Raw genomic sequence first — 111,451 nt, forward strand, 5'->3', positions numbered from 1 at the left:
CTGTCTCGTGCCCGACGCACCCATCCCCCCGAAAAAGGCCTGACAGGCCTTTTTCTTTGCCTGTCTGCCTGCTTTTTGGCCCGGCGCCCGGTTCACGAAGCGAACGGGCATGAAAAAACCGCCCGAAGGCGGTTTTTCACTTTGCTGCAGCGCACCCCGATCAAACGGCGGACCGGAGGATTCCGGTCCGGGCTTGCTTGACAGGTGTCAGGCGGCGGCCTTTGCAGGCGCGAGGGCGAGGGCCTTGACCTTGGCCGACAGGCGGCTCTTGTCGCGGGCGGCCTTGTTCTTGTGGAAGATGCCCTTGTCGGCGATCGCGTCGACGATGCTCTGGGCCTTCGCGAACAGTTCGCTTGCCTTGGTCTTGTCGCCAGCCAGAACAGCCTTTTCGACGTTCTTGACAGCGGTACGGTACTTGGAGCGCAGCGAGGTGTTCGCAGCGTTCAGCTTGGTGTCCTGGCGGACGCGCTTACGGCCGGAGGCGAGGCGCGGGTTCTTTTTCTTGGGCTTGGCGGATGCCATGATTTATGTCCTTAGGTGTCTGAGGATGATGCAGCAAAGCCCTCCATTATAGGCCGGGTCGGCTTTTCCGGCGAATCCGGCCGTTTCGAGCCTCCGGCGGGGCCTAAACTCGGCCCCCGTGTCCCTGCTCAAATCCGCCTCAACCGTCTCCCTGCTGACCCTCGCCTCGCGGATCACGGGCCTCGTTCGCGACGTGCTTTTCGCCTCGGTTTTCGGCGTCAGCGCGCTCACCGACGCCTTCAACGTCGCATTCCGCATCCCGAACCTGTTCCGGCGGGTCTTCGGCGAAGGGGCCTTCAGCCAGGCCTTCGTGCCGGTGCTGGCCGCGCGCAAGACCGAAGCGGGGGACGAGGGCGCCCGGCAGCTCATCGACCACGTCGCCACGCTGCTGACCTGGACGCTGGTGATCGTCTGCGTGGCCGGCGTGGCCGGCGCGCCGCTGCTGGTCTGGGCCATGGCCAGCGGGCTGCCCGGTTTCGACGCGGCGGTGGTCATGACGCGCTGGATGTTCCCGTACATCGGCTTCATGTCGCTGGTGGCGCTGGCGGGCGGCATCCTCAACACCTGGCGCAAGTTCGCGGTGCCGGCGGCGTCGCCGGTGCTGCTCAACGTGGCGCTGATCCTGTCGATCCTGGTCGGGGCGCCGCTTTTCCGGCACTGGGGCATCGAACCGATCTACGCGCAGTGCGTGGGCGTCATGGCCGGCGGCGTGCTGCAGCTGGCCCTGCAGTTTCCCGCCCTGCGCAAGCTGGGGCTGCTGCCGCGCCTGGGCCTGAGCCTGCGGGCGCTGCGCACCGCCTGGACCGACCCGAACACGCGCAAGGTGCTCAAGCTGATGCTGCCGGCGCTGCTGGGCGTGAGCGTGGCGCAGATCTCGCTGCTCATCAACACGCAGATCGCCTCGCATCTCGCGGTGGGCAGCGTGACCTGGATCACCAATGCCGACCGGCTGATGGAGTTCCCGACCGCCATGCTCGGCGTGGCGCTGGGCGTGGTGCTGATGCCGCAACTGGCCGGCGCCCGCGCCGCCAAGGACGACGCGCGCTATTCCTCGCTGCTCGACTGGGGCCTGCGCCTCGTGGTGCTGCTGTCGGCACCCTGTGCCATCGCCTTGCTGCTGTTCGCGAAGCCGCTGGTGGCGGTGCTCTTCCACAACGGCGCCTACAACGGCGAGGACGTGGGCCGGACCACCGTGGCGCTGATGGGCTACGGCGTCGGCCTCGTCGGCATCGTGGCCGTGAAGGTGCTCGCGCCGGGCTACTACGCCAAGCACGACACCCGCACGCCGATGCTGATCGCAGTGGGCGTGCTGGTGCTGACGCAGATCCTCAACGTGTTCCTGGTGCCGGTGCTGCAGCACGCGGCGCTCACGCTGACCATCGCCATCGGCGCGCTGGTCAACGCGGCGTGGCTGCTGGTCGGGCTGATCCGCCGCGGCAGCTACAAGCCCGAGCCGGGGTGGGGCAGGTTCGCTCTGCAGGTGATCGCCGGCACGGCGGTGCTCGCGGGCCTGCTGGTGTGGGGCTCGGCGCATTTCGACTGGGTCGCCCTGCGCGAGCAGCGCTTGCTGCGCATCGGCCTGCTGGCCGCACTGGTCGCCGGCTCGGCGCTGCTCTACTTCGGCGTACTGGCGGCGGTCGGCGTTCGGCTGCGCAGCTTCGTCCGCCGCTGAAAGCTCGCGCCGGGGCGGTGGCGGCGCTCGCGCAATACGCGTGTGCCCTGCCTTGACGCTCCCTGAATGCTCCTCTACAAAGCCACATGACGTTCAGCTTTCAGGTTCCAACCGCCCTGGAGTATTTCGAATCGCTGGTCCGCAGCGACGACCAGTTTCCGCTGCTCGAGGCCGCCGCCAGCCTGGCCCAGGACGAATACCCCGACCTCGACGTGCAACAGGTGCTGGGCGACGTCGACCAGCTCCTGGCCCGCCTCAAGCGCCGCCTGCCCGCCGACGCGGCGCCCCTGGCCCGGCTGCGCGCCCTGAACCAGTTCTTCTTCAACGACCTGAACTTCGGCGGCAACGTCAACGACTACTACGACCCCGACAACAGCTACCTGAACGCCGTGCTGCGCACCCGCCGCGGCATCCCGATCTCGCTGGCCGTGCTGTGGATGGAGCTGGCGCAGGGCCTGGGCCTGCAGGCGCGCGGCATCGGGTTTCCGGGGCACTTCATGCTCAAGGTGACGCTGCCCAAGGGGCAGGTGGTGATCGACCCGTTCACCGGCAAGTCGCTGTCGCGCGAGGAACTGAGCGAGCGGCTCGAGCCCTACAAGCGCGGCAACGGGCTGGTGGGCGACTTCGACGTGCCGCTGGGCCTGTACCTGCAGCCCGCCAGTTCGCGCGAGATCATCGCCCGCATGCTGCGCAACCTGAAGGAGGTGCATCACGCGCAGGAAGACTGGCAGCGCGTCATCGCCGTGCAGGACCGCCTCATCGCCCTCTTGCCCAGCGCCTGGGGCGAGTACCGCGACCGCGGCGTCGCGCATGCGGAGCAGGGCAACACGGCCCAGGCGGTGCGCGATCTCGAAACCTACCTCGCGAAGGCCGAGGACGCGCTCGACCTCGACGCGATCGCCGAGCGCGTCGCCACGCTGCGCCGCATGGCCAGCTGAATGAAATGAACACCCAGGCCGGCGTGAGCCCGGCGCCCGACCTGGGCACCCTGCATGAATTCCACGGCGTGCAGCCGGTGCTGCCGGTGTCCGACGTCACGCGCGCCGCGCGGTGGTTCCGCGACGTGCTGGGCTTCGAGCTCGACTTCATCGCCGGCGAGCCGCCCAGCTACGCCCGGGTGAAGAAGGGCGACCGCAGCTACGGCGACCCGGTCTACCTGCGGCTGTGGCAGTGCAATGCGCGCGAGGCGAAACCCTGGCGCGGCGAGATCGTGATCCACGTGGGCAAGGACATCGACGGCCTGCACGCCGCCTACGTGAAGCGCGGCGTGACGGTCATCGAGCCGCCGACGTCCCAGCCCTGGGGGCTGCGCGAATTCGCGATCCGCGAACCCGACGGCCATGTGCTGCGCTTCTGCGGCTACCTGCCGTGAATGCCGTGGCCGGGTCGAATTTCTGAAACACAAAATTACAAATAGATCGACGCAGCCGTGTCGATCCGGATTGCGCTCGTCCGACGTGTGAACAGGAGCAGGCAGATTCCGAAGCCGCTTCACCACCATCAACCTTCAGGAGAAACGACATGCGATTCATGATTCTGGTCAAGGCCAACGCCGATTCCGAAGCCGGCGTGATGCCCAACACCGAAATCCTCACCGCCATGGGCAAGTTCAACGAGGAACTGGTCAAGGCCGGCGTGCTGCTGGCGGGCGAGGGCCTGCACCCCAGCTCCAAGGGCGTGCGCGTGCGCTGCGAGGGCCCCACCAGGCGCACCGTCATCGACGGCCCCTTCGCCGAGACCAAGGAACTGCTGGCCGGCTTCTGGCTGTTCCAGTGCAAGTCGAAGGAGGAGGCCATCGAGTGGATCAAGCGCAGCCCTTTCCAGGAAGGCGAGATCGAGATCCGCCAGGTGTTCGAGGCTGCCGACTTCGGCGACTCCATGACCCCCGAGCTGCTCGCCCAGGAAGACCGCCTGCGTGCCGAGACCGAGGCCCGCACCAAGGCCGCCGGCTGAGCCGCGGCCAGCACAACCGAACCCAAGGAGAACCGCCATGCGATTCATGCTGCTGATGATTCCCCACGGCTACGAAACAGCCGCGCCCGGCACCATCCCCGACGACGTCGAGGCGGTGTCGGCCATGATGGCCTACAACGAGTCGCTGCAGAAAGCCGGCGTGCTGATCAGCTGCGACGGCCTGCACCCGCCCTCGATGGGGGCGCGCGTGAGCTTCAGGGGCCGCAAGCCCAAGGTCGTCGACGGCCCCTTCGCCGAGGCCAAGGAGGTGCTGGGCGGCTTCTGGATCATCGACGTGCCCTCGCGCGCCGCCGCCATCGAATGGGCCAGCCGCTGCCCCGGCGGCGACAACGAGGTCATCGAGGTGCGCCAGATCCAGGAGATGGACGACTTCCCGGCCGACGTGCAGGCGGTGGCCGGCGAATTCACCTCGATGCAGACGGTGAAGAAGACGGACGCATGAGCCACGGCGAGGGCCGCGCGGACACCGCCGCCATCCACCGCACCATCGAGGCGGTGTGGCGCATCGAGTCCGCGAAGATCATCGCCACCGTCGCGCGCATGGTGCGCGACGTGGGCCTGGCCGAGGAACTGGCCCAGGACGCGCTGGTCTCGGCCCTTGAGCAATGGAGCGAATCGGGCGTGCCCGACAACCCCGCCGCCTGGCTCACGGCCGTGGCCAAGCGCCGCGCGCTCGACCGCCTGCGCCACCTGCAACTGGCCGAGCACAAGGCCGGCGAGATCGGCCGCGAAATCGACGCGCAGCACGAGATGGCGCAGGACGATTTCGCCGAGGCGGTCGATGCCGCGCTCGACGACGACATCGGCGACGACCTGCTGCGCCTGGTGTTCACCGCCTGCCATCCCGTGCTGTCGACCGAGGCCCGCGTGGCGCTCACGCTGCGGGTGATGGGCGGCCTGACCACAGACGAGATCGCGCGTGCCTTCCTCGTGCCCGAGGCCACGGTGGCGCAGCGCATCGTGCGTGCCAAGCGCACGCTGGCCGAAGCGCGCGTGCCCTTCGAGGTGCCGCGCCGGCACGAGCTCGAAGCGCGGCTTGCCTCGGTGCTGGAGGTGATCTACCTGGTCTTCAACGAGGGCTACTCGGCCACCGCCGGCGACGACTGGATGCGCCCCACGCTCTGCGAGGAAGCGCTGCGCCTGGGCCGCATCGTGGCCGAGCTGGTGCCGAAGGAATCGGAAGTGCACGGGCTGGTGGCGCTGATGGAAATCCAGGCCTCGCGCACGGCCGCGCGCATGGGGCCCTCGGGCGAGCCGGTGCTGCTGCTGGAGCAGAACCGCGCGCGCTGGGACCAGATGCTGATCCGCCGCGGCCTCGCTGCGCTCTCGCGTGCCGAGTCGCTGGGCGGAGCGCTCGGTCCCTACGCGCTGCAGGCCGCCATCGCCGCCTGCCACGGCCGGGCGCGTACCGCCGACGAAACCGACTGGGGCCGCATCGCCGCGCTGTACGACGCGCTGGCCGAGCTCACGCCGTCGCCCATCGTCGAGCTCAACCGCGCGGTGGCGCTGTCGATGGCCTTCGGTCCGGCGGCCGGGCTGGAGGTGGTCGACGCACTGCTGGACGAGCCCTCGCTCAAGAGCTATCACCTGCTGCCGACCGTGCGCGGCGACCTGCTCTTCAAGCTGGGCCGGCGCGACGAGGCGCGCAGGGAGTTCGACCGCGCCGCGACGCTCACGCGCAACACCCGCGAGCGCGCGCTGCTGCTTGCACGCGCCAGGGCCTGTACCCAGCCGGCGAGCTGAACGGCATCTGAAGCATTCGAGGGCCGCGCGGGAGCAGAATGCGCAGCCATGCTGCGTTCCCCCTCCCTCCAGCGCCTGTGCGCCTCCGGCCTCGTCATGCTGTCGGCCGTTCCGGCGCAGGCGCAATTCGATCCCTCCAAGGCATGGGTCGAACCGCCCGTTATTGCCGCGCGCTTTCCCGATCCGCCGGTGAGCTACGCCACGCCGGGCTTTCGCGCCGGGCGCACCGACTTTCCCTCGCATGCCGAAGTGCTCGCCTTCCTGGACGAGCTGGCGCGCCAGTCGCCGAACGTGCGCATCGAGCGCCTGGGCCAGTCGCAGCAGGGGCGCGAGATGCCGCTGGTGGTGCTGGCGGAGCAGGGGCGCATCGATCCGGCCCGGCCTACCGTGATGGTGATCGGCCAGCAGCACGGCAACGAACCGGCCGGCGGCGAGGCGGTGCTGGCACTTGCGCAGCAGTTCGCGACCGAACCGGGCTCGGCGCTGTTGAAGAAGGTCAACCTCGTATTGATTCCGCGCGGCAACCCCGACGGCGCCGAACGCTTCACCCGCGTCACCGCCAACGGCATCGACGTGAATCGCGACCACCTGTTGCTGCGCACGCCCGAGGCGCGCGTAATTGCGGCGGCCACCCTGCGCTACGCGCCGCAGGTGGTGCTCGACCTGCACGAGTTCACCGTCGGCGGCCGCTGGATCGACAAGTTCGGCGCCGTCATGAAGTACGACGGCCTGCTGCAGCCCGCCACCGTGGGCAATCTCGACGCCGCCATTGCCACCAGCGCGCAGCGCGACTACGTCGATGCCATCCAGGCCGCCTTCGCGCAGGCCGGATTGCAGGGCTTCAAGTACCACACCACCTCCGGCGGCAAGGCGGACGACCGCACAGTGTCGATGGGCGGCGTGCAGCCCGACACCGGCCGCAACGTGAGCGCGCTGCACCAGGCCGTGAGCCTGCTGCTCGAAGTGCGTGGCGTGGGGCTCGGGCGCGCGCACTTCGCGCGTCGCGTGCACACGCAGGTGCTGGCGGCCACCACGGTCATCGAGACGGCAGCGAAGCAGGGGCCGGCGCTGATGCAGCTTACCGCGCAGGCCGGCCAGCGCGCCAAGGCCGATGCCTGCCGTGGCGAGCTGGTGGTCGAGGCCTGGCAGACACCGACGCGGCAGCGGCTCGATTTCCTCGATGCCAAGACCGGCGAGGACAAGGCGGTCGACGTCGACTGGCGCGCCGCCGAGCCGCTGAAGATCGTCAATGCGCGGCCGCGCCCCTGCGGCTACCTGCTCGCGGCCAGCGAGACCGTGGCCGTGCAGCGGCTGCAGATGCTGGGCGTGCGCGTGGAACGCATCGACAGCGCGGCGCCGTGGTCGGTGGAGCGCTACGAAATCCTCTCGCAGACCGACGGCCAGCGGCAGGATGCGCGCGGCGCCATCGAGGACGGCGAGGCCATCCGCAGCTTCCGGGTGCGGCTGCGCCATGGCCGCGCGGTGGTACAGCCGGGCAGCTTCTACGTGTCGCTGGCGCAGCCGCTGTCGCCGCTGGTCAGCGCGGCGCTGGAGCCCGATTCGCAGAACAGCTATGCGGCCAACCGGCTGCTGGAAGTCGGCGACGACAGGCTGCTGCGCGTGCCGGGGCCAACGCCCACGGGCGTCTGGCACTGAGCGGCGTCAGGCGCGGGAAGACGATCCCGCTTCCGAAGGCGATCCCGGCAGCCCGAACTGGTGCCATGCGCGGCGCAGCTGCGTGTCGGAGCCGAAGCCCGACTGTTCCGCCGCCCGCGTGACGCTGGCGCCCGAGGCCAGCGCCAGTTGCGCCGTCGCGAGCCGCAGCCGCCGCAGGTAGGCCAGCGGCGCGACGCCCGCGTGCTCGACAAAGAGCCGTGTGAGATGCCGCGCCGAGGTATGCGCCACCTCGGCCATGCGCGGCACGCTCCAGTCGGCCTGCGGCTGCTCGCTGACGGCGTCCTGCACGCGATGCAGCGCGGCATGCAGGTGGTTGCGGTAGGCGAGGAAGGGCGACAGCTCCGGGTCCTGCGGGCCGCGGCGCAGCGCCACCACCATGGTCTGCGCGACCTGCGCCGCGAGCGCTTCGCCGCACAGCCCGGCGATGCGGTGGAGGATCAGGTCTACGCCGGTGGTCACGCCCGCGCTGCTGTAGAGCGGCGGATCGATCACGAACACGCGGTTGCTCACCACGTCGCAGCGCGGCTCCACCTCGCGCAGTTCGCCCAGGTGATGGTGATGCGTGGTGGCGCGCCGTCCCGCCAGCGCCCCGGCGTGCGCGGCCAGCACGGCGCCGGCGCAGACCGTCACCAGCTCAAGCCGGTCGCGCTCGAAGCGCAGGCCGCGCAGCCAGTGCAGCAGGTCCTGCGTCTCGGGGTTGTCGATGGTGATGGCGTCGCCGGGCAGGCCGACCAGCACGACCCAGCCGGGGCCGTCCCATGTGGTCGGCAGCGGCGAGAGCCCGGCCAGCGCCACGCCCACCGAGCCCATGGCCGTCGGCCGGGGGCTGGCGAACTCGATGGCGAAGCGCTCGGGCTGGCCCATGGCGCGCAGCCGCTGGTTGGCGATGCGCAACGCCTCGGCCGGGCCGGCCCAGTCGAGCACGAGGCTGCCGGGCAGAAGGACGAAGACTACGCGGATGGGGGCTGGCCGGGGTTGCGGTTCCATTCGTAGTCCATCTGGCGCGCGGTGCGCTCGGCGAGCTCCAGCCCGGCCAGCCGCTCGACGAGATGCAGGCTCATGTCGATGCCGGCGCTGATGCCCGCGGAGCTGACGATGCGGCCGTTGTCCACCCAGCGCACGCCCTCGCGCACGTCGAGCGAGGGGAAGCGTTCGCGCAGCTCGGCGATGTCTTCCCAGTGGGTGGTGACAGAGTCGTTCGACACCACGCCGCTTTCGGCAAGCAGGAAGGCGCCGGTGCAGACCGAGGCGACGATCTTCGCGCGGGCAGCCTGATCGGCTATCCAGCGCAGCGTGTCGGGGCTGGCGATCGGCGCGTCGACCACGCCGCCGGGGACGATCAGCACGTCGGCCGCCGGGCTGTCGGCCAGCGTGTGGTTGGCCAGCAACTGCAGGCCGGCGCGCGCCTGCACGGGCTGGCCGCGCTGCGCATGGGCCGCCGAGACGACATCGAACGGCGCTGTCGTGCCCGGCCGCATCCGCTGGCTGACCCGGCTCGCGGTGGTGAACACCTCGAAGGGGCCTGCGAAGTCCAGCGCTTCGACGCCGTCGAAGGCGAGGATCAGCACGCGCAAGGCCATGCCGTTCACGCCACGGCCCGTTCGAGCGCCTGCGTCACGGTGCAGACAGTGGCGAAGCGGCCATGCAGCACGGCGGCCGTGCGGGCCTTGATGTCGGCGGCGGCGAGCGGGCTGCCGTCGGGGTGCTTCATGTCGAAGGTGAGGGTGGCGTCGGTGACGTAGTCGACCTCCCAGCCCAGGTCCGAGGCATGGCGGGTGGTGGTCTCGCAGCACTGCTCGGTGCGGATGCCGCTCACGATCAGCCGGCCGATGCCGTTCTGCGTGAGCCACACGTCCAGCCCGCTGTTGACCAGCGCGCTGTGGCGGTGCTTGGTGAAGGTGGCGGCCGCGTCGAAGGCGGCAATGCCGCCGATGGGGCGCACATGGCCCGATTCGACCGCGAAGGGGTTGCTGGCATCGGAGGGCTCGTCGGTGTGGAAGACCCGCACGATCGGCAGGCCGGCGGCGGCGCAGCCTTCGATCAGCGCGTTCTGCGCGGCGAAATAGCGGGCCGCCTGGCTTTCGTTCCAGTAGGCGCGCTGGCGGAACGACTCCTGGGCGTCGATCACAATCAGACAGGTTTTCATGGCGGGGCTCGCGGGCGAAGGCGGAGTGGATGATGCCGCCTATTCTTCTGGCCCGCCAGCCGTCGGTCCGCTCACGGTCGGACCGGAATCGATCAGATTCGGACTTCGGGAGGCGGCAAAGGCCCCGTCAGACCAGCCGAGCCGCCTGCAGCTCTTTCTTCAGGTACGCGTAGTACAGCGGCGCCGCCACCAGCCCGGCCGGCCCGAACACCGCCTCGGCCACGAACATCACGGCCAGCAGCTCCCACACGCTCATCTGCGTGCGCGCGCCCACCACCTTGGCGTTGATGACGTACTCGGCCTTGTGGATCACGATCAGGAAGATCAGGCAGGCGGCAGCCGTGACCGGCGACACCGACAGCCCCACCAGCGTGATCACCGAGTTGCAGACCAGGTTGCCCACGATGGGCACCAGCCCCGCGAGGAAGGTGAGGGTGATGAGCGCCGGCGTGTAGGGCAGGTGCGCGTCCCATAGCGGCATGACGAAGAGCAGGAAGATGGCCGTCAGCAGCGTGTTGAAGGCCGCGATCCAGAACTGGGCCGCCACGATCTGGCCGAAGGCCTCGCCGAAGGTCTGCACGCGCTGGTGCAGCTGTTCGGCCAGCGGCAGGCGTCGCACCGGCGCATGCGCCACGGCGGCCAGGCCGCCGACGATCAGGCCCACGTACGAAAAGAGGATGCCGTGCAGCCAGGCGCGTCCGGCCACGGCCAGCGAGCCGGCCTGCGCGCGCAGGTAGTTGGCGATCACGCGCTGCACCTCGGCCGCGCCCTCGGGCAGGTAGACAGCGATCTCGACCGGCAGCTTGGAGCGCAGCTCCAGCACGGTGCGCGCCGTGTAGTCGAGCAGTTCGCGGTACTGGTCGGGCGCGTCGACGATGTATTCGCGGGCCTGCGACAGCCCCAGCGTGACCAGGGCGATGGGGGCCAGCAGCACCAGGGTGACGGCCAGCACGCCGGCCCAGCCGTCGGCGCTTCCGGGCCGTTTGGCCAGTGCCGGAATGCGCTGGAACCCGGAAGCCAGCAGGCGCGAGAACCAGCGCGTGACGAGGAAGCCGATGCACACGCACAGCAGGCCCGGCAGCAGGTGCTCCCACATCACCAGCAGCAGGGTTGCCAGCATCAGCAGGTAGCTGGCGATGGTCACGCCGCGCGAGGCCGCGGGGCGGATGGCGGGGGCCGTCGAAGCGGCTGTGGTGGCGGGCTGCGGCTTGTTGGCCATCCGGTGCGTCGCGTGCTCGGTTCGTCGGTGCTTGTGGACGGAGCCGCCGGCGTTCAGCCGACGACGACGGCCGCGCCTTCGCCGCGCTCGGCGATCGAGCCGATCTCGTACACCGTCTCGCCGGCGGCACGCAGCGTGGCGGCGCAGGCGGCGGCTTCGGCCGCGTCGATGACGACCACCATGCCGATGCCGTTGTTGAAGGTGCGGTTCATCTCGATGTCGTCGATGCCGGCCACCTTCTGCAGCCAGGCGAACAGCTCGGTCTGCGGCCAGCTGCCCTTTTTCAGGTGGGCGGCGGTGCCTTCGGGCAGCACGCGCGGGATGTTCTCGAGCAGGCCGCCGCCGGTGATGTGGGCCAGCGCCTTGATCGGGTGCTTGCCCAGCGCCTCGAGCACCGGCTTCACGTAGAGGTGGGTGGGCTCCATCACGGCTTCGCGGAAGGGCTTGCCGTCGAGGGTGGCGGGCAGGTCGGAGCCTGCGCGCTCGATCACCTTGCGCACCAGGCTGAAGCCGTTGGAATGCACGCCGGCCGAGGCCAGGCCCAGCACCACGTCGCCGGGCTTGACGTTCTGGCCCGTGAGGATCTTCGATTTCTCGACCGCGCCGACCGCGAAGCCCGCCAGGTCGTATTCGCCGGCCGGGTACATGCCGGGCATTTCGGCGGTTTCGCCGCCGATCAGCGCGCAGCCCGAGAGCTCGCAGCCGCGGGCGATGCCGCCGACGACCGCCGCGGCGGTGTCCACGTCGAGCTTGCCGCAGGCGAAGTAGTCGAGGAAGAAGAGGGGCTCGGCGCCCTGCACGAGCACGTCGTTGACGCTCATGGCCACCAGGTCGATGCCGACCGTGTCGTGCATGTTCCATTCGAAGGCCAGCTTGAGCTTGGTGCCCACGCCGTCGGTGCCGCTGACCAGCACGGGTTCCTTGTAGCGCTTTGGCACCTCGAACAGCGCGCCGAAGCCGCCGATGCCGGCCAGCACGCCTTCGCGCAGGGTCTTCTTGGCCAGCGGCTTGATGCGGTCGACCAGGGCGTCGCCTGCATCGATGTCGACGCCGGCGTCCTTGTAGCTGAGCGGGGTGGGCGTGGAGGAAGTCATGGGTGGTCGAGGTCGGGAGGGACGCAAAGAGTGGGGGCGGAAGGGGCGCCGGTAACCATGGTGGCCGGGCCGATAGAATTCCTGATGATTTTAAGGGCCCTCGCGGCCCCCTCCATGAACCTTCCCGGGATGAAACAGCTCGCGCTCGATATCGGCATTGCGACGGGCCCCAGCTTCGACGCCTTTTTTGCCGGCCCCAACGAGGCGGCGCTGCGCCACCTGCAAGTGTGGGTGGGCAGTGCCGGCAGCCCCGCGCTGCACTCGCCGGTGCCCACCTACCTGTGGGGCGACGGCGGCAGCGGCAAGACCCATCTGCTCGAATCGGTGCGCGTCGCACTGGGCGAGCAGGGCGCCAGCGTGGGCTGGCTGCACGCCGGCCTGCTGGAGCCCCCCGAGTTCGACGAGCGCTGGGGCGCCGTCCTGCTCGACGACGTGCACCTCTACACCGCCGTGCAGCAGCACGCGGCCTTCAACTGGTTCGTCAACGCCCAGACGCTGCAGCGCGGCGTGGTCGCCGCCGGCGCATTGCCGCCGGCCGACCTGCCGCTGCGCGAGGACCTGCGCACCCGCCTCGGCTGGGGCCACGTGTTCCACATGCAGGTGCTGAGCGAAAGCGAACGCCGCGCGGTGCTGCGCCAGGCGGCCGACGCGCGCGGCGTGATGCTGTCGGACGACGTGCTCGACTACATGCTGCACCGCTTCAGCCGCGACCTCGGCAGCCTGATGGAGCTGCTCACGCAGCTCGACGGCTACGCCCTGCAGACGCAACGCGCGATCACCATTCCGCTGATCCGCTCCATGCTCGAGAACGAATAAAAGAGCGAACAAGGCTTCCAACCAACAATGATCAAGAAATTCATCGACAAGCTGCTCGGCAAGGGTGCCGGCGGCACGCAGGGCAAGAGCCGTTTCGGCAAGCGCCAGGAGGTGCCGGCCGAAGTCCACGGGATCGATCCGGCCCTGGTCGACGAACGTGCGAAGAACGTGGTCACCACGCTGCAGCAGGCCGGCTACGAGGCCTACGTGGTGGGCGGCGCGGTGCGCGACCTGCTGCTGGGCCTGCGCCCCAAGGACTTCGACGTGGCCACCAACGCCACGCCGGAGCAGGTGAAGTCGCTGTTCCGCCGCGCCTTCATCATCGGGCGGCGCTTCCGCATCGTGCACGTGGTGTACGGCCGCGGGCGCGAGCACGAGGTGATCGAGGTCTCGACCTTCCGCGCCTACATGGACAATGCCGCGGCCGAGCAGGTGGCGGGCAACGAGCGCACCAGCAAGGGCGAGCTCGCGAGCATGAAGCACGCGGTGGACGCCAGCGGCCGCGTGCTGCGCGACAACGTCTGGGGCCCGCAGGAAGAAGACGCCGCCCGTCGCGACTTCACCGTGAACGCTATGTACTACGACCCGGCCAACCAGGTCGTCGTGGACTATCACAACGGCATCAAGGACGCCCAGAAGCTCACGCTGCGCATGATCGGCGACCCGGCCACGCGCTACCGCGAAGACCCGGTGCGCATCATCCGGGCCATCCGCTTCTCGGCCAAGCTCGCTGCGCTGGGCTTCAAGCTCGAGGCAAAGACGGCCGCTCCGCTGGTCGAGTCGACCAAGCTGCTGGCCGACGTGCCGCAGAGCCGCCTGTTCGACGAGATGCTCAAGCTGCTGCAGACCGGCCATGCCATCGCGACGGTCGAGCAGCTGAAGAAGCTCGGCCTCGCCCGCGGCATCTATCCGCTGCTCGACGTGGTGGTGGAGCGCGCCGACCAGCCTTTCGTGAAGGCCGCCCTGCAGGACACCGACCGCCGCGTGAGCGAGGGCAAGCCCGTGGCGCCCAGCTTCCTTCTGGCCTGCGTGCTGTGGGCCGACGTGCGCGACGGCTGGGCCCAGCGCCAGGAAGGCCGCAACGGCCAGCGCCCGCAGCCGCCGTTCCCGGCGCTGCAGGATGCCATCGACGACGTGTTCAACGCCCGCATCGGCGACGTGTCGGGTCGCGGAAAGCTAGCCGCCGACATGCGCGAGATCTGGATGATGCAGCCGCGCTTCGACAAGCGCACCGGCTCCACGCCCTACAGCCTGGTCGAGCAGGCGCGTTTCCGCGCGGCCTTCGACTTCATGCGCCTGCGCGCCGACGTGGGCGAGGTGGGCGAGGCCATCGCCGAGTGGTGGCAGGAGTTCAGCACCTCCGACGACGCCCGCCGTACCGACCTGCTGGAGCAGGTGCGCGAGGAGCAGAAGGTGCGCCAGCGCGTGCGGGTGCGCGAGACGCCCCAGTCCCCGAAGCCGCCGAAGCCCCATGGGGAGCCGGCAGGGCGCCGCGCCGCGGATCCGGGCCGGAACGACGATGTCGAGGTCGAAACCCTGGCTGTGCCTCCAGACGGCGAAGCCATGGCGCCGCGCAAGCGCCGGCGCCGCCGCAAGCCGCGTCCAGGAGGCGGTGGTGAGGGCGGCGGGAGCGCCGCAGACGCATGAACAAGCCTGATCGGCCCAAGGGCGACGGCAGGAAGAGCGGCCCGCGGCCCGCTCCGGCAGGCAAGCGCGCGGCACCCGCGAAGCGGGCCCAGGCCCGGCCTTCCGGAGGCGGCCAGGCCATGCGCCGTTCGAAGGAGGACTACCCGACCGTGCAGGCCTTCGTCGCCATCGGCGCCAACCTGGGCGACGCCCAGGCGGCGGTGAAGGCGGCCATGGACGCCATCGGCACCATCGAGCGCACCGTGGTCACCGCGCGTTCGTCGCTCTACCGCAGCGCGCCCGTCGAATCTTCGGGGCCCGACTACATCAATGCCGTCGTGGCGGTGCGGACCGGCCTGACCGCGGAGGCTTTTCTTTCCGAGCTGCAGCTGCTCGAGGACCAGGCCGGGCGCGAGCGGCCTTTTCCCAACGCACCGCGCACGCTCGATCTCGACCTGCTGATGCACGGCAACACGGTCAAGGACACGCCGAAGCTGAGCCTGCCGCACCCCCGCATGCGGGAGAGGGCCTTCGTGCTCAAGCCGCTGGCCGAGATCGCTCCCGACAAGGTGCCGCGCGCGGCGCTGGCGCGGGTTTCAGGCCAGGTCATCGAACGCATCCGCGGCTGACCGGCGGCGGGGCGGGAGCCGGGCCCGCCGGCCCGGCTTCGCCCTCCCATTACACTTGCACGGTTTTTCATCACCCTGTCACGCGGATGTGGCAGGCAAGTTCCGAGATCCCAGGAGAGCGCCACATGTTCGGCAAGCTGCTGCCCCGCGAGGGGAATTTTTTTGAGATGTTCAACCAGCACGCCGAGCGCATCGTCGAGGCGGCGCGGGCGTTCGAGCAACTGGTGACCAATTACAGCGACGTGCACCTGCGCGAGCAGTACAACCGCGACGTCGACAACGCCGAGCGCGCTGCCGACCGCGTGACGCACGACGTCAACCGGCTGATCCACAAGACCTTCATCACGCCCATCGATCGCGAGCAGATCCACAAGCTCATCAACACAATGGACGACGTGGCCGACCTGATCCAGGACTCGGCCGAGACCATGGCGCTGTACGACGTGCGCCATATGACCGACGAGATCGTGCGCCTCACCTCGCTGAGCGTGAAGTGCTGCGACCGCCTGAAGGACGCCGTCAAGTTCCTGGGCCGTATCGCCGACCCGGCCGTGGCCGAGGCCACGCTGAAGACCTGCGAGGAAATCGACCGCCTCGAGTCCGACGCCGACCGCGTGATGCGCAGCGCCATGAGCAAGCTGTTCCGCGAGGAGCCCGACGTGCGCGAGGTGATCAAGCTCAAGGCGATCTACGAGCTGCTCGAGACGATCACCGACAAGTGCGAGGACGTGGCCAACGTGATCGAGGGCATCGTCCTCGAGAATTCGTAAGCGGGCAGCGACCGATGGCAACGGTTCAGGTCGCCCTCTGGGTGGTTGTGGTGCTGGTCGCTCTGGCGATCCTGTTCGACTTCATGAACGGATTCCACGACGCCGCCAATTCGATCGCGACGGTGGTGTCCACCGGGGTTCTCAGGCCGGGGCAGGCCGTGGTCTTCGCGGCCTTCTTCAACCTGATCGCGATCTTCATCTTTCATCTGAGCGTGGCCGCCACGGTGGGCAAGGGCATCGCCCAGCCCGGGGTGGTCGATGTGCACGTGGTGTTCGGCGCTCTCGTGGGCGCCATCAGCTGGAACCTCGTGACCTGGTACTACGGCATCCCGAGCAGTTCGTCGCACGCGCTGATCGGCGGCATCGTGGGCGCAGTGATCGCCAAGACCGGCACCAGCGGGCTCGTGGCCTCGGGCATCTGGAAGACGGTGGCCTTCATCTTCGTCTCGCCGGTGCTGGGCTTCCTGCTCGGGTCGCTGATGATGGTCCTGGTGGCCTGGGGCTTCCGCCGCGCCACGCCCTCGCGCGTGGACCGCTGGTTCCGCCGGCTGCAGCTGGTCTCGGCCGGCGCCTACAGCCTGGGCCACGGCGGCAACGACGCGCAGAAGACCATCGGCATCATCTGGATGCTGCTGATCGCGACGGGTTACGCCTCCTCCAGCGACGCGACGCCCCCGAACTGGGTCATCGTGAGCTGCTACGCCGCGATCGCGCTGGGCACCATGTTCGGCGGCTGGCGCATCGTGAAGACGATGGGCCAGAAGATCACCAAGCTCAAGCCCGTGGGCGGTTTCTGCGCCGAAACGGGCGGCGCGCTGACGCTGTTCCTGGCCACCGCGCTGGGCATTCCGGTGTCGACCACGCACACCATCACCGGCGCCATCGTCGGCGTCGGCTCCGCGCAGCGCGCGAGCGCGGTGCGCTGGGGCGTGGCGGGGAACATCGTGTGGGCCTGGATCTTCACGATTCCGGCTTCGGCGTTCGTGGCGGCGATTGCTTATTGGGTTAGCTGGCAGATCTTCTGAGCCGGCTTTCGTGTCCGGGGCGGCGCCTGAATCGGCGATGGCATACTGCAACAAATTGTCAGTTTCCGAGCCGATTCATTCGTGAGGCGACCGCATGCGCCATCTTGTGCCCGAGAAATCAACAACCGGAATCGCGTGCGCGGTAGAGCGTTACTCGTTCTTCCACGAGACCGTGCACCTCACCGGCCATGCGCTGGGAGACCAGGACGACGTGGCGAGCGTGGCGCTGGTGCTCGGTGATGGCCGGACTTTCCCGATCGCGCAACACCGGCTGCCGAGCCCGGACCTGACACGGCGCTACGGCCAACGCGCCAGCGCATGCCGTTTCGACGAGCTGCTGCGGGTCGGGGCGGACACCCAGTCCCTGTGGCCCGCATCGGTGGTGCTCACCCTGGCCGACGGCCGGACGCACACTGCGTCGATCGATCCCGTCGTCGAGGAGCCCTCCCTCGCACTGATGCAGCGCTTCTTCGGAATGCTCGCTCAGAGGCCGACGGGCCACATGCTGGAGATCGGGTCGCGCATGCGGACGGGCGCGCTCTACACGGGCCACCTTCCGCCAGGCTGGCGGTACACGGGGCTCGACGTGATGGAGGGCCCGAACGTCGACGTGGTCGGCGACGCTCATCAGCTCAGCCGGCTGCTGCCGCTGCAGGAGTTCGATGCCGCCATGTCCTTCGTGGTCTTCGAACATCTGCTGATGCCCTGGAAGGTGGTGCTCGAGATGAACCGTGTCATGCGCGTCGGCGGGCTCGGCCTGGTAATGGCGCCGCAGACCTGGCCGCTGCACGAGGAGCCGTGCGACTACTTCCGTTTCTCCAGGCATGCATGGAAGGCGCTGTTCAACCGCGCGACCGGCTTCGAGATCATCGAGGCGGTGCATGGAACCATGGCGTACGTGGTGCCGCACAACTTCTCGCCGGGGGCCAACTTCGGCGAGCTTCACACCGTGGCGCTGATGTCCTGCGTGCTCTTTCGAAAGGTCGGCGAGACCACGCTCGACTGGCCGGTCGAGATGGACGAGATCGCCGAGGACGTCTACCCCTTCTGAATCGCCGTCCGGCGCGCCAGGATCGACAGCGCCGGTCCAGCCGGGTGGCCGGCTTCCTCGTGCTGGATGTCGATGCGGTCGAAGCCCAGCATGCCGAGCGCGAGAAGCAGGTCTTCGCGCTCCATCCACAGCGGCTCGGCCGCAGCGCTGCCGCAGAAGCGAACGTCGGTGACGGGGCCGTAGGGGCGTCGGTGCAGCCGAACCGTCTCGTCGCGCCAGCGTTTCTCGAGCGTGCCGGTGATCGCGGCACGACGCGGATCGTCGACCGGCATGGCCGTGGCGTCGACGACGTGCGTCCACAGGAACAGCGTGTCGGTCCGGGCGGCCAGCAACTCGAGTAGCCGCAGCGGATCGGCCATGTGATAGAGCACGCCGCTGGCCACGATCAGCGGCCACCGGCGCGCGTCGGATTCGAGAAAGGCGCAGAAATCGCCGAGCAGGAAGCGCGCGTCGCGCAGCCCCATGACTTCCTTGGCGACCAGGCAGCGCAGGTAGGCGTCCTTGTTGGCCTCGATCGCCAGCACCGATCGGGCGCCGGCGTCGAGCAGGAAGCCCGTGTGACTTGCCTCGAGCGGTCCGAGCTCAAGCACGTCGAGGCCCTTCACGCCATCGGTCATCTCCACCAGCCATTTCAGGCGGATGTCGTCGTGCAGCACCACGTTGCCGGCCTGCAGCCTCGAGTCGGCTGGAAACGCCGAAACCCATCTGCCCTTGAACAGGTCCACGGCATGCTGCGGATGGGGCGTCTCGTTGACGTAGCCGAGTTCCACGTCGATGGTCGCGGAGGGCGTGACCGCAGGTGCTGCCGCATGCACCCCGCCGCGCGCCGCTTCCAGGATGGCTTCGCGCGCCAGCGCGCTGCGCTCGGGGATCGGTCCGGCGCCGCCGCGTGACAGCGTGATCATGAATTCGCAGCCCACGCTCTCGTGGAAGAAAGCCTCGCCCATCGAGATCAAACCCATGGTGCGCAGGTCGGCAAGGATCAGCCGCATGCTCGCGGGCGTGAACACCCAGGCATGGCAGTCGACGTAGTCGGAGCCCTTGTTCACGGCGTTCGCATAGCCAGCGAGCGGCGTGCTGGCGAAGGCGATGTGGCCGCCGCCGCTGTCGCCCCAGACCTGCACGCCGTCGCGTGCCGCATTGGAGGCGTAGTGGTCGTACAGCGCGCCGGCGTCATGGCGGCGCTGTTCGCTCAGGTAGGCCCGCAGCAGCTGTCCGGTCGTGCTGACCGGGCGCAGGTAGTCGAAGGTGAACCGGCGATCGGGAATCAGCAGCACCAGGCGGCCCTTTTCGCCGAGCGCGCGTTCGCAGCGCTGCAGGAAATGGATCGGGTCGGGCAGATGCTCGAAGACGTGGCTGGCGAGGATGAAGTCGAAAGAGTCGCCTTCCTCGAGCAACTGCGTGAACTCCCCGCCATCGTCGATGGCGTCGACCGGCTCGATCCTGCGGGTATCGACGCCCATGGCCCCGTACTTGGCGCGCAGCTGGTCCTGGTCGGCATGGTCGATCACGAACACGTCGTAGCCCTCCGACTTGGGAAGGATCGGCGCATAGGAAGCGCCGATCTCGATGCCCTTGTCTGTCTTGGACGTGGTCTGACGGATGTGGCTGCGGAAATCCATGGGGCGACTTGTCTGGAATAGGGCACCGGATCGGGAGGAACAGCTCGCGCCCCGGCAGCAGGGCTATAAACTGTGAAACAAATATTAACCGAGGATTACCGAAAGGGGATTCCATGAGGGGACTGCTCAGGATGCTTCGTGCGATGGCGACCCGCCTCGCGTACCACTCCTACTGCACGGCGACCAAGATCCGCCAGTGGCCCCTGATCCTCCGCGAGCGCCGGCCGGCTTTTCTTTCGGACGAGTCGCAGCGACCGGCCCGGGGCGACGTCTATGCCATCGTCGTCAAGTACGCCAAGTTCGGCCTGGCGCTCGACTTCCTCGATCTGCTGCAGTCGCTGGAGGCTGGCGGAGTCAATGCCATCGTGGTGTGCAACGGCAAGCTCGATGCGGCCTCCCACGCATTGCTGCTGCGCAGCGCGCACCGGGTGCTGGTCCGCAGGAACGTGGGCCGGGACATGGGGGCTTACAGGGCGGCCACCCTGTACCTCGGCGAGCAGGGTTTGGAGCCCGGGCGGATGCTCTACCTGAACGACAGCATCTTCTTCCTCAAGAGCAAGGAGCTCGACGACCTGGTCGAAGCGCTGTGCCAGAGGCGATTCGATGTGACCGGTGCTTTCGAGAACCATGAGAAATCGCACCATGTCGGCTCCTATGCGCTGGCGATGTCGGGCAAGGTCTTCTCGGATCCTGACATCCAGCGGTTCTGGCAGCGCTACCGCCCCTATGACCTGCGACCCCATGCGATCCTGCATGGCGAGGTTGCCCTGTCCGCCTGCCTCAAGCAGGGCGGCTACAGCATCGACGTCATCTACGGCGCCGAGAAGCTGGTGCACCAGCTGAATGCGCTCGATCTCCGGGGGCTGATCGCCCTGACCCAGGTCATGCGGCCGGCATTCAGGCTGCAGCCGCTGGACGGGCTGATGGCGCAGTCGATGGCTGCGCTACGGCTGGTCGAGCCGTTGTCGGTTTCCAGCCAGGCCAGGCCGGCCGCGGCTACTGCAGCGGTCGAGCCCGTCGCCCCCGTTCTCACTGCGTCGGGCACGCCGACGCTGGCCAGCTACCGGGCGAGGCGGGCACAGCTGGCCCAGCAGGCGCCACCGCCTCCCCCGGCTCCCGTCGATGACCAGTCGTTCAAGGTGGCGGAGGCGCTGGCGCGCCGCGCGCTGGTCGACCGGATCATGATGGAGGTGACGCAGGGCAGCCAGATCCACCTCGGCTTCGGGCTCTTCCGCACGCTGATGCGTTGCCCGATCGTCAAGAAGGACTTGATCGCGCGCGACATCTATTTCGAGCACGACTGCGAAATGATCCTGCAGGACGTTGAAAGCGAAATGCGCTCGATGATCGTGCGCGAGATGGTGAACCGGGGGCGGCCGATATTCGCGCAGGGGCGCCTGCGGTTCCTGCTCGACCACGGCCTGGTGTAGGCCGCGCCGCGCTACTGGGAGATCTTCCGCCCCTCTTCGATCTGGTGCTCGAAGTACCGCTGGAAGCTGAACACGATGCTGGCCATCAGGATCGTGCTGCCGAAGAAGAGGGCCAGCACGACGGCGCCGATGGTGAACCAGTTGGTGCGGCCGGGTTCGGCGTCGGCCGGTGCGCTGGCGTTGAAGCGGGCGTTCCACTTCTCGGGCGTCATGAGGCCGTAGACGATGGCCATCAGCGCGCAGCCTGCGATGGTGAAGCCCAGCAGGGGAATCAGCGCCCAACTCAGGCCGTCGTCCACGCCGTACATGCGCACGCGCTCGATGCCGTAGACGCCCAGTGCCGTGGGAATGGGCAGCAGCCAACCGAGCCAGTCGCCCATGCCGCGCAGATAGAAGCGATGCAGCCCGAGCGGGCCTCCGAGGAGGGAGAGCCAGGCGGCGAAGGTCTTGTTTTTCATTCGGGTCTGGTGGTGCTGCCTTCGCCGAGCACCTTTTCCATCAATACGACGTCACGCCATTCGCCGAACTTCCAGCCGCAGTCCTTCAGCACGCCGACGTGCGTGAAGCCCTGGCTGCGATGCACGCCGATGGAGCCTGCGTTGGCCGAGTCGCCGATCACCGCGATCAGCTTGCGCACGCCTGCCGCCTCGGCTGCCTGCGACAGCGCTGCCAGCAGCTTGGTGCCGAGACCCTTGCCGCGTGCTGACTCCGACACGTAGATCGAGTCTTCGGCCGAGAAACGGTAGGCTGGGCGCGGCTTGAACCAGTTGCAGTAGGCAAAACCCAACACTTTTCCGTCTTCCTCTGCGACCACGTACGGCAGGTTTTTAGCCAGCACGTCGGCGCGGCGCGATGTCATGTCGGCAGGGGAAGGAGGCTCCGTCTCGAAGGTGCCCGTGCCGTGCAGCACGTGGTGGGCATAGATGGCGGTGATGGCTGCGATGTCTTCTTCGCGGCTGGGGCGGATGGCAAGGGGCATGCGGATGGAAACGGCTGGCGCAGGGCCGGAATTGGGGGAAAACGCTTGTCGGGCTATAATCGCGGGCTTTTCAGCGTGTCGCTGGCCGGGTGGCCATGTCGCGTGTCTCGACGCTGGAAGAACATTGTGAGCAGGCCTTCTTTTCATCCACTAGGCTTGCTGACCACCCAAGGATAAATCATGGTCGTCATTCGACTCTCCCGCGGCGGCTCCAAAGGCCGTCCGTTCTTCAACATCGTCGTGTCGGACAAGCGCGTTCGCCGCGATGGCCGTTTCATCGAGCGCCTGGGCTTCTACAACCCGACCGCCAAGGAAAACGAAGAAAGCATCCGTATCGCCCAGGACCGTCTGGCGTACTGGAAGAGCGTCGGCGCACAAGCTTCGCCCACCGTTCTGCGCCTGATCAAGCAAGCTGCCTCGGCAGCTCCCAAGGCGGCAGCCTAAGCCGCCCGCACGGCGATGTTGCCTGCACTCGAAGCCGCCGAATTGCCGGCGGATGCGATCGAAGTGGGGCGCATCGCCGATGCCTGGGGCATCAAGGGCTGGTTCAAGGTCCTGCCCCACAGCGCCCAACCCGAGGCGCTTTTTTCTTCCAAGCGCTGGTTCCTGCAGGCTCCCGGAGCCTCGGCGAGCACAGCCTTCCGGCTCGCGATCCGCGAAGCCAAGGAACATTCCGATTGCATCGTCGCCACGTCCGCGGACGTGCCTGACCGCAACGCCGCCGAGGCGCTGCGCGGGGCGCGCGTGTTCGTGCCGCGATCGAGCTTTCCTACCGCTGGCGACGATGAGTACTACTGGGTCGACCTGATCGGCCTGTCGGTGGTCAACCGCGAAGGCGTGGTGCTCGGCACGGTGCGCGAGCTGCTCGCAACCGGCCCGCAGACCACGCTGGTGCTGGCCGCCGAGGAAGAGGGCAAGGCCATCGAGCGCATGGTGCCCTTCGTCTCCGCCTTCGTCGACAAGGTCGACCTGCCCGGGCGGCTCATCACGGTCGATTGGCAGCCGGACTACTGACCGGCGCCCCGCGCGACATGCGCTTCGACGTTCTCACGCTCTTTCCCGAGATGTTCGCGCCCTTCGTGGCCAGCGGCGTGACGCGTCGCGCCTACGAATCGGGACAGGTCGAGGTCGTGCTGTGGAATCCGCGCGATTTCGCGCAGGGCAACTACAAGCGCGTGGACGACCGCCCCTTCGGAGGCGGCCCCGGCATGGTGATGATGGCGGAGCCGCTGGCGGCCTGTCTCGATGCGGCGCTCGCGGCGCGTGGTGCCGGCGGCGAAGTGCCGGTCGTGCTGTTTTCCCCTATCGGCGAGGCGCTGCGGCACGAATCGGTCGAGCGCTGGTCGGCCAGCGAAGGGGCTGTGCTGATCTGCGGGCGCTACGAGGGCATCGACCAGCGCTTCATCGACTCGCGCATTACCCACCAGATCAGCCTCGGCGATTTCGTGCTTTCAGGCGGCGAGATCGCGGCGATGGCCCTGCTGGACGCCGTGGCCAGGCTGCAGCCCGGCGTGCTGGGCGACGAGGCCAGCCATGTCCAGGACAGCTTCAATCCTGCGCTCGACGGCCTGCTCGATTGCCCGCACTACACGAGGCCCGAGCAGTGGAACGGGCAGGGCGTGCCGGCGCCGCTGCTCTCGGGCCATCACGCCCAGATCGAGCGCTGGCGCCGCGATCAGCGACTTACGATCACGGCTGCTCGGCGGCCGGAGCTGATCGAGGCGGCCCGCGCTGCCGGGCGTCTTGGCAAGGCCGATGAGGCCGTGCTGAAAAAAAAGCTATAATTCCCAGTTCCCCGATCCTCTGTCCGGCCGCGTCCGGTCTTCTTGCGGTTCTTTCCGCGAAAGCCAAAGGCGCCTTTTGTGTAGCCCGGCACGATCGAATATCAGGAAATCATGAACCTCATCCAGACCCTCGAGCAGGAAGAAATCGCCCGTCTCGGCAAGACCATCCCCGAATTCATGCCCGGTGACACGGTCATCGTCAGCGTGAACGTCGTCGAAGGCACCCGCAAGCGCGTGCAGGCCTACGAAGGCGTCGTGATCGCCAAGCGCAATCGCGGCCTGAACAGCGGCTTCACCGTGCGCAAGATCTCCAGCGGCGAAGGCGTGGAACGTACCTTCCAGACCTACAGCCCGCTGATCGCCGGCATCGAAGTCAAGCGTCGTGGCGATGTGCGCCGCGCCAAGCTGTACTACCTGCGCGACCGCAGCGGCCGTTCGGCACGTATCAAGGAAAAGCTGCCGAGCAAGTCGACGGCTGCATCGGCCGCGTAATAGCTGCCTTCCTGTCGTGCAAAAAGCCGCCGCTCTGGCGGCTTTTTGCATTGTTGCCCCCGCTCAGCGACAACTTTCCCTTTTTCCGCTCTACTTCGTCCACCCGACTCCGGTACCTTTCATCTCTTGACCAACTCGTCCACTTCCCCGCAGGCCGCCTCCGCCGAAATCGTCAACGCCGTGGCGCCGCCCACGCTGCTGCAGTTCGACCCGCGCAAGGTGCCTTTCGTGGCTGGGGAAGTCCAGGGGTTGCCGGCTGTGGCGGCCTCGCAGCTGACGGCACAGGCGCTGCGGTCGCGCTTCGCCACCCCGCCTGCCTGGACGCCCGAGCTGCGCCGTGAGCCGAAGATGACCGACCGCGTTCCCGCGCAGGCCGCTGTGCTGGTGCCCATCGTGCAGCGCCCGCAAGGCGCGACGGTGCTGCTGACCGAGCGCACCTCGAACCTGTCGACTCATTCGGGGCAGGTCGCCTTCCCCGGCGGCCGCGTCGACCCGGAGGACGCCAACATCGCAGCCGCCGCGCTGCGCGAGGCCTGGGAAGAAGTCGGCCTCTCCGCGCAGTACATCGAGGTGCTCGGCAGCCTGCCGACCTATACGACGGTGACTTCGTTCATCGTGACGCCGGTGGTCTCGCTGGTTCAGCCCGACTTCGAACTCACCATCAATCCTTATGAGGTAGCAGAGGCCTTCGAGGTGCCGCTCGCGTGGCTGATGGATCCGGCCAATCATCGCCACCACACCGTGCCCGCACCCGACGGCACGCGGCGCCAGTGGTACTCGATGCCCTATCAGGACGGTGCCGATGAGCGTTTCGTGTGGGGCGCGACCGCCGGCATGCTGCGCAATCTCTACCATTTCCTCGCTGCCTGAGACGAGTCTGAATACGGCCTGAACCTTCGGGCGCTCTCGCTATCATCGAAGGATGAGCTTTTTTGCCATCCTGTGCGCTCTGTTGATCGAGCAGGTGCGGCCCCTGGGCCCGCACAACCCCGTGTACGGCGCGGTGCTGGCGTGGACACGCTGGACCAGCCGCAACTTCGACGCGGGCAAGCCGCATCACGGATGGATCGCCTGGGGGCTCGCGGTCTTCGTGCCGACGATCGGCGCACTTGGCATTCACTGGCTTCTGGTGCTCACGCTGGGCCTGCCGTTCGCGGTGCTCTGGAGCATTGCCGTGCTCTACGTCACGCTGGGCTTCCGGCAGTTCAGCCACCACTTCACCGACATCCGAGATGCGCTCGACGAGGGCGATGAGCCGCTGGCGCGCTCGCTGCTCGCGCACTGGCAGGGCGTCGACGCGGCCGATCTCCCGCGCAGCGAGATCGTGCGCCACGTCATCGAGCACTCGGTGATCGCCGCGCACCGCCATGTGTTCGGCGTGCTCGCATGGTTCTCGATCATCGCGGCCATCGGACTCGGCCCGGCGGGTGCCGTGTTCTACCGCATGAGTGAGTTCGTCTCCCGCTACTGGGCGCACAAGAACGGCGCCGCGATCCAGCCTTCGAGCATTGCCGTTCAGGAGGCCGCCGATCGCGCATGGCACGCCATCGACTGGCTGCCCGCGCGCATCACCGCGCTGGGCTTCGCGGTGGTCGGCAGCTTCGAGGAAGCGATCGACTGCTGGCGCAACGACGCACAGCGCTTTCCCAACGAGAACGACGGCGTGATCCTTGCGGCCACCTCGGGCGCCGTGAATGTGCGCCTGGGCGGCGGCTCGCTGCGTCCGATCCCGGTTGCCGATCCGCTTCCGCGCGCCCAGGCCGGCGAATCGCTGGCCGACGGCCGCCGCACCGACAGCGGCAGCACGCCGGGGCGTGAACCCGAGCCCGGCCACCTGCGCAGCGTGGTGGGGCTGGTCTGGCGCTCGGTCGTGATGTGGATGGTGCTGCTGGCCTTGCTGACCCTGGCTCGCCTGCTCGGCTGAGCGGCAAAGGAACGCACAAGCCCATGACGCAAGAAGGACAACCGGCGCCTGTCTTCTGGAGCCCGCGCATCGCCGCGCTCGAGCCCTACGTGCCCGGCGAACAGCCGCGCATCGAGAACCTCGTCAAGCTCAACACCAACGAGAACCCGTACCCGCCGTCTCCGGTGGCCATCGAGGCCATCCGGCGCGCGGCAGAGAACGGCCTGCAGCTCTATCCCGATCCCACCTCGCTCGCATTGCGCGAGGCCGTGGCGCGGCGGCACGATCTGAAGGCTGAGCAAGTGTTCGCAGGCAACGGCTCCGACGAAGTGCTGGCGCACGCCTTCTTCGCGTTCTTCCAGCAGGCCGAGCCGCTGCTGATGCCCGACGTGAGCTACAGCTTCTACAAGGTCTATGCGCAGCTCTACGGCATTGCCTGCGAGCAGCAGCCCGTGGACGAGGGATTGCGCATCGACGTCGATGCCCTCGCGGCGCGTGCGCGCCAAGGCTGTGCGGGCATCGTCATCGCGAACCCGAATGCGCCGACGGGCATCGGCCTGCCGTTGTCGCGCATCGAGCAATTGCTCGAAGCCTGCACCGATCGCGTGGTGCTGGTCGACGAGGCCTATGTCGATTTCGGCGGCGAGAGCGCGTTGCCGCTGATCGACAGGTATCCGAACCTGCTGGTGGTGCAGACCCTCTCCAAGTCGCGCTCGCTGGCCGGCCTGCGCGTCGGCTTTGCCTGCGGTCAGGCGCACCTGGTCGATGCGCTGGTGCGCGTGAAGGACAGCTTCAACTCTTACCCGCTCGACAGGCTGGCATCCGCGGGCTCGGTCGCCGCGCTCGAAGACGAAGACTGGTTTCGCAGCACCCGGAATAAGATCGTCGACACCCGCGAGGGACTATGCCTCCAGCTCGAGGACCTGGGCTTCGAGGTGCTGCCGTCGCAGGCCAATTTCGTCTTCGTACGCCATCCGCAACGCGACGCTGCGGAACTGGCTTCGCTGCTGCGCCGGCGCGCGGTGCTGGTGCGGCATTTCAGGCAGCCGCGCATCGCGCAGTACCTGCGCATCAGCATCGGCACGCGGGAGCAGTGCAGCACGCTGGTCCGGCATCTGCAGGACATTCTCAATCCATCCCCCTGAAGGACTCTCTGGCATGTCGACATACGACACCGATCCACGCGCCGAGGCCTGCGCAAGCTTCTGGCAGGCCGTGAGCACCCGGCTCGAGAGCCTTCGCGCCTTGCCTGCCCGCGAACTGATGGAGGGGCTCAACGCACTGCTGGAGCCTCACTTTCCGCGACTGGCCGCCGAGGTGGCAGGCGACCCGCCCGTGTTCAAGCTGGTGCTGACGGCGCACGGATCGGTGGACGACTTCGAAGACCTGATGATGCTCGTGCAGAACAGCCCGAAGCTGCCGAAGGTCGAGGTGGAGGCGTTCCGCCAGCGTTCGCGCGATGGCTTCGGCATGCGCATGAACAACTTCGAACTGGCGAGCTCCGAAGTCCTGGTGAAGCACGAAAGCTACCGGGGACGGGTGGCGCTGGAGATCGGCTTCGCCAAGCCGATCCCGATGGACATGCAGGACCATGCTCGCCACATGAGCCTCATCATGCTCGACCACATCCTGGGCGAGTACGACTTCGCGGTGAAGGTCGGCGCCGTCGACTATTGCGATGCCGATGCGCAGGCCGGTTTCGAAGGCGTGCCGCTCGACGATTTCGTGCCCCTGTTCGACGCCTGCTGGCGAGACGAACTCGGCCACACCGGCGTGTTTCCGCCGGGCGAGCATGCGTGGTCCGGCTTGAGCGCGACGCGCACCGCCGAGGACGGCCGCGAGATCGAGATGATCGTCATGCGCAACGACGTGGCGACCGCGCTGGTGGGGCGGGCCGACCTGTGCCATCGCCTGTCGGTGGCGGTGCCGGTCGAATCGGGCGAGGAACTGGAAGAGGCTCGCGCCTATGAAGACCGGTTGACGGCGCGGCTGCAGGTGCATGAGGCCGGCTGCTGCACGCACGTGGTGCTGGAGGAGGGCGTGCGCACCATTCACTTCCAGGTGGCCGATCCCGATGGCGCGATCTCGCAGGCGCAATCGCTGCAGGAAGACATGGATCTGGCGGTGGAGATGGAACTCGTCTTCGATCCCACCTGGCAGTCCTACCGGGTCTGGCTCGGCTGACGGACGAGACGAAGCTGCGCTTCGGTCAGTAGCGCTTCTGGCTCAGCTCGGCGAAGAGCTCGCCATAAATTCTGTAGCGGCTCGCGCTGATTGCGCCCGGCGCCTCGGCCGTCTCCACGTTCGCGATCACGCCGCAGCCCGGCTCGTGCAGGTGGGTGCAGTTGTAGAACTTGCAGTCGCCGGCATGCTCGGCGATGTCGGGCATGAGCCCGGCGAGCTGCATCGGCGCGATGTGGTTCAGGCCGAATTCCTGGAAACCCGGCGAGTCGATCAGGCCGGTGCTGCGGGCTTCGTCGATCCAGTACCAGGTGGTGCTCGTGGTCGTGTGCTTGCCCGAGTTCAGCGCCTGCGAAATCTCCTGCGTCAGCACGTCCGCGCCGGGCACAAGCAGGTTGGTGAGCGTGCTCTTGCCCGACCCGGACGGGCCCAGGACCAGTGTGCACTTGCCGGCGAGCAGCTTCATCAGGGAAGCGTGGTCTGCCTCCGCCGATGCCTTCAGCGAAAGCGGCAGCACGCCGTGGTGCATGCGGCGGTAGGGAGCGAGCCTGGCCCATGCGCGCTCGAAGGGCTCGATCAGGTCGCTCTTGTTGAGCGCGATGATCGGCGCGATGCGCTCGGCCTCCGCGGCGATCAGCGCGCGGGCCAGCTGGTGTTCGGAGAACTCCGGCTCGGCCGCGATCAGGATCAGCACGTGGTCGAGGTTGGCCGCGAACGACTTGGTGCGGATCTCGTCCTGCCGATAGAAGAGGTTGCGGCGCGGCAGCACCTGCTCGATGGTGCCTTCGTCTTCACTGGGCTGCCAGCGCACCCTGTCGCCGACCACCGCCTGGCTCTTCTTGCCGCGCGGATGGCAGATCAGCCGCTCGCCCGAGGGCGTTTCGACGATGCAGTGTCGCCCGTGGCTGGCAACGACGAGACCGTCCTGGAGTGCCTTCGCGGCTGTCGTGGCAGCCGAGGGTGCGGCGCGGCCGGATTTAGCCAAGGGCTCGATCCGTCATCAGGCGGCGGGAGCGGCACCGACCAGCGCGTCGGCCTGGCGGGCGCAGTCGAAATCGGTGACCGACAGGCCGCCCACGTCGTGCGTGTTGAAGCGCACCACGCAGCGGTTGTAGTGCACCGAAAGGTCGGGGTGATGGTCTTGCGTGTGCGCCACGAAGGCCAGCGCGTTCACGAACGCGATCGTCTCGAAGTAGTTGGCGAAGCCGAAGGTCTTTTCGATGGCGACATTGGCGCCGTCGCCGGTGAGCTTCCAGCCGTCGAGGCGCGCCAGGGCGGACACGATCTCGGTGGCGCTCAGCGCCTTGCGGGGAGGGAGGTTCTTCCAGTCCTTGGGCTTGAACATGCTGCTCATGATGGGCTTCTCCGGAATGTGGGGTTGGATCGGATCAGGCCGCCGTCGCCATGCGGGCGAGGCGCTCGGAAGCCGGAGGATGCGAGTAGTAGAACTTGACGAACACCGGGTCGGGTGTGAGCGTCGAGGCGTTGTCCTGGTAGAGCTTGAGCAGGGCGGCCGACAGGTCGGCACAGCTGGTCTGCGCCACTGCATAGGCGTCGGCCTCGAACTCGTGCTTGCGCGACAGCCGCGCGGGCAGCGGAGCGACGAAGAAGCCGAACACCGGCACCGCGAGCATGAAAAGCAGCAGTGCCAGTGCGCTGTTGGGCGCCGCCATATTGGGCTGCACGCCCAGGCCCGTGTAGAACCAGACCTGCGTCGACACCCAGCCCAGCAGCGCGAAGCCGGCCAGGCTCAGGGCGAACATCGCGATCAGCCGCTTCACGATGTGGCGGTGCTTGAAGTGACCCAGCTCGTGCGCGAGCACGGCTTCCACTTCGCCGGCATTGAGCTGGCGCAGCAGCGTGTCGTAGAACACCACGCGCTTGCTGGCGCCGAAGCCGGTGAAGTAGGCGTTGGCGTGGGCACTGCGCGTGCTGCCGTCCATCACGAACAGGCCCTTGGCGGCGAAGCCGCAGCGCTTCATGAGCGCCGTCACGCGTTCCTTGAGCTTGGGGTCGTCCAGCGGCTGGAACTTGTTGAACAGCGGGGCGATGAAGGTCGGGTAGATCAGCATCAGCAGCAGGTTGAAGCCCATCCACGCGCCCCAGGCCCACAGCCACCACAGCTGGCCCGCCGCGCCCATGAGCCAGAGGATCAGGGCGGCGATGGGCAGGCCGATCACCGCGCCCAGCAGCGTCGACTTGAGTGCGTCGGCCAGCCAGAGCTTCCAGGTCATCTTGTTGAAGCCGAAGCGCTCCTCGAGCCTGAAGGTCTGCCAGAGCGTGAAGGGCAGCTCCAGCAGGCCGCCGATGGCGGCGAAGAGCGCCAGCAGCACCAGTTGCTGCGCCATGCCGCCGCCGATCCAGTCCAGCAGGAGCTTGTTGAGCACATCGAGGCCGCCGAGCAGGGTCCAGCCGAGCAGCAGCGCGGCGCTCCACGCCATCTCGATCAGGCCGAAGCGTGCCTTGGCGATGGTGTAGTCGGCCGCCTTCTGGTGAGCGGCGAGGGTGATGGTCTGCGCGAAAGCGGCTGGCACGGCGCCGCGATGTTGTGCCACGTGGCGCACCTGCCGCGTGGCCAGCCAGAACTTCACGAGCAGGCCCGCGACGATCGCTGCCGCGAAGGCGATGGTGAAGATGAGCGAATAGGACATGGATCGGCGAGTTTAGCCCTCGCTATCCGGGGCCGCAGCCCTTCGACGACAATCCTGCGATGCCCGAATCCCTTGACCCGACGCCCCTCGCAGCCCCGCCGACACTGAAGAAAAGCGACCAGAACCTGGTCTGGCTGGACTGCGAAATGAGCGGCCTCGACCCCGAGAAAGAGCGCCTGCTCGAAATCGCCGTGGTCGTCACCGGCCCCGACCTCACGCCCCGCATCGACGGCCCCGTGCTCGTCATCCACCAGAGCGACGCCGTGCTCGACGGCATGGATGCCTGGAACAAGGGCACCCATGGCCGCAGCGGCCTGATCGACAAGGTCAAGGCCTCCACCCTCGACGAGGCCGCCGCCGAGCAGCAACTGCTGGAATTCATCGCCAAGTACATCCCGCGCAGCGGTTCGCCCATGTGCGGCAACACCATCGGGCAGGACCGGCGATTCCTCGTCAAGTACATGCCCAAGCTGGAGGCCTATTTCCACTATCGGAACCTCGACGTGAGCACGCTGAAGGAACTGGCCAAGCGCTGGAAACCCGCGGCGTACAACAGCTTCAAGAAGCAGCAGGCGCATACGGCGCTGGCGGACGTTCGCGAGTCCATCGAGGAGCTTGCCCACTACCGCGAGACCTTTTTGCGCCTCGCGGACTGAGTCAAGGTCACGGATTAGGTAAAAACCCGAATCCGTGCCATAATCGCAGGCTTCGCTGACAGGGCAGGTATTTTTGGCCCGGCCAGCGTTTCTTGCATCTCCCTATCTTGCACACCGCGCCCGATCGCATTCGCCGATCGAAAAGGGCCGCAGCCTCGGGCAATCGCCCGGAGTTGAATGTCGTTGGATGGTTGATGTTTTTAACCACCAACGGGGCGCCGCCTACGGCAGCGCTCGCGTTTGAGATTGACATTCATGACCGACGCTTTTGAAGCGCAGGGCGAGTTCGCGCCTGTGCAATCCGCTACCCACAACGAATTCACCGCCGCCACGGACACCGTGTCCGAGGCTCCCATCCTCGAAGCGCTGGACGGCACCGCTCCCGAAGCGGTTGCAGCCGAAGAGCCCGCCGCTCCCAACGGCTTCATCAAGCTGGGCCTCGCGCCCGAGCTGATTGCCGCCGTCGCGGACATGGGCTTCACCCAGCCCACCGCCGTGCAGGAAAAGGTCGTTCCCATCGCCATGGGCGACCAGGACGGCGCGGCCAAGTCGGCGCGCTTCGTCGACCTGATGGTTTCCAGCCAGACCGGCTCGGGCAAGACCGCCGCCTTCCTGCTGCCCGTGCTGCACACGCTGATCAAGCGCCAGGCCGAAGCCGAAGCCGAAGCCCGGGCCGAGTTCCAGCGCCTGGTCGCCGAAGCCGCTGCCCGCGGCGAAGCCCCGCCCAAGAAGCCGAAGCGCAAGGACCCGACCAACGCCCGCCATTTCAAGGCCGCCACCCCCGGCGCCCTGGTGCTGTGCCCGACGCGCGAACTCGCGCAGCAGGTCGCGCACGACGCCATCGAACTGGTTCGCCATTGCCGCGGCCTGCGCATCGCCAACGTGGTGGGCGGTATGCCCTACCAGCTCCAGATCGCGCGCCTGCAGAACGCCGACCTCGTGGTCGCCACGCCGGGCCGCCTGCTCGACCTGCAGCGCTCGATGCAGATCAAGCTCGACCAGGTCAAGTTCCTGGTGGTCGACGAAGCCGACCGCATGCTCGACCTGGGCTTTGCCGACGATCTGGCCGAGATCAACCAGCTCACCATCGAGCGCCAGCAGACCATGATGTTCAGCGCCACGTTCGCGCCGCGCATCCAGCAACTGGCCGCCCGCGTGATGCGCGAGCCGCAGCGCGTGACCATCGACAGCCCGCAGGAAAAGCACGCCAACATCAAGCAGGTGCTGTTCTGGGCCGACAACGCCCAGCACAAGCGCAAGCTGCTCGACCACTGGCTGCGCGACACCAGCATCAACCAGGCCATCGTGTTCGCGAGCACGCAGGTCGAGTGCGACGGTCTCGCCAACGACCTGCAGCAGGACGGCTTCAGCGCCGTCGCGCTGCACGGCGCGCTGAGCCAGGGCCTGCGCAACCGCCGCCTGATGGCGCTGCGCAACGGCCAGGTGCAGATCCTGGTGGCCACCGACGTTGCTGCGCGCGGCATCGACGTGCCGACCATCACCCACGTCTTCAACTTCGGCCTGCCGATGAAGGCGGAGGACTACACCCACCGCATCGGCCGCACCGGCCGTGCGGGCCGCGACGGCATCGCCGTCACCTTCGCCGAGTTCCGCGATCGCCGCCGGATCATGGACATCGAGCACTACAGCCGCCAGCAGTTCAAGGCCGATGTGATTCCGGGCATGGAGCCGCAGCAGCGCATGCCGCAATCGCGCCCCGACTTCGGCGGCCGCGGCCGTGAAGGCCACTCGCGCGACCGCAAGTTCGGCGGTGGCGGTGGCGGTGGTGGCTACCGTGGCGGCAATGGCGGCGGCTATGCCGGCGCCAGCGGCTTCAACGACCGCAACTCGCGTGGCCCGGGTGCACCGGGCCCGCGCGGCGGCTATCAGGGCCAGAACGCCGGCTTCGGCGGCGGCCGTGACGAAGGCGGCAACGGCGGCGGCTATGGCCGCAAGCCGGGCTGGGGCGACAGCGCTCCGCGCGGCGGCCACGGTCACGGCGGCGGTCGTGGCGACGGTGGCTTCGCGCCCCGTGGCAATGGCGCCGGCCATGGTGGTCCGGGCAAGGTTTTCGTGCCCCGCGATGCGCAGAAGCGCGCCTTCAAGCCCGGCCGCTGATCCATTCAGGAACGCAGCCTGACAGCTGCGCCATCCTTGCGAAAGCCCGCGTTCTCACGAGCGCGGGCTTTTTTCATTTCGGTCCGATTGCGGGTTTGCGAGCACGCAGATGTCCTTGGGTTTGATTGACATCTGAATCGATGAAAAGTAATGTAATGGCGCATTGCTTCCCCGGAGTCGCCCCGCGGCCGCCGGTTCATCGACACCTGCTTTTCGACTTTCGACATGAAAATTGCGATTCTTGGGGGTGGTCATGGCGCCTATGCGGCCGCCGCGGACCTGTCTGAAACCGGTCACGAGGTGCGCCTGTGGCGCCGCGACGCCAAGGCGCTCGAGCCGCTGCTGCGCGCCGGCGCCATCACGCTGAAGGACGCAGCAGGCGCGCGCGAGGTGCCCATTGCGCTGGTCACCGCCGACATCGGCGCCGCCATGCGCGACGCCGAGCTGATCGTCATCCCCACCCCCGCCATCGCCCAGCACGACATCGCTCTCGCGATGGCGCCGCACCTGGTCGACGGGCAGGTCGTGTTCCTGCCGCCGGGCACCTTCGGCAGCTACGTGATGGCGAAGACGGTGAGGGAGGCGGGCAGCCGCGCCGACGTCGCCTGGGCGGAGACCGGCACCTTGCCCTACCTGGCGCGCAAGCACGGCGAGCGCGAGGTCAACGTCACCATCCGCGCCATCCGCCTGCCGACCGGTGTCTATCCGGCCCGCAAGGAGGCACAGGCCATCGAAGTGATCCGCAGGGCCTACCCAGCCGTGCATGGTTGCGGCGACGCACTCTCTGGCGCGCTGATGAACGCGGGCCCCGTCATCCACCCGCCGCTGATGGTGATGAACGCAGCGCCGCTGCAGCACTTCGAGCGCTGGGACATCCACAACGAAGGCACGCAGCGCGCCGTGCGCGACGTGACCGACCGGCTCGACCAGGAGCGCGTCGCGGTGCGCGAGGCCTTCGGGCAGGGTGCGCCGCACTATCCGCTGGCCGACCACTACAACAACGACCAGTGGATGTACGGCGATGCCCACAAGCAACTCGTCAAGTCGGGCGACTGGCGGGAGAACATCGACCTGCACTCGCACCGCTATATCACCGAGGACACCGAGCTCGGCCTCGCTTTTCTGGCCTCGGCCGCGCGCCATGCGGGCGTGGATGCACCCATCGCGCATGGTCTGCTGGCCATCGTCGGCGGCTTCCTCGGGCGCGATCTGCGGCGCGGCCCTCGCACCTTCGAGAGCCTGGGCTTCGCCGGCCTGAGCACGGCGCAGCTCAAGCAGAGGCTTCACGATGGCGAATGAAGCGGCCTCTCTGTCACGCTTTGCCGCCGTGGGCGCCGGCCGCATGGGGCGCGGCATTGCCATCGCGTTCGCCTATGCCGGCCATCGCATCTCGCTGATCGACCTGCGCCCGCGCGGCGACGAAGCATGGCAGCGCCTGCGCGACGAAGCGAAGGCGGAGATCGAGGCCAGCCTCTCGGGCCTCGCCCAACTGGGCGTGATAGACGCATCGCAGGTCGGGCCCATCGCAGCGCGCGTGGAGCTCGTCGACGCAGCGGCCGCGCCGCGAGCGCTGGCCGCCGCCGAACTCGTGTTCGAAGGCGTTCCCGAAACCATGGAAGCCAAGCGCGAAGCCTTCGAGCACATCAACCGCCACTGCCGCGACGACGCGATCCTGACCTCGACCACCAGCAGCATCCTCGTGACGCAACTCGCGTCGCTCGTGCGGCTACCGGAGCGCTTCCTCAACATGCACTGGCTCAACCCGGCCTATGTGATTCCGGTGGTCGAGCTGAGCTGCCACCCAGGCACCGATGCAGCGGTGCTCGCGCGCACCAAGGCGCTGATGGAAGAGATCGGCAAGCTGCCCGTGGTCTGCGGCGCCTCGCCGGGCTACATCGTGCCGCGGCTGCAGGCGCTGGTGATGAACGAGGCTGCGCGAATGATCGAGGAGGGCGCGGCCACCGCCGAGGAGATCGACAAGGCCACGCGCTACGGCCTGGGCCTGCGCTTCGCCGCGCTGGGCGTGGTCGAGTTCATCGATTTCGGCGGCTGCGACATCCTGCATCACGCGAGCCGCGAGATGTCGGCCTCGCTCGACGCCGGTCGATACACCGCGCCGGCCATCGTCGGGAAGATGGTCGAGCAGGGGCGGCTCGGACTCAAGAGCGGCAGCGGCTTCTACGACTACGAAGGCCGCGACGTCGCAGCCTATCGGCGCGACGTGCTCTCGCGCACGCTCGGCGAACTGCGGCACGCCGGCCTGTGGCGCGCGCCTGCCGACCGGACCCTGTCATGAGCATCCGCCGTGCCTTCGCCGACCTGTCGGTGGGGCAGGTGCACTACGCGACCTGCGGCGATCCTGCATCGCCAGCGGTGTTGCTGCTGCACCAGTCGCCGCGCAGCTGGACCGAATATCGCGCGGTGCTTCCGCTGATCGGCGCGCATCGCCGGGCCATCGCGATGGACACGGCGGGCTTCGGCGACTCAGCCGATGGCGGCGTGCCGGCGAGCATCGAGCAGTGGGCGAGCGTGGCTCGCGAGCTGCTCGACGCGCTGAACATCACGCAGGTCGACGTGGTCGGGCATCACACAGGCGGCGTCGTCGCGGTCGAACTCGCGGCTGCGTTTCCGGAGCGCGTTCGCAGCCTGGTGCTGTCGTCCACGCCGTACACGGACGAGCCCTTCCGGAAGGCACGGGCTCAGCGTCCGCCGATCGACGAGGTCGCACCGAGCGAAGACGGCACTCACCTCGCCGCGCTGTGGCAGAAGCGGCAGGGCTTCTATCCACCAGGACGCCCCGATCTGCTCGAAGCCTTCGTGCTCGATGCATTGAAGGTCGAGCGCGTGGAGGAGGGGCACCGCGCCGTGGCGTCGTACCGCATGGAAGAGCGTATCGGCCGCGTCGTCCAGCCTGTGCTGATCGTGCGCGCTACCGAAGACCCGTTCGCCTCACCGCATGTGGCGGAGCTGCAGCATCACCTACCGCAGGCGCGCATCGTCGACATCGAGGGCGGCATGGTTCCTCTGCCCGACCAGATGCCCGAAGCCTTCGCGAGCGTGGTGCTCGACTTTCTGGAGGCGCTGCCTTGAAGGCCGTGCGCATTCATGGCTTCGATGCGACGCCCGTGCTGGAGGAGGTCGTCGATCCGACGCCTCGCCCTGGCCGCACCATCGTGCGCATGGAGGCCGCGACGGTCGGCCACATCGATCGCACCGTGTGGCGCGGGAACTTCCTGCGCCACCCGCCGCTGCCCTATACGCCGGGCGTGGAGGCTGCGGGTGTCGTCATCGAAAGCGGCCGCTACGAGGCCGGACAGCGCGTGTGGCTGCGCGGCAGCGGCCTCGGCACGCTCTTCGACGGCACCTGGTGCGAATTGATCGACGCCCCCGACGAAGCGCTGGGCCTGCTCCCGGATGCGGTGCCGATGACGCTCGGCGCTGCGTTCTTCTCGCCCACGACCTCCGCATGGGTGGCGTTGCACGAAGTCGCGAAGCTGCGGGCCGGCGAGCAGGTTCTTGTGACGGGTGCGAGCGGCGCTGTCGGCTCGCTCGTGATGCAGCTTGCACGCGATGCCGGTTGCGTGGCGACGGCTGTGGTGCCGGGCGAACCTTCTCCTGCGGTCGCCAGTGCCGACCTGTTGATCGACACGGTCGGCGCAGAGGTGCTTGCCGGAACGCTGCCTTCGGTGCGACCCGGCGGCCGCGCGGTGCTGATCGGCTACACCGCCGGCCCCACGCTCTCGCTCGACATCGCGCACTTTCTTCAGCGCGACGTGGCGTTGCTGCCTCTGAACATGTTCCGGCGGGAAGCAGAGGGCCGTGCCGCGGCACCCGAGTTGCTGGCGAGGCTGGCCGACGGCCGCCTGCATCTGGAGGTGCGTCCGTTCGCGCTCGCGGATGCCGCTGCCGCGCTCGACTGGATCGCGCAGCGCGGCCATCGCGGCCGCGCCGTTCTCGTGCCCCGCCTCTGAGCGACGGAGCCGGAGAGGTTCACTCTTCTTCCGGTTCGTCGCCCGGCACGCGCACGTGCAGGTCGATCATCTGCCGCAGCGTCTGCTTGAGCTCTTCCGCGCGTCGCAGCCCGAAGGGTTCGAGCACGCGCCGCTCGTGTTCGCGCGCCAGCTCCATCAGGTGCTCGACAGCCTTCAGGCCCTTGCGCGTGATGCGCACCAGCGTGATGCGGCGATCACTCTCGTGGGGCAGGCGCTCGACCTGTCCTCGTGCTTCCATGCGATCCAGCAGCCGCGTCACCGTGGGCTGCTTGGTCACTGTCACCTGCGCGAGCTGGCCGATGCTGATCGGCTCGCTGCCGGCGAGCGATGCCATCACGCGCCACTCCGACACGGAGAAGCCCTGCTGGCGCGCCACTTCGTGGAACTCCGAGGAGATCAGCTGGCTGGCCTGCGCCAGCAGCGCTGGCAGGTAGTCATCGACGAAGCGATGCGATTCGACGGGTTGATCAGCCATGAAGGCACCTCACAGTCGCCACGGGCACGCTGCTTGCATGTCTAGGGTAATTCATGATTGTGGATACATTCATTTGTCAACATTATAGAAAGCACGATGCAACTCCCAAGTCGCATCGTCCCACGACAGACAACAAGGACCCAGATGGCAGAGCGTTCATTCGTTGAAGAAGTCAAGAAACTGCGGCTTTCTGGTGGGGAAGTCTTCCGCGGCGAGGGCATTCTGGCGGTCACCAAGGCCCTTCTGGAGTCGGGAGTTTCCTACGTGGCGGGCTACCAGGGCGCGCCCATCTCGCACCTGATGGACGTGCTGGCCGATGCGCAGGACATCCTCTCCGAGCAGGGTATCCGCTTCGAGAACAGCGCGAGCGAAGCCACTGCTGCCGCCACGCTCGCAGCCTCCGTCAACTACCCGCTGCGCGGCGCCGTCACCTTCAAGGCCACCGTGGGCACCAACGTGGCTTCCGACGCACTGGCCAACCTGGCGTCGGGCGGCGTGACCGGCGGCGCTCTCATCATCGTGGGCGAAGACTACGGCGAAGGCTCCTCGATCATGCAGGAGCGCAGCCACGCCTTCGCGATGAAGTCGCAGATCTGGCTGCTCGATCCGCGCCCCAACCTGCCCAGCATCGTCGATGCGGTGAAGCAGGGCTTCGATCTCTCCGAAGCCAGCAACACGCCGGTGATGCTGCAGCTGCGCATCCGCGCCTGCCACGTGCATGGCCACTTCGTCGCGGGCGACAACAAGCGCGCGAAGTTCACGCTGAAAGATGCGCTCGAGAACCCGCAGCGCGACGTCGGCCGCATCGTGCTGCCGCCTGCGAGCTTCGTGCACGAGCAGGAGAAGGTGAAGGACCGCTGGCCCGCAGCCGTGCGTTTCATCGAGGAGCGCAAGCTCAACGAGTTCTTCTCTGAAGACGCCGATGACATCGGCATCATCGTGCAGGGCGGCAGCTACAACACCCTGATGCGCGCGCTGGAGCGCCTCGAGCTGGCCGACGTCTACGGCAACACCAAGGTGCCGCTGTACGTGATGAACGTGGCCTACCCCGTCATCGAGAGCGAGGTGATCCGCTTCTGCGAAGGCAAGCGCGCCGTGCTGGTGGTGGAAGAGGGGCAGCCCAATTTCGTCGAGCAGAACCTCGCGACCATCCTGCGCCAGGCCGGCTCCGCAACCGTGCTGCATGGCAAGGACACGCTGCCGGTGGCCGGCGAGTACACCGCCGCCGAACTGCTCAAGGGCGCACGCAGCTTCTGCGAGCGCTATGAACGCATAGCACCCTTGCCGGTGCCCGCGCCCGTGCGCAAGGTGATTCCGCTGATCGAGGTCGCCGAACCCGCAGTGCCCTCCACGTCATTGGGCGAAGTCGTTCACGCACGCCCGCCGGGCTTCTGCACCGGCTGCCCCGAGCGTCCCATCTTCAGCGCGATGAAGCTGGTCGAGCGCGAACTCGGCCCGCACCACGTGAGCGCCGACATCGGCTGCCACCTGTTCTCCATCCTGCCGCCCTTCAACATCGGCAACACCACCATGGGCTACGGCCTGGGCGGTGCGGGTGCCGCGGCGCTCAACGCGCCTGCAGGCAAGCGCGCGATCTCGATGATGGGCGACGGAGGCTTCTGGCACAACGGCCTGACCAGCGGCGTTGCCAACGCGGTCTTCAACAAGAGCGACAACCTCACCATCGTCGTCGACAACAACTACACCTCGGCCACCGGCGGGCAGGACATCCTCTCGTCGAATGCCGTCAACAAGACGCGCAGCACCGGCCACGAGATCGAGAGCGCGGTGCGCGGCGTGGGCGTCAAATGGGTGAAGACGCTGCGCCGCACCTACGACATCGCCGGCATGCGCGATGCACTCAAGGAAGCGCTGATCACCAGGGAGAAGGGCCCGAAGGTCCTGATCGCCCAGTCGGAGTGCATGCTCAACAAGCAGCGCCGCGAGAAACCGCTGGTGCGCAAGGCGATTGCCGACGGCAAGCGCATGGTGCGCGAGAAGTTCGGTGTCGACTCGGACACCTGCACCGGCGACCACTCCTGCATCCGCCTTTCGGGCTGCCCCTCGCTGTCGATCAAGCCCAACCCCGATCCGCTGCGCACCGACCCCGTCGCGACCGTGCTCGACAGCTGCGTGGGCTGCGGCGTGTGTGGCGAGGTCTCGCACGCCGCGGTGCTGTGCCCTTCGTTCTACAAGGCGCAGATCGTGAGCAACCCCAGCCGCTGGGACCAGCTGCGCGATCGCGTACGCGCGGCCGTCATCGGCTGGCTGCAGCGAGGCGAGGCACGCCGCCGTGAAGCCTATGCCTTCTGAAGCGATGACGAACACCAAGGCCCAACCGATCAAGATCGCGATCCTCGCCATGGGCGGGGAGGGCGGTGGCGTGCTCGCCGACTGGATCGTCGACATGGGCGAGGCCAACGGCTACGTCGCCCAGACCACTTCCGTGCCGGGCGTGGCCCAGCGCACCGGCGCGACCATCTACTACGTCGAGCTGTATCCCGTGGCGCAGGCCGACGCCGATGGCGGCACGCCGGTGCTGGCGCTGATGCCGCTGCCGGGCGACGTCGACGTTGTGCTCGCGTCGGAGCTTATGGAAGCGGGCCGTGCCGTGCAGCGCGGCCTCGTCACGCGCGAGCGCACTACGCTGATCGCCTCCACGCACCGCGTGTTCTCCATCGCGGAGAAAAGCGCGATGGGCGACGGCCGCGTCGACAGCGACCAGCTTCTCGCACACACCGCGAATGCGGCCAAGCGATTCATCCGCTTCGACATGGCGCAGGCCGCCGAGGCATCGGGCAGCGTGATCAGCGCCGTGCTCTTCGGCGCCCTGGCCGGCTCGGGCGTGCTGCCGTTCAGCCGCACACAGTTCGAGGCGACCATCGAGCGCGGCGGCGTGGGCGTGAAGCCCAGTCTCAAGGCCTTCGGAGCCGCTTTCACCCGCGCACAGGATGCCGGCGGCGATGAGCCCGCGAAAGAAGCGCCGGCTGCCGCCCAGGCTCCGCAGCCGCGCCACCCGGCCGTGCGCGCACTGGTCGAACGCGTGCAGCGCGACTTTCCTTTGCCCGCACAAGACCTGCTGCTCGAAGGCGTGCGCCGTCTCATCGACTACCAGGACCCTGCCTACGCCGGCCTCTACCTCGATCGCATGGCTGCGGTCGCAGCGCTGCCGGGCAGCGAAGACCATCGCCTGCTTCGCGAGACCGCGCGCCACCTCGCGCTCTGGATGTCCTACGAGGACACCGCCCGCGTCGCGGCCCTGAAGACCCGCGCCACCCGCTTCGAGCGCGTGCGCGGCGAGGCTCGCGTGCAGCCGGGCCAGGTGCTCGCCATCAACGAGTACATGCACCCGCGCCTGCAGGAAATCTGCGAGACCCTGCCCGGCGGCATCGGCCGCTGGCTGATGAACTCGACGCTGCCCAGGAAGATCGTCGAGCGCTTCACGCAGCATGGCCGCGTGATCCAGACCAGCTCCCTGCGCGGCTATCTCATGCTGCGCGCCGTGGCGGCATGCAGGCGCTGGCGCCTGTCGACCATGCGCTATGCCGAGGAGAACCGCCGCATCGAGGAATGGCTGCAACGCATCGCCGCCACCGCGCAGCGCAATCCCGAGCTCGCCGTGGAGCTTGCCCAGTGCCAGCGCCTCGTCAAGGGCTACAGCGATACGCACGAACGCGGCATCCGCAACTACGACACCGTGATGCGCGCCTTCGAGCGCGCGGGCGAGAGGCTCGCACCGGCCACGCTGCGCGAGCTGCGCGATGCAGCGCTTGCCGACGAGCACGGCCACAAGCTGCAGGCCGCGCTGGCGCAGCATGCACTGGCCTGAAGAGACGAGACGAAGATGACCGCTCCCACCGCCACCCTCTCGCTGTGCGTCGCCGAGACGCAGGCCTTGAACCCGTTGATCCGCATGCTTCGCCTGCGCGCCGAGGACGGCCGCGCGCTGCCCGGCTTCGCGGCCGGTGCCCATATCCGTGTGCAGGTATCGCTCGCCGATGGCAAGACCGACTGGCGCCACTACTCGCTCATCAACTTCGACAGCGCGCGCAACGCAACCAACGCACCGACCGAATACGTGATCGCGGTGCGCAAGGAGGCTGAAGGCCGTGGCGGCTCGCGCTTCATGCACGAAGGGCTGAAGGAGGGCGACACCATCGCCATCGAGCCGCCGAAGAACGACTTTCCGCTGCACACCGGCCCGGGCGGCACGGTGCTCGTGGCGGGCGGCATCGGAGTGACGCCGCTGGCCACTATGGCCGCGCGCCGCCGTGCCGAAGGCGCGGCCGTGCGGATGCACTACGCCGGCCGCAGCCGCGAGCTGATGGCCTTCCTGCCCGAACTGCAGGCGTTGCTGGGCGACGACCTGCGCGTGCATGCCGACGCCGAGGCCGGCGCGCCGCTGAACATCGACGCGCTGCTCGACAGCATTCCCGCCGGTGACCGCCTGTATGTCTGCGGCCCCAAGGTCATGCTCGACGCGGTGCTCGAGCGCACGCAGGCGCGCGGCTGGGAACACGACCGCGTGCACTTCGAGCTCTTCACCGAGCCTGTCGCGGAAGAGGGCGACCAGCCCTTCGAGGTCGAGCTTGCCCAGTCGGGCCAGCGCTTCACCGTGCCGGCGGACCAGAGCATCCTCGACTGCCTCATCGAGCACGGCTGCGACCCGATGTTCGACTGCAAGCGCGGCGAATGCGGCGTGTGCGCCGTGCCCGTGCTCGAAGGCGAGATCGACCACCGCGACTACGTGCTCACCGCCCGCGAGAAGGCGCAAGGCAACGTCATGCAGATCTGCATCTCGCGCGCCAAGGGTGCGCGCCTGGTGCTGGACATCTGAAGCAAGGATGAAGCAAGGAGCCACGAGAACCATGACCTCCTACAGAGACAACCCCGAAGCCATCCGCGCACTGGTGCAGAACGACCGCGTGCACCGCGACCTCTACACCAGCCAGGAGCTCTTCGAGCTGGAGCAGCAACACTTCTTTGCCAACACCTGGAACTACGTCGGCCACGAGAGCCAGCTGCCCAGGCCGGGCGACTGGATCAGCAACGAGATCGCCGGCCGCCCGCTGATCGTCGTGCGCCACTCCGACGGCAGCGTGCGCGCGATGATGAACCGCTGCGCCCACAAGGGCTCGCGCCTCGTCAACGGGCCCTGCGGCAACACCGGCAAGTTCTTTCGCTGCCCGTACCACGCCTGGACCTTCAAGACCGACGGCGCGCCGCTGGCGATTCCGCTGAAGACCGGCTACGAGAACACCCAGCTGCACGAATGCGAGTCGGGCAAGGGCCTGACCACCGTGAAGCACGTGCGCAGCCATCGCGGCTTCATCTTCGTGAAGATCAACGATGCCGGGCCTGACTTCGACGAGTACTTCGGCGACTCGCTGAGCTCCATCGACAACATGGCCGACCGCTCGCCCGAAGGCGAACTGGAAATCGCCGGCGGTTGCCTGCGCTTCATGCACCAGTGCAACTGGAAGATGTTCGTCGAGAACCTCAACGACACCATGCACCCGATGGTGGCGCACGAGTCCTCGGCCGGCACCGCCAAGCGCATGTGGGCCGACAAGCCCGAGAGCGAGCCCAAGCCCATGGCCGTGGAGCAGTTCGTGCCCTTCATGTCCGACTACAAGTTCTTCGAGGACATGGGCATCCGCACCTACGACAACGGCCACAGCTTTACGGGCGTGCATTTCAGCATCCACAGCAAGTACAAGGCGATCCCCGAGTACGACAACGCCATGAAGGCTCGCTACGGCGAGGAGAAAACCGCGCAGATCCTTGGCATGGCACGGCACAACACCGTGTACTACCCGAACCTCACGATCAAGGGCGCGATCCAGGCGATCCGCGTGGTCAAGCCGATCTCGGCCGACAGGACGCTGATCGAGAGCTGGACATTCCGCCTGAAGGGCGCACCGCCCGAGCTGCTGCAGCGCACCGCCATGTACAACCGCCTCATCAACTCGCCGTTCTCGGTGGTGGGCCACGACGACCTGCAGGCCTATCGCGGCATGCAGGCCGGCCTGCATGCCAGCGGCAACGAGTGGGTGAGCCTGCACCGCGACTACGACCCCGCCGAACTCCAGGGCGGCGAGATCACCACCGGCGGCACCAACGAGCTGCCGATGCGCAACCAGTACCGCAGCTGGGTGCAACGCATGACGGAGACGATGTGATGGCCGGCACCGCACCAGAAGTCACCCGCCAGGACCTGATCGACTTCGTCGTGAACGAGGCGCACCTGCTCGACACGCGCCGCTACGAGGAGTGGAATGCGCTCTTCACCGACGACGCCTTCTACTGGGTGCCGCTGATCCCCGACCAGGAAGACGGCCTCAACCACACCTCGCACCTCTACGAGGACAAGCTGCTGCGCGACCTGCGCATCGAGCGCCTGAAGAGTCCGCGTGCCTTCTCGCAGCAGCCGCCGAGCCGCTGCCACCACCTGCTGCAGGTGCCGGTGGTCGAGGAGTTCGACCCGGAAGCCAACCGCTACGTGGTGCGTACCTCGTTCCACTACACGGAGTCGCAGGGCGACGAGCTGCAGTTCTATGTCGGCACCTTCTTCCATCACCTCACGGTGCAGGACGGCGCGCTGCGCATGACGCTCAAGCGCGTCAACCTGCTCAACTGCGACGCGGCCCTGCCGGCCGTGCAGCTCTTCATCTGACGGGGACGCGATGTCACGAGCCACCGTCCATCAAGTCTTCGCGGCCACCGCAGCGCGTACGCCGCAGGCCGAGTTCCTGTTCACCGAGTCGGTGACCGCTGCCGCCTATGGCATCGAGGCGGGCGCCATTCGCTGGGGCGAGGCCGCGACGCAGATAGAAAGCTTGCGCACGGCCTACGCCCAAGCGGGCTACGGCCATGGCCACCGCGTCGGCCTGCTGCTGGAGAACCGGCCCGCCTTTATCTTCCACTGGCTCGCGCTGAACGCGTTGGGCGTGAGCGTGGTGCCGATCAATGCCGAGATGCGCTCGGCCGAGCTGGTCTATTTGATTGGTCACAGCGAAATCGGCCTGGCCGTGACGCTGCCCGAGCGCGCGGCCGACCTGCGCGCCGCGGCGGCACAGGCCGGCATCGCCTTCGAGACGATGGGCCCCGACGATGCCGTCCCCCCCGCGAAGACCGCGGCGCCGCGCGCCCACGAGCCAGTCGGTGTCGACACCGAATGCGGCCTGCTCTACACCTCCGGCACCACCGGCCGCCCCAAGGGCTGCATCCTGAGCAATGCCTACTTCCTGCGCGCGGGTGAGTGGTATGCGGCGCTCGACGGCGTGTGCAGCATCCGGCCCGACAAGGAGCGCGTCATCACGCCGCTGCCGCTCAACCACATGAACGCGATGGCCTTCTCCACCATGGTGGTGCTGGTCGCGGGCGGCTGCCTGGTGCAGCTCGATCGCTTCCATCCAAAGACCTGGCTGGCGAGCGCGAAGGAGAGCGGCGCGACCATCGTTCATTACCTGGGCGTGATGCCGGCCATGCTGCTGTCTGCGCCTGCATCGGCGGCCGACCGCGACCACGCCATCCGCTGGGGCTTCGGCGCCGGTGTGGACCGCAAGAACCACGCGCCCTTCGAGGAGCGCTTCGGCTTCCCGCTGGTCGAGGCCTGGGCAATGACCGAGACCGGCGCGGCCGCCTGCATCATGGCCAACCGCGAGCCGCGCCTCGTGGGTACCAGCTGCTTTGGACGGCAAGAGAGCTTCGTCGAGATCCGCCTCGTGGGCGACGACGGCAGCGAGGTCGGTGTCGACGCTCCGGGCGAACTGCTGGTGCGTTCGGCAGGCCTCGACCCGCGGCGCCATTTCTTCTCCGGCTACCTGAAGGACGAGGAAGCTACGCGCGAAGCCTGGGCCGACGGCTGGTTCCACACCGGCGACCTGGTGCGCCGCGATGCGCAGGGCAATTTCTTCTTCGTCGACCGCAAGAAGAACGTGATCCGCCGCAGCGGCGAGAACATCTCCGCCGTCGAGGTCGAGAGCGTGCTCAACCAGCATCCGGCCGTGAAGACTTCGGCCGTGGCTGCCACGCCCGACGAGGTGCGCGGCGACGAGGTGCTGGCCTGCATCGTGATGCGCGAAGGCGTCGATGCCTCGAAGCCGGAGCAGACTGCGGCCAGCATCGTCGAGCACGCGCTGGCCCAGCTCGCCTACTACAAGGCGCCCGGCTACGTGGCCTTCGTCGATGCGCTGCCGCTCACGCCCTCGCAGAAGATCCAGCGCGGGCAACTGCGCGAGATGGCGCAATCGCTGCCCGGTCAGGCCCGTTGCATCGACACCCGCTCGATGAAGAAGAGGCAGGCATGACGGCGAAGCGGCTTTCCTATGAAGGCGTCGCGGTCGCGGTGCCCGTGACCGTGCCCTATGTGCGCTACTCCACGCGCACCGCGCACTGGTTCATCGGCCAGGCCATCGAGGCGCTGGTGAAAGCCAGCGGCGTGGCCAAGGAAGAGATCGACGGCCTTTGCCTCAGCAGCTTCTCGCTCGCGCCCGATACGGCCGTGGGCGTCACGCAGCACCTGGGCCTGTCGCCGCGCTGGCTCGACCACGTGCCCACCGGCGGTGCCTCCGGCGTGATGTGCCTGCGCCGCGCCGCGCGGGCAGTGCAGGCGGGCGACGCGGACATCGTCGCTTGCGTGGGCGCCGACACCAACCACGTCGACTCCTTCCGCCAGACGCTCGGCAGCTTCAGCAACTTCGCTCGCGACGCGAGCTACCCGTACGGTTCGGGCGGGCCGAACTCGATCTTCGCGTTCATCACCGCCAACTACATGCGCACCTACGGCGCGAAGCGCGAGGACTTCGGCCGCATCTGCGTGGACCAGCGCACCAACGCGCTGGGCAACCCCAATGCGATGTTCAAGAAGGCGCTGACCCTCGACGAGTACATGGCCGCACGACCCATCTCCGATCCGATTCATCTCTTCGATTGCGTGATGCCCTGCGCCGGCGCCGACGCGTTCCTCGTGATGAGCGAGGAACGCGCGCGCGACCTGGGCCTTGCGCATGTCGTGATCCGCGGTGCCATCGAGCGCCACAACGCCTACGCCGAAGACCCGGTGATGGTGCAGGGCGGCTGGCGCAAGGACCGCGACGACCTCTACGCACAGGCCGGCATCCAGCCCGCGGAGCTCGACTTCGTGCAGACCTACGACGACTACCCCGTCATCGTGATGATGCAGTTCGAGGACCTGGGCTTCTGCGAGAAAGGCGAAGGCCCGGCCTTCGTTCAGGCCAACACCATGACCTTCGACGGCAGCTTTCCGAACAACACCAGCGGCGGCCAGCTCTCGGCCGGGCAGGCGGGTGCCGCGGGCGGCTTCCTCGGCATGGTCGAGGCGATCAGGCAACTCACCGACCAGGCCGGACAACGTGCCGTGCCGAATGCCCAGTCGGGCCTCGTCGCCGGCTTCGGCATGGTGACCTACGACCGCTGCCTGTGCACAGGCGCGGTGATCCTGGGGAGACCGGAATGATGAGCCCCCACGTTTGCCGCTTCGCGGCTGCACTTCCCCCCGAGGGGGCCGCGCGCCTGCCTTGGGGCGGCCCGGCGGAGGCGCCATGACGATGCCCCTGATGCGCCCCCCGCGCAAGAACCCGGTGCTGCGCACCCGGCAGATGAACCTGCCGCCCGGCGCGCGCGGCCGCGTGGCGCTCGGCCTTACGGCTGCCGCAGCCGAAGGCCGCTTCGAACTCCAGACCTGCGACGACTGCGGCACGGTGCAGTACCCGCCGCGAGAGGTCTGCCACAAGTGCCTCTCGGCCGCGCTGCGCTGGCGCGAGCAGAGCGGCGAGGGCGAGCTGCTCGGCAGCACCACGCTGCATCACAGCAACGACCTGTTCTTCCGCGAGCGGTTGCCCTGGCGGCTGGGCCTGGTGCACCTGGATGCCGGCCCCACGCTCATGGTCCACCTGCACGGCGAGGTTGGCGACGCGCCGCAGAGAGTGCGCGTGGGCGCACGGCTCGACCGCGCGGGCCAGGCCGTTCTCATTGGTTTTCCGAACGAAGGGAGTCCCCACATGGCCGACGACAAGATGCTGCGCGAGATGACCAGCGACCCCAAGTTCCGCAAGGTGCTGGTGACCGACGGCAAGACCGAGACCGGACAGGCCATCGTGCGTGCGCTGGTGAAGGCCGGTGCCGACATCGTCTGGGTCGGCCACGCCGAGCCCTGGAAAAAGATGGGCGACGGGCTTGACGACATCTCGGCGCTGCCGCAGGTCACGCTGGTGCCGCTGGATTTGACCAACGGCCGCCAGGTGACGGAGCTTGCCGGCTCCATCGGCGGCAAGGTCGACATCGTCATCAACAACGCGGAGGTGCACCGCACCTTCGGCATCGGCGCACGGCGCGGCACGGACGTGGCCAAGGCCGAGATGGACATCAACTACTTCGGGCTTCTGCGTCTCGCGCAGGAGTTCGGGCCTGCGCTGAAAGGCCGCTCGGCCGATGGCGTGACGGGCGCGACGGCCTGGGTCAACCTGCTGTCTATCTACGCACTGAGCAACTTTCCGCCGCACGGCACCTTCAGCGCATCGAAGGCGGCGGCGCACTCGCTCGCGCAATGCCTGCGCGCCGAGATGCGGCCGGCCGGCATCCGCGTGATCAACGTGTTCCCCGGGCCCATCGACGACGAATGGAACCAGCACACGCCGCCGCCCAAGCTCGCCCCCACCGCGCTGGCCAACGCCATCGTGAAGGCGCTGCGCGACGGCGTGGAGGACGTGTACCCGGGCGACGTGGCGCAGGAGTGGCTGGAGCGCTGGCGCGACAACCCCAAGGTGCTCGAGCGCGAGCTGGCTGCAGGCGGCTGAGACAGGAGCCACAAGAATGACCACCACGACCGAACTGATGTCCACCGCCGAGATCCTCGGCGGCCTGGTGACCGCCATGGCCAGCGGCCGCATCCGCGTGATCGACCTCACGCAGACGCTGACGCCAGAGTTCCCGCAGATCGCGCTGCCGCCCGAGATGGGCCAGTGCTGGCCCTTCCGCATCGAGGAAGTGTCGAAGTACGACGAGCGCGGCCCCGGCTGGTACTGGAACAACTTCTCCTGCGGGGAGCACACCGGCACGCACTTCGACGCGCCGATCCACTGGATCTCGGGCCGCGACCTGCCGAACAACTCGGTCGACACCATTCCCGTGCAGCACTTCGTGGCGCCGGCCTGCGTGATCGACTGCTCGCCGCAGGTGAAGGACGACCCCGACTACCTGCTGACCCTCGAGGACATCGAGGCCTACGAGGCTGCGCACGGCCGCATCCCGAAGGGCGCGTGGGTGCTGATGCGCACCGACTGGTCGAAACGCACCGACCCCGAGGCCTACCAGAACTTCGACGAGACGGGCCAGCACACGCCGGGCCCGAGCACCGCGGCCGTGCGCTTCCTGGTCGAGCAGCGCGACGTGCTGGGCTTCGGCTCGGAGGCCATCGGCACCGATGCCGGACAAGGCTATCACCTGCGCCCGCCGTACCCCTGCCACTACTACATGCACGGCGCGGGCCGCTACGGGCTGCAGTGCTTGAGCAACCTCGACCTGCTGCCGCCTTCGGGCGCGGTGCTGATCTGCCCGCCGCTGAAGATCGAGAAGGGCAGCGGCAGTCCTCTGCGTGTGCTGGCGCTGGTGGGAGCCTCGGCATGAGCTTTTGCACCCGCATCGGTTTTGGCTCCTTCTCCCGCTTGCGGGAGAAGGCGGGGGATGAGGGCCCTGCGTCTTGCGCACACCCTCACCCCAGCCCTCTCCCGCACGCGGGAGAGGGAGCAAGACAGGGAGATCGCGCATGAGCAACATAGCCCCCAAGGTCGCAGCCGTCACCGGCGGCAGCGCCGGCATCGGCAAGGCCATCTGCGAAGACCTGCTCGCGCAGGGTTACGAGGTGGTGTCGCTCGCGCGCCGCAAGGCGGAGATCGACCACCCGAAGCTGCACAGCATCGAGGTCGACCTGAGCGACCGCGCCGCCACGGGCGAGGCGGTGCGCGAGCTGGTCGAGCGCTTCTCGCCCACCACCATCGTCCACAACGCCGGCGTGATTCGCGCCGCGCTGCTGCCCGATGTGAAGCTCGACGATCTCGACGCGCTGGTCGACCTGCACCTGGGCTGTGCGATCCAGCTCGTGCAAGGTGCATTGCCCGCGATGCGTGCGCAGCGCTTCGGCCGCGTGGTGCTGCTGTCGTCGCGCGCCGCGCTGGGCCTGGCCACACGCACCAGCTACTCGGCCACCAAGGCCGGCATGCTGGGCATGGCGCGCACCTGGGCGCTGGAGCTCGCGGCCGAGGGCATCACGGTGAACGTGGTGGCGCCGGGGCCCATCCGTACCGACATGTTCTACGACGTGGTCGAGGCCGGCAGCGAGAAGGAACGCGCTCTCGCCGCCTCGGTGCCCGTCAAGCGCCTGGGCGAATCGGCCGACGTGGCACGCGCCGTGCGTTTCTTCGCCGATGCCGACAACAGCTTCGTCACCGGCCAGGTGCTGTATGTGTGCGGCGGCACCAGCGTCGGAAGCCTCGCCCTCTGAGTTCGCAGTTTTTCTCACGTCCAACCAAAACCACCTCTGGAGCATCGCCATGAAAGTCATGAACCGAATTCGCACACTCGCGGCCGTGGCCGTGGGCCTCGGCGCGCTGAGCGCCGCGGGCGCGTGGGCCGCCGATCTCAAGGTCGGCTTCATCACTTCGATGTCAGGGCCGGTGTCGTCGCTCGGCATTCCCTACGACAAGGGCATGAAGGCGGCCGTGGCCTACAAGTCGGAGGTCGGTGGCCGCAAGGTGCAGGTGATCCAGCTCGACGATGCGTCCGATCCGTCCACGGCCGCGCGCAACGCGCGCAAGCTGATCGAGGACGACAAGGTCGACGTCATCATCGGCACGGCCGGCGCGCCGGGTTCGCTGGCCATCGCCGGCGTGGCGCGCGAGACGAAGACACCGCTGATCTCCATCGCCAACGCCGACCTGCCCGGCGATGACGGCGCATGGATGGTGACGCTGCCGCAGCCCGCGCCGCTGATGATGGGCGCGATGGTCGAGAAGATGAAGCAGGCCGGCGTGAAGACGGTGGCCTACATCGGCTACTCCGACGCCTGGGGCGACCTGGTGTACGACGCGCTCATGAAGTCGGCGCCCGGCGCCGGCATCAAGGTGGTGAGCAACGAGCGCTATGCGCGCAGCGATTCGTCGGTGGCCGGCCAGGTGCTGAAGATCGTGGCGCTGCGCCCCGACGCGGTGATCACCGGTGCCTCGGGCACGCCGGGCGCGCTGCCGTACCTCGCGCTCACCGAGCGCGGCTACAAGGGAAAGATCTACGGCATGCACTCGCTGATCAACCCCGACTTCATCCGCGTCGGCGGTCCCTCGGTCGAAGGCCTGCTGGCGCCCACGGGCCCCGTGGTGGTGGCCGAGCAGCTGCCCGACAACAACCCGATGAAGAAGATCGCGATGGACTTCCGCGCCGCCTTCCAGAAGGCCAACGGCGCACCGCCCACCGACACCTTCTCGGCCTACAGCTTCGATGCGTGGCTGATCTATCTCGACGCCGCGCAGCGCGCGCTGGCCGGCAAGGCCGAGCCCGGCACGCCTCAGTTCCGCCTGGCGCTGCGCGATGCCATCGTCAGCACCAAGGAGCTGGTGGGCACGCACAGCGTCTACAACTTCAAGCCGACCGACCGCTATGGCTCGGACGACCGCTCGCGTGTCGTCGTGAGGCTCGACAAGGGCCAATGGAAGCTGGTTCCCTGAGGCGCCCCGACGTGAAAGCCCCAATGAAAAAGATCACCCGCATCCTCGCCGCCACTGCCGTCTCACTGGCCACGGCGCAGGCCATGGCCGCCGACCTGAAGATCGGCTTCATCAGCTCGCTCTCGGGGCCGGTGGCCGCGCTGGGTGTGCCGTACGAGAAGGGTATCCGCGCGGCCATCGCGGAGCGTCCGGAGATCGCCGGGCGCAAGGTGCAGCTGATCGTGCTCGACGACGCATCCGATCCCACCACCGCCGGCCGCAACGCGCGCAAGCTGGTGACCGAGGACAAGGTCGACGTGCTCATCGGCACCTCGGGCGTGCCGGGCGCGATGGCCATCGCCTCGGTGGCGCGCGAGCTCAACACGCCGCTGATCTCGCCCACGCCGGTGACGATTCCCGGCCCCGAGGGCGCGTGGACGGTGACGGTGTCGCAGCCCTTCCAGCTCATGGTGGCGGGCGTGGTCGATCGCATGAAGAAGTCGGGCGTGAAGACGGTGGCCTTCATCGGCTTCTCCGACGCGCTGGGCGACCTGGCCTACGACTCGCTGGTCAAGAGCGCAGACGCCGCCGGCATCAAGGTGGTGGCGAACGAGCGCTATGCGCGCAGCGATTCGTCGGTGGCCGGCCAGGTGCTGAAGATCGTCGCGGCCAGGCCCGACGCGGTGTTCGCCGGCAACTCGGGCACGCCGGGCGCACTGCCGTACATCGCGCTGGCCGACCGTGGCTACAAGGGAAAGATCTACGGCACGCACGGCCTCATCAACGCCGACTTCGTGCGCGTGGGCGGTGCTTCCATCGAAGGCCTGCAGGTGCCCAGCGGCCCGGTGCTGGTGGCCGACCAGCTGCCCGACACGAATCCGATCAAGAAGGTGTCGATGGGCTTTCGCAACGCCTACCAGAAGCTCAACGGCGCGGTGCCGACCGATGCCTTCTCGTCGTACACCTACGACGCGTACCTGCTGCTGGCCGACGCGGCCTCGCGCGCCAAGGGCGAGCCGGGCACGCCGGCCTACCGCACGGCGCTGCGAGATGCGATCGTGAGCACCAAGGAGCTGGTGGGCACGCACGGCGTCTACACCTTCAAGCCCGACGACCGCTATGGCTCCGACCAGCGCGGCGTGGTCATCGTGCAGATGACCAAGGGCCAGTGGAAATTGGTCCCGTAGCCCCGGACCGGCCACCGAGCACATTGCCATGACCACCTACCGCAACCGCCCCGATCTCGTCGCGGCGCTGGTGCAGGACGACCGGGTGCACCGCGACCTGTACCTCAGCGAGGAGCTCTTCGCGCTGGAGCAGGAGCACCTGTTCGCCGGCACCTGGGTCTTCCTGGGCCATGCGAGCCAGGTGCCGCAGGCCGGCGACTTCGTCACGCAGGAGATCGCGGGGCGGCCGCTGATCATGGTGCGCCAGCCCGACGGCGACGTGCACGTGCTCTACAACCGCTGCGCCCACAAGGGCACGCAACTGGTGACGGACGAGTGCGGCAACACCGGCCGCTTCTTCCGCTGCCCGTACCACGCATGGACCTACAAGCTCGACGGCGCGCCGCTCGGGCTGCCGCTGAAGAACGGCTACGAAGGCACGCAGCTCAAGGCCTGCGAGTCGGGGCAGGGGCTGTCGGTGGTCAGGAACGTGAAGGTGTACCGCGACTTCGTCTTCGTACGGCTGTCGGACACCGGCCCCTCGTTCGAGGACTACTTCGGCGAGGTGCTGGGCGCGCTCGACAACATGGTCGACCGCTCGCCCGAAGGCCGGCTCACGGTGGGCGGCGGTGTGCTGCGCAACATCGTCCACTGCAACTGGAAGATGTACCTGGAGAACATCAACGACACGGTGCACCCGATGTCCACGCACGAGTCGGCCACCAAGGCGGCCGAGGCGCTGTGGGAAGGCCATGCGCCTTCCGACCCGAAGCCGATGGCGATGGAGCAGATCCTGCCCTTCGGCTCGGGCTACGAATTCTTCGACAGGATGGGCGGGCGCGTGTTCGCCAACGGTCACAGCGTGCTGGGAGTGAACTTCAGCATCCATTCCAACTATGCGCAGCTGCCCGAATACGAGGCCGCGATGCGCGCCGCGCACGGCGAGGAGCGCGCAGCGGAGATCCTGCAACGCTCGCCGCAGAACTCGGTCTTCTTCCCGAGCCTGTCGATCAAGGGCTCGCCGCAGGCCATTCGCGTGATCCGCCCGCTGGCGGCCGACCGCACGCTGATCGAGGCCTGGAGCTTCCGCGCGGCCGGTGCGCCCGCGCTGCTCTTCGAGCGGGCCATGAGCTACAACCGGCTCGTGTTCTCGCCGATGTCGGTGGTCGCGCATGACGACGTGCACCTGTTCGAGAGCATCCAGCAGGGCCTGCGCGCCGGCGGCAACGAATGGGTGAGCCTGCATCGCAACTTCGATCCAGCCGAGAAGCAGCAGTCCACGATCACCACCAACGGCACCAACGAGTTGCTGATGCGCAACCAGTTCCGCGCCTGGGCCAAGGCCATGGCGGCGGGCATGGAGGCCACGGCATGACGGACCCGCGCGATTTCGTCGCCCACGAGGCGGCGCTGCTCGACGAGCGCCGCCTCGACGACTGGCTGGCCCTGTTCGCGGAAGACGGCCACTACTGGGTGCCGCTGCTCGGCGCGGCGCAGGCCGATCCGTTCTCGCACAACTCGCTGGCCTATGAAGACCGGCTGCTGCTGCAGCTGCGGGTGGATCGGTTGAAGAACCCGCGCGCGCATTCGCAACACCCCGCGAGCCACAGCCAGCACGTGCTGCAGCCCTCGCGCGTGGAGCGCGAGGAGGGCGACGAGGCCTGGCTGCGCACGCCGTTCCTCTACGTCGAGGCGCGCGGCGAAGGCCAGATCCTGCTGAGCGGCACGGCACGCCATCACCTCGTTCGCACATCCGCCGGCTGGCTGATCCGCGAGAAGCGCGTCGACCTGCTCAACGCGGGGCGTGCCCTGCCGGCCATCCAGTTGTTCATCTGAGTTACCCAACCACCTCTGTCCATTCCAACAATCCTCACCGGAGCTACGACATGAAGAGCCTGATGCAGACCTTGACGCGCGGCACCCTTGCCGCCGCGCTGACCGCCTGTGGCATTGCCAGCGCCATCGCCGCCGACCTGAAGGTCGGCCTGAGCGTGTCGCTGTCGGGGCCGAACTCCTCGCTGGGCGTGCCCTACGCCAAGGGCATGCAGGCCGCGCTGGCCTACAAGCCCGAAGTGAACGGCCGCAAGATCCAGCTGGTGGTGCTCGACGACGGCTCCGACCCCACCACGGCCGGGCGCAACGCGCGCAAGCTGATCGAGGAAGAGAAGGTGGACGTGCTCATGGGCACTTCGGGCGTGCCCGCCGCCATCGCGATGGCGCAGGTCGGCAAGGAGGCGAAGACGCCGATGATCGGCCTCACGCCCATCCTGCTCGACCCCAACGAGAACCCGTGGGTGATGACGGTGGCGCAGCCCACGCAGCTCATGATCGACGCGGTGGTCGAGCGCATGAAGCGCAACAACGTGAAGACCGTGGGCTACATCGGCTTCTCCGACGCCTGGGGCGACCTAGTGTACGAGGCGCTGACGAAGGCCGCGCCCGGCGCCGGCATCAAGGTGGTGAGCAACGAGCGCTACGCGCGCTCCGACGCGTCGGTGACGGGGCAGGTGCTGAAGATCGTGGCGCTGCGCCCCGATGCGGTGATGACCGGCGGTGCCGGCACGCCGGGCGCGCTGCCGTTCCTCGCGCTGCAGGAGCGCGGCTTCAAGGGCGGCGTGTACGGCCAGCACGGTCTCATCAATCCCGACTTCGTGCGCGTGGTCGGCGCGGCTGGTCAGAACGCGCTGATGCCCACCGGCCCGGTGATCGTGGCCGAGCAGCTGCCGGACGAGTACCCGACCAAGAAGATCGCGACCGATTTCCGCGCCGTGTTCCAGAAGGTCAACAACGCGCCGACCAGCGATGCCTTCTCGGCCTATTCCTTCGACGGCTGGCTGGTGTTCGCCGATGCCGCCTCGCGCGCGATGAAGAAGGCCGAGCCGGGCACGCCCGAGTTCCGCGTGGCGCTGCGCGACGCCATCTTCAGCACGAAGGAAGTGGTGGGCACGCACGGCGTCTACACCTTCAAGCCCGGCAGTCTCTACGGCGTGGACGAACGCGCCCGGGTGATCGTCAAGCTCGACAACGGCCAATGGAAGCTCGCACCTTGAACCTCATGCAATCGACTTTCCGGAGGGCCGCGCGATGACGTGGGACGTGGCCCTGATCCTGATCACCGACGGCCTGGCCAACGGTGCGATCTACCTGCTGGCCGGGCTCGGGCTGGTGCTGATCTTCTCCGTCACGCGGGTGGTGTTCGTGCCCTTCGGCGACATCGCGGCCTTCGCGGCGCTGTCGCTCGCGGCCTTCGAGACCGGTCGCGTGCCGCCGACCATCGGCATGGTCGCCACGCTGGCGGCCCTGGCGCTGGTCACCGAGATCGGCAGCCTGCTGCGGCGCGGCGAGGCCGCGCGCATTCCGAAGGCGGTGCTGACCTGGGGCGTGCTGCCCGCCATCCCGTGCGTGCTGGCCTGGCTGGCGGCGCGGCCCGGCGTGCCCGTGGCGGTGCACATCGCGGTGGCGGTGCTGCTGGTGGTGCCCATCGCACCGCTGCTCGCGCGAGTGGTGTTCCAGCCGATCGCGGATGCCTCGGTGCTGGTGCTGCTGATCGTGTCGCTGGCGCTGCACTTCCTGCTGTCGGGCCTGGGCCTGCTGTTCTTCGGGCCCGAGGGCTCGCGTACGACGCCGCTGACCAGCGCCGTCTTCACGCTGGGCGAGGGCTTCACCGTCAGCGGGCAGGTGGTGCTGATGGTGGGAGCGGCCATCGTGCTGAGCGGCCTGTTCTTCCTGGTGTTCGAGCGCACGGTGGCCGGCAAGGCGCTGCGCGCCACGGCGGTGAACCGGGTGGGCGCGCGGCTGGTCGGCATCCGGCCGGTGCGCACCGCGCTGCTGGCGTATGGCTGCGCCTCGCTGCTGGCGGGGCTGATCGGCGTGCTGATCGCACCGGTGACGACGATGTACTACGACTCGGGCTTCATCATCGGCCTGAAGGCCTTCGTGGCCGCAATCATCGGCGGCCTCGTGAGCTACCCGATGACGGCACTGGGTGCGCTCGCGGTCGGCGTGGTGGAGAGCTTCGCCTCGTTCTGGAGCGGCGCGCTGAAGGATGTCATCGTGTTCAGCCTGCTGATACCGGTGCTGATGCTGCGTTCCTTCATGGCCGCGCATGCCGAAGAGGAAGAAGAGGAGGTGGACCAATGAGCGCCGGCAACAGCAACAACAAGCGCAAGGTACTGGTCGCCGTGCTCGTCGTCGTGCTGGCGCTGGTGCCGGTGTTCGCGGGCAGCTTCACCGTCTCGCTGCTCAACGACATCGGAATCGGCGCGCTCGTGGCGCTGGGCCTCGTGCTGCTGACCGGCGTGGGTGGTGCCACCTCGTTCGGCCAGGCGGCCTTCGTGGGCATTGCTGCCTATGCGACCGCATGGCTCACCACCACGCAGGGCATGTCGCCCTGGGTGGGGCTGCTGTTCGCGCTGCTGCTCACGGGGCTGTCGGCACTGGCCATCGGCATGCTCACGCTGCGGCTGGGCGGGCACTTCCTGCCGCTGAGCACCATCGCCTGGGGGCTGTCGATCGCGATGCTGTTCGGCAACGTCGATGCGCTGGGCCGGCACACGGGCCTCTCGAACATTCCGCCGCTGCAGATCGCGGGCTGGTCGCTGGCCGATCCGCGCGCAATGTACTGCCTGATCTGGGTGGTGGTGGGGTTGGCCTGCCTGTTCAGCCACAACCTGCTGCAGTCGCGGCCGGGGCGCGCCATTCGCGGCCTGCGCGGCGGCGCGACGCTGCTGGCGAGCGTGGGGGCGGATGCGTACCGCGTGCGGCTCTCGCTGTTCGTTACGGCGGCCCTCCTCGCGGGGCTGGCGGGCTGGCTCTATGCGCACATGAACCGCTTCGTGAGCCCGTCGCCGTTCGACGTGCGCGCCAGCATCGAGTACCTGCTGATGGCCGTGGCCGGCGGGCTCGGCCAGCTGGCGGGCGCGCTGGTGGGCGCCGCGCTGGTGCTGGTGCTGAAGAACAGCCTGCAGGACGTGCTGCCCATGCTGACCCAACGCGCGGGCCAGCTGGAGGCGGTGGCCTTCGCGGCGCTCTTCATCCTGCTGCTGCACTTCGCTCGCGGCGGGGTGATGGGGCTGCTGCGCCGCTGGACGAACCGCCGCGGCGGCACGCGCGGGCCTTCGCGCCACGAGGGCCCGGCGGTCGAGCCGCTGCCGCACCGCACGCTGCCCGCTCGCGGCTCGCCGGTGCTGTCGGTGAACGGCGCGGTCAAGCGCTTCGGCGGGCTGGTGGCGGTGAACGACGTGAGCTTCGACGTGAAGGCCGGCGAGATCGTCGGCCTGATCGGGCCCAACGGCGCGGGCAAGTCGACCATGTTCAACCTGCTGACCTGCACTTTGCCCATGAGCGCGGGCAAGGTGCGCTTCCTCGACCACGACATCGCCGGCATGCCGCAGCGCGAGGTGGCGCGGCTGGGGCTGGCGCGCACCTTCCAGCACGTGAAGCTGCGGCCGCACATGAGCCTGCTCGACAACGTGGCGCTGGGCGCGCATTCGCGCACGCGCTCGGGCATCCTGAAGGCGGGGCTGCGGCTCGACCGCACGGAGGAGCAGCAGATCCTGCAGGAGGCGCAGCGCCAGCTCGACCGCATCGGCCTGGGCGACCGGGCGCACGAGCAGGCGGGCAGCCTGCCGCTGGGCACGCAGCGCATCCTCGAGATTGCGCGCGCGCTGGCCGCCGACCCGGTGCTGCTGGTGCTCGACGAGCCCGCCGCCGGCCTGCGGCGCAAGGAAAAGATGGCGCTCGGCGACCTGCTGCGCAAGCTGCGCGAGGAGGGCGTGACCATCCTCATCGTCGAGCACGACATGGACTTCGTGATGAAACTGGTGGACAGGCTGGTGGTGATGAACTTCGGCTCCAAGCTCGTGGAGGGCGTGCCCTCGGCGGTGCGCTCAGACGAGCGCGTGCAGGCGGCCTACCTGGGGAGCGTCGTATGACAGCGATGCTGGAGATTGGGGACCTGCACGTGTCCTACGGGCAGGTCGAGGCGGTGCGGGGCGTGTCGCTCGACCTGCAGCCGGGGCAGATCATCTCGGTGATCGGCCCGAACGGCGCGGGCAAGACAACGCTGCTGGCCGCCGCCATGGGCCTGCTGCCTTGCAAGGGCACGCTGCGCTTCGAGGGCGAGGACCTGCAGGGGCTCGACGTGGAGGCGCGCGTGGAGCGCGGCCTGTGCCTCGTGCCCGAGAAGCGCGAGCTGTTCGGCGAGCTCACCGTGCTCGACAACCTGCAGCTCGGCGCGTATGCCAAGCGGCTGCGCGGCGACGCGATGAAGAAGCGGCTGCAGTCGGTGTACGACCGCTTTCCGCGGCTGGCCGAGCGCCGCGCCCAGCGCGCCGACACGCTATCGGGCGGCGAGCGCCAGATGCTGGCCGTGGGGCGGGCGCTGATGTCCGCGCCACGCCTGCTGATGCTCGACGAGCCCAGCCTGGGCCTTGCGCCGCTGATCGTGCGCGACATCCTCGCCATCGTGCGCAAGCTGCGGGAGGACGGCGTCTCGATCTTGCTGGTGGAGCAGAACGCGCGCGCGGCGCTCGAGAGTTCGGACGAAGGCTACGTGCTGGAGACGGGCGAGATCGCGCTGTCGGGTGCCTCGGCCGAACTGGCGAGCGACCCCCGGGTGCAGGCCACCTACCTCGGCGGAGGCACGCACGATGACGAATGACCCGCGCGCCGTGCCGCCCGCGCAGCGCACGCTGCCGGCGATGCTGCAGCGTCAGGCCGGGTTGTTCGGCTCGCGCGCGCTGCTGCGCATTGCGGGCGGAGAGTGGACGCATCGCGATGCGGCGCAAGTCGCGGCCGTGCGTGCTGGGGCATTGGCTGCCGCCGGCGTGGCGCGCGGCGACCGCATCGCGGTGATGTGCGGCAATCGCGTCGAGTTTCTCGAGAGCTTTCTCGGCGCGGGTTGGCTGGGTGCGTCGACGGTGCCGGTCAACACGGCGTCGATGGGGCCGCAGATCGAGTACTTCCTCGCGAACAGCGAGGCGAAGCTGCTGGTGATCGAAGGCAGCTTTCTGGAGCGGCTCGCGACGGCAGACCTGGCGCGCACCGGACTGAGAGAGATCTGGGTCGTCGGCGAAGCGGCTGCCGGTGCATGGCAGGCTCCGGCCGGCGTGCGCGTGGCGGCCTACCCGAAGGGCGGCGAGCCGGTCGCCCCCGCGGCGGTGCAACCCGGCGACCCGCTCGCGATCCTCTACACCTCGGGCACGACGGGGCCCGCCAAGGGCGTGGTCTGCCCGCACGCGCAGTATTTCTGGTGGGGCGTGAACAGCGCGGAAGTGCTTGGCGTCGGCGCCGACGACGTGCTGTGCACCACGCTGCCGCTGTTCCACATCAACGCACTCAACACATTCGCGCAGGCCTCGCTGACGGGGGGCAAGGTGGTGTTCGAGCCGCGCTTTTCGGCCTCGGGCTTCTGGCCGACGATGCGCGCGAGCGGGGCGACCGTGGTCTATCTGCTGGGCGCGATGGTGCCGATTTTGCTGGCGCAGCCCGAGGGCGAAGGGGAGCGCGACCATCGCGTGCGCACCGGCCTCGGGCCCGGCGTTCCATCGGCCGCAGGTGCCGCGTTCAAGGCGCGCACGGGCGTGTCGCTGCTCGAGGGCTATGGCTCGACCGAGACCAACTTCGCCATCGCCACCGCGCCCGATTCGCCGCGCGGCGGCGTGATGGGCTGGCTGCGCCCGGGCTTCCAGGCGCGCGTGGCCGATGAGGACGACGTGGAGCTACCGGCCGGTGAGGCGGGCGAACTGCTGCTGCGCGCCGACGAGCCGCATGCCTTCGCGAGCGGCTACTTCAACATGGCGGAGAAGACCGTCGAGGCCTGGCGCAATCTCTGGTTCCACACAGGCGACCGCGTGGTGCGCGATGCGGACGGGGCCTTCCGTTTCGTCGACCGCATCAAGGACGCGATCCGCCGGCGCGGGGAGAACATCTCGTCCTTCGAGGTCGAGCAGGTGCTGCTTAGCCATCCGGGCGTGGCTTCGTGCGCCGTGTATCCGGTGCGCTCGGAGCTCGCCGAAGACGAGGTGATGGCCGCGCTCGTGGCCCGCGAGGGCGCGGCGATCGACCCTGCCGAGCTCGCGCGCTTCTGCGAAGGCCGACTGCCGTACTTCGCCGTACCGCGTTACATCGACGTGCTGGCGGACCTGCCGCGCACCGAGAACGGCAAGGTGCAGAAGTTCAAGCTGCGCGAACGCGGCGTGGGGCCGCAGACCTGGGACGGACGGCCCGCGAGGGCCTGAGGCGATGGCGAAGCCGGCGCTGCTCCCTCTCTCCGGACGCGTGGCGTTCGTGACCGGTGCGGGGCAGGGCCTGGGGGCCGCCATCGCGCGGGGATTGAGCGAGGCCGGGGCGCGCGTGGCCCTGGCCGACATCGAACTTGCGAATGCCGAAGCCGTTGCGGCGGAGATCGGCGGGCTCGCATTGCAGCTCGACGTGCGTGACGAGGCGGCGTTTTCCGGCTGCTTCGACAGGGCCGTCGCGCATTTCGGCGCCGTCGACATCATGGTCAACAACGCGGCGCGCACGCCGACGACCTCGCTCTGGGACATCACGCCCGGGGAGTGGGACGACGTGCTGGCCATCAACCTGCGAGGCAGCTTCTTCGGCTGCCGCATCGCTGGGCGCCACATGCGCGAGCGCGGCGAGGGCCGCATCGTCAACCTGAGCTCGATGGCCGGGCAGCAGGCCAGCAGCGCGACGGGCGTGCACTACGCGGCGAGCAAGGCGGGTCTGCTGGCGCTGACGCGTTCCTTCGCGCAGGAACTGGCGCCGCACGGCGTGACGGTGAATGCGCTGGCGCCGGCGGCGATCGGAAGCCCTGCGCTCGAGGCCATGGAGCCCGCGCGGCGGCAGGCGCTGCAGGCCGGCATTCCGCTCGGCCGCTTCGGGCTGGCCGAGGAGGTGGCTGCGGCCGTCGTCTACCTTGCCTCTCCGGCGGCCGCCTTCATCACCGGGGCGACCCTGGACCTCAATGGCGGCCGTTTCATGCGCTGACAACCTGCCCGGCGCAGGTCGCTAAAATGATTCATAACTAAATCATTCAGGTATGCAATCAAATTCACTCACTGGCCGCCATGCGCTCGTCACCGGCGCGGCGCGCGGCATCGGGGCGGAGATCGCCCGCACATTGGCTGCTGAAGGCGCTGTCCTGACACTGCTCGGGCGCGACCGCGAGGCGCTGCAGCGCGTGGCCGATTCGCTCGCAGGGAGCGGGCACGGCGTGGCCGCCGCCGACGTGGCGAACCCCGAGGCGGTGCAGGCGGCGTTCGCCGAGGCCCGGGCGGCGCGCGGGCCCGTCGCGGTACTCGTCAACAACGCGGGCGCGGCCGAGAGCGCGCCTTTCCTCAAGACCTCGTTCGAGCTGTGGCAGCGGATGCTGTCGGTCAACCTCACCGGCAGCTTCCTGTGCGCGCAGGCGGCGCTGCCGGACATGCTCGACGCCGGCTGGGGCCGCATCGTCAACATCGCCAGCACGGCGGGGCAGAAGGGCTACGCCTACGTGGCGGCCTACACCGCAGCCAAGCATGGGGTGATCGGGGTCACGCGCTCGCTGGCGCTGGAGGTTGCACGCAAGGGCATCACGGTGAATGCCGTGTGCCCGGGCTATACCGACACCGACATCCTGCGCAACAGCGTCGCCAACGTGGTCGGCAAGACCGGGCGCAGCGAGGCCGACGCGCTGGCGGAGTTCTCCAGCGTCAATCCGCAGAAGCGCATCGTGCAGCCGGCCGAAGTGGCCGATGCCGTGCGCTGGCTGTGCGGCGCGGGTGCCGCATCGGTCACCGGGCAGTCGATTTCGGTTTCAGGGGGAGAAGTGACATGACGACACGCAACGACGCCTCGCATGCAGTGCTGAGCGATGCGGAAGAGCTGGGCCACGAGGCCCGTGCGGGCCACGACGACCACGCGGTGCTCAAGCTGTGGCTGCGCATGCTGGCCAGCACGACGCAGATCGAGTCCGAGATCCGCCGTCGGCTGCGCGAGCGATTCGGCATTTCGCTGGCGCGCTTCGACTACATGGCGCAGCTCTACCGCTACAAGGACGGCCTGAAGATGCGCGTGCTGTCGCGCTACCTGATGGTGACCGGCGGCAACGTCACCGGCCTGACGGACGAGCTCGAGCGCGAAGGCATGGTGGCACGCTCGCCCAGTCCCGACGACCGCCGTGCGTGGATCGTGAGCCTCACGCCCACGGGCCGCCGCACCTTCGAGACCATGGCGAGCGAACACGAGCAGTGGATTCTCGAGATGTTCTCGGGGCTCGACATGAAGACGGTCAAGCAGCTGCATACGCAGCTCGGCCTGCTGCGCGTGCACGTGATGCGTGGCGAGCCGGCGGGCGAGGAGGGCTGAGCGTGGCCGACGGCAACAACGAGTTCCGCAGGCCGCGGCTGATCCGCTTCTCGGACTGCGATCCGGCGGGCATCGTCTTCTATCCGCAGTACTTCGTGATGCTCAACGGCCTGGTCGAGGACTGGGTGAACGAAGGCCTGGGGCTCAGCTATCACGGGCTGGTGGCGCAGCGGCGCATCGGCCTGCCCACCGTGAAGCTCGAAGCAGATTTCCGCGCGGTGAGCCGCATGGGCGACCAGGTGACCTTGGGGCTGACCGTGGAGCGCCTGGGTTCGCGCTCGATGACCTTGCGGGTGCGCTGCTTCGAACCGGTGAGCGGCGAAGTCCGCATGCAGATGCAGCAGGTGCTGGTGACCACGTCGCTCGAAACCCATCGCGCCGTTGCCATTCCGGACGACATGCGCGCAGCCATCGTGCGCAACGCGCCCGAGCTGGGCTGAGCCGTCATCAGGACGCGGGATCGCCGCCGGCAGCGGCGTCCTGCGCCCGTTTCTTCAGCCAGCCGGCGAGCTCCTTCTTTCCCTTGGCGTTGGCGCCGCGCCATGCTTCGCGGGCGGCGGCGATGAAGCGTTCTTCGGCTGCATCGGGCACTTCGCTGGGGCGATCTTCCTTGTCGAGCCAGCCGGACTCGACGCCGCAGTGCCTTTCGATCTGCCTCGCCAGGTTGTCGCCGATGGGGCGGGAGCTCTTGATCTGGCTCCACATGCTGGGGGAGATTTCGATCTTCTTCGCAAACGCCTGGTCCAGCCCCTTGGCTGGCAAGCCTGCGGCAACGGCCTCTTCGAGAAAGCGGCGGTGCAGCGCAAGCGCATTGCGGCGGCGCGCGACGGTGGTATTGGGCACTGTTCAAAAACAACAACAAGACAAAAAAAGATTGTCCCGGTTGTTGACGCAGTCGTAAACACTATTTACAGTTGCCCTCAATCGCGGCCCCAAGCCGTACCTTTTTTCCAACCCCTAACGGCCGACAGCGGCAATTTTTGACTCAGGACCCATCGTGAACACCGCACTGAACCTCACCAGCATTCGACCCGCCTCGGGTCGCTCGCTCGTGCGCGTCTGGGCGTGCGGTGGTTTCGGCGGCATGCCGTCGGTCCGATCGAACCAGCACCAGAACCACGCGTATTCCACGAAAGCCGCAGCCAGCCTGCGTTTCGGGAAAGTCGAGGATCAGGTGCTGCCGGGTGGAGGTTGCGCATAGGCGCACACCTTCCAAGCTCTCTCATGTGGAGGCCCGGACACCGCAAGGTTCCGGGCCTTTTGTTTTGGCTTTTTATTTCGGGTGTGCCTTCACCACACCGCCAGAACCCACCGCGTAGACGGTCTGGCGGGATGTGCAGGAATTGATCACTCCTGTGCGGCGACGTCGTACGGGACAGCGCCCAGCGTGCTGTCCGTCGCGTGAGGACACAACCGAAATGGAAAGCGGGGCACCGTTTTTCGAACAAGACAACAGAACAGAACCCGAGCGGGACAGGGGCATGCAGATGGTCCTCCCGCGGAAACCGGCCGCAAAGATTGGGCGGCGCCGGAACTCGTAACCGGACACTTTTTGTTTACGACCCGCGTTAGCTCAATGGATCAGAGCACTTGCCTACGAAGCAAGGGGTTGCACGTTCGAGTCGTGCACGTGGGGCCATTTCTTCGCCATTTTTCTTTTAGCTGTCACATCACCGAGGAGCCGCCATGCGCAAGCGCAATACCCCGATCCGGATGATCGCCGTCCGCCCGGCACAGCCGCGCGAGCGCGGCACGGTGCTGGGCCTGGCCCGGCGCTTCGGCCTCATGGCCGGTACGCGCTCCTCGAGCTCGTGCGAGCAGAGTCGCGAGTCGCCGCTTGAAGCACTCGATCTCGACCAGCGCGTTCGCGCGGTCGGCGAGTGGTGAGCTGGTCACCCGCCTGTTCTGCGTCTTCATGGTGCGCGTAGCTCAATGGCAGAGCCGCGGGTTGTGGTCCCGCTGACGACGGTTCGATTCCGTTCGTGCACCCCATGACTGCGTTTCGCTCGTCAACCTTGCACCCATCGCCGCGAAAGGAGGCGATTCATGCACCCTCACGTCCTGCAACTCGATATTCAGGGCACGCCGCAAGCCTGGATCTCGCTGGAGCAGGCGGTGTTGCACTACGCGACCGGCTCGGTCGCCTGGGAAGACGGCGATCTGCCGCTGGCCACGCTGCGCGGCGGCTTCAATGTGGCGCGCGGTGTGCAGTCGCGCATCGAGGTGGCTCCGATCATCGCGCTGCGCGGTGCGTCGAAGATCAATCTCTTCGACGTGATCCCGAGCGTCACCAAGAGCAAGCTGCTGCGCCGAGATCGCTACACCTGCGCCTACTGCGCGGGTGTCTTCCACGAACGCGAGCTGCAATGCGAGCACGTGCTGCCCGAGTCGCGCGGAGGTCCGTGGACCTGGACCAATCTCGTGAGCGCATGCGCGGTCTGCAACAACCGCAAGGCCGCGCGCACGCCGGAGGAGGCAGGGATGCCTCTGGTCTACCTGCCTTACGTGCCGAGCCGCTACGAGAACTTCCTGCTCGAAGGCCGCAACATCCGTGCGGACGTGCACGAATGGCTGGCGAAGCGCCTGCCCAAGGGCTCGCGGCTTCAGTAGGGGCGGGATCGTGATCCGGTCCTTCGCCCATGAAAAAAGCCCGCTGTCCTCAAGACAGCGGGCTTTTGCTCGTGCGGGAGGGCCCGGGCGGTCAGCGCCCGATGCCGAAGAAGCGATAGGCGATCACGCCAGCTGCTGCCAAGCCGCCCACGATGGCCAGGATCACCTTGGTTGCACGGCCCGAGCCGCGCTTCGAGCGCGGCCAGTGGTCCGGCCCGATCAGGTCGATGGGGACGGTGGGTTTGCCTATGTCGGACGCCTTTTCCATGGGAGGAAATATAGCTCACGCCCGAAAGCGCGGTCCGGGGCTGGCCGCATTCTGTGGCCTAGGTGCATCGGCTGCGAATCCGGCTGCGGCCAGACAAAAAAATACCCGCATGAGCGGGCCGAACGAGCCTTCTGGCTTCGAGTGGGTGTCCCTGTGTCTTTCTTGTTGCGCTGCGTGACAGCGCGTACAAGATGCCATGCCGGACCGGTGTCGTTTGCAACTTGGGTGCAAGATGACTTGCATGTGATGAACAAAACCGTGAAATATTCCCTATGAACAGAAAGATCATCCTCGAAAGCTTGACGCGCGCACTGGATAGCTGGGTTCGCAACGCTTCTGCGGCGCAACTCTGGCAGGTGCACCAGACAGGCGGCCTCGGAGCATTGATCGATGCCGACGAGGAGGTGGTGCAGGTGCGCATCGTCCTCGGCGGCTCGCGCGATGCGTTGTCGGACATCGGCAAGACCGATGGACGGTTGCCCGTCACCGAGGCCTTTCTCGGCAGCGCGGCCTGGGGAGCGCCGCCGGCGCAGGGAAGCCCGGAGCGTGAGCAGTGGTTCCTGTCGAGCGAACTTGCGCAGACGCATGCGCGCCAGTACCTGGTGGCCGAGGTGGGCGAGCGGCGCGATCTGCTCGAGCGCTGCGTCGACGAGTGGCTCGCGCGACGGGGAGCTGCGCCCTAAGCGAACCAGTGACCGGAGCAGCCAAAGAAAAAGCCTCCTCAGGAAGACCATGAGGAGGCTTTGACGAAAAAATAGCGCGGAGACCGCGCTATTTTTGGTGTTGGTGGTGGGCCCTGAGTGACTCGAACACTCGACCTACGGATTAAGAGTCCAACGACTAGCCCCGCAAAATCAATCACTTAGCGCTGATTTTGTTCCGCAAACGCAGAAATGTGGGGGTCTTGAAACCCAGCATCCATGCGGGTGTCTTGGCAATTGCAGAATAGATCGCGGCGAATGCTGGGACGCCGATTTGCTGTCGGATCTCGGTCAGGCGGCTCAGAGTGCTCGGGCTAGACTCCTCCTTCGATCAGAAGGGGACCGCCGGGGCAGCCAAATGAAGTTCGAAGAATTTCGAAAAGGGATGATGCCGCGCAGTGCGATGGCACTCGCCCTGACTCTTGTGTTGTCAGGTTGCGCTTCGATCAACGGTGTCAGCCTGTTGCCGCAGGGAGGCGAGCCAAGACGGGGCCAAGCAGTGCTCGTGTACGGGATTCAAGCCCAAGGAGAATGGACAGCCCCGCGATGGGGCGTTTCCTTGGATGAATACGACATTGAGAAGGAGAGAATTACCGGGAACTGCTGGCGATTCAATCGCACGACTGCCGATGTAGCTTCCGTTGCGAGCGGCGTCCAGTACTTTGCGTTCAACGTACCCGCAGGACACTATGTGTTCAGCGGCTTCAATCTTCCCCAGGTGAAAGCGCCTCTCGCGTTTGTTGTGCCACAAGGCCGTACCGTGTTTGCAGGTACGTTCGTGTACACGAATGAAGGCCAAGTGGAGATCAGGCGTGATGTCGAGGTAGCCCGCCAGCTCATTCAGGAGCAACTGCCTGGAGTTTCGCGAGAGATCGAGATCGCCGCGACCAAGTCTCTTTCTGTTGCGCCCCGAGCATTCTTGTGCGGCCCCTAGCGCGACTCTGACCCCTTCTTCGGTGCCTTGATCCGCACCTTCTTGCCGACCTTGTGGCGGATGTACTTCGAGGTCATTGCCTCGGTCGAGTGGCCCAGCAGGGTCTGCGCATCCTTGATGCCGGCCGACTCGTCGGTGTCCGTCGCCGCTTTCGCGCGTAGGTCGCGAAACTGGAACGTGGTGATGTCGATCCCCGCGCTCTTGCGGGCCTTGTCGAAGCGCTTGCGCAGCATAGCGGCCGTCATCGGGGCGCCGCGCTCATTCACCAGCAGCGGGGCCGACTGCTTCGGCCTGGCCGCCTTGAACGTGCGGATCTCTTCGATCAGCTCCTCGAGCGCGTTCTCGACGACGATCCGCAGCTTCGCCTGCGTCTTGCCCTGGCGCACCCGCAGGTACTCGCCGCGGATGTGGTCCTCGCTCATCCCGAGCACGTCGGCGGGCCGCTGAGCTTTCAATCACACCCGTGATATTGCCATCAACACGAGGGAAGAGGCGCAAAAGCTGGGCACCGACGCGAGGCGCTAAAGTGACCCACTCAAGAATAGAGGAGGGTGACCATGAAAACTCAAACTAGACGCCTCGCTTGCCAAGCGCTGCTGCTGCTGCTGGCTTCAGGCTCGGTGTCGGCAAGGACAATCACATGCGTTCCGGCCGCGAGCACGGACAGCCCACACCCGCATTGGGTTCGCAGAATCTCCATCGATGAGTCTTCGCGAACTGTCAACATGGACATCGTGCGCTTCAGAACCAAGGACTCGGAGACACAGGGCAAACTGAAAGCCGAGCTGGTGAACTCGACGGAAACCCAGTTTGGGGAGCCGATATATGCCTTCAACTCACTTCCCGCGGCTGGCGTCGAGGTCATCCACTTCTTCAAGTTATTCAAGTCGCTGGACGACTGGCGCCTTATCGGTGCAGGAGTGACGTTCGTCGGCAAGACGCCGGCGTTGAGGGCGATTGAGCTGAGCGCGATTTTTGATTGCAAGCGATCGGCAATGGGCTGACGGCGGAGCAGCGATGTGCCGGTTCGTTTCCGGCCCCGGGAATAAAAAAGCCCGCGGAATGCGGGCAACGGTTCAAAGAAAGTAACTGTGAGGTGCCACGGTGATGTGAGGTGCCCACATTGCCAGGCACTCGGCAAGTTCCTCTCGATCGAGCCAGTCCAGGTTTCTCGGGTCTACTACTGCCGGCTCGTGTACCGTCTCTGCTAGTTCCATAGCGAGCGCGACGATCGATGGTTTCATGAAAGTTCTCCAGATAGTTGTGGAGTTTCATGGTGGGCGGCCGACGTTGTGAGAAGTCAAGACGGGAATCGGATGGATTGGGCTTGCCCATGAAAAAGCCCGCTCGAGGCGGGCTTCAGCGGAGCGACGCCGACGCTACCAGCCGTGAGTCTTGTAGTGCTGCGCGTCCTTGATATAGGTCCCGCGCATCTCGTCGATGTAGCCGAGCCAGAAGCTGTAGAGGATCAAGAGCAACGCCAACAGCGAGAAGCCAACAAACGTCCAGAACGCGAGAGATGAATCCGCGGCAGCGGCTGGGCTCATGAGGCTGGGGATCCTCAGTAGCTCAGCGATTGCCCAGCCGACCAAGAATAGGCACAACCCAGTAGCGAAATAAGCGGTCCAACGCCATTTTCCAAGCTTGTGCGCAATCCGACCCGTATCGAGCAGTTCCAGCATTTCCACCTCCATTAGGGCGTAGGGTATCGTGCCGCCGTCCGTGCAGCCACCGCAGCTCCCCAAGTTGCCGCTGGAGGGCCGCCAGCCGCCGACCCCCTCGATCTGCTCACCGACCTGTTCGGCCGCGCTGACGCTCGAGCGGGAGAGCTGGCGCGCATCTCTGATGAACGCGGCACCGCTGGCACGATCTGCGAGCGCAGGGCCAGCGTCACCGAACCTTGAGTCGTCAAACCCTCTGAAGTAGCGCTCCATCCGCCGCTCTTCTGCGGCCCCAGTGGCCCGTCTCCGATCGCTTGCCCGGCGGCGGTGGCTCCCAATCGTTTCAAATATCAACGAATCCAGTCGCGCACGGTTTCGCCAAAATAGAGCTGACCAGCTGTCGACCAGTGTGTGTCATTCCCCCAGTACAGGTCGCGAACGGCTTCGCGCCCCATGCTGGCGCGTTGGAACAGGTCGGGCCCTAGCTGCATTCGATTGAACGCTCGCCTGAATTCTTCTGCACGCTCAGGTTGCAGGTAGACCGTGGTCTTGTTGGGTACGAGCGCCCAAATCAGCTTTGCCGACTTCACCTGGCTCGTCAGTTTTGCCATGTCTTCGGCATCAGCAGGTGTGAGCTGCGGCGTCTCGACGTCCTCGGTCAGAAACAAGGCTTTTGAGCATAGGGTGTGCGAGAAGCGAGAACATCCGTCCGCCACATTCATCACAGCGACATGGAAAATTGGGTTTGCTACTGGACTCGGTAGCACCATACCGAAGGGCGCTCGCTCGGCCCTTTTTGTGTTCTGCAGCGTCAGGATGTTTGTTCGAACGCCTGCGCCGACACCCAGCGTGTACGCCGCACCTGGCTGACGCAATGGCTCCAAAGGCGGAACTTTGATCAGATCTTTCGCAGAGCACTTTTGAGCTTGTCTCAATCGCCCTGGAGCGTAGCGCTCCACGGTCTCTGCAATGACGACCTTGCCCTTGAATTCATGTTCGGCGAGCCAGCGATCCAAGTCCGCGCAAAGCGCGTTGTCAGTCCACATCGTCGTTGCGACCTTCAACCCGGTCTCGGCGAGGGTGGCTTGCCATGCCAAGCGCTCGGAAAAGCTGTCCCCGATCACTAATACGTCTGCATCCGCGATTTTGCTCGCTGCGCGAAAACGATCAGCGATGCTCGGTTGCTCTTGCTTCCAGCCAAACAGTCGCTCGGAGACCAATCCGATTCGAGTCAAATCGCCATAGGTCGCCGGGACCATCGCGGACAGCGCGTTGCACACAATGACTAGCGCGATGTAGCCGATGGCGAAGATGGTTAGCCAGAGTTTCGCCCCTGAGCTACTCTTGTTTATTGTCGGCACCATCAGCGTTGCCTCATGTTCACTGTGGGCGCCTGTTTAAATGTGAGCGGCGACGCGGTACGGAGCTTTCAGGGTGCCCTCCTGGGCAGCTGCGCCGCGGCGGACAGGGATTTTAGCGAACGCAGCTACCGACCGATCCGCAGGTCAAGTGCTCAGCGAGTCTCCCACGGTGTTGGACGAAAAAGCCGCCCTCGGACTGCACAACGGAAGCACTTGCAGTTCAACCCGCTGCGGGCGGGCGCCGGATCTCGACCGGCCCGATGCCGCTGTAGACGGTGGTGCCGTCCTTCAGCGACGTGACCGTCCATCGCTTCGCGCCGTGGCCCGGCGTGACCTTGTCGTCGCCTGGTGCCAGTGGCAAGAGGCGCACCTCGCGCTCGGTGTCGCTGTACCAGACTGGGGTGTAGAGAACAGCGGGTTCGGCAGGGAAGAATTCGGCTTGGCTCATGGCCTGATTGTTGGGGGCTAAAAATAAATCGCTTCAGGTCGTGCGTCGATCGACGCCAAAAAGAAAAAACCTCCCAGTCTTTCGACGGGAGGTTTCTCTGTTTGCGGAACACGTTCTGCGATTGCGGAACAATGCTCTCATGGAAGTAACGCGAGAACCGCGCAGTTCCTAGTGTGGTGGTGGGCCCTGAGTGACTCGAACACTCGACCTACGGATTAAGAGTCCGCTGCTCTACCAACTGAGCTAAGAGCCCTTGCTTTGAAAACGTTTAGTGTTTTCTGGCAAGACCACGAGTATATCCCAGAATTTCTGACTTTCCAAAAAATTTGTGAGTCGCGGCGTTAGGATTCATCATCACCGATGGGGCAGGGCCCCTCAATCAGGAGAACCTCGATGAGCGACGCACAGACCACCCCCCATGTCCTGATCACCGGCGCTGCAGGCGCACTGGGCCGCGCGGTCGCCGAGCACTTCATCGATCAGGGCGCGCGCCTCGCGTTGGTAGATCACCATGCAGGTCGCCTGGCCGAGGTGTTCCCGGGTCTCGACAACTCCAACCACCTCCTGCTCGCGGGAGACGTGACTTCCACTTCCGAGATGGCGGCTCTCGCGGAGCAGGCGCTCAAGTCCTTCGGCCGCATCGACGCGCTGGTGCATATCGCGGGCGGCTTCGAGATGGGCGAGGCCACGCATGCACTCACGCGTGCGAGCTGGGACCGGATGATGAACCTCAACGCCTGGTCGTTCGTTGCCGTGACGCAGGCCGTGCTGCCCTCGATGATCGAGCGGCGCGCCGGCAGCGTTATCGCGGTCACTGCCAAGGTCGCTGCGCGCGGCGTGCCGGCCATGGCCGCGTATATCGCGTCGAAGAGTGCGCTGCAGCGCCTGGTGGAAGCCATGGCGGCGGAAGCGGCGCAGCATGGCGTCAACGTCAACAGCGTGGCCCCGAGCGTGCTCGACACGCCCGCCAACCGGCAGGCGATGCCGGACGCGAATCCGGCCGACTGGGTGTCGACCTCGGTTGCTGCCCAGACGATCGGCTTCCTCGCATCGCCGGCGGCCGCGGCGCTGCACGGCCAGCATCTGACGCTCGACACCTGAGCCGATCGCGAGAGAAAAAGAAAAAGGCCTTGACGGATGCCAAGGCCTTTTTCGTATCGGTTGGTGGAGAGGAGGAGGATCGAACTCCCGACCTCCGCATTGCGAACGCGGCGCTCTCCCAGCTGAGCTACCCCCCCAACGCAGGGCGAATTTTAACCGGAACTCCCGTTTTGGCGCATGCCGCCGTGCCAAGATGCGCCCCTCGCGAAACACGGAGCAAGAGCGCATGACCTCGTTCGATCCTGCCTGGCTGGAAGGCATGTACAACAACCTTGCGAGGGTCAAGGATCACCCCGCATATTTCGAGCGCTGGGCGCGTGAATCCGCTGCGGCACGGGAAGCCCTGCCGGCCCGCATCGACCTGCCGTACGGCCAGGGCGTGAACGAAACGCTCGACATCTTTCCTGCGCCGGTGCCCGATGCTCCGGTGATGGTCTTCATCCACGGCGGCTACTGGCGCGCGATGGACAAGAAGGATCATTCCTTCATCGCTCCAGCCTTCAGCGATCGCGGCATCTGCGTGGTCCAGCCCAACTACGCGCTTTGTCCCGGTACGCCGGAGCAGCCCGTCACGGTGCCCGGAATCATGCTGCAGATGGTGCGTGCGCTCGAGTGGACATGGCGCCACATCGCCGCCCACGGCGGCGATCCGACACGGATCACCGTCGCGGGCCACTCGGCCGGCGGCCACATGGCGGCGGCGCTGCTGGCCTGCGACTGGAAGGCAGTCGCGCCCGACCTGCCTGCACACCTGGTGCGCAACGCGCTGTCGATCTCTGGCCTCTACGATCTGCGCCCGCTGCAGCGCACGCCGTTCCTCGAGAACACGCTGAAGCTGACCGATGCCGACGTCCTGCGCGCAAGCCCCGCCTCGTGGCCCGCGCCGAAGCGCGGCCAGCTGTACTCGGTGGCCGGCGGCAGCGAAAGCGAAGAGTTCATCCGCCACAACGCGATGATCCGCGAGGCGTGGGGTCGCAACACCGTGCCGGTGTGCGAGGTGCTCCCAGGGCTCAACCACTTCGACGTGGTCGATGCGCTCGCCGATCCGGCGCACACGCTGCACCGGCACGCGGTGCAGCTCCTGGAAGCCTGAGGGCCGTTACATCAGCAGGTGTTCGCCTGCGTTGTCGCCGCCCAGCGTGACGTAGTTGACCTTGCGGATGTCCATCAGCGTGCGGCCGCCCGCGTAGCTGATGGAGCTCTGCACGTCCTGCTCCATTTCGACCAGCGTGTCGGCCAGCTTGCCCTTGATGGGCTCGAGGATGCGCTTGCCCTCGACGTGCTTGTATTCGCCCTTGTTGAAGTCGCTGGCGGAGCCGTAGTACTCCTTGAAGAGCACGCCGTCGACCTCGACGGTCTTGCCCGGCGACTCCTCGTGGCCCGCGAATAGCGAGCCGATCATGACCATCGAGGCGCCGAAGCGCACGCTCTTGGCGATGTCGCCGTGGTCGCGGATGCCGCCGTCGGCAATGATCGGCTTGGTCGCCACGCGGGCGCACCACTTCAGCGCCGACAGCTGCCAGCCGCCCGTGCCGAAGCCGGTCTTGAGCTTGGTGATGCAGACCTTGCCCGGGCCGATGCCGACCTTGGTCGCGTCCGCGCCCCAGTTCTCGAGGTCGATCACCGCTTCGGGCGTGCCCACGTTGCCGGCGATCACGAAGGTCTTCGGCAGCTTCTGCTTGAGGTAGCCGATCATGTTCTTCACGCTGTCGGCGTGGCCATGCGCGATGTCGATCGTGACGTACTCGGGCACGAGGCCCTGGGCCACCAGCTGGTCGACGGTGTCGTAGTCGGCCTTCTTCACGCCCAGCGAGATGGACGCGAACACGCCCTTGCCCTGCATGTCCTTGACGAACTTGACGTTGTCGAGGTCGAAGCGGTGCATCACGTAGAAGTAGCCGTTCTGCGCCAGCCACAGGCAGATCGACTCGTCGACCACCGTCTTCATGTTGGCGGGCACCACCGGCAGGCGGAAGCTGCGTTTTCCCAGCACCACGCTGGTGTCGCACTCCGAGCGGCTCTCCACGCGGCACTTGCGCGGGAGCAGAAGGATGTTGTCGTAATCGAAAATCTGCATGACCAGGCTCCTAGAAAGGAATCGTTGAAGGAAACGAATGAGCGCTTGGTCCGGCCGGCTTCTGCGATGCGTTTCGCGAAGGAAACGCCCACAAAAAACCGGGCGCAAGAAACTTGGGCCCGGTGATTGATTTTACGCGGACTCGTGAAGGCAGGTCTTCCGCTTCTTCATATAACCCGCATACGCCGTGGTTTCTACAATTGGAGGATGTTGTTTAACGATCCTGCGGCTGACGATGCCCACTCCCCAGCGCTGCCGCTGCTCCAGAACCTGAACGCGGAGCAACTCGCCGCGGTCACGTTGCCCGAAGGCAACGCTCTCATCCTGGCGGGTGCCGGCTCCGGCAAGACGCGCGTGCTCACCACCCGCATCGCCTGGCTGCTGCAGACGGGCCAGGTTTCCGCGGGCGGCATCCTGGCCGTGACCTTCACAAACAAGGCCGCCAAGGAAATGATGACGCGGCTGACGGCGATGCTGCCCGTCAACGTGCGCGGCATGTGGATCGGCACCTTCCACGGTCTGTGCAACCGCCTGCTGCGCGCGCACTGGAAGCTCGCCAACCTGCCCTCTACCTTCCAGATCCTCGACACGCAGGACCAGCTCTCGGCCATCAAGCGCCTGATGAAGCAGTTCAACGTCGACGACGAACGCTTTCCGGCCAAGCAGACCCAGTGGTTCATCGCCGGCGCCAAGGAAGACGGCCTGCGCCCCGACGCCATCGAGGTGCGCAGCGACGACGACCGCAAAAAGGTCGAGCTCTACCGCCTGTACGAAGAGCAATGCCAGCGCGAAGGCGTGGTCGACTTCGGCGAGCTCATGCTGCGCAGCTACGAGCTGCTGCGCGACAACGAGCCGGTGCGCGAGCACTACCAGCGGCGCTTCCGCCACATCCTGATCGACGAGTTCCAGGACACCAACCGCCTGCAGTACGCGTGGATCAAGATGCTCGCGGGCAACACCGTCGAAGGCCGCTTCGTGCCCGGCCAGCACAACAGCGTGATCGCCGTGGGCGACGACGACCAGAGCATCTATGCCTTCCGCGGTGCGCGCGTGGGCAACATGACCGACTTCGTGCGCGAGTTCGACGTGCGTCACCAGATCAAGCTGGAGCAGAACTACCGCAGCTACAGCAACATCCTCGACTCTGCCAACGAGCTCATCGGCCACAACAAGAAGCGCCTGGGCAAGAACCTGCGCACCGACCAGGGGCCGGGCGAGCCCGTGCGCGTGTACGAGTCGCCCACCGACCTGGCCGAGGCGCAGTGGATGGTCGAGGAAATGCGCCAGCTGGTGCGCGACGGCTACGAGCGCAAGGAAATGGCGGTGCTCTACCGCAGCAATGCGCAGAGCCGGGTGATCGAAACGGCGCTCTTCAATGCCTCCGTGCCGTACCGCGTGTACGGCGGATTGCGCTTCTTCGAGCGCGCCGAAATCAAGCACGCGCTGGCCTACCTGCGCCTGCTCGAGAACAAGGATGATGACACCAGCTTCCTGCGCGTCGTCAACTTTCCGCCGCGCGGAATCGGCGCGCGCACGCTCGAAACCCTGCAGGACGCCGCGCGCGCGGCCAACCGTTCGCTGCACGACGCGGTGAGCGTGGTCGGCGGCAAGGCCGGCGCCAACCTCACGGGCTTCGTCGCCAAGATCGACGTGCTGCGCGAGCAGACGCAGGGAGTGAGCCTGCGGGAGATCATCGAACTGGTGCTCGACCACAGCGGCCTCGTCGAGCACTACAAGGCCGACCGCGAAGGCGCCGACCGCATCGAGAACCTGGACGAACTGGTGAACGCGGCCGAGAGCTTCGTCACGCAGGAAGGCTTCGGCCGCGACGCCGTGGCGCTGCCCGTCGACGAACTGCGGCAGTCACCCGCGAGCCAGGGTATCGACCCGAGCCGCCCGGTGCTCGACGAGCCGCTCGCGCCTGATGCGGAAACCGGCGAAACGCTGAGCCCGCTGGCCGCCTTCCTCACGCATGCCGCGCTCGAATCGGGCGACAACCAGGCGCAGGCGGGGCAGGACGCCGTGCAGCTCATGACGGTGCACGCCGCCAAGGGCCTAGAGTTCGACTGCGTGTTCATCACGGGCATGGAGGAGGGCCTGTTCCCGCACGAGAACTCGATGAGCGATTTCGAGAGCCTCGAGGAAGAGCGCCGCCTGATGTACGTGGCGATCACGCGCGCGCGCAAGCGCCTGTACCTGAGTCACTCGCAGACCCGCATGCTGCACGGCCAGACCCGCTACAACGTCAAGAGTCGCTTCTTCGACGAGCTGCCCGAGAGCGCCCTCAAGTGGCTCACGCCCAGGAACCAGGGCTTCGCGCCCTCGGCCTTCGGCTACGGCGGCGGCTATGGCAGCACGCGTGGTGGCTCCGGTGGATACGGCGGCGGCTACGGCGGCAGTTCGGGCGGAAGCCGCGACAAGGACACCTTCGCCAGCCCGCCAGTGCCGCCGCAGAAGACTGCGCCCTCGCACGGCCTGCGTTCGGGCATGCAGGTGTTCCACAACAAGTTCGGAGAAGGCACGGTGACTGCGCTGGAAGGCACCGGCGACGACGCGCGTGCGCAGGTCAAGTTCGCGCGCCACGGCGTGAAGTGGCTGGCGCTGTCGGTGGCGAAGCTCACGCCGATCTGACGCTGCCGGAAGGGCTGGGGAGCGTCGCCGGCCGCGGCGGCGTTCAGTCCGGATTGAAGGTGTCGCGGAAGGTGAACCAGTTCGACGCCTGCGCCATCGCGGCGAGCGTCATCACAGTGCCGAGCATCAGGATGTTGCCGGCGGTCATCGCGCCGGTGCCCGAGCCCAGGGAGCCCACGCCGATCACGATGGTGCCGACCAGCGCAGCCGCCAGCAGGCCGAGCAGCAGCACGCCGCACCATGCGAGCCAGTACAGCGCGTAGGCGCCGAAATTCCGGAACATCGCGACCAGGCTGAAGAAGATGCTCTTCACCGGCTCCACGCGGTGCCAGTGGACCAGCGCGGGTGCGTGCCACATCGCCGCGACCAGCGGCAGCGCGAGGCACATCTGGAGCAGGTTCGCCATCTGGAAGCGGCTGCTTTCAAGCACTTCCTTCGCCGGAGCTTCGCCGAGGAAATAGCTGCGCATGAACTGGCCGCCGTCGACCAGCGCCGTCAGGAACACCGTCAGGAAGCAGTACACGGCCGAGATCACGCCGAGCACGGCCAGCGAGCGCCATTCCGTGCGCATGGCGCGAGCCACCGACAGGAACATGATCGCGCCCGTCGGCCGCTTCAGGCCGCCCGTGGTGTCCGCAGGGAAGTCGGTGCCGGTGGAGGTGCCGTTGTTGTTGCCGTTGCCTCCCGAGGCGTCGGCCACCGACGCTGCGACCATGAAGCCCAGCGTGGAGAAGGGCAGCAGCACGAACGGCAGGAACTTGCCGATCAGCGGAAGCTGGGAGATGGTCGAGATCAGCGCCATGAACATCAGGAACAGCGACACGAAGGCCAGCGGCTGTCGCCAGAAGTTCTTGAGCCCGAGGCGGACCCATTCGACGCCGGTTCGCGCCGGCACGAGGTTGAGTTTCATGTGTGAAGGTCAGGCAGCCAGCAGCGGCTCGAGGGCCTGCGCCATGGCATGCGGATGGGTGGCGCGGTCGCGCAGCACGCGCTCGAAGTGCGTGGGGTCATGGGGCTTGAGCATGCTCGCCTCGCGCGGCAGGTGGAAGTCCCAGAGACGGGAGATCCAGAAGCGCAGCGCCGCGGCGCGCAGCATCGCGGGCAGCAGGGCGCGCTCGGCCGCGTTCAGCGTGCGCACGCTCTCGTAGGCCGACAGCAGCGCGTCGGCGCGCTCGGGGTCGTGCCGGCCGGTCGGCAGGTCGATGGCCCAGTCGTTCAGGCACACGGCCAGGTCGAACAGCCAGGTGTCGGTGCCGGCGAAGTAGAAGTCGAACACGCCGGTCAGCCGCGGGGCGTCGCCTGCGTCGCCATCGGTGGCGAACATCACGTTGTCGCGGAACATGTCTGCATGCACCGGCCCGCGCGGCAGGGCAGCGTAGGCTGACGACTCGGCAACGTGGTTCTGGTAGGCCAGCTCGGCGCGCAGCAGGTTCGCCTGCGATTCCTCGATGTACGGCAGCACCACGGGCACCGTCTCGTTCCACCAGGGCAGGCCGCGCAGGTTCGGCTGGATGCGGGGGTAGTCGCGCCCCGCGAGATGCATGCGCGCCAGCATCGCGCCCAGTTCGGCGCAATGCGCAGCGCCGGGGGCCAGCTCGCTGCGGCCCGAGAGCTTCTGCACCACCGCCGCGGGCTTGCCGGCCACGACGTGCAGCAGGTCGCACGCGGCTTCGGCGGGTACCGGGGGCTGCTGGCCCTTTCGGGGCTTCTCGGGGGCATCGGGCGTGGGCATCGCCACGGGCGCGGGCACCGGCAGGCCTGCGCCGGCCAGGTGCTTCATCAGACAAAGGTAGTAAGGGAGCTGCTCTGCGCTCAGGCGCTCGAACAGCGTCAGCACGAACTCGCCGGACTCGGTGGTCGCGAAGTAGTTGGTGTTCTCGATGCCGCCCTCGATGCCGCGCAGCTCGCGCAGCGGGCCCAGGCCCAGGCTCTGGACGAGCGCGTCTGCCTCGCCGAAGCCGACTTCGGTAAAAACTGCCATGGAGGTACTCAGCGCCGCATTGCTGCCGCGAAAACCGGAAAGGAGACTGCCTCCGTCACGGTCAGAACTTCATCACGTTCCAGACGCGGGGGCCGTTGGCGCCCGTTTCGCTCGAACCCTGGCGGCCCGTGGCGGCGTCGGCCGGCAGCACTTCGTAGCCCGGCATGTTCGACTTGGGCTTGACGTTGATGCTCTGCGTGCGGCCGCCGTAGCGGACTTCGTCGACCGAGGCGCCGCTGTCCTCGGTGTGGATGTGCTCGACCTTCTGGTTGCGTCGGCCTTCGGCCTTGGCCTGCTCCTGATTTGGTAGCGCTTCGGCCGGAGCCGCCGCCGGGGCGGGCGCTGCCTGTTGCGCCTGCACGGCGGCAAAGGGGGTTGCGAAGGCCAGCGCCAGCAGGATGCGGCGGGCGACCAGGAGTGTGGAGCTAGGCATGCATGCATTGTAGGCGCGCGCCCGGTTCAGGGGCGTCGGTTGGCACCTCGTGGCGACGTGGTTCCGGGGGCCGTCGCGGGCACGGCAAAATGCCCCGATGACCGACAAGAAAACGCTGCTGCTCGTCGATGGCTCGAGCTACCTCTACCGCGCCTTCCACGCCATGCCCGACCTGCGGGCCGTGCCCGGCGATCCGAAGAGCCCGGCGACCGGCGCCATCCGCGGAATGATCAACATGATGACCGCGCTGCGCCGCGAGGTGCGCGCGGACTACGCAGCCTGCATCTTCGACGCGCCCGGCAAGACCTTCCGCGACGACTGGTACCCCGAGTACAAGGCCAACCGCTCGCCCATGCCCGACGACCTGCGCAGCCAGATCGACCCCATCCACGAAGTGGTGAAGCTGCTCGGCTGGCCCGTGCTCAGCGTGCCCGACGTGGAGGCCGACGACGTCATCGGCACGCTCGCCAGGGTCGCCTCCGCCCAGGGCGTCGAAGTCATCGTCTCCAGCGGCGACAAGGACCTGAGCCAGCTGGTCGACGAGCACATCACCATCATCGACACGATGAACGGCAAGAAGCGCGACGTGGCCGGCGTCACGGCCGAGTTCGGCGTGCCACCCAACCTGATGATCGACTACCAGACGCTGGTGGGCGACTCGGTCGACAACGTGCCAGGCGTGCCGAAGGTCGGCCCCAAGACGGCGGCCAAGTGGCTGCTCGAATATGGCTCGCTCGACGCCTTGATCGAGCGCGCCGCCGAAGTGAAGGGCGCCGCCGGCGAGAACCTGCGCCAGGCCCTCGGCCAGCTGCCGCTGAGCAGGCGCCTCGTCACCATCCGCACCGACTGTGACCTCGACGGCCACGTCACGGGCCTGCCGTCGCTCGACGGCCTGCCGGTGGGCGCGCCGCAGACAGCCGAGCTGAAGCCGTTCTACGAGAAGTTCGGTTTCAAGAGCCTGGTCAAGGCGCTGGAGGCGCAGGCCGTGCCGCCCGAGCTGATCGAGGAAAGCCTGAAGAAGAAGGCGGGCTCCACTGCCGCCGGCACCGACCAGGGCGGCCTGTTCGACGAGCCCTCCGACATGCAGGCGCTCGAGGCCGCTTCCCCCGCGAGCAACCTGAAGTACGACACCATCACGACCTGGGAGCAGCTCGACGGCTGGCTCGCGAAGCTCGAGGCGGCCGAGCTCGCCGCCATCGACACCGAGACCACATCGCTCGACGAGATGGTCGCGCAGATCGTGGGCATCAGCTTCAGCGTCACGCCCGGCGAGGCCGCCTACATTCCGCTCACGCACAACTACCCCGATGCGCCCGAGCAGCTGCCCATCGACGAAGTGCTGGCGAAGCTCAAGCCCTGGCTCGAGAACGGCGCGAAGAAGAAGCTCGGCCAGCACATCAAGTACGACCGCCACGTGTTCGCCAACCATGGCATCGAGGTGCAGGGCTACGCGCACGACACCATGCTGCAGAGCTACGTGCTCGAGGTGCACAAGCCGCACGGCCTCTCGAGCCTGGCCGAGCGCCACCTAGGCCGCAGCGGCATCTCGTACGAAGACCTGTGCGGCAAGGGTGCGCACCAGATCCCGTTCAGCCAGGTCGACATCGCGAAGGCCGCCGAGTATTCGTGCGAGGACAGCGACCAGACTCTCGACGTGCACAACACCCTGTGGCCGCGTCTGCAGGCCGACGAGAAGCTGAGCTTCATCTACCAGCTCGAGATGGATTCGAGCGAGGCGCTCTACCGCGTCGAGCGCAACGGCGTGATGATCGACAGCCCCACGCTGGCCGCGCAGAGCCACGAGCTCGGCAAGCGCATCATGGAGCTGGAGCAGGAGGCCTACGAAATCGCCGGCCAGCCCTTCAACCTCGGCTCGCCCAAGCAGATCGGCGAGATCTTCTTCACCAAGCTGGGCCTGCCCGTGGTCAAGAAGACGCCGAGCGGCGCGCCGAGCACCGATGAAGAGGTGCTCGAGAAGCTGGCGGAAGACTATCCGCTGCCGGCCAAGATCCTCGAGCACCGCAGCCTGTCGAAGCTCAAGGGCACCTACACCGACAAGCTCGGCCAGCTCGCCAACCCGCGCACCGGACGCGTGCACACGCACTATGCGCAGGCGGTGGCCGTCACGGGCCGGCTCAGCAGCAACGACCCGAACCTGCAGAACATCCCGATCCGCACGCCCGAAGGCCGCCGCGTGCGCGAGGCCTTCGTGGCGCCTGCGGGCAGCGTGATCGCCAGCGCCGACTACTCGCAGATCGAGCTGCGCATCATGGCCCACATCAGCGGCGACGAGTCGCTGCTGCGCGCCTTCACCGAGGGCATCGACGTGCACCGCGCCACGGCCGCAGAGGTGTTCGGCTCCACGCCCGACCAGGTGTCGAGCGAGCAGCGCCGCTACGCCAAGGTCATCAACTTCGGCCTGATCTACGGCATGAGCAGCTTCGGCCTGGCGAAGAACCTGGGCATCGAGAACAAGGCCGCGGCCTCGTACATCGAGCGCTACTTCGCGCGCTACCCGGGCGTGAAGGCCTACATGGACGAGACGAAGGCGCTCGCCAAGGAGCAGGGCTACGTCGAGACCGTGTTCGGCCGGCGCCTCTACCTGCCCGAGATCAATTCGCCCAACGGCCCGCGCCGCGGCGGCGCCGAGCGCGCGGCCATCAACGCGCCGATGCAGGGCACCGCAGCCGACCTGATCAAGCTCAGCATGGTCAAGGTACAGAACGTGCTTGACGAGGAGAAGCGAGGCACCCGGATGATCATGCAGGTGCACGACGAACTGGTGTTCGAAGTGCCCGAGGCCGAGATCGAATGGGTGCGCACCGAAATCCCTCGTCTCATGGCCGGCGTCGCCTCGCTGAAGGTGCCGCTGCTGGCCGAGATCGGCGTCGGGCCCAACTGGGACAAGGCGCACTGACGGCTTCACTTCATTGAAGAAGCAGAGAACAAGACGAGACAACCAACCGAGAAGAAGCAAGCAGAAATGATCCAATTCCCGCACCGCAAACTCCTGATCGCCGCCGCCTGCGCGGCCTTCCTGGGCACCGCCTTCGCGGCGCCCGACGCCAGCATCGCCGCGCTCGCCGCCAAGGAAAAGCCCGCGCTGCTCGAGACGCTGAAGGAGCTTGTCTCCATCGAGTCCGGCAGCCGCGACCTCGACGGCCTCGAGAAGATCTCCGACCTGATCGCCGCCAGGTTCAAGGCGCTGGGCGGCGAGGTCGAGCTGATCGACCCGAGCGCCGAGGCCTATCGCATGGAAGACACGCCCGAGAAGATCGGCCGCGTGGTGCGCGCCACCTTCAAGGGCACGGGCAAGAAGAAGATCCTGCTGATCGCGCACATGGACACGGTCTACACCGTGGGCATGCTCAACAAGCAGCCCTTCCGCATCGACGGCGACAAGGCCTACGGCCTGGGCATCGCCGACGACAAGCAGGGCGTGGCCGTCATCACGCACATCGTGTCGATGCTGCAGTCGATGAAGTTCAAGGAGTACGGCACGCTCACCGTGCTCATCAACGGCGACGAGGAAATCAGCTCGCCCGGCGCGCGCGCGCTCATCACGCGCATGGGCAGCGAGCACGACGCGGTGCTGTCCTTCGAAGGCGCCTCCGTCAAGGACGACAAGCTCTCGCTCGCCACCGCGGGCATCGCCTCGGTCACGCTGAACGTCACGGGCAAGGCCTCGCACGCGGGCTCCGCGCCCGAGCTGGGCGTGAACGCGCTGTACGAGCTGTCGCACCAGGTCCTGCAGATGCGCGACCTGTCCGACCCGGCCACGGGCCTGAAGATGAACTGGACCATCTCGAAGTCGGGCACCAACCGCAACGTGATCCCGGCCAGCGCCACCGCGGCGGCCGACGTGCGCGTGCTGAAGGTCAGCGACTACGACCGCATCGAGCAGCAGGTGAACGAGCGTGTGAAGAAGCAGCTCATTCCCGAGGCCAAGGTCGAGCTGAAGTTCGAGCGTCGCCGTCCGCCGCTGGAGTCTTCCGAGGCCTCGATCGCCATGGCCCGCCATGCGCAGCGGATCTACAAGGACGAGCTCGGCCTGCCGCTGGGCGCCGACGACAAGGCGGCCGGCGGCGGCACCGACGCGGCCTTCGCCGCGCTCAAGACCAAGGCGCCGGTCGTCGAGCGCTTCGGCCTGCAGGGCTTCGGCGCGCACTCGGCCGATGCCGAATACGTGCTGGTCAATTCGATCGAGCCGCGCCTGTACCTCGGCACGCGCATGGTCATGGACCTGGCTCGCGGCAAGGCTTCCTCCGGCAACTGACACACCAGCCGCCACTCGCGATGCGCCTGCGCCACATCGAGGTCTTCAACGCGATCATGCTCACGGGCAGCGTGAGCGCGGCGGCGCGGCTCATCAACATCACGCAGCCGGCGGTGAGCCGCACGCTGCAGCATGCCGAGCTGCAGCTGGGCTTTCCGCTGTTCCAGCGCGCCAAGGGCCGGCTCACGCCGACCACCGAGGCGCTCACGCTGTATCCGCACATCGAGCGGCTCTTTGCGCAGCTCGACGAGGTGCAGCGGCTCGCCGCCAACCTGCGCACGGCGGGCGACACGGGCGAGCTGCGCATCCTCAGCGTGCTGGCGCTGAGCTACGACATCCTGCCGCGCGCGCTCAAGGCCTTCCGCGAAAGGCATCCGGGCTACGCGATCACCGTGGAGTCGCTGCATTCGCCGCAGATCATGTCGGCGCTGCTGCTGCAGGAGGCCGACGTGGGCTTCGCCTTCAGCCCCGCAGTGCATCCCTCGCTCACGCAGGAGACGCTGGCCGACAGCCGCATGGTGTGCATCGCGCCCAAGGGCATGCTGCCGCGCGCGCTGGTGCGCAACGGTTCGGCTGCGCTGCACGACCTCGTCGACCGGCCGGTGATCGGGCTGGACAGCCGCGATCCCGTGGGCACCAGCCTGAGCCAGGCCTGCCGGCAGGCGGGCGTGGGCTTCCAGCAGGCGGTGGTCACGGTGCAGACCTACCACGCGGCGCTGGCCATGGCGCACCACGGCATCGGCGTGGCGCTGGTCGACGGCTGCACGGCGCGATCGGCCGACCGCGAGAAGGTCGACGTGCTGATGCTGGAGCCGCAGATCCCGGTGCCGATCCGCGCGCTGCGTTTCGCCGCACGGCCCGACTCGGTGGCGGTGCGCGGCATCACGCGCTGCATGCGCGAGGCGATCGAGCAGACCGTCTAGGAACCGTGGGGCGAAAGCGTGCCGGGCCATAATCCGGCGCCATGCACGCCCTTCGACGCTCCCACTCGCTGTACCGCCTGGTGCTCGCGTGGTTCATGGCGTCGCTGCTGATCGCGACGGCTTCGCCGATCGTGCATCCGCAGGCCATCGAACTGGTGTGCTCCAGCGCCGGCGCCGTCAAGGCCATCGTCCAGGGCGAGGATGGTCCGGTCGAACTGGGCGCCACTGCCATGGACTGCCCGCTGTGCCTGATCTCCGTGCCGCTTCCCGTGACGGCGCAAATCGCGCTTCCGACGCCGCAGCCGCTGGGCCGCGCGCTGCAGTCCATTCCGGCCGCCCGCATCGCGGCGGCCACGGCTTCGCCGCTTCCTGCGCGCGGGCCTCCGACGCTCTCCTGACACCGTAGCTTCTTCCTTCACCCGCCGCCGTCCGGCCAGGACCCGCGGCGCGGTGAGCTTCCGGTCGTTGCGCGGCCGGCGTCGCCGTCCGGGCGCGCCGCCGCAAAGAGAGATTCCATGTCACGTCGTTCCCTGCTCAGGGGCGGCGCCGTCTTGCGCGGTGCCTTGCCCGTTCTTGTTCCATCCACTTCCACGCTCGGGCTGCTGGCCCTGTTCGGCACGGCCGGCGCGTCGGCCTGGGCCCAGCAATCCGCCACGCCGGTCGCGCCCGCCGTGCATTCCCTGCCGCAGGTCGAGGTCGCCGAGGACGCCATCGCGCCCAACGGCAGGCTCGACCTCGACACGCCTTCGGACACCGCGAGCCGCCTCGGCCTCACGCCGCGCGAGACGCCCGCCTCGGTGACGGTGGTGAACCGCGCCGTCATCGATGCGCGCGGCGCGCAGAACACGCAGGAAATCCTGCGCGCGATTCCGGGCGTGACCGCGCACGACGCGCCGGGCAACATCGGCGTGAGCTACCGCGGCTTCGGCAGCAACTCCATCGCCCAGCTGTTCAACGGCATCAACGTGCAGTACTCGATCGCGGCCCGTCCGGTGGACAGCTGGATCTACGACCGCGTCGAGGCCATCGGCGGCCCGTCGAGCTTTCTCTTCGGTTCCGGCGCGCTGGGCGGCTCGATCAACTACATCACCAAGCTCGCCGAGCGCGGCGACTTCACCGAGGCGCAGCTGCGGCTGGGCACGCAGAACCTCAGGGAGGCCTCGTTCGGGCTCAACCGGCGCATTGCCGGAGACGGCGGCGCCGGCAGCCACTACGCGCGCATCGACGTGAACCGGCGCGAGGCCGACGGCTGGACCGACGGCACGCACGGCAAGGCCACGCAGATGGCGACCTCGCTGGTGTCCGACTTCGGCGGCGGCGTGAAGCACACACTGGCCTACGAGTACCAGGACGAGCACGTCGACCGGCCCTACTGGGGCACGCCGGCCCTCAACCCCGTGACCGGCACGATGCGCATCGACCACGGCATCCGCTCCAAGAACTACAACAGCGCCGACGGCATCTACGCCCAGCGCGTGCAGTGGCTGCGCTCGGTGACCGAGTGGCAGGCCAGCGACGCGCTGCAGTTCAGGAACACCTTCTATGCCTACGACGCGCTGCGCGACTACCGCAACGTCGAGAGCTACCGCTACAACGCGGCCAATACTGCGGTGATCCGCTCCGGCGCGCTGCTGCAGCGGCACGACCAGGACCTTGTCGGCAACCGCGTCGAGGGCGTCTACAAGGGGCAGCTCGGCGGCCTGCGCAGCGACTGGGCCTTCGGGCTGGACTTCAGCGTGAACCGGCAGACGCGCTTTCCCAACAGCCTGCCCGGGGTGGTGAGCACGGTGAACCCCTACGTCTTCGCCACCGAGCGCTTCTTCGAGGTGCCGGGCATGGTTCCGGGCTTTCGCCCCGACCGCGGCAACAAGGTCACCACGACGGGGCTCTACCTCGAGAACCGCACCGCGCTGCAGCCCTCGCTGCACCTGGTGACGGCGCTGCGCCACGAGCGCATCGACCTCGACCTGGTCAACCGGCGCACGGTGGATGCCGCGAATCCGGCGACCTTCCATCGCGGCTACAAGCCGACCACCGGGCGCATCGGCCTCGTGTGGGACGTCGCCCCCGGCGCCAGCCTCTATGCGCAATACGCCACCGCGGCCGATCCGCCCTCGGGCGTGCTTTCCACGGCCTCCTTCGCCGACGTGCGCAACAACAGCGAGCTCACCACGGGCCGGCAGGCGGAGGTCGGCGGCAAGCTCGATTTCTGGCAGGGCAAGGGCACGGCCACGCTCGCGGCCTACAGCATCCGCCGCAGCAACATCGCGTCGCAGGACCCGAACAACAGCGCGCTCACGGTGCTCGTCGGCGAGCAGTCGTCCAAGGGCGTGGAGCTGGCGCTGGGGTTGCAGCCCGCGCCGCAGTGGTCGCTGCAGGGCAACGTCACCTACGTCGACGCACGCTACGAGCGCTTCACGCAGGGCGGCGTTTCGCTTGCGGGCCGCACGCCGACCAACACGCCGGCCGTGGTGGCCAACCTCTGGGCGTCGTACGCCATCACGCCGCAGCTGCAGGCCAGCGCGGGGTTGCGTCATGTCGGAAAGGTCTATGCCGACGCGGCCAACACGACGAGCTGGCCCGCCTACACGCTGCTCGACCTGGGGCTGAGCTGGAAGCTGAGCCGCTCCGTCACCGTGGTGGGCCGCATCCGCAACGTGACGAACAAGATCTACGCGGCCAACGTGGGCACCACCTTTGCCTACCTCGGCGCGCCGCGCACGGCGGATGTCGCGCTGCGCGTGAGCTTCTAGCGGAAGGGGAGGCGTCATGCATCTCAAGCGCTGGTTGTTTCTTGTCCATCGCTGGCTGGGCGTTGTCGCCTGCGCCTTCTTCGCGATGTGGTTCGTCTCGGGCGTCGTGATGATGTACGTGGGCTATCCCAAGCTCACGGAAGCCGAGCGATTGCAGCATCTGCCGCCGCTCGATGCGTCGCAGCCGTTCCTGAGTCCCGCTCAGGCGCTTCAGGCGGCGGGCATCCCGGGGCCGCAGCAGTCGCTGCGGCTGGCGGCGGCGAGTGGCGGGCAGGCGGTGTATCTCGCGGTGCCGGCACGGGAGGCCGCAGCCGGCGGGCGCAGGCTCCCACCGGGCAGCGGCACCGTCGTGATCGATGCGCGGACGGGCAGCGTGCTGCGCGAGGTCGATCGCCAGCGGGCGATTGCGAGCGCGCTGGCCTACGCGGGTGCCGGCGTGGCAGCGGACTATCGCGGCACTGTCGACGAAGACGCCTTCACGCATTCGCGCGGGCTCGATGCCCATCGCCCGCTGCATGTGGTCGAGCTCGGCGACGCGCAGGCCACGCGGCTGTACGTGTCGGGAAAAACCGGCGAGGTGGTGCGTGACGCGCCGAGAACAGAGCGCCTCTGGAACTACGCGGGTGCGTGGATCCACTGGCTGTACCCCTTGCGCGGTACCGCGCTCGACCCGTACTGGGCCGACATCGTCAACTGGCTCTCCATCGTCGGCATCGCCGTCGCGCTGACGGGAACGGTCGTGGGCGTGATGCGCTGGCGCTTCAGGCGCGTCTACCGCAGCGGCTCGCACTCGCCGTACCAGGGCTTCATGATGCGCTGGCATCACGTCAGCGGATTGCTGTTCGCGATCGTCACGCTGACATGGATCTTCAGCGGGCTGATGTCGATGAACCCCTGGCGCGTGTTCGACGGCAAGGCAGCCGCGCTGCGCATCGATGCGATGAACGGCGGGGCGCTGACGGTGAGCGCGGAGGATGCTCCGCCATCCGCCTTGCTGGCCTCGACGGGCGGCGGCGTGCGCGAGCTGAGCTGGGTGCGGCGCGCCGGGCAGACGCTGGTGCTGGCCAATACCGCCACGGGTCGGCCCGCGGTGCGCGCTGCGCTCACCGCGCAGCCCTACGCGCTCGACGCCGAGGCACTGAAGGGCGCGGTCGCACGCCTGTTGCCCGATGCCGTCGCGCGCATCGACGTGCTGCACGCCTACGACATTCACTACTACGCGCGCGAGGCGCACACCATGACCGGCGGAACCGACAAGCCGCTGCCCGTCTGGCGCGTCGTGTTCACCGATGCGCCCGCGAGCTGGGTGCACGTCGATCCGCTGACGGGCACCGTGCTGGCCCGCATCGACAGCCATCGCCGCGCGAGCCGCTGGCTGTTCGCCATGCTCCACAGCTGGGACTGGCTGCCGCTGCTGGAGCGCCGTCCCCTGTGGGACGTGCTGCTGGTCGCATCGAGCCTGGGCGGCGCGGTGCTGAGCCTGACCGGCGTGGTGATCGGCTGGCGGCGCCTCGGCCGCAAGCTCAGGCTGCCGAAGCCGAAGGGTCCAGAGCCTGCGCGATCCGCAGCGCCGAGCCGAAGGCCAGCGTGAAGCCCAGCGCGCCGTGGCCGGTGTTGAACAGCATGTTCGACGGGGCGCTGCCGAGCCGTCCGATGATCGGCAGCCCCTTGGGCGTGGCAGGGCGCATGCCGGTCCACGGATGGAGTTCCTCTAGCCGGCTCGCATGCGGGAAGAGGGCGCGCGTGGCGGCCGCCAGCGTCTCGATGCGCGTGGCCGGAATGCTCGCGTCGTGGCCCACCAGCTCGGCCATGCCCGCCACGCGCAGGCGCGAGCCGATGCGTGCGAACACCACCTTGCGCGCGCTGTCCGTCACGTTCACGCGCGGCGCGGCGCCGGGCGCGGGATCGACTTCCACCGTGATGCTGTAGCCCTTGAGCGGATAGACCGGAAGGTAGGCCCCGAGCGCGCGGCCCAGCCTGTGCGACGCGGAGCCCAGCGCCATCACGAAGGCGTCGGCCTCCACGTCGCCTTCGCCGGTGCGTGCCGCGGCGACGCGGTTTCCGTTGCGCACGAAGCCGTGCACGTCGATGCCCGACATGAAGCGCACGCCGCGCGCGCTCAATGCCTTCGTCAGCTCGATGCACACCTTGAGGCAGTCGGCCGCGCATTCGCTGGGCGTATGAACGGCGCCGGCCATATGGCTGCGGTAGCCGGTGAGCGCGGGTTCGATGGCGACGCATTCCTCGGGCGTCACCAGCCGCTGCTCGCTGCCCATGGTGCGCTGCAGTTCGAGCTGCGCGCGCGCGCCGTCGAGCGATGCCTGGCTGGCGTACAGCACCAGCTTGCCGGTGGCCGAGAAATCGCAGTCGGGAGAGAGCTCCGCGCGCATCGCCTCGAATTCGATGCGGCTCGAAGCGGCCAGCTCCAGCAGCTTCGCCGTGGTGTCGCGCGATGTCTGCGCGTTGCAGGCCGCGAGGAATTCCATGCCCCAGCGCCATTGCAGCGGATCGAGCTGCGGCCGCAGCTTGAGCGGCGAGGCGGGCGACAGCAGCAGCTTGGGCAACTGCTTCCAGATCGACGGATCGGCCAGCGGCTGAACGTACGAATAGCTGAGCTGCGCGCCGTTGCCGCCGCTCGCGCCCGAGCCGGGCGCGGCGCGGTCGATCACGGTGACCTGATGACCCCGGCGTTCGAGCTGCCAGGCGGTCGCCAGGCCCACGATGCCGGCGCCGAGCACACACACATGCATGGGGGCGACTTTCCGCAAGGAGATTGATTGAGAACCGAGGCTTTGACTGTAGGCGCGCGCGGCTCGGGGCGGAAATGCCAAAAGAACCCCCGCCCATAACCTTTGGGCATGGGCCAGGTTTCAATTGGAATTGTCGTTTTGCTTCGCTACTTCCTAAACTGGCCGCCTGTTCAGTCCAACCGAATGAAGGCTCGAATGAAACTCTCCGTCCTGATGTCTTCCCTGGCCGCCACGGTGCTCTTCACCGCCACGGGCGCGCAGGCCGCCGACACGCTGGCCAAGATCGCCGAGTCCGGCAAGATCACGCTCTCCTATCGCGAGTCGTCGGTGCCCTTCAGCTACCTCGACGGCCCCAACAAGCCGATCGGGATGGCGGTCGATCTTTCCAACGCCGTGGTCGAGGCGGTGAAGAAGAAGCTGAACAAGCCCAACCTGCAGGTGGCGCTCATGCCCGTGACCTCGCAGAACCGCATTCCGCTCATCACCAACGGCACCGTCGACCTGGAGTGCGGCTCCACCACCAACAACACCGCGCGCGGCAAGGACGTGGCCTTCGCCATCAACCACTTCTACACGGGCACGCGCCTGCTGGTGAAGAAGTCTTCCAAGATCAAGAACTACGCCGATCTCGCGAAGAAGACCGTGGCCAGCACCACCGGCACGACCAACGCGCTGGTCATGCGAAAGTACAACACCGAGAAGAGCCTCGGCATGGACATCGTGCTCGGCAAGGACCACGCCGACTCCTTCCTGCTGGTCGAGAGTGACCGCGCCGCGGCCTTCGCCATGGACGACATCCTGCTGTACGGCCTGATCGCCAATGCCAAGACACCGGGCGACTTCGAGGTGGTGGGCGATTCGCTGCAGGTCGAGCCCTACGCCTGCATGCTGCCCAAGGACGACCCGGCCTTCAAGAAGCTGGTGGACGACACCTTCGCCGGCATGATGAAGAGCGGCGAGTTCGAGAAGCTCTACAACAAGTGGTTCATGCAGCCGATTCCTCCGAAGAACGTGCCGCTGAACCTGCCGATGAGCCCGCAGCTGAAAGAGAACCTCAAGGCTCTCAGCGACAAACCGGCGACCTGACAACGGCGCGGCGAGAGAGAAAGAAAAGGAAGTTGCAGTGACGCAGGTTGTCGGCATTCTTGGAGGCATGGGCCCCGCGGCGGGCGCCGACTTCGTGCGGCTCTTCGTGCAGGCCTGCACGCAGCAGATGCGTGCGCGGGGCGAGCCGGTGCGCGACCAGTCCTTTCCCGAGCACTGGCTAGCGCAGGTGCCGGTGCCCGACCGCACCGAGGCACTGGCTTCGGCCGGGCAGGGCGCGCACCAGCCGCTGGAGCCGATGCTGCAGGCGCTGGGCCGGCTGGCCGCCCTCGGCAGCCGCACGGTGGCCATCGCCTGCAACACGGCGCACGCATGGCACGCCAACCTGCAGGAGCGCTTTCCCCAGGTCGAGCTGCTGCACATGGCGCGCGAGACGGCACGCCACCTCGCTGCCCAGGGCGCGACGGGCGTGGCGCTGATGGCCACCGAAGGCACCTACCGCATCCGCCTCTACGAGCAGGCGCTGGCCGATGAGGGCCTGGAATGCCACGTGCCGCTGCCCGAGGAGCGCCAGATCATCACGCGCGGCATCTTCGAGGGCGTGAAGGCCGGCAACATGCAGCTCGCCGAGCAATGCTTCTCCGACGTGGCGCTGCGGCTGGCCGGGCGCCACGGCCCGGTCTCCATCGTCATGGGCTGCACCGAGGTGCCCCTGGGCCTGCAGGGCTCGGCCGCGGTGGCGGGGCTCGATCTGGTCGATCCCGCGCAGGTGCTGGCCGCGGCGCTGGCCCGGCGCGCCTACGGGGTGCCGCAACCCCACTGAGACCAGGGGGCATGGAGGCCCCGGCCGATTTCGCCTACATTGCGGCGTGCGTTTTTTCATGGCGCAACGTCCCTTGTCCGACGATCCAACCGGAGCCCATTCCATGCCTCTCGACGACAGCCGTTCCGACTTCGACTCGCTTCGCCCCGGCGAAAGCACAGAGCAGGGCGCCACGCGCCGCACCGCCCTCAAGGCCGTGATCGGCGTGGGCTACGCGGCCGCCGTCATGCCGGTGATGGCGCAGACCGCCGTCAGCACCCCGGCCGACGGCCTGAAGGCCGGCCCGGTCAAGTACACCGTCAATGGCTTCGATGTGCCCGCCTACGCCGCAGCGCCCGAGGGCAAGACCGGCCTGCCGGTGATCCTGGTGATCCAGGAGATCTTCGGCGTGCACGAATACATCGCCGACACCTGCCGCCGCTTCGCCAAGCTCGGCTACCTGGCCATCGCGCCCGAGCTCTACGCCCGCCAGGGCGATCCGCGCGGCTACACCGACATCCCGAAGCTGCAGGCCGACATCGTCACCAAGGTGCCCGACGCGCAGGTCCTGGCCGACCTCGACGGCGCCCTGGCCTATGCCAAGGCCAACGGCGGAGACGCCAGCAAGGCCGGCATCACCGGCTTCTGCTGGGGCGGGCGCATCGTCTGGCTCTATGCCGCCACCGGCAAGGTCAAGGCGGGCGTGGCGTGGTACGGCCGGCTGGTCGGCCAGGCCAGCGAACTCCAGCCGAAGCACCCCGTCGACATCGCTGCCAGCCTGCAGGCGCCGGTGCTCGGTCTCTACGGCGGAAAAGACCAGGGCATCCCCCTTGACACGGTTGATAAGATGAAAGCAGCTCTGGCAACCGGAACCCCGGCGGCCAAGGCGTCGAGCTTCGTCGTGTATCCCGAAGCGGGCCACGCGTTCCATGCCGACTACCGCCCCAGCTACGTCAAGAGCGCGGCGGAAGACGGCTGGCAACGCGCCACGGCCTGGTTCAAAGCCAATGGCGTCGCCTGAAGACGGCGCCCTGTAGCCACCCCCGCCGAAGGCCGTCGAATGACGGCCTTTCTCTTTTTATGAACGGACAACGGCCTCGCTGGAACTTCTCCAGGGGCCGTCTTTCTTGCGCAAGCAGCTATGAATTTGATAGTCATCATCGTGGCGACCCTGGTTGCCGGTATCGGGAGCGTCTGGCTCGCGGCCCTCTTGCTGAAGGTGGGCGTGCGAAGCGGCTCCGGCGGCGTGAACCCGCAGCACCTGCTGAGCCTGGCGGCCGGCGCGCTGCTCGCCACGGCCTTCATGCACCTGCTGCCCGAGGCCTTCGAAAGCCGCATCGAGCCCGCGCTGCTCTTCGGGGTGCTGCTGTTCGGGCTGGTGTTCTTCTTCCTGCTCGACAAGGCCGAGCTGTGGCACCACGGGCATGAGCATCACCATGGCGACGGGAAGGACGGGCATGAGGGCCACGACCACCACGGACACGAACACGGTCACGATCACCCCCATTCGCACGACCACGGCCCCCGCACCGGCGGCTGGGCCGTGCTCACCGGCGACAGCGTGCACTGCTTCGGCGACGGCATCCTGATCGCCTCGGCCTTCACCGCCGACCTGCGCCTGGGCCTGGTGGCCGCCCTCGCGGTGCTGGCGCACGAGATTCCGCACCACATCGGCGACCTGGTCGTGCTGCGCCAGAGCTCGGCCAACCAGCGCGCCGCGCTGGTGAAGGTGTCGCTCGCCGGCACCATGACCGCGTTGGGCGGCATCGCGGGTTGGTGGCTGGTCGACCAACTGCACGGACTGCTGCCGTACTTCCTGGTGCTGGCCGGCAGCAGCTTCGTCTACGTGGCGCTGGCCGACCTGATTCCGCAGCTGCAGAAGCGTCTGCCCGCGCGCCAGACGGCCGCGCAGATCCTCTGGCTGGCCGCGGGCATCGTGCTGGTCACGCTGGTGAGCCGCCTCGCGCACGGCGAGCACGGGCACGACCACGGCCACGACGACCCGGGCCACGGGGAGCACGGCCACGTGCACAAGGATTGAGGGCGGGCCGGGAGGGCTGAAGGGGATCGAAGGCCGGTCGGCGGCCTTCGCCGGAAACGTTCCGACACCGACGCCGCGCGCCGGATGACCCGCAACGCCCGAAACAGGCGCACCATAGGGGACCTGTCAGAAACAAGCCGAGGAGCTGATCATGAGCACCGTCGACGCCACTGCGCGTTCCGCCTCTTCCGCCGACGAAGACGAGGACAACCTGCCCGCCGATGACTTCGAAGAGCCCGATGACGAGATCTCCGACGACCTGTCCGAGGAAACGGGCATCGACCTCACCGACGCGAGCGAGCTCGACGCCGACAACGTGCCGGCCGACGAGGAGTTCGACCGCGTGATGAACGCTCCGGATTGACAGGCTGACCCCCAGGCTCCGCGCACTTCGTGTCGCTTTGCCAACCCCCTTGCAGGGGGCGATACCAGCGGCCCGGCAAAGCCGGTTCCGCGGTATCCCTGGAAGGGATCAGTTCACTCGCGCTTCGCGCCGCGTGATCACCTGCCCGTTGCGCGCTCCGCAGTGCGCTCCGTTGCGCCAGGTCAGGGCGCCATTCACTATCACCGCATCGATGCCCTCGGCCGGCTGCATCGGCGATTCATAGTTCGCGGTGTCGCGCACTGTCGCGGCATCGAAGATCACCACGTCGGCGTGATTGCCCGGCTTCAGCGTGCCGCGTTCGTGCAGGCCGAAGTTGCGCGCGGTGAGCCCCGTCATCTTCCATACCGCCGTTTCCAGCGGGAACAGGCCGATGTCGCGGCTGTAGTGCCCCAGCACGCGCGGGAAGGTGCCCCACAGGCGCGGATGCGGCTTGTCGCCCAGCGGGATGCCGTCGGAGCCGATCATGGTTTCGTCGAAGGCGAGGATGCGCTGCACGTCGTCCTCGTCCATCATGAAGTAGATCGCGCTGCCGGGCTGCAGCCGCTTCGCGGCCTCTTCGCCCGACACGCCCCATTCGGCCGCGATGTCCTTCAGGTCGCGGCCCGCGCATTCGGGGTGCGGCACGCTAGAGGCGATGAGCACGCGGCCTTCCATCATCCCGCGGTCGGTGCGGATCATGGTGGAGCCGGCCGTGTAGGGATAGCAGTCGAGGCCGATGCACTGGTGCTTCATCGCCTCCTGGATGAACGGCAGCGTGACCTTCGTCTTGCCGAAGTTGCGCGTGTTCTGCACCTTGTGGTGCGACACCACCACCGGAATGCCGAGCGCGCGGCCGATGTGGAAGGTTTCCTCCAGCGACTCCATCACGCGGTCGCTCTCGTCGCGCATGTGCGTCACGTACAGCGCCTTGCGCGAAGTGAGCGGGCGCCCGACCTCGATGATCTCCTCGGTCGTCGCCTTCACTGCCGGCGGGTAGAAGGTGCCGGTCGACAGGCCGATGGCGCCGGCCTGCATCGCCTCTTCGACCATCGCTTGCATGGCCTTGATCTCGGCTTCGTTCGCGGGCCGGTCGAGGTCGCCCATCGCCACGGCGCGCAGCGTCGAATGGCCCACCATCGCCGCCACGTTCACCGACGACGGCGTGGCACGCAATGCATCGAGGTACGCGGCGAAGCTGGTGAACCGGCCCTCGGCGGGCGAGTCGAGCAGGCTCAGCGGCATGGGCAGGTCCATGTCGGCGCGCAGCGGTGCGGCGCTGATGCCGCAGTTGCCCGCCACCACGGTGGTCACGCCCTGCGACACCTTGAACGGCATCCGAGCCTGCGACAGCACGGCCTGGTCGTCGTGCGTGTGCGAGTCGATGAAGCCGGGCGCGACGATGCGGCCGGTGGCGTCGATCGTCTGCTCGGCCGTATGGCCCGCGAGCTTGCCGATGGCGACGATGCGGTCGCCCACGATGCCGATGTCGGCGTCGAAGCGCGGCGCCTTGGTGCCGTCGATCACGGTGCCGCCGCGGATCAGCAGTTCGTAATGGGGGAGCTTGTCGGACACGGGAGGAATCCTTTCTTTCTTGCTTCTTCTCTTCAGCGGAAATGGCAGGCGACCAGATGGCTTCCGTTCGCGGACGACGACGGCCGCTCGCCCAGCTCCGGCGCCTTCTCCTTGCACACGGCCTGCGCCATCGGGCAGCGGGTGTGAAAGCGGCAGCCCGAAGGCGGATTGGCCGGGCTCGGCGGATCGCCCTGCAGCAGCATGCGCCGCGCGGGCGTGCGCGGATTGGGCACCGGCACCGCCGACAGAAGAATCTCGGTGTACGGATGCAGCGGCGCAGAGAACAGCGTGTCGCGGTCGGCGATCTCCACGATGTGGCCGAGGTACATCACCGCCACGCGATGGCTGATGTGGCGCACCACCGCGAGGTCGTGCGCGACGAAGAGATACGCGATGCCGAATTCGGCCTGCAGGTCCATCAGCAGGTTGACCACCTGCGCCTGCACCGACACGTCGAGAGCGGACACCGGCTCGTCGCACACGATCAGCTTCGGGTTCAGCGCCAGGGCGCGCGCGATGCCCAGCCGTTGCCGCTGGCCGCCCGAGAACTCGTGCGGAAACTTCTTCACCGCCTCGGGCCGCAGCCCCACGCGCGAGAACAGCCACTGCACGCGCTCGCGCCGCTCGGCCGATGCGCCCATGCCGAAGTTGCGCAGCGGCTCGGCCACGATGTCGCCGGCCGTCAGCCGCGGGTTCAGCGAGGCATACGGGTCCTGAAAAATGATCTGCAGGTCGCGCCGGCGCATGCGCATGTCTTCGGCGGAAAGCGACAGCAGCTCCTGGCCTTCGAGTTCTACCGAGCCCGAGGTCGGCTCCACCAGCCGCATCACCGACTTGGCCGTGGTCGTCTTGCCGCAGCCTGACTCACCGACCAGCGACAGCGTCTCTCCGCGCGCGACATTGAACGAAACGCCGTCCACCGCCTGGATCGATGGCTTGGCCGGCCGCAGCCAGCGCTTGGGCGACGTGTAGTGCTTGCGCAGGTTGCGCACCTGCAGCAATGGCGTTGCAGCGGTTGTCGTCATGCGGCGATCTCCTCGGCACCCGCCCAGTTTTCCTCGACTGCGAAGCAGGCCACCACATGGTCGCCGCCTTGCTGCGCCAGCTTCGGTGTCTCGGCACGGCAGCGTTCGCGTGCCTGGCTGCAGCGAGCCGCGAAGGCGCAGCCGCGTCCCAGTTCGTGCGCGGCGGGCACCAGCCCCGGAATCTCGGTGAGCCGCGTGCTCGCGGTGTTCATCGCGGGCATCGAGGCCATCAGCGCGCGCGTGTAGGGGTGCAGCGGTCGGTCGAACAGGTCGACCACGTCGGCTTCTTCCACCTTCTTGCCGGCGTACATGACCACGACGCGGTCGCAGCTCTCGGCCACCACGCCGAGGTCGTGCGTGATCATCACCACGCCCATGCCCAGCTCTTTCTGCAGCCGCTTGATGAGGTCGAGGATCTGCGCCTGGATCGTCACGTCCAGGGCAGTCGTCGGCTCGTCGGCGATCAGCACCTCGGGGTTGCAGGCCAGGGCCAGCGCGATCATCACGCGCTGGCGCATGCCGCCCGAGAGCTGGTGCGGGTACTCGTTCACGCGGCGCTCCGGCTCGGGGATCTGCACCACGCGCAGCATCTCGACCGCACGCTTCATCGCGTCGGCGCGGCTGGCCTTCTGGTGCAGCTGCACTGTCTCGGCGATCTGCCGGCCCACGGTGAGCACCGGGTTCAGCGACGTCATCGGCTCCTGGAAGATCATCGAGATGCGGTTGCCGCGGATCTGCCGCATCTCGCGCTCGCTCAGCTGCATCAGGTCGGTGCCGCGCAGCCGCACCGCGCCCATGTGGCGGCCGGGCGGCGTGGGCACCAGCCGCAGGATCGACAGGGCGGTCACGCTCTTGCCGCAGCCCGACTCGCCGACCACGCCGAGCGTTCGGCCCGCGCGCACCGTGTAGGAAACGCCGTCGACCGAGCGCACCACGCCCGCCAGCGTGTGGAAGTGCGTGCGCAGGTTGTCGACCTCGAGCAGCGGCTCGCCGGGTGCGAGCGCGGTGTGGGACATGGTGATCGTCATGGCATGTCCTCCTTCACAGTTGCCGTGCCAGGCGCGGGTCGAGCGCGTCGCGCAGGCCGTCGCCCAGCAGGTTGATGGCCAGCACGGTCGCCGCGAGCAGCAGCCCGGGGTACAGGATGATGTGGAAGGCCACGGCCACGAAGTTGCGGCCCTCGGCCATCATGTTGCCCCAGCTCGGCGTCTGCGAAGGCACGCCCACGCCGAGGAAGGAGAGTGCCGCCTCCGTCAGCACGGCGGCGGCCGCGACGAAGGTGGCCTGCACGATCAGCGGCGCCACGGTGTTTGGCAGCACATGGCGCACCAGGATCACCGGAAGGCGCGTGCCCACCGCATGCGCGGCCTCCACGAAGAGCTGCTCGCGCAGCGTGAGCGCCAGCGAGCGCACCAGCCGCACCACGCGCGGGATCTCGGGCACCGTGATGGCGACGATCACCGTCGTCAGGCTGGCGCGGGTCACGGCCATGAGCGCGATGGCAAGCAGGATGCCGGGGATGGCCATGAGGCCGTCCATCACCCGCATGATCGGCCCGTCCGCCCAGCGCACGAAGCCGGCCACCAGCCCGAGCACGACGCCGAAGAAGGTGGCCAGCAGCGCCACCGAGGCGCCCACGATCATCGACACCCGCCCGCCCCACACCGCGCGGCTGAACACGTCGCGGCCCAGCGCGTCGGTGCCGAACCAGTGCTCGGACGAGGGCAGCTGCATGCGCGCGAGCGGATCGATGTCCTGCGGGTCGTGCGTGGCGATCCACGGCGCGGCGATGGAAAGCGCCGCCACCGCGATCAGCAGCAGCGCGCCGACGATCAGCGTCGGGTGCTTGCGCAGCCAGCGCAAGCGCGGAGGAACGAAAGGGGCCTCGACCGGCTGCGCGACTTCGGCTGCAGGCGTCGCGGGCATGTCGATGTCGCTCATGGGAAGTACGGTGGACATGGAGCGGGTCAGTGGGTCGGTCTAGTACTGGATGCGCGGATCGAACAGGCGGTAGCTCAGGTCGATCAGCAGGTTGATCAGCACGTACACGCCCGCCGACAGCAGCAGCACGCTCTGGATCACCGGGTAGTCGTGCCGCTGCACCGAATCGATCACCAGCCGGCCCACGCCCGGAATGGCGAACACCGTCTCGGTGACCACCACGCCGCCGATCAGCAGCGCGATGCCCGCGCCCACGGTGGTGGCGATGGGAATGGCCGCGTTGCGCAGCGCATGCCCCAGAACGGGCAGCACCCCGAGGCCCTTGGCGCGCGCGGTGCGGATGTAGTCCTCGTGCAGCACTTCGAGCACCGTGGCGCGCGTCATGCGCGTCACCAGCGCGATGTAGACCAGCGCGAGGTTCACGCAAGGCAGCACCAGCGAGCGCAGCCATTCGCCCGCGCCCTCGGCGAAGCGCACGTAGCCCTGCACCGGGAACCACGGCAGCTGGATCGCGAAGCTGTAGACCAGCAGGTAGCCCACCAGGAATACCGGCACCGAGAAGGCCAGCACCGCGAAGAGCATCACCAGCCGGTCGATCCAGCTACCCGCGCGGTACGCCGCGAGCGTGCCCAGCGGCACCGACACCACCAGCGTGATGAGCATGGTCAGCGCGGCGATCGACACCGTGGGCTCCAGCCGCTGCCCCAGCAGCTGCGTCACCGGCATCTGGGTGAAGATCGACGTGCCGAGGTCGCCGGTGAAGAGCTTGCCGATCCACAGCCCGAATTGCTGCCACAGCGGCAGGTTCAGGCCGAGCGCGGCGCGCAGCTTCTCGATGTCCTCGGTGGTGGCGAGGTCGCCCGCGATGAGCGCCGCAGGGTCGCCCGGCGAGAGGTGGATCAGAAGGAACACCACCACGGCCACCACCGCCATGACCGGAAGCGTCGAGAGAAAGCGTCGAACGATGTAGCCCATGGCGGTGCCCTTGAACTGTTGGCTGGCTTGCTGGCGGAATGCTGGCTGGCGGGCTGGCCCTTACCTGTCGAGCGCCCAGACCGTCGGCATGCCGGACCAGAGCTTGTCCAGCCCCTTCAGGTTGGCGCGCGCGGCGAAGGCGGCCGAGTACTGGCCGGCGTTGATGTACGGCACGGCCTCGTAGGCGCGGGCCTGGAAGGCGTCGAGCAACTCCTTGCGCTTGGCCGGCACGGTTTCCTTCAGCCATGAAGTGCGCAGGTCGTCCAGCGGCTTGTCGCAGGGCCAGCCGGGCAGGGTGTTGCCGCAGGCCGCGCTCAGGTAGGCGTTGCTGACGGGCGAGTTGGCATCGAACTCGCCGGCCACGGTGACGTACATGTTCCAGCCGCCGGCGTCGGGTGCATCGCGCTTGGCGCGGCGCGCGCCGATGGATGCCCAGTCCATGGTCTGGGCATCGACGTTCAGGCCGATGCTCTTCATGGTCTGCGCGGCCATCAGCGCCTCGGCGTTCAGGTAGGGCACGTCGCTGGGCACCAGCAATACCACCTTCTCGCCCTTGTAGCCGGCGTCGGCGAGCATCTTCTTCGCCTTGGCGAGGTCGGCCTTGCGGTAGGGCTCGGCGCCGGCGGCCGTGTCGTTGGGGCTGCCGCAGATGAAGTAGGTGGCGCAGTAGGCCATGCGCATGTCGAGCGGGAAGCCCATCGCCGCCATGAAGCGCTCCTGGCTCACGGCCTGCAGCAGCGCCTGGCGCACCTTCGGGTTGTTGAAGGGCGCATGCAGCTGGTTCATCACCAGGAAGCCCTGGTAGGCGCCGCCCGAGCCGATCTTCACGCCCGTGTCGGTGCGCAGCGGCGCGATGTAGTCGGGCGGCAGCTGCTCGATGATGTCGACCTCGCCGCGCTTCAGCGCAGCCACCGCGCTGTTGGCGTCGGGCAGGTAGAGCCACTCGACGCGATCGAAGCTGCTCTTCTTGCTGCCGGCCAGGCCGCTCGGCGGCTCGCTGCGCGCCACGTAGTTCGGGTTGCGCACGAACACGGCCTTGTTGCCCGGCACCCACTCGTCGCGCTTGAAGATGAAGGGGCCCGAGCCGAGCACTTCCGTTAGCGGCGCGGTGGCCGGCATCTTCGCCACGCGTTCGGGCAGGATCACCGGCGGAAAGCCCGAGGGCTTGGCCAGCGCGTCGAGCACCATGCCGAAGGGCTCGGAGAGCGTGAGCGTGAAGTTGCGCGCGTCGGTGGCCTTCCACTCGGCGCCGGCAGCCGTCATGGCGCGGCCCAGGCTGTCGCGCGCGGCCCAGCGCTGCAGCGATGCAACGGCGTCGGCCGAGGTGACGGCGCTGCCATCGGAGAACTTGAGGCCCGGGCGCAGCGTGAAGCTCCACTGCTTGCCGTCCTTCGAGGTGGTGTACTTCTCGACCATCTGCGGCTGGGGCTTGCCGTTCGCGTCCTGCGCGAACAGCGTGTCGTAGACCATGTAGCCGAAGTTGCGCGAGATGTAGGCGGTGGTGAAGGTCGGGTCGAGGATCTTCAGGTCGGCGTGCGCCACCACCTTCAGCGTCTTGGGCTGGGGCGTCTGGGCATGCGCGGGAAGGCTCGCCGCGAAGGCGGTGGAAATGGCCAGGGCGGCGAGAGCGCCAAGCGTCCGTCGTTTCATCGTCGGTTCTCCGGTGAGGGAAGGCAGCAGGAAAAAGAAAGTGGAGGGGCTCAGGCCTCGACGCCGATCGGCCACTTTGGGAGGCGGGCCTTGCGATAGGGCAGCGTGTTCAGGTCGAGCGTGACCGCACCCGGCGCGCCCGCGTAGATGACGTGCTTCGCCACCTTGGAGTACGACGCGTAGAAATGCTGCGACGACTTCACGACGATGATCTTCTTCGCGGCGAGGTCGCAGCCCAGCTGCGTGAAGAGGTCGGTGCCCATCGCCTGGTTGCGCAGAGTGATCAGCACGACTTCGATGCCGTTGGCCTCGACCAGCGCGCAGTCGCCCATCAGCGTGGGCGTGCCGGCAAGGCCGGTCATCACCAGGTCGTGCTTCAGCGCCTTCACGGTGCACTCGACGTCCAGCGGGTCGCCCGACAGCGGGCTGATCTTTCCGCCGATGCGCATCTGCAGTCTGGCGCCCACGCCCGCATCGAAGGCGATGCGCACCGCGATCGGGTCCCACAGCGGGCCCAGTGCCGCATTGGTGATGCCGCGCTCGACCATGCGGCGCAGGATGAAGGTGGAGTCGCTGGCTGCGCCTCCGCCGGGATTGTCGGCGCCGTCGGAGATCACCACGGGGCCGCCGTCGAAGGCCAGGGCCTCGTCGAGCGAGGCGTCGATGCCGGGGTAGTTCACGGTGAGACCGTCGCGCATGGCGATGACCTCGTCGGCGAGCTGGCGTGCCAGCAGGTCGGCCTGTGCCTTGTCGCCGTCGGTGTAGACCAGCACCTTGGTGCCCATCTCGGGCACGTCGCCCCACGAGAAGCCGTGCGTGAGCGAGATCGAGAGCACGCCGTTCTTGCCTTCGAGCGACTGCATGCGCTCGACGAAGCCGCGCGCCGGCTCGCGCGAGGTGTGCACGGTGACGATCATGTCGCAGTCGACCACCGCGGGCACCGGCCGCACCTTGCCTTCGACCGTCGCCGTGCAGATGTCGACCAGCTCCAGCCCGCGTTCGAGCACGTCGGTGTGCGGGTACTCCTTGAAGGAGATCATCACGTCGGCGTTGGAGATCATCTCCGGCGTGAGGTGGTTGTGCGGATCGAGCTCCGCGCCGATCACCACGTCGGGCCCGACGATCTGCCGCACGCGCGCCAGCAGGTCGCCTTCGCAGTCGTCGTAGCCGTCGGCCACCATCGCGCCGTGCAGGCCGAGCAGCACCATGTCGACAGGCAGCACCGCGCGCAGGTCGTTCAGCAGTTCGTCGCGCAGCGTCTCGTAGGCGTGGCGCGTGGTGGTGCCGCTGGGCTGCGCGCCGGCCACCATGCCTTCGAACAGCGTCCAGCCCTTGTCGGCGCCGCGCATGCGCGCGGCCCACAGCGGGCCCGAGAACAGCGTCATCGCGTCGGGGTGCTTGCCCGCGGGGAAGTAGCCGCGGTCCTTGAAGGAAGCCAGGCCGGTCGGCATCGGACCGAAGGTGTTGGTTTCGGTGGCAAGGGAAGCACTGAAGACGCGCATGGTCGAACCTCGTGGGGTGGGTGTGTCGTTTCTTGTGGTCGCGTGCGTGGCCGGGCTCAGCCCGCGGCTGTGCGCAGCCGCTGCGGGCCCAGCATTTCCGCCGTGAGCCCGAAGGAGGCGATGCGTTCGGGCAGCGGCAGTCCGCGCGCCAGCGCGGCGCAGGCCTCGCCCATGGCGGCCGAGGTCTGGATGCCGTAGCCGCCTTGCGCCGCCACCCAGAAGAAGCCGGGCACGCCGGGCTCGAAGCCGCCGACCAGGTCGCCGTCGGCCACGAAGGAGCGCAGGCCGGCCCAGGTGCGCGTCGGGCGGCGGATGGCGAGCGTGGTCGCCTCCTCGATGCGATGCATGGCGATGGCGATGTCCATCTCCTCGGGCTGGATGTCCTGCGGCTCGACCGGATCGGCGTTGGCCGGCGAGCCGAGCAGCATGCCGGCGTCGGGCTTGATGTACCAGCCCTCGTCGGCGCCGAACACCATCGGCCAGTGCGCGACGCTCTGGCCTTCGGGCGGCGCGAAGATGAATGCGGAGCGCCGGCGTGGCTCGATGCCCAGCGGTGGCACGCCGGCCATGCGCGCGATGGTGTCGACCCATGCGCCCGCAGCGTTGAGCACCACGGGCGCCTCGTACACGGCGCCGCCGGCCTCGACGCGCCAGCGTTCGCCGACGCGCTCGATGGCCGTCACGCCTGCATCGCACACCAGCTTGCCGCCCGCGCGCCGCATGCCGCGCAGGTAGCCCTGGTGGATGGCGTGCACGTCCATGTCGGCTGCGTCGGGTTCGTACACCGCGCCCTGCACCTGCTCGGGGCGCAGCGCCGGCACCATCTCGCGCGCCTGCTCGCCGCTCAGGCGAGAGGCGCCGGTGTCCATGGCGCGAAGCACTTCCCAGTGGGCTTCGAGCTCGGCCATGTGCTCGGCGCCCGCGACCATCATCGCGCCGCGCGGCGTGAGCAGCGGGTGTTCGGAGAAGCCCTCGGGCGGGTGCTCGAGGAAGGCGCGGCTCGCCATGGTGAGGGCGCGCACCTGCGCGGTGCCGTAGCTCTCCATGAAGAGCGCGGCGGAGCGGCCGGTGGAGTGGTAGCCCGGTTGCGATTCGCGTTCGAGAAGGATCACGCGTGCGTGCGGCGCGAGCCAGTGGGCCACCGAGGCCCCGGCGATGCCGCCGCCGATCACGAGGAAGTCAGCCACGATGGGCTCTGCAGTGCTGGAAGTCATCGCCGAAAAGTGTAGGAAGAAATTTGCGGATACGCAAATTGATTCGAGGGTACCAAGGGGAAACCATGGTGCACCGCATCGGTGAAATTTGCGTCAACGCAATTTGCGTATACGCAACTTCCGGGCCCGCGTCATGCGGGTTGGCATGGATGGCGCAGGCGCCGGCTGGCAGAATCCACCGGCATCACAAGAGAAAGTCAAGCGTGAATCCACACACAGGGACCAAGACGGGGATGAAGCCCAGGGACGAGCCGCCCACGCTGGACCGCGTCACCTTCGGCAACCGCCTGCGCACAGCGCGCAAGCGCTTCGGCTGGACGCTGGCGCAACTGGCCGAGCGCTCGGGCGTGTCGATCACCACCATCTCGCGCGCCGAGCGCGGCCAGCTCGCGCTGGGCTACGAGAACTTCACCGCGCTGGGTCGCGCGCTGGAGATGGACATGAACGCCATGTTCGCGGGCGCCGGCGTCAAGCCCGCGCAGCTCGACGGCCCGGTGGTCACGCGCTCGGGCAAGGGCGTGGTCTACAAGGGGCTTTCCATCGCCTATGAATTCCTCGGCACCACGGCGGCGGGCAAGCAGATGAGCCCCATCGTCGGCACGGTGCACGCGCGGCAGATCCACGGGCCGGAAGACTTCGTGCGGCACGGGGGCGAGGAGTTCGCCTATGTGCTCTCGGGCGAGATCGAGGTGCACTTCGAGAACGGCGAGGTGGTGCACATGGCGCGCGGCGACTCGCTCTATTTCGACAGCCGCCTGGGGCACGCATACATCAGCGTGAGCCGGCAGCTCGCGCGCATCGTCGGCATGACCATCGGCGAGAGCGGGCACATGAAGTCGGCGCGCGAAGGCGAGGCGCGCAGCCTGCCGGTGCCGGCCGCGAGCAAGCCTGCGAAGGCCCCGAAGCATTCGGCCAAGGCTTCCGGGAAGCCGGGGAAGGCAAAGGGCGGCTAGGCCCGATCGGGCGGCAATCGGGCTTCGTTCGCGCAGCCGAAGCCGGGCGCGCAAGCCTCCTCGCGGGAGGCCATATCGACCCAATCATCCGGCTCCACGCTGCGGTGGTTCGACGTAAAACCTTAGTCCGCGAATTTCCAAAAAAGAGGCGCTGAAAAAGCCTCATTAGATTCTTCCGAATTGAGATCGGAGGCGAGTTGGCTGCGCCCCGGATTTGCCTCTTTCCACCGGAAATAAGCTATTAGTTATATCCGGCTCGGCCCGAATATGAATACCTTGCGGCGACCTGAACACCGCAGCAATGACATGGTGTTTCATTTTCGATTTGACTCGGTTGCCGTCTTCGGTTTGCTCCTCGTGAATCGAGGGGCGTTGCAGTGCCGATCACGTCGACGCAATGCGCTGAAATAGAACGGATTTTCGTAATTCGGTGAGCCCGCCAATTCCGAAGTTCTAGTCCTACGGCGTCAAGAAATTTAAATGATGCGTCATTTGTGCAGCCTGCCAATTACTGTGCTGCAGCGCGGAATAATCGTGTATCGCCTCGCGGCCATGCCGCGAAAAAAATCCATCCCGCCACCCGCAGCACTCGCGCTTTTTTCTACTTTCATCAGTTGACAGCGTGGGCTCCCGGGGAGCGCCCGTTATGCAGGAAGTGACCGTGGAAGCCGCTGCGCCCCCGACCCGTGACGACCCGGCCAGACTGCCGCCGCTGCCATTCCGCCGGCAAGGCGCCCGATCGACGTTCGTGCTCCTTTGGCTGAGCGAAACCGCCTTCGATCTGGGCACCACGCTGGTCAGCTTCGCCGTGGGGGTCTGGATCTTCTCGCGCACCGGCTCGGCGCAGGACTACTCCTTCTCGGTGCTGGCCGCCGCGCTGGCGGCGATGCTGGTCACGCCTTTCGCCGGCGTGCTTGCCGACCGCCACGACCGGCGCTGGGTGGTGCTGTCGTGCGACATCGCTGCCATCGCCTGCACTTTCGCGATCGTGATGGCGCTGCTCTCTGGCCGGCTCGGCGTCGGCGCGCTGTATGCCTACGCCGCGGTCGCGGCGGCGGTGGGGGCGCTTCGGCGTCCGTCGATCCGGGTGGCGGTCAGCCTCTTCGTGCCGAAGGACCGCTTCGCCCAGGTAGGCGGGCTGACCGGCATCTCGCGTGCGCTGGTGCAGGTCGGCGCGCCCGCCGCGGCCGGCTTCCTGATGTCGCTGACGGGCGGCCTGCAGGGCGTGATGGCGACGCAGCTGTGCCTGCTGCTGGCCGCGGCCGCGCTGGTGTTCGCGGCACTGACCCGCGCCGGGGCGGAGGTGCGCGGCGGACAGGGCCACGGCGGAGCTTCCAGGCGCGATGCGTCGCTGTGGCGCGGCGCGGGCGCCAGCTTTTCCGGCGCGCTCGCATACCTGCGCGAGCAGCCGCTGATGCGCGCTCTGCTCGGCTACGGCGCGCTGGTGCAGTGCCTGATGGTGCTGGCCACGGCCATGGTGACGCCGCTGGTGCTGTCCACGCACTCCAGCGGCGTGCTGGGCCTGGTGATGTCCGTGGGCATCGTCGGCGGCCTGCTCGGCTCGATCCTGGTCGCCACCGCGCGGCTTCGGCAAGGGCTGATGCAATGGGTGCTGGCCTGCGACGCGCTGCAATGCGCCGCCGTGCTCGTGGCGGGATGCGTGACCACGCCGGCCCTGTGGTGCGCGGCGGCATTCGTCTGCCTGTTCTGCGGCAGCACCTCGGTCGCGTGTTCGCACGCACTGTGGATGCGCAAGGCACCGGCGGGCCGGCAGGGCAGCGTGTTCGCCCTGATCGCCGCATCCAACATGCTGGTGATGTGCGCGGTGCTGCTGGCCGGCGGCTGGCTCGCCGACGCGGTGCTGGAGCCGGCGATGCGCGCGGGCGGCGCGCTCGGCGACACCGTGGTGGGTGCCTGGTTCGGCACCGGGCCGGGCCGGGGCATCGGCTTGCTGTTCTTCGCGACCGGCGCGGCCGGCCTCGTGCTGACAGTCTTCGCGTTATTCCATCGGCGCCTGCGCCGGCTGGAAACGCTGGTACCGGATGGCGGTGAAGCATGAACGGCCGGATCCTGCACTCCCTGAGCTCGCCCCAGCAGGCCGTCTGGCTCGACCAGTCGCTGGCGCCCGACCTGCCTTGCCACAACATCGGCGTTGCGGCCAGCCTCGACGGGCCGACCGACCTCGACCGGCTCGAAGCGGCGATCCGTGCCGTCGTCGCACGCCACCAGGCGCTGCGCGTCGTGCTCGAGCGCGGGAACGACGGCGAGGCCATGCAGCGCTTCGCCACGCCCGATGACGCCGCCGCCGCCGGCGGCACGATATTGCAGCGCTTCGATTTCAGCGGCGAAGCCGACCCCGAAGCGAGCGCCTGGGCGCACCTGCGTGCCGCCTTCCTGGCTCCCTTCGACCTTTACGGCCAGCGCCTGTGGCGTATGCAATGGCTGCAGGTCGCGCCTGAACACGGCTACTGGCTGGCGTGCTTCCATCACCTGGTTGCCGATGGCTGGTCGGTCTCGCTGACCGGCAACGCCATCGCCGAGGCCTACAACCGTCTCGGGCGCGGCGAGACTGCGGTCGAAGAGGAGGGGGACGGCGACGGTGAGGGCGACGACTATGCCGGCTTCATCCGCCTGGACGCCGAATACCAGGCCTCGCCGCGCTACGCGAGAGACCGCGCCTTCTGGCTGCAACGCCATGCACGCCTTGCCGCGCCGCTGTTCGAGGAAGGGCTCGCCCGGCGCGCCCATGCGGGTCGAAGCAAGGTCGAGCAGGCGGTCTGGCAGCTGGAACGCAAGGACCACGACCGCCTGACCGAGGTGGCCGGGGCGCAGGGCGCATCGAGCACGCATTTCCTGGCTGCGCTGCTGGCCGTGTACTTCGCACGACTGCACGGGCGCGAAGAAGGCCGCGAAGGTGAAGTCGTGATCGGCATGCCGGTGCATAACCGCACCACCGCGGCGCAAAGGCGCATGCCCGGCATGTTCTCAGGCGCGATTCCTGTGGGCATCGCGGTCGATCCGCGCGAGACCTTCGCGCAGACGCTGCGCCGCGTCGCGGCCGAACTGAAGCAGTGCTATCGCCACCAGCGCTATCCGCTGGCCGACCTGCACCGCGAGTTGCTGGCCGGCACGGGCGAGCGCCGGGGCCTGTTCGACATGTCCCTGTCGATCGAGAGCTTCCAGGGTGACATCCGGCTCGAAGGCATCCGCAGCGCGGTGTTCCCGTTGCACAACGGCTACGAGCGCCAGCCGCTCGCGGTCTATGTGCGCGACTACGAGCAGGGGCGACCGGTGCACATCGAGTTCAACCACGACCCGGCGCTGCTCTCCGCACAGGAGATGGCCGCGCACCTGCGGCGGCTGCAGGTGCTGGCGCGCGCGGCGACCGATGCTCCGGACACGCCCGTGGGCGAGCTGCCGCTGATGGACGAAGCCGAGCGCGAACTGGTGGCGCATGGCTTCAACCGGCCGGTGCTCGATACGGGCGCGCCTTCATTGATCCATACGCTGTTCGAGCGCCAGGCGCAGCGAGACCCCGATGCCATCGCGGTGCAGTTCGAAGACGAGCGGCTGAGCTACGGCGAGCTCGACCGGCGTGCCAACCAGCTGGCTCATCATCTGCGCGAGCTGGGCGTTGGCCCGGATGCGCTCGTCGCGATCTGCATGGAGCGCGGGCCCGGGATCGTCGTGGCGATCCTGGCCACGCTCAAGGCCGGCGGCGCCTATGTGCCGCTGGATCCGGCGCATCCGGACGAACGTCTCGCCCACGTGCTGTGCGACAGCGCGCCGGTGGCGCTGATCGGTAATGGCGCCTCGCTCGACCATCTGACGGTGTCGGCTTCGTGCCGGCAGGTGCGTCTGGACCTGCCATGGGAAGAGACGCCGTGGGCCAACGCTCCCACCGGCAATCCATGGGTCGAAGGCCTCGCTCCATCGCACCTGGCCTACGTGATCTACACCTCCGGCTCCACAGGGCTGCCCAAGGGCGTGATGGTCGAGCACGCGCAGGTCGGCCGCCTCTTCGCCGCGACGCGCGGCTGGTTCGACTTCGGCCGCGACGACGTATGGACCCTGTTCCATTCCTTCGCCTTCGACTTCTCGGTGTGGGAGCTGTGGGGCGCGCTGCTCCACGGCGGCCGGCTGGTCATCGTGCCGCACGCTGTCAGCCGTGCGCCGAAGGAATTCCATCGCCTAGTGTGCGAGCAGGGCGTGACCGTGCTCAACCAGACGCCCAGCGCGTTCCGCCAGTTCGCTGCCGCATTCCAGTCCGCGGCGAAGGAACCGCCGGCGCATGCGCTGCGCCATGTGATCCTCGGCGGCGAGGTGCTGGAGACGGCCACGCTTGTGCCCTGGTACGCGCAGCAGAGCAACCTGGGCACGCGCCTTGTCAACATGTACGGCATCACCGAGACGACAGTGCACGTCACCTGCCGCGTGCTCGGCCCGGACGATGCGGGGCGCGCCGGCTCGAGCCTGATCGGCAAGCGCATTCCCGACCTCAGCCTGTATGTGCTCGATCCACGCGGCCATCCGCTGCCTGTGGGCTGCGCAGGCGAGATCCATGTCGGCGGCGCGGGCGTGGCGCGCGGCTACCTGCGACGGCCCGAACTCGATGCGCAACGCTTCGTGCCCGATCCGTTCAGCGGCGTGCCGGGCGCGCGCATGTACCGCAGCGGCGACATGGGCCGCCTGCTCGCCGACGGCAGCCTGGAGTACCTCGGACGCAACGACCAGCAGATCAAGATCCGCGGCTTCCGCATCGAGCCGGGCGAAGTCGAGGCACGGCTGATGCGGCTCGAAGGCGTGGCCGATGCGGCGGTAGTCGTGCGCGAGGACCAGCCGGGCGATCCGCGCCTGGTCGCGTACCTCGTGTTCGCCGATGCAGGCACCGCCTTCGATCCTTCCGCCGCTCGCACGGCACTTGGCAGAAGCCTGCCCGACTACATGATCCCCGCGGCGTTTGTCCCGCTGGACGCACTGCCGCTGACGCCCAACGGAAAGCTCGATCGCAAGGCGCTGCCCGTGCCCGAGCTTCACGCCTGGCGCCGGCAACGCGACCATGAACCGCCGCAGGGCGCGGCCGAGCAGGCGCTTGCAAGGCTGTGGGCGGAAGTGCTCGGCATCGAGCAGGTCGGACGCGGCGACAACTTCTTCGAACTCGGCGGGCATTCCATCCTCGCGGTGCGGCTGGTCGAGCGCATGCAGCGCGAAGGGCTGGAGGTCGACATCCGTCAGCTCTTCACCGAACCGACGCTGGGTTCGCTCGCGGCCAGCATGGCGGGGATGCGGCAAGCCGTCGCGCCGACGCCCGTTCCGGCCAATGCGATTCCCGGGCAATGCGAACGCATCACGCCGCAGATGCTCCCGCTCGCGAGCCTGACGCAGGCGCAGATCGACCTGATCGCCGCCGGCGTTCCGGGCGGCATGCGCAACATCCAGGACATCTATCCGCTCGCGCCGCTGCAGGAAGGCATCCTGTTCCACCACCTGCTGCAAGGCGAGGGCGAGGGCGAAGGCGATGCCTATGTGCTGCCGGCGCTGCTGCGTTTCGACGATCGTGCGCGGCTCGACCGGTTCGTGGCTGCGCTGCAGCAGGTGATCGCGCGCCACGACATCCTGCGCACCGCCGTGCAGTGGGAGGGGCTGGACACGCCCGTGCAGGTGGTTTGGCGTAGCGCCTCGCTGATGCTGCAGGAGCAGCATTTCGACCCGGCCGATGGCGATGTACAGGCGCAACTGCAGGCCCACGCGAACGCGCGGACCGTGTGCCTCGACCTGCGCCGTGCGCCGATGCTGCAGGCCCATGCGGCCTTCGACCCTGTGTCGAGGCGCTGGCTGCTGCAGCTCCTGCATCACCACCTGACGCTGGACCACACCACCACCGAGCTGATCCTGCACGAGGTGGTGGCGCTGCTGCAGGGGCGCGGCGAGAGCCTTGCCGCGCCGGTGCCGTTCCGCGACTTCGTGGCGCGCTCG

General features: G+C 67.7%; 108 protein-coding genes and 4 tRNA genes (2 of these 112 cut by a window edge). 77 read left to right on the top strand and 35 right to left on the bottom strand.

What is annotated here, in order from left to right; genetic code table 11:
* A protein-coding gene (locus EJP69_RS13145; protein ID WP_093124243.1) for a DUF3579 domain-containing protein crosses the window boundary here: on the top strand, positions 1-43 show its end. 287 nt of this gene lie to the left of the window's left edge; 43 of the gene's 330 nt are visible here — the last part of the coding sequence; its start codon lies beyond the left edge, outside the window; its stop codon occupies positions 41-43.
* A gap of 164 nt (positions 44-207) precedes the next feature.
* On the opposite strand, the gene rpsT is transcribed toward EJP69_RS13145, so the two are convergent.
* Complete coding sequence (rpsT, locus tag EJP69_RS13150) at positions 208-522, bottom strand: 30S ribosomal protein S20 (RefSeq protein ID WP_019654625.1); 315 nt, start codon at positions 520-522, stop codon at positions 208-210.
* A 118-nt stretch (positions 523-640) separates the two neighbouring features.
* On the opposite strand from rpsT, the gene murJ reads away from it, so the two are divergent.
* The 7 genes from murJ to EJP69_RS13185 all read left to right on the top strand — a co-directional run bounded on the left by murJ (position 641) and on the right by EJP69_RS13185 (position 7,567).
* Complete coding sequence (gene murJ, locus EJP69_RS13155) at positions 641-2,194, top strand: murein biosynthesis integral membrane protein MurJ (RefSeq protein ID WP_126470520.1); 1,554 nt, start codon at positions 641-643, stop codon at positions 2,192-2,194.
* Between the two features lie 86 nt (positions 2,195-2,280).
* Positions 2,281-3,132 carry a SirB1 family protein gene (locus EJP69_RS13160; RefSeq protein ID WP_093198623.1) on the top strand — a complete coding sequence of 284 codons (852 nt, stop codon included), beginning with the start codon at positions 2,281-2,283 and terminating at the stop codon, positions 3,130-3,132.
* A gap of 5 nt (positions 3,133-3,137) precedes the next feature.
* Positions 3,138-3,566 carry a bleomycin resistance protein gene (locus EJP69_RS13165; protein WP_093307029.1) on the top strand — a complete coding sequence of 143 codons (429 nt, stop codon included), beginning with the start codon at positions 3,138-3,140 and terminating at the stop codon, positions 3,564-3,566.
* 149 nt (positions 3,567-3,715) lie between these two features.
* The gene (locus EJP69_RS13170; protein ID WP_126470522.1) at positions 3,716-4,147 is read left to right on the top strand and encodes a YciI family protein; all 432 of its coding nucleotides are present in this window, start codon (positions 3,716-3,718) and stop codon (positions 4,145-4,147) included.
* Between the two features lie 37 nt (positions 4,148-4,184).
* The gene (locus EJP69_RS13175) at positions 4,185-4,610 is read left to right on the top strand and encodes a YciI family protein (RefSeq protein ID WP_126470525.1); all 426 of its coding nucleotides are present in this window, start codon (positions 4,185-4,187) and stop codon (positions 4,608-4,610) included.
* Entirely contained in the window at positions 4,607-5,911 is a 1,305-nt protein-coding gene (locus tag EJP69_RS13180) for an RNA polymerase sigma factor (RefSeq protein WP_126470527.1), read from the top strand. Before EJP69_RS13175 ends, EJP69_RS13180 begins: the two co-directional genes overlap by 4 nt.
* A gap of 48 nt (positions 5,912-5,959) precedes the next feature.
* Positions 5,960-7,567 (top strand): M14 family metallopeptidase, encoded by a 1,608-nt coding sequence (locus EJP69_RS13185; protein ID WP_126470529.1) that lies wholly within the window; start codon positions 5,960-5,962, stop codon positions 7,565-7,567.
* 6 nt (positions 7,568-7,573) lie between these two features.
* On the opposite strand, the gene EJP69_RS13190 is transcribed toward EJP69_RS13185, so the two are convergent.
* The 5 genes from EJP69_RS13190 to purM all read right to left on the bottom strand — a co-directional run bounded on the left by EJP69_RS13190 (position 7,574) and on the right by purM (position 12,047).
* Positions 7,574-8,575 carry a GlxA family transcriptional regulator gene (locus EJP69_RS13190; RefSeq protein ID WP_126470531.1) on the bottom strand — a complete coding sequence of 334 codons (1,002 nt, stop codon included), beginning with the start codon at positions 8,573-8,575 and terminating at the stop codon, positions 7,574-7,576.
* Positions 8,539-9,168: a DJ-1/PfpI family protein gene (locus EJP69_RS13195; protein WP_126471097.1), complete on the bottom strand. Its 630-nt coding sequence runs from the start codon at positions 9,166-9,168 to the stop codon at positions 8,539-8,541. The genes EJP69_RS13190 and EJP69_RS13195 overlap by 37 nt, the downstream gene beginning before the upstream one ends.
* 5 nt (positions 9,169-9,173) lie before the next feature.
* Positions 9,174-9,734 (bottom strand): cysteine hydrolase family protein, encoded by a 561-nt coding sequence (locus EJP69_RS13200; RefSeq protein WP_126470533.1) that lies wholly within the window; start codon positions 9,732-9,734, stop codon positions 9,174-9,176.
* Between the two features lie 127 nt (positions 9,735-9,861).
* The gene (locus tag EJP69_RS13205; protein WP_170217097.1) at positions 9,862-10,953 is read right to left on the bottom strand and encodes an AI-2E family transporter; all 1,092 of its coding nucleotides are present in this window, start codon (positions 10,951-10,953) and stop codon (positions 9,862-9,864) included.
* Between the two features lie 53 nt (positions 10,954-11,006).
* A complete protein-coding gene (gene purM / locus EJP69_RS13210; protein WP_093307036.1) occupies positions 11,007-12,047 on the bottom strand; it encodes a phosphoribosylformylglycinamidine cyclo-ligase in 1,041 nt (346 codons plus the stop codon).
* Positions 12,048-12,176: 129 nt separating this feature from the next.
* Here purM and hda point away from each other — a divergent pair, with 129 nt between their 5' ends.
* The 6 genes from hda to EJP69_RS13240 all read left to right on the top strand — a co-directional run bounded on the left by hda (position 12,177) and on the right by EJP69_RS13240 (position 17,964).
* Positions 12,177-12,863 (top strand): DnaA regulatory inactivator Hda, encoded by a 687-nt coding sequence (gene hda / locus EJP69_RS13215; protein ID WP_240652132.1) that lies wholly within the window; start codon positions 12,177-12,179, stop codon positions 12,861-12,863.
* Between the two features lie 27 nt (positions 12,864-12,890).
* On the top strand, positions 12,891-14,510 hold the full coding sequence (gene pcnB / locus EJP69_RS13220) for a polynucleotide adenylyltransferase PcnB (RefSeq protein WP_093307037.1): 1,620 nt from the start codon (positions 12,891-12,893) through the stop codon (positions 14,508-14,510).
* On the top strand, positions 14,507-15,118 hold the full coding sequence (folK, locus tag EJP69_RS13225; protein ID WP_338067624.1) for a 2-amino-4-hydroxy-6-hydroxymethyldihydropteridine diphosphokinase: 612 nt from the start codon (positions 14,507-14,509) through the stop codon (positions 15,116-15,118). Before pcnB ends, folK begins: the two co-directional genes overlap by 4 nt.
* Before the next feature lie 125 nt (positions 15,119-15,243).
* Complete coding sequence (locus tag EJP69_RS13230) at positions 15,244-15,888, top strand: DUF47 domain-containing protein (RefSeq protein ID WP_093198661.1); 645 nt, start codon at positions 15,244-15,246, stop codon at positions 15,886-15,888.
* 14 nt (positions 15,889-15,902) lie between these two features.
* The gene (locus EJP69_RS13235; protein ID WP_093198664.1) at positions 15,903-16,913 is read left to right on the top strand and encodes an inorganic phosphate transporter; all 1,011 of its coding nucleotides are present in this window, start codon (positions 15,903-15,905) and stop codon (positions 16,911-16,913) included.
* A 94-nt stretch (positions 16,914-17,007) separates the two neighbouring features.
* Positions 17,008-17,964, top strand: coding sequence for a class I SAM-dependent methyltransferase (locus EJP69_RS13240; RefSeq protein WP_126470535.1), 957 nt, complete (start codon positions 17,008-17,010; stop codon positions 17,962-17,964).
* Here EJP69_RS13240 and EJP69_RS13245 read toward each other — a convergent pair.
* The gene (locus EJP69_RS13245) at positions 17,952-19,586 is read right to left on the bottom strand and encodes a methyltransferase domain-containing protein (RefSeq protein ID WP_126470537.1); all 1,635 of its coding nucleotides are present in this window, start codon (positions 19,584-19,586) and stop codon (positions 17,952-17,954) included. The genes EJP69_RS13240 and EJP69_RS13245 overlap by 13 nt on opposite strands.
* 143 nt (positions 19,587-19,729) lie before the next feature.
* On the opposite strand from EJP69_RS13245, the gene EJP69_RS13250 reads away from it, so the two are divergent.
* Entirely contained in the window at positions 19,730-21,016 is a 1,287-nt protein-coding gene (locus EJP69_RS13250; RefSeq protein WP_170217098.1) for a rhamnan synthesis F family protein, read from the top strand.
* 11 nt (positions 21,017-21,027) lie between these two features.
* Here the strand turns inward: EJP69_RS13250 and EJP69_RS13255 are convergent, their stop codons facing one another.
* The gene (locus EJP69_RS13255) at positions 21,028-21,474 is read right to left on the bottom strand and encodes a hypothetical protein (protein WP_093198675.1); all 447 of its coding nucleotides are present in this window, start codon (positions 21,472-21,474) and stop codon (positions 21,028-21,030) included.
* The gene (locus tag EJP69_RS13260) at positions 21,471-21,995 is read right to left on the bottom strand and encodes a GNAT family N-acetyltransferase (RefSeq protein ID WP_093198678.1); all 525 of its coding nucleotides are present in this window, start codon (positions 21,993-21,995) and stop codon (positions 21,471-21,473) included. The genes EJP69_RS13255 and EJP69_RS13260 overlap by 4 nt, the downstream gene beginning before the upstream one ends.
* 180 nt (positions 21,996-22,175) lie before the next feature.
* Here EJP69_RS13260 and rpsP point away from each other — a divergent pair, with 180 nt between their 5' ends.
* The 8 genes from rpsP (at position 22,176) to EJP69_RS13300 (ending at position 28,358) form a co-directional block, all read left to right on the top strand.
* On the top strand, positions 22,176-22,439 hold the full coding sequence (rpsP, locus tag EJP69_RS13265) for a 30S ribosomal protein S16 (protein ID WP_093198680.1): 264 nt from the start codon (positions 22,176-22,178) through the stop codon (positions 22,437-22,439).
* Between the two features lie 15 nt (positions 22,440-22,454).
* Complete coding sequence (gene rimM, locus EJP69_RS13270) at positions 22,455-23,009, top strand: ribosome maturation factor RimM (RefSeq protein ID WP_093198682.1); 555 nt, start codon at positions 22,455-22,457, stop codon at positions 23,007-23,009.
* 17 nt (positions 23,010-23,026) lie between these two features.
* A complete protein-coding gene (trmD, locus tag EJP69_RS13275; RefSeq protein ID WP_093198684.1) occupies positions 23,027-23,779 on the top strand; it encodes a tRNA (guanosine(37)-N1)-methyltransferase TrmD in 753 nt (250 codons plus the stop codon).
* Between the two features lie 111 nt (positions 23,780-23,890).
* Positions 23,891-24,271 carry a 50S ribosomal protein L19 gene (rplS, locus tag EJP69_RS13280; protein WP_093198687.1) on the top strand — a complete coding sequence of 127 codons (381 nt, stop codon included), beginning with the start codon at positions 23,891-23,893 and terminating at the stop codon, positions 24,269-24,271.
* A gap of 126 nt (positions 24,272-24,397) precedes the next feature.
* The gene (locus tag EJP69_RS13285; protein WP_093307044.1) at positions 24,398-25,141 is read left to right on the top strand and encodes a CoA pyrophosphatase; all 744 of its coding nucleotides are present in this window, start codon (positions 24,398-24,400) and stop codon (positions 25,139-25,141) included.
* A 52-nt stretch (positions 25,142-25,193) separates the two neighbouring features.
* A complete protein-coding gene (locus EJP69_RS13290; protein ID WP_093198692.1) occupies positions 25,194-26,195 on the top strand; it encodes a CobD/CbiB family protein in 1,002 nt (333 codons plus the stop codon).
* A 23-nt stretch (positions 26,196-26,218) separates the two neighbouring features.
* The gene (hisC, locus tag EJP69_RS13295; RefSeq protein ID WP_093198694.1) at positions 26,219-27,319 is read left to right on the top strand and encodes a histidinol-phosphate transaminase; all 1,101 of its coding nucleotides are present in this window, start codon (positions 26,219-26,221) and stop codon (positions 27,317-27,319) included.
* Between the two features lie 13 nt (positions 27,320-27,332).
* Positions 27,333-28,358, top strand: a complete 1,026-nt coding sequence (locus tag EJP69_RS13300; RefSeq protein WP_093198697.1) for a hypothetical protein — start codon at positions 27,333-27,335, stop codon at positions 28,356-28,358.
* 25 nt (positions 28,359-28,383) lie between these two features.
* Here EJP69_RS13300 and rsgA read toward each other — a convergent pair whose 3' ends face one another.
* Genes rsgA through EJP69_RS13315 form a run of 3 tightly spaced genes read right to left on the bottom strand, consistent with a single transcriptional unit; the run spans position 28,384 to position 31,006 of the window.
* A complete protein-coding gene (rsgA, locus tag EJP69_RS13305) occupies positions 28,384-29,340 on the bottom strand; it encodes a ribosome small subunit-dependent GTPase A (RefSeq protein ID WP_093198699.1) in 957 nt (318 codons plus the stop codon).
* 15 nt (positions 29,341-29,355) lie between these two features.
* A complete protein-coding gene (locus EJP69_RS13310; RefSeq protein WP_093198703.1) occupies positions 29,356-29,709 on the bottom strand; it encodes a 4a-hydroxytetrahydrobiopterin dehydratase in 354 nt (117 codons plus the stop codon).
* Between the two features lie 34 nt (positions 29,710-29,743).
* The gene (locus EJP69_RS13315) at positions 29,744-31,006 is read right to left on the bottom strand and encodes a M48 family metallopeptidase (protein WP_126470541.1); all 1,263 of its coding nucleotides are present in this window, start codon (positions 31,004-31,006) and stop codon (positions 29,744-29,746) included.
* 59 nt (positions 31,007-31,065) lie between these two features.
* On the opposite strand from EJP69_RS13315, the gene orn reads away from it, so the two are divergent.
* The 6 genes from orn (at position 31,066) to EJP69_RS13345 (ending at position 37,751) form a co-directional block, all read left to right on the top strand.
* Entirely contained in the window at positions 31,066-31,662 is a 597-nt protein-coding gene (orn, locus tag EJP69_RS13320; RefSeq protein WP_093198709.1) for an oligoribonuclease, read from the top strand.
* Positions 31,663-31,917: 255 nt separating this feature from the next.
* Positions 31,918-33,780, top strand: a complete 1,863-nt coding sequence (locus EJP69_RS13325) for a DEAD/DEAH box helicase (RefSeq protein ID WP_126470543.1) — start codon at positions 31,918-31,920, stop codon at positions 33,778-33,780.
* A gap of 225 nt (positions 33,781-34,005) precedes the next feature.
* A complete protein-coding gene (locus EJP69_RS13330) occupies positions 34,006-35,079 on the top strand; it encodes an NAD/NADP-dependent octopine/nopaline dehydrogenase family protein (RefSeq protein ID WP_126470545.1) in 1,074 nt (357 codons plus the stop codon).
* On the top strand, positions 35,069-36,076 hold the full coding sequence (locus EJP69_RS13335; protein ID WP_126470547.1) for a 3-hydroxybutyryl-CoA dehydrogenase: 1,008 nt from the start codon (positions 35,069-35,071) through the stop codon (positions 36,074-36,076). Before EJP69_RS13330 ends, EJP69_RS13335 begins: the two co-directional genes overlap by 11 nt.
* A complete protein-coding gene (locus tag EJP69_RS13340) occupies positions 36,073-36,870 on the top strand; it encodes an alpha/beta fold hydrolase (protein WP_126470549.1) in 798 nt (265 codons plus the stop codon). The genes EJP69_RS13335 and EJP69_RS13340 overlap by 4 nt, the downstream gene beginning before the upstream one ends.
* A gap of 5 nt (positions 36,871-36,875) precedes the next feature.
* On the top strand, positions 36,876-37,751 hold the full coding sequence (locus EJP69_RS13345; RefSeq protein WP_240652162.1) for a quinone oxidoreductase family protein: 876 nt from the start codon (positions 36,876-36,878) through the stop codon (positions 37,749-37,751).
* 19 nt (positions 37,752-37,770) lie between these two features.
* Here EJP69_RS13345 and EJP69_RS13350 read toward each other — a convergent pair whose 3' ends face one another.
* On the bottom strand, positions 37,771-38,247 hold the full coding sequence (locus tag EJP69_RS13350) for a MarR family winged helix-turn-helix transcriptional regulator (RefSeq protein ID WP_093307056.1): 477 nt from the start codon (positions 38,245-38,247) through the stop codon (positions 37,771-37,773).
* Positions 38,248-38,391: 144 nt separating this feature from the next.
* On the opposite strand from EJP69_RS13350, the gene EJP69_RS13355 reads away from it, so the two are divergent.
* The 23 genes from EJP69_RS13355 to EJP69_RS13465 all read left to right on the top strand — a co-directional run bounded on the left by EJP69_RS13355 (position 38,392) and on the right by EJP69_RS13465 (position 63,924).
* Complete coding sequence (locus EJP69_RS13355; RefSeq protein WP_126470553.1) at positions 38,392-40,560, top strand: thiamine pyrophosphate-dependent enzyme; 2,169 nt, start codon at positions 38,392-38,394, stop codon at positions 40,558-40,560.
* A gap of 4 nt (positions 40,561-40,564) precedes the next feature.
* Positions 40,565-42,076: an indolepyruvate oxidoreductase subunit beta family protein gene (locus tag EJP69_RS13360; protein ID WP_126470555.1), complete on the top strand. Its 1,512-nt coding sequence runs from the start codon at positions 40,565-40,567 to the stop codon at positions 42,074-42,076.
* Positions 42,077-42,091: 15 nt separating this feature from the next.
* On the top strand, positions 42,092-43,084 hold the full coding sequence (locus EJP69_RS13365; protein WP_126470557.1) for a PDR/VanB family oxidoreductase: 993 nt from the start codon (positions 42,092-42,094) through the stop codon (positions 43,082-43,084).
* A 31-nt stretch (positions 43,085-43,115) separates the two neighbouring features.
* On the top strand, positions 43,116-44,429 hold the full coding sequence (locus EJP69_RS13370; protein WP_126470559.1) for an aromatic ring-hydroxylating dioxygenase subunit alpha: 1,314 nt from the start codon (positions 43,116-43,118) through the stop codon (positions 44,427-44,429).
* On the top strand, positions 44,429-44,923 hold the full coding sequence (locus EJP69_RS13375) for an aromatic-ring-hydroxylating dioxygenase subunit beta (RefSeq protein ID WP_126470561.1): 495 nt from the start codon (positions 44,429-44,431) through the stop codon (positions 44,921-44,923). The genes EJP69_RS13370 and EJP69_RS13375 overlap by 1 nt, the downstream gene beginning before the upstream one ends.
* A gap of 10 nt (positions 44,924-44,933) precedes the next feature.
* Positions 44,934-46,559 (top strand): AMP-binding protein, encoded by a 1,626-nt coding sequence (locus tag EJP69_RS13380; protein WP_126470563.1) that lies wholly within the window; start codon positions 44,934-44,936, stop codon positions 46,557-46,559.
* Entirely contained in the window at positions 46,556-47,728 is a 1,173-nt protein-coding gene (locus EJP69_RS13385; protein WP_126470565.1) for a thiolase family protein, read from the top strand. Before EJP69_RS13380 ends, EJP69_RS13385 begins: the two co-directional genes overlap by 4 nt.
* Positions 47,729-47,813: 85 nt before the next feature.
* A complete protein-coding gene (locus tag EJP69_RS13390) occupies positions 47,814-49,067 on the top strand; it encodes an SDR family NAD(P)-dependent oxidoreductase (RefSeq protein ID WP_126470567.1) in 1,254 nt (417 codons plus the stop codon).
* A gap of 16 nt (positions 49,068-49,083) precedes the next feature.
* Positions 49,084-49,896 (top strand): cyclase family protein, encoded by an 813-nt coding sequence (locus tag EJP69_RS13395; RefSeq protein WP_126470569.1) that lies wholly within the window; start codon positions 49,084-49,086, stop codon positions 49,894-49,896.
* Positions 49,897-50,035: 139 nt separating this feature from the next.
* Positions 50,036-50,770 carry an SDR family NAD(P)-dependent oxidoreductase gene (locus tag EJP69_RS13400; protein WP_126470571.1) on the top strand — a complete coding sequence of 245 codons (735 nt, stop codon included), beginning with the start codon at positions 50,036-50,038 and terminating at the stop codon, positions 50,768-50,770.
* A gap of 49 nt (positions 50,771-50,819) precedes the next feature.
* On the top strand, positions 50,820-51,986 hold the full coding sequence (locus EJP69_RS13405) for an ABC transporter substrate-binding protein (protein WP_126470573.1): 1,167 nt from the start codon (positions 50,820-50,822) through the stop codon (positions 51,984-51,986).
* Positions 51,987-52,009: 23 nt separating this feature from the next.
* A complete protein-coding gene (locus EJP69_RS13410; RefSeq protein WP_126470575.1) occupies positions 52,010-53,152 on the top strand; it encodes an ABC transporter substrate-binding protein in 1,143 nt (380 codons plus the stop codon).
* 28 nt (positions 53,153-53,180) lie between these two features.
* Positions 53,181-54,506 carry an aromatic ring-hydroxylating dioxygenase subunit alpha gene (locus EJP69_RS13415; RefSeq protein ID WP_126470577.1) on the top strand — a complete coding sequence of 442 codons (1,326 nt, stop codon included), beginning with the start codon at positions 53,181-53,183 and terminating at the stop codon, positions 54,504-54,506.
* Positions 54,503-54,967, top strand: coding sequence for an aromatic-ring-hydroxylating dioxygenase subunit beta (locus EJP69_RS13420; RefSeq protein WP_126470579.1), 465 nt, complete (start codon positions 54,503-54,505; stop codon positions 54,965-54,967). The genes EJP69_RS13415 and EJP69_RS13420 overlap by 4 nt, the downstream gene beginning before the upstream one ends.
* 50 nt (positions 54,968-55,017) lie before the next feature.
* Positions 55,018-56,181 carry an ABC transporter substrate-binding protein gene (locus EJP69_RS13425; RefSeq protein WP_093198763.1) on the top strand — a complete coding sequence of 388 codons (1,164 nt, stop codon included), beginning with the start codon at positions 55,018-55,020 and terminating at the stop codon, positions 56,179-56,181.
* Between the two features lie 34 nt (positions 56,182-56,215).
* On the top strand, positions 56,216-57,271 hold the full coding sequence (locus EJP69_RS13430; RefSeq protein WP_093198766.1) for a branched-chain amino acid ABC transporter permease: 1,056 nt from the start codon (positions 56,216-56,218) through the stop codon (positions 57,269-57,271).
* Positions 57,268-59,064, top strand: a complete 1,797-nt coding sequence (locus EJP69_RS13435) for a branched-chain amino acid ABC transporter ATP-binding protein/permease (protein WP_126470581.1) — start codon at positions 57,268-57,270, stop codon at positions 59,062-59,064. The genes EJP69_RS13430 and EJP69_RS13435 overlap by 4 nt, the downstream gene beginning before the upstream one ends.
* Entirely contained in the window at positions 59,061-59,792 is a 732-nt protein-coding gene (locus tag EJP69_RS13440; protein WP_093198771.1) for an ABC transporter ATP-binding protein, read from the top strand. Before EJP69_RS13435 ends, EJP69_RS13440 begins: the two co-directional genes overlap by 4 nt.
* Entirely contained in the window at positions 59,782-61,371 is a 1,590-nt protein-coding gene (locus tag EJP69_RS13445) for an ATP-dependent acyl-CoA ligase (protein ID WP_126470583.1), read from the top strand. The genes EJP69_RS13440 and EJP69_RS13445 overlap by 11 nt, the downstream gene beginning before the upstream one ends.
* 4 nt (positions 61,372-61,375) lie before the next feature.
* Positions 61,376-62,125 carry an SDR family NAD(P)-dependent oxidoreductase gene (locus EJP69_RS13450; RefSeq protein WP_126470585.1) on the top strand — a complete coding sequence of 250 codons (750 nt, stop codon included), beginning with the start codon at positions 61,376-61,378 and terminating at the stop codon, positions 62,123-62,125.
* Positions 62,126-62,177: 52 nt separating this feature from the next.
* On the top strand, positions 62,178-62,954 hold the full coding sequence (locus tag EJP69_RS13455; RefSeq protein ID WP_126470587.1) for an SDR family NAD(P)-dependent oxidoreductase: 777 nt from the start codon (positions 62,178-62,180) through the stop codon (positions 62,952-62,954).
* Complete coding sequence (locus tag EJP69_RS13460; RefSeq protein WP_093198782.1) at positions 62,951-63,484, top strand: MarR family winged helix-turn-helix transcriptional regulator; 534 nt, start codon at positions 62,951-62,953, stop codon at positions 63,482-63,484. The genes EJP69_RS13455 and EJP69_RS13460 overlap by 4 nt, the downstream gene beginning before the upstream one ends.
* 2 nt (positions 63,485-63,486) lie before the next feature.
* Positions 63,487-63,924 carry an acyl-CoA thioesterase gene (locus tag EJP69_RS13465; RefSeq protein ID WP_093198784.1) on the top strand — a complete coding sequence of 146 codons (438 nt, stop codon included), beginning with the start codon at positions 63,487-63,489 and terminating at the stop codon, positions 63,922-63,924.
* 7 nt (positions 63,925-63,931) lie between these two features.
* Here the strand turns inward: EJP69_RS13465 and EJP69_RS13470 are convergent, their stop codons facing one another.
* Positions 63,932-64,327, bottom strand: coding sequence for a hypothetical protein (locus EJP69_RS13470; RefSeq protein ID WP_093198787.1), 396 nt, complete (start codon positions 64,325-64,327; stop codon positions 63,932-63,934).
* Between the two features lie 154 nt (positions 64,328-64,481).
* On the opposite strand from EJP69_RS13470, the gene EJP69_RS13475 reads away from it, so the two are divergent.
* From EJP69_RS13475 to EJP69_RS13495, 5 genes are all read left to right on the top strand, one after another.
* The gene (locus EJP69_RS13475; RefSeq protein ID WP_126470589.1) at positions 64,482-64,685 is read left to right on the top strand and encodes a hypothetical protein; all 204 of its coding nucleotides are present in this window, start codon (positions 64,482-64,484) and stop codon (positions 64,683-64,685) included.
* 361 nt (positions 64,686-65,046) lie between these two features.
* Positions 65,047-65,123: transfer RNA gene (locus tag EJP69_RS13480), tRNA-Arg, on the top strand.
* A gap of 47 nt (positions 65,124-65,170) precedes the next feature.
* Entirely contained in the window at positions 65,171-65,371 is a 201-nt protein-coding gene (locus tag EJP69_RS13485; protein ID WP_126470591.1) for a short-chain dehydrogenase, read from the top strand.
* Positions 65,372-65,402: 31 nt separating this feature from the next.
* A tRNA-His gene (locus tag EJP69_RS13490) sits at positions 65,403-65,476 on the top strand.
* 54 nt (positions 65,477-65,530) lie between these two features.
* On the top strand, positions 65,531-66,094 hold the full coding sequence (locus EJP69_RS13495; protein ID WP_093198792.1) for an HNH endonuclease: 564 nt from the start codon (positions 65,531-65,533) through the stop codon (positions 66,092-66,094).
* A 91-nt stretch (positions 66,095-66,185) separates the two neighbouring features.
* On the opposite strand, the gene EJP69_RS29470 is transcribed toward EJP69_RS13495, so the two are convergent.
* Positions 66,186-66,362 (bottom strand): hypothetical protein, encoded by a 177-nt coding sequence (locus EJP69_RS29470; protein ID WP_170217099.1) that lies wholly within the window; start codon positions 66,360-66,362, stop codon positions 66,186-66,188.
* 272 nt (positions 66,363-66,634) lie between these two features.
* On the opposite strand from EJP69_RS29470, the gene EJP69_RS13500 reads away from it, so the two are divergent.
* Entirely contained in the window at positions 66,635-67,045 is a 411-nt protein-coding gene (locus EJP69_RS13500) for a hypothetical protein (protein ID WP_126470593.1), read from the top strand.
* A 376-nt stretch (positions 67,046-67,421) separates the two neighbouring features.
* Positions 67,422-67,997 (top strand): hypothetical protein, encoded by a 576-nt coding sequence (locus EJP69_RS13505; RefSeq protein WP_126470595.1) that lies wholly within the window; start codon positions 67,422-67,424, stop codon positions 67,995-67,997.
* On the opposite strand, the gene EJP69_RS13510 is transcribed toward EJP69_RS13505, so the two are convergent.
* Positions 67,994-68,452: a tyrosine-type recombinase/integrase gene (locus tag EJP69_RS13510; RefSeq protein ID WP_276318380.1), complete on the bottom strand. Its 459-nt coding sequence runs from the start codon at positions 68,450-68,452 to the stop codon at positions 67,994-67,996. The two genes, EJP69_RS13505 and EJP69_RS13510, sit on opposite strands and share 4 nt — an antisense overlap.
* 102 nt (positions 68,453-68,554) lie before the next feature.
* Here EJP69_RS13510 and EJP69_RS13515 point away from each other — a divergent pair, with 102 nt between their 5' ends.
* Complete coding sequence (locus EJP69_RS13515) at positions 68,555-69,001, top strand: hypothetical protein (protein WP_126470599.1); 447 nt, start codon at positions 68,555-68,557, stop codon at positions 68,999-69,001.
* 72 nt (positions 69,002-69,073) lie between these two features.
* Here EJP69_RS13515 and EJP69_RS29475 read toward each other — a convergent pair whose 3' ends face one another.
* The 5 genes from EJP69_RS29475 to EJP69_RS13535 form a co-directional block, all read right to left on the bottom strand.
* Positions 69,074-69,241, bottom strand: coding sequence for a hypothetical protein (locus EJP69_RS29475; protein ID WP_170217100.1), 168 nt, complete (start codon positions 69,239-69,241; stop codon positions 69,074-69,076).
* A 135-nt stretch (positions 69,242-69,376) separates the two neighbouring features.
* Complete coding sequence (locus EJP69_RS30150; RefSeq protein ID WP_476718501.1) at positions 69,377-69,931, bottom strand: hypothetical protein; 555 nt, start codon at positions 69,929-69,931, stop codon at positions 69,377-69,379.
* 77 nt (positions 69,932-70,008) lie between these two features.
* Entirely contained in the window at positions 70,009-71,022 is a 1,014-nt protein-coding gene (locus tag EJP69_RS13525) for an alginate O-acetyltransferase AlgX-related protein (RefSeq protein WP_126470601.1), read from the bottom strand.
* A gap of 217 nt (positions 71,023-71,239) precedes the next feature.
* A complete protein-coding gene (locus EJP69_RS13530) occupies positions 71,240-71,467 on the bottom strand; it encodes a hypothetical protein (RefSeq protein WP_126470603.1) in 228 nt (75 codons plus the stop codon).
* A gap of 177 nt (positions 71,468-71,644) precedes the next feature.
* Positions 71,645-71,720 (bottom strand) — tRNA-Lys (locus EJP69_RS13535).
* A 140-nt stretch (positions 71,721-71,860) separates the two neighbouring features.
* Here EJP69_RS13535 and EJP69_RS13540 point away from each other — a divergent pair.
* Positions 71,861-72,568: an SDR family NAD(P)-dependent oxidoreductase gene (locus EJP69_RS13540; protein WP_126470604.1), complete on the top strand. Its 708-nt coding sequence runs from the start codon at positions 71,861-71,863 to the stop codon at positions 72,566-72,568.
* A 61-nt stretch (positions 72,569-72,629) separates the two neighbouring features.
* Here EJP69_RS13540 and EJP69_RS13545 read toward each other — a convergent pair.
* Positions 72,630-72,705: transfer RNA gene (locus tag EJP69_RS13545), tRNA-Ala, on the bottom strand.
* A gap of 89 nt (positions 72,706-72,794) precedes the next feature.
* On the opposite strand from EJP69_RS13545, the gene EJP69_RS13550 reads away from it, so the two are divergent.
* Positions 72,795-73,661, top strand: coding sequence for an alpha/beta hydrolase (locus EJP69_RS13550; RefSeq protein WP_170217101.1), 867 nt, complete (start codon positions 72,795-72,797; stop codon positions 73,659-73,661).
* 6 nt (positions 73,662-73,667) lie between these two features.
* On the opposite strand, the gene EJP69_RS13555 is transcribed toward EJP69_RS13550, so the two are convergent.
* On the bottom strand, positions 73,668-74,645 hold the full coding sequence (locus EJP69_RS13555; RefSeq protein WP_126470606.1) for a GMP reductase: 978 nt from the start codon (positions 74,643-74,645) through the stop codon (positions 73,668-73,670).
* Between the two features lie 207 nt (positions 74,646-74,852).
* On the opposite strand from EJP69_RS13555, the gene EJP69_RS13560 reads away from it, so the two are divergent.
* On the top strand, positions 74,853-77,276 hold the full coding sequence (locus EJP69_RS13560; RefSeq protein WP_126470608.1) for a UvrD-helicase domain-containing protein: 2,424 nt from the start codon (positions 74,853-74,855) through the stop codon (positions 77,274-77,276).
* A 43-nt stretch (positions 77,277-77,319) separates the two neighbouring features.
* On the opposite strand, the gene EJP69_RS13565 is transcribed toward EJP69_RS13560, so the two are convergent.
* The 3 genes from EJP69_RS13565 to EJP69_RS13575 form a co-directional block, all read right to left on the bottom strand.
* A complete protein-coding gene (locus tag EJP69_RS13565; RefSeq protein WP_126470610.1) occupies positions 77,320-78,186 on the bottom strand; it encodes a BPSS1780 family membrane protein in 867 nt (288 codons plus the stop codon).
* A 9-nt stretch (positions 78,187-78,195) separates the two neighbouring features.
* Entirely contained in the window at positions 78,196-79,257 is a 1,062-nt protein-coding gene (locus EJP69_RS13570) for a homoserine kinase (RefSeq protein WP_093198808.1), read from the bottom strand.
* 61 nt (positions 79,258-79,318) lie between these two features.
* Positions 79,319-79,690: a hypothetical protein gene (locus EJP69_RS13575; RefSeq protein WP_093198812.1), complete on the bottom strand. Its 372-nt coding sequence runs from the start codon at positions 79,688-79,690 to the stop codon at positions 79,319-79,321.
* A gap of 97 nt (positions 79,691-79,787) precedes the next feature.
* Here EJP69_RS13575 and polA point away from each other — a divergent pair, with 97 nt between their 5' ends.
* From polA to EJP69_RS13605, 6 genes are all read left to right on the top strand, one after another.
* Positions 79,788-82,607 carry a DNA polymerase I gene (gene polA, locus EJP69_RS13580; protein ID WP_126470612.1) on the top strand — a complete coding sequence of 940 codons (2,820 nt, stop codon included), beginning with the start codon at positions 79,788-79,790 and terminating at the stop codon, positions 82,605-82,607.
* A 66-nt stretch (positions 82,608-82,673) separates the two neighbouring features.
* Positions 82,674-83,966: a M20/M25/M40 family metallo-hydrolase gene (locus tag EJP69_RS13585; RefSeq protein ID WP_420824210.1), complete on the top strand. Its 1,293-nt coding sequence runs from the start codon at positions 82,674-82,676 to the stop codon at positions 83,964-83,966.
* 20 nt (positions 83,967-83,986) lie between these two features.
* On the top strand, positions 83,987-84,889 hold the full coding sequence (locus EJP69_RS13590) for a LysR family transcriptional regulator (protein WP_093198818.1): 903 nt from the start codon (positions 83,987-83,989) through the stop codon (positions 84,887-84,889).
* A 41-nt stretch (positions 84,890-84,930) separates the two neighbouring features.
* Positions 84,931-85,287, top strand: a complete 357-nt coding sequence (locus EJP69_RS13595; protein ID WP_093198822.1) for a hypothetical protein — start codon at positions 84,931-84,933, stop codon at positions 85,285-85,287.
* Positions 85,288-85,404: 117 nt separating this feature from the next.
* Positions 85,405-87,642, top strand: coding sequence for a TonB-dependent receptor (locus tag EJP69_RS13600; protein WP_126470614.1), 2,238 nt, complete (start codon positions 85,405-85,407; stop codon positions 87,640-87,642).
* Positions 87,643-87,658: 16 nt separating this feature from the next.
* Entirely contained in the window at positions 87,659-89,233 is a 1,575-nt protein-coding gene (locus EJP69_RS13605; RefSeq protein WP_126470616.1) for a PepSY domain-containing protein, read from the top strand.
* Here the strand turns inward: EJP69_RS13605 and EJP69_RS13610 are convergent.
* Positions 89,166-90,473, bottom strand: coding sequence for a D-amino acid dehydrogenase (locus EJP69_RS13610; protein ID WP_126470618.1), 1,308 nt, complete (start codon positions 90,471-90,473; stop codon positions 89,166-89,168). The genes EJP69_RS13605 and EJP69_RS13610 overlap by 68 nt on opposite strands.
* Positions 90,474-90,587: 114 nt before the next feature.
* On the opposite strand from EJP69_RS13610, the gene EJP69_RS13615 reads away from it, so the two are divergent.
* The 5 genes from EJP69_RS13615 to EJP69_RS13635 all read left to right on the top strand — a co-directional run bounded on the left by EJP69_RS13615 (position 90,588) and on the right by EJP69_RS13635 (position 94,643).
* Complete coding sequence (locus tag EJP69_RS13615) at positions 90,588-91,478, top strand: transporter substrate-binding domain-containing protein (RefSeq protein WP_093198835.1); 891 nt, start codon at positions 90,588-90,590, stop codon at positions 91,476-91,478.
* Positions 91,479-91,515: 37 nt separating this feature from the next.
* The gene (locus EJP69_RS13620; protein ID WP_256228307.1) at positions 91,516-92,259 is read left to right on the top strand and encodes an aspartate/glutamate racemase family protein; all 744 of its coding nucleotides are present in this window, start codon (positions 91,516-91,518) and stop codon (positions 92,257-92,259) included.
* A 103-nt stretch (positions 92,260-92,362) separates the two neighbouring features.
* A complete protein-coding gene (locus EJP69_RS13625; RefSeq protein ID WP_126470620.1) occupies positions 92,363-93,259 on the top strand; it encodes a dienelactone hydrolase family protein in 897 nt (298 codons plus the stop codon).
* A gap of 120 nt (positions 93,260-93,379) precedes the next feature.
* The gene (locus EJP69_RS13630; protein ID WP_093198841.1) at positions 93,380-94,279 is read left to right on the top strand and encodes a ZIP family metal transporter; all 900 of its coding nucleotides are present in this window, start codon (positions 93,380-93,382) and stop codon (positions 94,277-94,279) included.
* 151 nt (positions 94,280-94,430) lie between these two features.
* Positions 94,431-94,643 carry a hypothetical protein gene (locus tag EJP69_RS13635; protein WP_093198843.1) on the top strand — a complete coding sequence of 71 codons (213 nt, stop codon included), beginning with the start codon at positions 94,431-94,433 and terminating at the stop codon, positions 94,641-94,643.
* Positions 94,644-94,751: 108 nt separating this feature from the next.
* Here EJP69_RS13635 and EJP69_RS13645 read toward each other — a convergent pair whose 3' ends face one another.
* Genes EJP69_RS13645 through EJP69_RS13680 form a run of 8 tightly spaced genes read right to left on the bottom strand, consistent with a single transcriptional unit; the run spans position 94,752 to position 104,522 of the window.
* Positions 94,752-96,215 (bottom strand): N-acyl-D-amino-acid deacylase family protein, encoded by a 1,464-nt coding sequence (locus tag EJP69_RS13645; protein ID WP_126470622.1) that lies wholly within the window; start codon positions 96,213-96,215, stop codon positions 94,752-94,754.
* A gap of 32 nt (positions 96,216-96,247) precedes the next feature.
* Positions 96,248-97,240, bottom strand: coding sequence for an ABC transporter ATP-binding protein (locus tag EJP69_RS13650; protein WP_093307088.1), 993 nt, complete (start codon positions 97,238-97,240; stop codon positions 96,248-96,250).
* The gene (locus EJP69_RS13655) at positions 97,237-98,268 is read right to left on the bottom strand and encodes an ABC transporter ATP-binding protein (RefSeq protein WP_093198851.1); all 1,032 of its coding nucleotides are present in this window, start codon (positions 98,266-98,268) and stop codon (positions 97,237-97,239) included. Before EJP69_RS13655 ends, EJP69_RS13650 begins: the two co-directional genes overlap by 4 nt.
* Before the next feature lie 13 nt (positions 98,269-98,281).
* Positions 98,282-99,199, bottom strand: coding sequence for an ABC transporter permease (locus EJP69_RS13660; protein WP_420824211.1), 918 nt, complete (start codon positions 99,197-99,199; stop codon positions 98,282-98,284).
* Between the two features lie 21 nt (positions 99,200-99,220).
* Positions 99,221-100,156 carry an ABC transporter permease gene (locus EJP69_RS13665; RefSeq protein WP_093198855.1) on the bottom strand — a complete coding sequence of 312 codons (936 nt, stop codon included), beginning with the start codon at positions 100,154-100,156 and terminating at the stop codon, positions 99,221-99,223.
* A gap of 60 nt (positions 100,157-100,216) precedes the next feature.
* Positions 100,217-101,806 (bottom strand): ABC transporter substrate-binding protein, encoded by a 1,590-nt coding sequence (locus EJP69_RS13670; RefSeq protein ID WP_126470624.1) that lies wholly within the window; start codon positions 101,804-101,806, stop codon positions 100,217-100,219.
* A gap of 50 nt (positions 101,807-101,856) precedes the next feature.
* Positions 101,857-103,308, bottom strand: a complete 1,452-nt coding sequence (locus tag EJP69_RS13675) for a M81 family metallopeptidase (RefSeq protein ID WP_126470626.1) — start codon at positions 103,306-103,308, stop codon at positions 101,857-101,859.
* Positions 103,309-103,364: 56 nt separating this feature from the next.
* The gene (locus tag EJP69_RS13680; protein WP_093198862.1) at positions 103,365-104,522 is read right to left on the bottom strand and encodes an NAD(P)/FAD-dependent oxidoreductase; all 1,158 of its coding nucleotides are present in this window, start codon (positions 104,520-104,522) and stop codon (positions 103,365-103,367) included.
* A gap of 203 nt (positions 104,523-104,725) precedes the next feature.
* Here EJP69_RS13680 and EJP69_RS13685 point away from each other — a divergent pair, with 203 nt between their 5' ends.
* The 3 genes from EJP69_RS13685 to EJP69_RS13695 all read left to right on the top strand — a co-directional run.
* Positions 104,726-105,475 carry a helix-turn-helix domain-containing protein gene (locus EJP69_RS13685; protein ID WP_240652134.1) on the top strand — a complete coding sequence of 250 codons (750 nt, stop codon included), beginning with the start codon at positions 104,726-104,728 and terminating at the stop codon, positions 105,473-105,475.
* Between the two features lie 748 nt (positions 105,476-106,223).
* Entirely contained in the window at positions 106,224-107,534 is a 1,311-nt protein-coding gene (locus tag EJP69_RS13690) for an MFS transporter (protein ID WP_170217102.1), read from the top strand.
* A protein-coding gene (locus EJP69_RS13695; RefSeq protein ID WP_126470632.1) for a non-ribosomal peptide synthetase crosses the window boundary here: on the top strand, positions 107,531-111,451 show its beginning. 12,198 nt of this gene lie beyond the right edge of the window; only the first 3,921 of its 16,119 coding nucleotides appear in the window; its start codon is at positions 107,531-107,533; its stop codon lies off the right edge, out of view. Before EJP69_RS13690 ends, EJP69_RS13695 begins: the two co-directional genes overlap by 4 nt.

This window comes from Variovorax gossypii (genome assembly GCF_003965815.1).
GTDB classification, from domain to species: Bacteria; Pseudomonadota; Gammaproteobacteria; order Burkholderiales; family Burkholderiaceae_C; genus Variovorax; species Variovorax gossypii.

Excerpts from the sequence above, each read along its gene's own strand:
- purM (WP_093307036.1), bottom strand. The coding sequence starts at position 12,047 with ATGACTTCCTCCACGCCCACCCCGCTCAGCTACAAGGACGCCGGCGTC.
- EJP69_RS13680 (WP_093198862.1), bottom strand. The coding sequence starts at position 104,522 with ATGACTTCCAGCACTGCAGAGCCCATCGTGGCTGACTTCCTCGTGATC.
- EJP69_RS13660 (WP_420824211.1), bottom strand. The coding sequence starts at position 99,199 with ATGTCCACCGTACTTCCCATGAGCGACATCGACATGCCCGCGACGCCT.
- rplS (WP_093198687.1), top strand. The coding sequence starts at position 23,891 with ATGAACCTCATCCAGACCCTCGAGCAGGAAGAAATCGCCCGTCTCGGC.
- EJP69_RS13360 (WP_126470555.1), top strand. The coding sequence starts at position 40,565 with ATGACGAACACCAAGGCCCAACCGATCAAGATCGCGATCCTCGCCATG.
- EJP69_RS13515 (WP_126470599.1), top strand. The coding sequence starts at position 68,555 with ATGAAAACTCAAACTAGACGCCTCGCTTGCCAAGCGCTGCTGCTGCTG.
- pcnB (WP_093307037.1), top strand. The coding sequence starts at position 12,891 with ATGATCAAGAAATTCATCGACAAGCTGCTCGGCAAGGGTGCCGGCGGC.
- EJP69_RS13525 (WP_126470601.1), bottom strand. The coding sequence starts at position 71,022 with ATGGTGCCGACAATAAACAAGAGTAGCTCAGGGGCGAAACTCTGGCTA.
- EJP69_RS13505 (WP_126470595.1), top strand. The coding sequence starts at position 67,422 with ATGAAGTTCGAAGAATTTCGAAAAGGGATGATGCCGCGCAGTGCGATG.
- EJP69_RS13335 (WP_126470547.1), top strand. The coding sequence starts at position 35,069 with ATGGCGAATGAAGCGGCCTCTCTGTCACGCTTTGCCGCCGTGGGCGCC.
- EJP69_RS13300 (WP_093198697.1), top strand. The coding sequence starts at position 27,333 with ATGTCGACATACGACACCGATCCACGCGCCGAGGCCTGCGCAAGCTTC.
- EJP69_RS13240 (WP_126470535.1), top strand. The coding sequence starts at position 17,008 with ATGCGCCATCTTGTGCCCGAGAAATCAACAACCGGAATCGCGTGCGCG.
- EJP69_RS13615 (WP_093198835.1), top strand. The coding sequence starts at position 90,588 with ATGAAACTCTCCGTCCTGATGTCTTCCCTGGCCGCCACGGTGCTCTTC.
- EJP69_RS13290 (WP_093198692.1), top strand. The coding sequence starts at position 25,194 with ATGAGCTTTTTTGCCATCCTGTGCGCTCTGTTGATCGAGCAGGTGCGG.
- EJP69_RS13370 (WP_126470559.1), top strand. The coding sequence starts at position 43,116 with ATGACCTCCTACAGAGACAACCCCGAAGCCATCCGCGCACTGGTGCAG.
- EJP69_RS13410 (WP_126470575.1), top strand. The coding sequence starts at position 52,010 with ATGAAAAAGATCACCCGCATCCTCGCCGCCACTGCCGTCTCACTGGCC.
- rpsT (WP_019654625.1), bottom strand. The coding sequence starts at position 522 with ATGGCATCCGCCAAGCCCAAGAAAAAGAACCCGCGCCTCGCCTCCGGC.
- EJP69_RS13255 (WP_093198675.1), bottom strand. The coding sequence starts at position 21,474 with ATGAAAAACAAGACCTTCGCCGCCTGGCTCTCCCTCCTCGGAGGCCCG.
- rimM (WP_093198682.1), top strand. The coding sequence starts at position 22,455 with ATGTTGCCTGCACTCGAAGCCGCCGAATTGCCGGCGGATGCGATCGAA.
- trmD (WP_093198684.1), top strand. The coding sequence starts at position 23,027 with ATGCGCTTCGACGTTCTCACGCTCTTTCCCGAGATGTTCGCGCCCTTC.
- EJP69_RS13180 (WP_126470527.1), top strand. The coding sequence starts at position 4,607 with ATGAGCCACGGCGAGGGCCGCGCGGACACCGCCGCCATCCACCGCACC.
- EJP69_RS29475 (WP_170217100.1), bottom strand. The coding sequence starts at position 69,241 with ATGAAACCATCGATCGTCGCGCTCGCTATGGAACTAGCAGAGACGGTA.
- EJP69_RS13395 (WP_126470569.1), top strand. The coding sequence starts at position 49,084 with ATGACCACCACGACCGAACTGATGTCCACCGCCGAGATCCTCGGCGGC.
- EJP69_RS30150 (WP_476718501.1), bottom strand. The coding sequence starts at position 69,931 with ATGGAGCGCTACTTCAGAGGGTTTGACGACTCAAGGTTCGGTGACGCT.
- EJP69_RS13400 (WP_126470571.1), top strand. The coding sequence starts at position 50,036 with ATGAGCAACATAGCCCCCAAGGTCGCAGCCGTCACCGGCGGCAGCGCC.
- EJP69_RS13160 (WP_093198623.1), top strand. The coding sequence starts at position 2,281 with ATGACGTTCAGCTTTCAGGTTCCAACCGCCCTGGAGTATTTCGAATCG.
- EJP69_RS13600 (WP_126470614.1), top strand. The coding sequence starts at position 85,405 with ATGTCACGTCGTTCCCTGCTCAGGGGCGGCGCCGTCTTGCGCGGTGCC.
- EJP69_RS13350 (WP_093307056.1), bottom strand. The coding sequence starts at position 38,247 with ATGGCTGATCAACCCGTCGAATCGCATCGCTTCGTCGATGACTACCTG.
- EJP69_RS13245 (WP_126470537.1), bottom strand. The coding sequence starts at position 19,586 with ATGGATTTCCGCAGCCACATCCGTCAGACCACGTCCAAGACAGACAAG.
- EJP69_RS13430 (WP_093198766.1), top strand. The coding sequence starts at position 56,216 with ATGACGTGGGACGTGGCCCTGATCCTGATCACCGACGGCCTGGCCAAC.
- folK (WP_338067624.1), top strand. The coding sequence starts at position 14,507 with ATGAACAAGCCTGATCGGCCCAAGGGCGACGGCAGGAAGAGCGGCCCG.
- EJP69_RS13185 (WP_126470529.1), top strand. The coding sequence starts at position 5,960 with ATGCTGCGTTCCCCCTCCCTCCAGCGCCTGTGCGCCTCCGGCCTCGTC.
- EJP69_RS13355 (WP_126470553.1), top strand. The coding sequence starts at position 38,392 with ATGGCAGAGCGTTCATTCGTTGAAGAAGTCAAGAAACTGCGGCTTTCT.
- EJP69_RS13380 (WP_126470563.1), top strand. The coding sequence starts at position 44,934 with ATGTCACGAGCCACCGTCCATCAAGTCTTCGCGGCCACCGCAGCGCGT.
- EJP69_RS13440 (WP_093198771.1), top strand. The coding sequence starts at position 59,061 with ATGACAGCGATGCTGGAGATTGGGGACCTGCACGTGTCCTACGGGCAG.
- EJP69_RS13435 (WP_126470581.1), top strand. The coding sequence starts at position 57,268 with ATGAGCGCCGGCAACAGCAACAACAAGCGCAAGGTACTGGTCGCCGTG.
- EJP69_RS13330 (WP_126470545.1), top strand. The coding sequence starts at position 34,006 with ATGAAAATTGCGATTCTTGGGGGTGGTCATGGCGCCTATGCGGCCGCC.
- EJP69_RS13560 (WP_126470608.1), top strand. The coding sequence starts at position 74,853 with ATGTTGTTTAACGATCCTGCGGCTGACGATGCCCACTCCCCAGCGCTG.
- EJP69_RS13675 (WP_126470626.1), bottom strand. The coding sequence starts at position 103,308 with ATGCGCGTCTTCAGTGCTTCCCTTGCCACCGAAACCAACACCTTCGGT.
- EJP69_RS13385 (WP_126470565.1), top strand. The coding sequence starts at position 46,556 with ATGACGGCGAAGCGGCTTTCCTATGAAGGCGTCGCGGTCGCGGTGCCC.
- rpsP (WP_093198680.1), top strand. The coding sequence starts at position 22,176 with ATGGTCGTCATTCGACTCTCCCGCGGCGGCTCCAAAGGCCGTCCGTTC.
- EJP69_RS13605 (WP_126470616.1), top strand. The coding sequence starts at position 87,659 with ATGCATCTCAAGCGCTGGTTGTTTCTTGTCCATCGCTGGCTGGGCGTT.
- EJP69_RS13195 (WP_126471097.1), bottom strand. The coding sequence starts at position 9,168 with ATGGCCTTGCGCGTGCTGATCCTCGCCTTCGACGGCGTCGAAGCGCTG.
- EJP69_RS13625 (WP_126470620.1), top strand. The coding sequence starts at position 92,363 with ATGCCTCTCGACGACAGCCGTTCCGACTTCGACTCGCTTCGCCCCGGC.
- EJP69_RS13420 (WP_126470579.1), top strand. The coding sequence starts at position 54,503 with ATGACGGACCCGCGCGATTTCGTCGCCCACGAGGCGGCGCTGCTCGAC.
- hda (WP_240652132.1), top strand. The coding sequence starts at position 12,177 with ATGAAACAGCTCGCGCTCGATATCGGCATTGCGACGGGCCCCAGCTTC.
- EJP69_RS13315 (WP_126470541.1), bottom strand. The coding sequence starts at position 31,006 with ATGTCCTATTCGCTCATCTTCACCATCGCCTTCGCGGCAGCGATCGTC.
- EJP69_RS13585 (WP_420824210.1), top strand. The coding sequence starts at position 82,674 with ATGATCCAATTCCCGCACCGCAAACTCCTGATCGCCGCCGCCTGCGCG.
- EJP69_RS13655 (WP_093198851.1), bottom strand. The coding sequence starts at position 98,268 with ATGACGATCACCATGTCCCACACCGCGCTCGCACCCGGCGAGCCGCTG.
- EJP69_RS13565 (WP_126470610.1), bottom strand. The coding sequence starts at position 78,186 with ATGAAACTCAACCTCGTGCCGGCGCGAACCGGCGTCGAATGGGTCCGC.
- EJP69_RS13500 (WP_126470593.1), top strand. The coding sequence starts at position 66,635 with ATGAACAGAAAGATCATCCTCGAAAGCTTGACGCGCGCACTGGATAGC.
- EJP69_RS13340 (WP_126470549.1), top strand. The coding sequence starts at position 36,073 with ATGAGCATCCGCCGTGCCTTCGCCGACCTGTCGGTGGGGCAGGTGCAC.
- EJP69_RS13630 (WP_093198841.1), top strand. The coding sequence starts at position 93,380 with ATGAATTTGATAGTCATCATCGTGGCGACCCTGGTTGCCGGTATCGGG.
- EJP69_RS13485 (WP_126470591.1), top strand. The coding sequence starts at position 65,171 with ATGCGCAAGCGCAATACCCCGATCCGGATGATCGCCGTCCGCCCGGCA.
- EJP69_RS29470 (WP_170217099.1), bottom strand. The coding sequence starts at position 66,362 with ATGGAAAAGGCGTCCGACATAGGCAAACCCACCGTCCCCATCGACCTG.
- EJP69_RS13170 (WP_126470522.1), top strand. The coding sequence starts at position 3,716 with ATGCGATTCATGATTCTGGTCAAGGCCAACGCCGATTCCGAAGCCGGC.
- EJP69_RS13405 (WP_126470573.1), top strand. The coding sequence starts at position 50,820 with ATGAAAGTCATGAACCGAATTCGCACACTCGCGGCCGTGGCCGTGGGC.
- EJP69_RS13375 (WP_126470561.1), top strand. The coding sequence starts at position 44,429 with ATGGCCGGCACCGCACCAGAAGTCACCCGCCAGGACCTGATCGACTTC.
- EJP69_RS13325 (WP_126470543.1), top strand. The coding sequence starts at position 31,918 with ATGACCGACGCTTTTGAAGCGCAGGGCGAGTTCGCGCCTGTGCAATCC.
- EJP69_RS13530 (WP_126470603.1), bottom strand. The coding sequence starts at position 71,467 with ATGAGCCAAGCCGAATTCTTCCCTGCCGAACCCGCTGTTCTCTACACC.
- EJP69_RS13235 (WP_093198664.1), top strand. The coding sequence starts at position 15,903 with ATGGCAACGGTTCAGGTCGCCCTCTGGGTGGTTGTGGTGCTGGTCGCT.
- EJP69_RS13390 (WP_126470567.1), top strand. The coding sequence starts at position 47,814 with ATGACGATGCCCCTGATGCGCCCCCCGCGCAAGAACCCGGTGCTGCGC.
- EJP69_RS13260 (WP_093198678.1), bottom strand. The coding sequence starts at position 21,995 with ATGCCCCTTGCCATCCGCCCCAGCCGCGAAGAAGACATCGCAGCCATC.
- EJP69_RS13635 (WP_093198843.1), top strand. The coding sequence starts at position 94,431 with ATGAGCACCGTCGACGCCACTGCGCGTTCCGCCTCTTCCGCCGACGAA.
- EJP69_RS13595 (WP_093198822.1), top strand. The coding sequence starts at position 84,931 with ATGCACGCCCTTCGACGCTCCCACTCGCTGTACCGCCTGGTGCTCGCG.
- hisC (WP_093198694.1), top strand. The coding sequence starts at position 26,219 with ATGACGCAAGAAGGACAACCGGCGCCTGTCTTCTGGAGCCCGCGCATC.
- polA (WP_126470612.1), top strand. The coding sequence starts at position 79,788 with ATGACCGACAAGAAAACGCTGCTGCTCGTCGATGGCTCGAGCTACCTC.
- EJP69_RS13460 (WP_093198782.1), top strand. The coding sequence starts at position 62,951 with ATGACGACACGCAACGACGCCTCGCATGCAGTGCTGAGCGATGCGGAA.
- EJP69_RS13250 (WP_170217098.1), top strand. The coding sequence starts at position 19,730 with ATGGCGACCCGCCTCGCGTACCACTCCTACTGCACGGCGACCAAGATC.
- EJP69_RS13230 (WP_093198661.1), top strand. The coding sequence starts at position 15,244 with ATGTTCGGCAAGCTGCTGCCCCGCGAGGGGAATTTTTTTGAGATGTTC.
- EJP69_RS13670 (WP_126470624.1), bottom strand. The coding sequence starts at position 101,806 with ATGAAACGACGGACGCTTGGCGCTCTCGCCGCCCTGGCCATTTCCACC.
- EJP69_RS13190 (WP_126470531.1), bottom strand. The coding sequence starts at position 8,575 with ATGGAACCGCAACCCCGGCCAGCCCCCATCCGCGTAGTCTTCGTCCTT.
- EJP69_RS13205 (WP_170217097.1), bottom strand. The coding sequence starts at position 10,953 with ATGGCCAACAAGCCGCAGCCCGCCACCACAGCCGCTTCGACGGCCCCC.
- EJP69_RS13550 (WP_170217101.1), top strand. The coding sequence starts at position 72,795 with ATGACCTCGTTCGATCCTGCCTGGCTGGAAGGCATGTACAACAACCTT.
- EJP69_RS13665 (WP_093198855.1), bottom strand. The coding sequence starts at position 100,156 with ATGGGCTACATCGTTCGACGCTTTCTCTCGACGCTTCCGGTCATGGCG.
- EJP69_RS13495 (WP_093198792.1), top strand. The coding sequence starts at position 65,531 with ATGCACCCTCACGTCCTGCAACTCGATATTCAGGGCACGCCGCAAGCC.
- EJP69_RS13175 (WP_126470525.1), top strand. The coding sequence starts at position 4,185 with ATGCGATTCATGCTGCTGATGATTCCCCACGGCTACGAAACAGCCGCG.
- orn (WP_093198709.1), top strand. The coding sequence starts at position 31,066 with ATGCCCGAATCCCTTGACCCGACGCCCCTCGCAGCCCCGCCGACACTG.
- EJP69_RS13445 (WP_126470583.1), top strand. The coding sequence starts at position 59,782 with ATGACGAATGACCCGCGCGCCGTGCCGCCCGCGCAGCGCACGCTGCCG.
- EJP69_RS13540 (WP_126470604.1), top strand. The coding sequence starts at position 71,861 with ATGAGCGACGCACAGACCACCCCCCATGTCCTGATCACCGGCGCTGCA.
- EJP69_RS13575 (WP_093198812.1), bottom strand. The coding sequence starts at position 79,690 with ATGCCTAGCTCCACACTCCTGGTCGCCCGCCGCATCCTGCTGGCGCTG.
- EJP69_RS13650 (WP_093307088.1), bottom strand. The coding sequence starts at position 97,240 with ATGACGACAACCGCTGCAACGCCATTGCTGCAGGTGCGCAACCTGCGC.
- EJP69_RS13425 (WP_093198763.1), top strand. The coding sequence starts at position 55,018 with ATGAAGAGCCTGATGCAGACCTTGACGCGCGGCACCCTTGCCGCCGCG.
- EJP69_RS13450 (WP_126470585.1), top strand. The coding sequence starts at position 61,376 with ATGGCGAAGCCGGCGCTGCTCCCTCTCTCCGGACGCGTGGCGTTCGTG.
- EJP69_RS13200 (WP_126470533.1), bottom strand. The coding sequence starts at position 9,734 with ATGAAAACCTGTCTGATTGTGATCGACGCCCAGGAGTCGTTCCGCCAG.
- EJP69_RS13415 (WP_126470577.1), top strand. The coding sequence starts at position 53,181 with ATGACCACCTACCGCAACCGCCCCGATCTCGTCGCGGCGCTGGTGCAG.
- EJP69_RS13590 (WP_093198818.1), top strand. The coding sequence starts at position 83,987 with ATGCGCCTGCGCCACATCGAGGTCTTCAACGCGATCATGCTCACGGGC.
- EJP69_RS13570 (WP_093198808.1), bottom strand. The coding sequence starts at position 79,257 with ATGGCAGTTTTTACCGAAGTCGGCTTCGGCGAGGCAGACGCGCTCGTC.
- EJP69_RS13555 (WP_126470606.1), bottom strand. The coding sequence starts at position 74,645 with ATGCAGATTTTCGATTACGACAACATCCTTCTGCTCCCGCGCAAGTGC.
- EJP69_RS13365 (WP_126470557.1), top strand. The coding sequence starts at position 42,092 with ATGACCGCTCCCACCGCCACCCTCTCGCTGTGCGTCGCCGAGACGCAG.
- EJP69_RS13455 (WP_126470587.1), top strand. The coding sequence starts at position 62,178 with ATGCAATCAAATTCACTCACTGGCCGCCATGCGCTCGTCACCGGCGCG.
- EJP69_RS13165 (WP_093307029.1), top strand. The coding sequence starts at position 3,138 with ATGAACACCCAGGCCGGCGTGAGCCCGGCGCCCGACCTGGGCACCCTG.
- EJP69_RS13310 (WP_093198703.1), bottom strand. The coding sequence starts at position 29,709 with ATGAGCAGCATGTTCAAGCCCAAGGACTGGAAGAACCTCCCTCCCCGC.